Annotated in this window: 101 protein-coding genes, 2 tRNA genes and 1 pseudogene (2 of these 104 only partly in view); 41 read left to right on the top strand and 63 right to left on the bottom strand. The window is 63.5% G+C overall.

Features of this window, described 5'->3' with window-relative positions:
* Together P3T23_RS20355 and clpP are read right to left on the bottom strand one after the other, a co-directional pair.
* Positions 1 to 544, bottom strand: the 5' portion of a protein-coding gene (locus P3T23_RS20355) for a glutathione S-transferase N-terminal domain-containing protein (RefSeq protein ID WP_429317929.1). Its footprint begins 173 nt before the window's first position; 544 of the gene's 717 nt are visible here — the first part of the coding sequence; it begins with the start codon at positions 542 to 544; its stop codon lies off the left edge, out of view.
* A 167-nt stretch (positions 545 to 711) separates the two neighbouring features.
* On the bottom strand, positions 712 to 1,368 hold the full coding sequence (gene clpP / locus P3T23_RS20350; protein ID WP_429317928.1) for an ATP-dependent Clp endopeptidase proteolytic subunit ClpP: 657 nt from the start codon (positions 1,366 to 1,368) through the stop codon (positions 712 to 714).
* Positions 1,369 to 1,590: 222 nt separating this feature from the next.
* Between clpP and P3T23_RS20345 the strand changes: the two genes are divergently transcribed.
* On the top strand, positions 1,591 to 2,553 hold the full coding sequence (locus tag P3T23_RS20345) for a sigma-70 family RNA polymerase sigma factor (RefSeq protein WP_429317927.1): 963 nt from the start codon (positions 1,591 to 1,593) through the stop codon (positions 2,551 to 2,553).
* Between the two features lie 24 nt (positions 2,554 to 2,577).
* Here the strand turns inward: P3T23_RS20345 and P3T23_RS20340 are convergent, their stop codons facing one another.
* From P3T23_RS20340 to P3T23_RS20330, 3 genes are all read right to left on the bottom strand, one after another.
* Positions 2,578 to 3,852, bottom strand: coding sequence for an EAL domain-containing protein (locus P3T23_RS20340; RefSeq protein WP_429317926.1), 1,275 nt, complete (start codon positions 3,850 to 3,852; stop codon positions 2,578 to 2,580).
* A gap of 232 nt (positions 3,853 to 4,084) precedes the next feature.
* Positions 4,085 to 5,521 carry a multidrug transporter subunit MdtD gene (gene mdtD / locus P3T23_RS20335; RefSeq protein ID WP_429317925.1) on the bottom strand — a complete coding sequence of 479 codons (1,437 nt, stop codon included), beginning with the start codon at positions 5,519 to 5,521 and terminating at the stop codon, positions 4,085 to 4,087.
* A 132-nt stretch (positions 5,522 to 5,653) separates the two neighbouring features.
* Entirely contained in the window at positions 5,654 to 7,060 is a 1,407-nt protein-coding gene (locus P3T23_RS20330) for a PLP-dependent aminotransferase family protein (protein ID WP_429317924.1), read from the bottom strand.
* Between the two features lie 144 nt (positions 7,061 to 7,204).
* Here P3T23_RS20330 and P3T23_RS20325 point away from each other — a divergent pair, with 144 nt between their 5' ends.
* Both P3T23_RS20325 and P3T23_RS20320 read left to right on the top strand, forming a co-directional pair.
* Complete coding sequence (locus tag P3T23_RS20325) at positions 7,205 to 7,522, top strand: DUF2917 domain-containing protein (protein WP_429317923.1); 318 nt, start codon at positions 7,205 to 7,207, stop codon at positions 7,520 to 7,522.
* Between the two features lie 147 nt (positions 7,523 to 7,669).
* Positions 7,670 to 9,097, top strand: coding sequence for a CoA transferase (locus P3T23_RS20320; protein WP_429317922.1), 1,428 nt, complete (start codon positions 7,670 to 7,672; stop codon positions 9,095 to 9,097).
* Between the two features lie 13 nt (positions 9,098 to 9,110).
* Here the strand turns inward: P3T23_RS20320 and P3T23_RS20315 are convergent, their stop codons facing one another.
* Positions 9,111 to 9,857 carry a GntR family transcriptional regulator gene (locus P3T23_RS20315; protein WP_429317921.1) on the bottom strand — a complete coding sequence of 249 codons (747 nt, stop codon included), beginning with the start codon at positions 9,855 to 9,857 and terminating at the stop codon, positions 9,111 to 9,113.
* 252 nt (positions 9,858 to 10,109) lie between these two features.
* Here P3T23_RS20315 and P3T23_RS20310 point away from each other — a divergent pair, with 252 nt between their 5' ends.
* Both P3T23_RS20310 and P3T23_RS20305 read left to right on the top strand, forming a co-directional pair.
* Positions 10,110 to 10,955, top strand: a complete 846-nt coding sequence (locus P3T23_RS20310; RefSeq protein WP_429317920.1) for an aldo/keto reductase — start codon at positions 10,110 to 10,112, stop codon at positions 10,953 to 10,955.
* Positions 10,956 to 11,005: 50 nt separating this feature from the next.
* On the top strand, positions 11,006 to 11,206 hold the full coding sequence (locus P3T23_RS20305) for a hypothetical protein (protein WP_429317919.1): 201 nt from the start codon (positions 11,006 to 11,008) through the stop codon (positions 11,204 to 11,206).
* Between the two features lie 93 nt (positions 11,207 to 11,299).
* Here the strand turns inward: P3T23_RS20305 and P3T23_RS20300 are convergent, their stop codons facing one another.
* From P3T23_RS20300 to P3T23_RS20250, 11 genes are all read right to left on the bottom strand, one after another.
* Positions 11,300 to 12,211, bottom strand: a complete 912-nt coding sequence (locus tag P3T23_RS20300; protein ID WP_429317918.1) for a hypothetical protein — start codon at positions 12,209 to 12,211, stop codon at positions 11,300 to 11,302.
* A gap of 595 nt (positions 12,212 to 12,806) precedes the next feature.
* Positions 12,807 to 14,915, bottom strand: coding sequence for an ABC transporter ATP-binding protein (locus P3T23_RS20295; RefSeq protein WP_429317917.1), 2,109 nt, complete (start codon positions 14,913 to 14,915; stop codon positions 12,807 to 12,809).
* Complete coding sequence (locus P3T23_RS20290; RefSeq protein WP_429317916.1) at positions 14,912 to 15,811, bottom strand: ABC transporter permease; 900 nt, start codon at positions 15,809 to 15,811, stop codon at positions 14,912 to 14,914. Before P3T23_RS20290 ends, P3T23_RS20295 begins: the two co-directional genes overlap by 4 nt.
* A complete protein-coding gene (locus tag P3T23_RS20285; RefSeq protein WP_429317915.1) occupies positions 15,808 to 16,836 on the bottom strand; it encodes an ABC transporter permease in 1,029 nt (342 codons plus the stop codon). The genes P3T23_RS20290 and P3T23_RS20285 overlap by 4 nt, the downstream gene beginning before the upstream one ends.
* A gap of 66 nt (positions 16,837 to 16,902) precedes the next feature.
* Complete coding sequence (locus P3T23_RS20280; RefSeq protein ID WP_429317914.1) at positions 16,903 to 18,573, bottom strand: ABC transporter substrate-binding protein; 1,671 nt, start codon at positions 18,571 to 18,573, stop codon at positions 16,903 to 16,905.
* Between the two features lie 317 nt (positions 18,574 to 18,890).
* Positions 18,891 to 19,907: a HoxN/HupN/NixA family nickel/cobalt transporter gene (locus tag P3T23_RS20275; protein WP_429317913.1), complete on the bottom strand. Its 1,017-nt coding sequence runs from the start codon at positions 19,905 to 19,907 to the stop codon at positions 18,891 to 18,893.
* A 15-nt stretch (positions 19,908 to 19,922) separates the two neighbouring features.
* Positions 19,923 to 20,435 carry a cupin domain-containing protein gene (locus P3T23_RS20270; protein ID WP_429317912.1) on the bottom strand — a complete coding sequence of 171 codons (513 nt, stop codon included), beginning with the start codon at positions 20,433 to 20,435 and terminating at the stop codon, positions 19,923 to 19,925.
* Between the two features lie 177 nt (positions 20,436 to 20,612).
* Entirely contained in the window at positions 20,613 to 22,718 is a 2,106-nt protein-coding gene (gene fusA / locus P3T23_RS20265) for an elongation factor G (RefSeq protein WP_429317911.1), read from the bottom strand.
* A 397-nt stretch (positions 22,719 to 23,115) separates the two neighbouring features.
* Positions 23,116 to 23,622, bottom strand: coding sequence for a DUF192 domain-containing protein (locus tag P3T23_RS20260; protein ID WP_429317910.1), 507 nt, complete (start codon positions 23,620 to 23,622; stop codon positions 23,116 to 23,118).
* Positions 23,623 to 23,768: 146 nt separating this feature from the next.
* Positions 23,769 to 23,963, bottom strand: coding sequence for a hypothetical protein (locus tag P3T23_RS20255; RefSeq protein ID WP_041758551.1), 195 nt, complete (start codon positions 23,961 to 23,963; stop codon positions 23,769 to 23,771).
* A 374-nt stretch (positions 23,964 to 24,337) separates the two neighbouring features.
* A complete protein-coding gene (locus P3T23_RS20250; protein WP_429317909.1) occupies positions 24,338 to 24,907 on the bottom strand; it encodes a pseudouridine synthase in 570 nt (189 codons plus the stop codon).
* Positions 24,908 to 25,244: 337 nt separating this feature from the next.
* On the opposite strand from P3T23_RS20250, the gene icd reads away from it, so the two are divergent.
* Entirely contained in the window at positions 25,245 to 26,501 is a 1,257-nt protein-coding gene (gene icd / locus P3T23_RS20245) for an NADP-dependent isocitrate dehydrogenase (RefSeq protein ID WP_429317908.1), read from the top strand.
* Positions 26,502 to 26,687: 186 nt separating this feature from the next.
* Positions 26,688 to 28,301 (top strand): multicopper oxidase family protein, encoded by a 1,614-nt coding sequence (locus tag P3T23_RS20240; RefSeq protein WP_429317907.1) that lies wholly within the window; start codon positions 26,688 to 26,690, stop codon positions 28,299 to 28,301.
* 144 nt (positions 28,302 to 28,445) lie between these two features.
* Here P3T23_RS20240 and cspD read toward each other — a convergent pair whose 3' ends face one another.
* Positions 28,446 to 28,652, bottom strand: a complete 207-nt coding sequence (gene cspD, locus P3T23_RS20235; protein ID WP_017776809.1) for a cold shock domain-containing protein CspD — start codon at positions 28,650 to 28,652, stop codon at positions 28,446 to 28,448.
* Positions 28,653 to 29,199: 547 nt separating this feature from the next.
* Here cspD and clpS point away from each other — a divergent pair.
* Both clpS and clpA read left to right on the top strand, forming a co-directional pair.
* Positions 29,200 to 29,514 (top strand): ATP-dependent Clp protease adapter ClpS, encoded by a 315-nt coding sequence (clpS, locus tag P3T23_RS20230; RefSeq protein ID WP_008919570.1) that lies wholly within the window; start codon positions 29,200 to 29,202, stop codon positions 29,512 to 29,514.
* Positions 29,511 to 31,808 carry an ATP-dependent Clp protease ATP-binding subunit ClpA gene (gene clpA / locus P3T23_RS20225; protein ID WP_429317906.1) on the top strand — a complete coding sequence of 766 codons (2,298 nt, stop codon included), beginning with the start codon at positions 29,511 to 29,513 and terminating at the stop codon, positions 31,806 to 31,808. The genes clpS and clpA overlap by 4 nt, the downstream gene beginning before the upstream one ends.
* A 91-nt stretch (positions 31,809 to 31,899) precedes the next feature.
* Here clpA and dut read toward each other — a convergent pair whose 3' ends face one another.
* The 6 genes from dut to P3T23_RS20195 all read right to left on the bottom strand — a co-directional run bounded on the left by dut (position 31,900) and on the right by P3T23_RS20195 (position 39,203).
* A complete protein-coding gene (gene dut / locus P3T23_RS20220; protein ID WP_429317905.1) occupies positions 31,900 to 32,346 on the bottom strand; it encodes a dUTP diphosphatase in 447 nt (148 codons plus the stop codon).
* A gap of 28 nt (positions 32,347 to 32,374) precedes the next feature.
* On the bottom strand, positions 32,375 to 33,376 hold the full coding sequence (locus P3T23_RS20215; RefSeq protein ID WP_429317904.1) for an LLM class flavin-dependent oxidoreductase: 1,002 nt from the start codon (positions 33,374 to 33,376) through the stop codon (positions 32,375 to 32,377).
* 48 nt (positions 33,377 to 33,424) lie between these two features.
* Positions 33,425 to 34,639 carry a bifunctional phosphopantothenoylcysteine decarboxylase/phosphopantothenate--cysteine ligase CoaBC gene (gene coaBC, locus P3T23_RS20210; RefSeq protein WP_429317903.1) on the bottom strand — a complete coding sequence of 405 codons (1,215 nt, stop codon included), beginning with the start codon at positions 34,637 to 34,639 and terminating at the stop codon, positions 33,425 to 33,427.
* 69 nt (positions 34,640 to 34,708) lie between these two features.
* Positions 34,709 to 35,209 (bottom strand): signal peptidase II, encoded by a 501-nt coding sequence (lspA, locus tag P3T23_RS20205; RefSeq protein ID WP_429317902.1) that lies wholly within the window; start codon positions 35,207 to 35,209, stop codon positions 34,709 to 34,711.
* Positions 35,209 to 38,046: an isoleucine--tRNA ligase gene (gene ileS, locus P3T23_RS20200; RefSeq protein ID WP_429317901.1), complete on the bottom strand. Its 2,838-nt coding sequence runs from the start codon at positions 38,044 to 38,046 to the stop codon at positions 35,209 to 35,211. Before ileS ends, lspA begins: the two co-directional genes overlap by 1 nt.
* 161 nt (positions 38,047 to 38,207) lie before the next feature.
* Entirely contained in the window at positions 38,208 to 39,203 is a 996-nt protein-coding gene (locus P3T23_RS20195; protein WP_429317900.1) for a bifunctional riboflavin kinase/FAD synthetase, read from the bottom strand.
* A 126-nt stretch (positions 39,204 to 39,329) separates the two neighbouring features.
* On the opposite strand from P3T23_RS20195, the gene purN reads away from it, so the two are divergent.
* The 6 genes and pseudogenes from purN to nadC all read left to right on the top strand — a co-directional run bounded on the left by purN (position 39,330) and on the right by nadC (position 46,245).
* Positions 39,330 to 39,983, top strand: coding sequence for a phosphoribosylglycinamide formyltransferase (purN, locus tag P3T23_RS20190; protein ID WP_429317899.1), 654 nt, complete (start codon positions 39,330 to 39,332; stop codon positions 39,981 to 39,983).
* Positions 39,980 to 41,257 (top strand): RsmB/NOP family class I SAM-dependent RNA methyltransferase, encoded by a 1,278-nt coding sequence (locus tag P3T23_RS20185; protein WP_429317898.1) that lies wholly within the window; start codon positions 39,980 to 39,982, stop codon positions 41,255 to 41,257. Before purN ends, P3T23_RS20185 begins: the two co-directional genes overlap by 4 nt.
* A 62-nt stretch (positions 41,258 to 41,319) precedes the next feature.
* Positions 41,320 to 42,674 (top strand): annotated as a pseudogene (locus P3T23_RS20180) (mechanosensitive ion channel family protein).
* Positions 42,675 to 42,892: 218 nt separating this feature from the next.
* Positions 42,893 to 44,089 carry a DesA family fatty acid desaturase gene (locus tag P3T23_RS20175; RefSeq protein ID WP_429317897.1) on the top strand — a complete coding sequence of 399 codons (1,197 nt, stop codon included), beginning with the start codon at positions 42,893 to 42,895 and terminating at the stop codon, positions 44,087 to 44,089.
* Between the two features lie 120 nt (positions 44,090 to 44,209).
* A complete protein-coding gene (nadA, locus tag P3T23_RS20170) occupies positions 44,210 to 45,346 on the top strand; it encodes a quinolinate synthase NadA (RefSeq protein ID WP_429317896.1) in 1,137 nt (378 codons plus the stop codon).
* Positions 45,346 to 46,245, top strand: a complete 900-nt coding sequence (gene nadC, locus P3T23_RS20165) for a carboxylating nicotinate-nucleotide diphosphorylase (RefSeq protein WP_429317895.1) — start codon at positions 45,346 to 45,348, stop codon at positions 46,243 to 46,245. The genes nadA and nadC overlap by 1 nt, the downstream gene beginning before the upstream one ends.
* 64 nt (positions 46,246 to 46,309) lie before the next feature.
* Here nadC and nadB read toward each other — a convergent pair whose 3' ends face one another.
* The 4 genes from nadB to radC all read right to left on the bottom strand — a co-directional run bounded on the left by nadB (position 46,310) and on the right by radC (position 49,552).
* A complete protein-coding gene (nadB, locus tag P3T23_RS20160) occupies positions 46,310 to 47,908 on the bottom strand; it encodes an L-aspartate oxidase (RefSeq protein ID WP_429317894.1) in 1,599 nt (532 codons plus the stop codon).
* A 217-nt stretch (positions 47,909 to 48,125) separates the two neighbouring features.
* Positions 48,126 to 48,293 (bottom strand): 50S ribosomal protein L33, encoded by a 168-nt coding sequence (rpmG, locus tag P3T23_RS20155; protein ID WP_121281636.1) that lies wholly within the window; start codon positions 48,291 to 48,293, stop codon positions 48,126 to 48,128.
* Positions 48,294 to 48,303: 10 nt separating this feature from the next.
* Complete coding sequence (gene rpmB / locus P3T23_RS20150) at positions 48,304 to 48,537, bottom strand: 50S ribosomal protein L28 (RefSeq protein WP_007586227.1); 234 nt, start codon at positions 48,535 to 48,537, stop codon at positions 48,304 to 48,306.
* Positions 48,538 to 48,805: 268 nt separating this feature from the next.
* On the bottom strand, positions 48,806 to 49,552 hold the full coding sequence (radC, locus tag P3T23_RS20145; RefSeq protein ID WP_429317893.1) for a RadC family protein: 747 nt from the start codon (positions 49,550 to 49,552) through the stop codon (positions 48,806 to 48,808).
* A 179-nt stretch (positions 49,553 to 49,731) separates the two neighbouring features.
* Between radC and P3T23_RS20140 the strand changes: the two genes are divergently transcribed.
* The 7 genes from P3T23_RS20140 (at position 49,732) to P3T23_RS20110 (ending at position 56,923) form a co-directional block, all read left to right on the top strand.
* A complete protein-coding gene (locus P3T23_RS20140; RefSeq protein WP_429317892.1) occupies positions 49,732 to 50,187 on the top strand; it encodes an FKBP-type peptidyl-prolyl cis-trans isomerase in 456 nt (151 codons plus the stop codon).
* Positions 50,188 to 50,189: 2 nt separating this feature from the next.
* Positions 50,190 to 51,149, top strand: coding sequence for a 4-hydroxy-3-methylbut-2-enyl diphosphate reductase (ispH, locus tag P3T23_RS20135; RefSeq protein ID WP_429317891.1), 960 nt, complete (start codon positions 50,190 to 50,192; stop codon positions 51,147 to 51,149).
* 554 nt (positions 51,150 to 51,703) lie between these two features.
* Complete coding sequence (locus tag P3T23_RS20130; RefSeq protein ID WP_429317890.1) at positions 51,704 to 52,903, top strand: branched-chain amino acid ABC transporter substrate-binding protein; 1,200 nt, start codon at positions 51,704 to 51,706, stop codon at positions 52,901 to 52,903.
* Positions 52,904 to 53,131: 228 nt separating this feature from the next.
* Positions 53,132 to 54,082 (top strand): branched-chain amino acid ABC transporter permease, encoded by a 951-nt coding sequence (locus P3T23_RS20125; protein ID WP_429317889.1) that lies wholly within the window; start codon positions 53,132 to 53,134, stop codon positions 54,080 to 54,082.
* Positions 54,083 to 54,106: 24 nt separating this feature from the next.
* Positions 54,107 to 55,276: an ABC transporter permease subunit gene (locus P3T23_RS20120; protein WP_429317888.1), complete on the top strand. Its 1,170-nt coding sequence runs from the start codon at positions 54,107 to 54,109 to the stop codon at positions 55,274 to 55,276.
* Positions 55,277 to 55,430: 154 nt separating this feature from the next.
* Positions 55,431 to 56,207 carry an ABC transporter ATP-binding protein gene (locus P3T23_RS20115; protein ID WP_429317887.1) on the top strand — a complete coding sequence of 259 codons (777 nt, stop codon included), beginning with the start codon at positions 55,431 to 55,433 and terminating at the stop codon, positions 56,205 to 56,207.
* Positions 56,207 to 56,923: an ABC transporter ATP-binding protein gene (locus P3T23_RS20110; protein WP_133661974.1), complete on the top strand. Its 717-nt coding sequence runs from the start codon at positions 56,207 to 56,209 to the stop codon at positions 56,921 to 56,923. Before P3T23_RS20115 ends, P3T23_RS20110 begins: the two co-directional genes overlap by 1 nt.
* A gap of 114 nt (positions 56,924 to 57,037) precedes the next feature.
* Here P3T23_RS20110 and P3T23_RS20105 read toward each other — a convergent pair whose 3' ends face one another.
* The 3 genes from P3T23_RS20105 to P3T23_RS20095 all read right to left on the bottom strand — a co-directional run bounded on the left by P3T23_RS20105 (position 57,038) and on the right by P3T23_RS20095 (position 60,056).
* Positions 57,038 to 57,523, bottom strand: coding sequence for a GNAT family acetyltransferase (locus P3T23_RS20105; protein WP_429317886.1), 486 nt, complete (start codon positions 57,521 to 57,523; stop codon positions 57,038 to 57,040).
* Positions 57,524 to 57,541: 18 nt separating this feature from the next.
* On the bottom strand, positions 57,542 to 58,726 hold the full coding sequence (locus P3T23_RS20100; RefSeq protein WP_429317885.1) for an acetylornithine transaminase: 1,185 nt from the start codon (positions 58,724 to 58,726) through the stop codon (positions 57,542 to 57,544).
* Between the two features lie 298 nt (positions 58,727 to 59,024).
* On the bottom strand, positions 59,025 to 60,056 hold the full coding sequence (locus P3T23_RS20095; RefSeq protein WP_429317884.1) for a CDP-6-deoxy-delta-3,4-glucoseen reductase: 1,032 nt from the start codon (positions 60,054 to 60,056) through the stop codon (positions 59,025 to 59,027).
* A gap of 80 nt (positions 60,057 to 60,136) precedes the next feature.
* On the opposite strand from P3T23_RS20095, the gene P3T23_RS20090 reads away from it, so the two are divergent.
* Positions 60,137 to 61,177 carry an NAD-dependent epimerase/dehydratase family protein gene (locus P3T23_RS20090; RefSeq protein ID WP_429317883.1) on the top strand — a complete coding sequence of 347 codons (1,041 nt, stop codon included), beginning with the start codon at positions 60,137 to 60,139 and terminating at the stop codon, positions 61,175 to 61,177.
* 29 nt (positions 61,178 to 61,206) lie between these two features.
* Here the strand turns inward: P3T23_RS20090 and P3T23_RS20085 are convergent, their stop codons facing one another.
* The 6 genes from P3T23_RS20085 to P3T23_RS20060 form a co-directional block, all read right to left on the bottom strand.
* Positions 61,207 to 61,395 carry a hypothetical protein gene (locus P3T23_RS20085; protein ID WP_429317882.1) on the bottom strand — a complete coding sequence of 63 codons (189 nt, stop codon included), beginning with the start codon at positions 61,393 to 61,395 and terminating at the stop codon, positions 61,207 to 61,209.
* A gap of 201 nt (positions 61,396 to 61,596) precedes the next feature.
* Positions 61,597 to 62,301: a pseudouridine synthase gene (locus P3T23_RS20080; RefSeq protein ID WP_429317971.1), complete on the bottom strand. Its 705-nt coding sequence runs from the start codon at positions 62,299 to 62,301 to the stop codon at positions 61,597 to 61,599.
* Positions 62,302 to 62,433: 132 nt separating this feature from the next.
* Positions 62,434 to 63,255 carry a quaternary amine ABC transporter ATP-binding protein gene (locus P3T23_RS20075; RefSeq protein WP_429317881.1) on the bottom strand — a complete coding sequence of 274 codons (822 nt, stop codon included), beginning with the start codon at positions 63,253 to 63,255 and terminating at the stop codon, positions 62,434 to 62,436.
* Positions 63,256 to 63,268: 13 nt separating this feature from the next.
* Positions 63,269 to 64,243, bottom strand: a complete 975-nt coding sequence (locus P3T23_RS20070; RefSeq protein WP_429317880.1) for an ABC transporter permease — start codon at positions 64,241 to 64,243, stop codon at positions 63,269 to 63,271.
* 78 nt (positions 64,244 to 64,321) lie between these two features.
* Positions 64,322 to 65,362 (bottom strand): ABC transporter substrate-binding protein, encoded by a 1,041-nt coding sequence (locus P3T23_RS20065; RefSeq protein WP_429317879.1) that lies wholly within the window; start codon positions 65,360 to 65,362, stop codon positions 64,322 to 64,324.
* A 56-nt stretch (positions 65,363 to 65,418) separates the two neighbouring features.
* Positions 65,419 to 66,558: a mandelate racemase/muconate lactonizing enzyme family protein gene (locus P3T23_RS20060; RefSeq protein ID WP_429317878.1), complete on the bottom strand. Its 1,140-nt coding sequence runs from the start codon at positions 66,556 to 66,558 to the stop codon at positions 65,419 to 65,421.
* Between the two features lie 185 nt (positions 66,559 to 66,743).
* Here P3T23_RS20060 and P3T23_RS20055 point away from each other — a divergent pair, with 185 nt between their 5' ends.
* Together P3T23_RS20055 and P3T23_RS20050 are read left to right on the top strand one after the other, a co-directional pair.
* Positions 66,744 to 68,171, top strand: coding sequence for a PLP-dependent aminotransferase family protein (locus tag P3T23_RS20055; protein WP_429317877.1), 1,428 nt, complete (start codon positions 66,744 to 66,746; stop codon positions 68,169 to 68,171).
* Positions 68,172 to 68,320: 149 nt separating this feature from the next.
* Complete coding sequence (locus P3T23_RS20050) at positions 68,321 to 69,592, top strand: MFS transporter (RefSeq protein ID WP_429317876.1); 1,272 nt, start codon at positions 68,321 to 68,323, stop codon at positions 69,590 to 69,592.
* Positions 69,593 to 69,704: 112 nt separating this feature from the next.
* Here the strand turns inward: P3T23_RS20050 and P3T23_RS20045 are convergent, their stop codons facing one another.
* Positions 69,705 to 70,508 carry an alpha/beta fold hydrolase gene (locus P3T23_RS20045; RefSeq protein WP_429317875.1) on the bottom strand — a complete coding sequence of 268 codons (804 nt, stop codon included), beginning with the start codon at positions 70,506 to 70,508 and terminating at the stop codon, positions 69,705 to 69,707.
* Positions 70,509 to 70,742: 234 nt separating this feature from the next.
* Here P3T23_RS20045 and P3T23_RS20040 point away from each other — a divergent pair, with 234 nt between their 5' ends.
* Together P3T23_RS20040 and P3T23_RS20035 are read left to right on the top strand one after the other, a co-directional pair.
* A complete protein-coding gene (locus P3T23_RS20040) occupies positions 70,743 to 72,116 on the top strand; it encodes an amino acid permease (protein ID WP_429317874.1) in 1,374 nt (457 codons plus the stop codon).
* Positions 72,117 to 72,135: 19 nt separating this feature from the next.
* Positions 72,136 to 72,372 (top strand): hypothetical protein, encoded by a 237-nt coding sequence (locus P3T23_RS20035; protein ID WP_429317873.1) that lies wholly within the window; start codon positions 72,136 to 72,138, stop codon positions 72,370 to 72,372.
* 4 nt (positions 72,373 to 72,376) lie between these two features.
* Here P3T23_RS20035 and P3T23_RS20030 read toward each other — a convergent pair.
* A tRNA-Leu gene (locus tag P3T23_RS20030) sits at positions 72,377 to 72,461 on the bottom strand.
* A gap of 133 nt (positions 72,462 to 72,594) precedes the next feature.
* Positions 72,595 to 73,980, bottom strand: coding sequence for an oxygen-independent coproporphyrinogen III oxidase (gene hemN, locus P3T23_RS20025; protein ID WP_429317872.1), 1,386 nt, complete (start codon positions 73,978 to 73,980; stop codon positions 72,595 to 72,597).
* Positions 73,981 to 74,229: 249 nt separating this feature from the next.
* Here hemN and P3T23_RS20020 point away from each other — a divergent pair, with 249 nt between their 5' ends.
* From P3T23_RS20020 to P3T23_RS20010, 3 genes are all read left to right on the top strand, one after another.
* Entirely contained in the window at positions 74,230 to 74,532 is a 303-nt protein-coding gene (locus P3T23_RS20020; protein WP_429317871.1) for a YkgJ family cysteine cluster protein, read from the top strand.
* A 78-nt stretch (positions 74,533 to 74,610) separates the two neighbouring features.
* Positions 74,611 to 75,195 (top strand): DUF1439 domain-containing protein, encoded by a 585-nt coding sequence (locus tag P3T23_RS20015; protein WP_429317870.1) that lies wholly within the window; start codon positions 74,611 to 74,613, stop codon positions 75,193 to 75,195.
* A 73-nt stretch (positions 75,196 to 75,268) separates the two neighbouring features.
* Positions 75,269 to 76,102, top strand: a complete 834-nt coding sequence (locus P3T23_RS20010) for an undecaprenyl-diphosphate phosphatase (RefSeq protein WP_429317869.1) — start codon at positions 75,269 to 75,271, stop codon at positions 76,100 to 76,102.
* A gap of 78 nt (positions 76,103 to 76,180) precedes the next feature.
* Here P3T23_RS20010 and trmB read toward each other — a convergent pair whose 3' ends face one another.
* Together trmB and P3T23_RS20000 are read right to left on the bottom strand one after the other, a co-directional pair.
* Entirely contained in the window at positions 76,181 to 76,972 is a 792-nt protein-coding gene (gene trmB / locus P3T23_RS20005) for a tRNA (guanosine(46)-N7)-methyltransferase TrmB (RefSeq protein WP_429317970.1), read from the bottom strand.
* A gap of 218 nt (positions 76,973 to 77,190) precedes the next feature.
* Positions 77,191 to 77,265, bottom strand: a tRNA-Gly gene (locus tag P3T23_RS20000).
* Positions 77,266 to 77,814: 549 nt separating this feature from the next.
* On the opposite strand from P3T23_RS20000, the gene P3T23_RS19995 reads away from it, so the two are divergent.
* Positions 77,815 to 80,760, top strand: coding sequence for a tetratricopeptide repeat protein (locus P3T23_RS19995; protein WP_429317868.1), 2,946 nt, complete (start codon positions 77,815 to 77,817; stop codon positions 80,758 to 80,760).
* 52 nt (positions 80,761 to 80,812) lie between these two features.
* On the opposite strand, the gene P3T23_RS19990 is transcribed toward P3T23_RS19995, so the two are convergent.
* The 3 genes from P3T23_RS19990 to P3T23_RS19980 all read right to left on the bottom strand — a co-directional run bounded on the left by P3T23_RS19990 (position 80,813) and on the right by P3T23_RS19980 (position 82,842).
* Entirely contained in the window at positions 80,813 to 81,376 is a 564-nt protein-coding gene (locus tag P3T23_RS19990; protein ID WP_133661993.1) for a YggT family protein, read from the bottom strand.
* Positions 81,377 to 81,493: 117 nt separating this feature from the next.
* Entirely contained in the window at positions 81,494 to 81,814 is a 321-nt protein-coding gene (locus P3T23_RS19985; RefSeq protein ID WP_429317867.1) for an EthD family reductase, read from the bottom strand.
* A 77-nt stretch (positions 81,815 to 81,891) separates the two neighbouring features.
* Positions 81,892 to 82,842 (bottom strand): Rossmann-like and DUF2520 domain-containing protein, encoded by a 951-nt coding sequence (locus tag P3T23_RS19980; protein ID WP_429317866.1) that lies wholly within the window; start codon positions 82,840 to 82,842, stop codon positions 81,892 to 81,894.
* An 843-nt stretch (positions 82,843 to 83,685) separates the two neighbouring features.
* On the opposite strand from P3T23_RS19980, the gene P3T23_RS19975 reads away from it, so the two are divergent.
* Positions 83,686 to 83,976: a hypothetical protein gene (locus P3T23_RS19975; RefSeq protein ID WP_429317865.1), complete on the top strand. Its 291-nt coding sequence runs from the start codon at positions 83,686 to 83,688 to the stop codon at positions 83,974 to 83,976.
* Between the two features lie 224 nt (positions 83,977 to 84,200).
* Entirely contained in the window at positions 84,201 to 85,166 is a 966-nt protein-coding gene (locus P3T23_RS19970; protein WP_429317864.1) for a threo-3-hydroxy-L-aspartate ammonia-lyase, read from the top strand.
* A 66-nt stretch (positions 85,167 to 85,232) separates the two neighbouring features.
* On the opposite strand, the gene P3T23_RS19965 is transcribed toward P3T23_RS19970, so the two are convergent.
* Positions 85,233 to 85,913 (bottom strand): LysE family translocator, encoded by a 681-nt coding sequence (locus P3T23_RS19965; protein ID WP_429317863.1) that lies wholly within the window; start codon positions 85,911 to 85,913, stop codon positions 85,233 to 85,235.
* Positions 85,914 to 86,123: 210 nt separating this feature from the next.
* The gene (locus P3T23_RS19960; protein WP_429317862.1) at positions 86,124 to 87,692 is read right to left on the bottom strand and encodes a UbiD family decarboxylase; all 1,569 of its coding nucleotides are present in this window, start codon (positions 87,690 to 87,692) and stop codon (positions 86,124 to 86,126) included.
* A gap of 572 nt (positions 87,693 to 88,264) precedes the next feature.
* Between P3T23_RS19960 and P3T23_RS19955 the strand changes: the two genes are divergently transcribed.
* The gene (locus P3T23_RS19955; RefSeq protein ID WP_429317861.1) at positions 88,265 to 89,428 is read left to right on the top strand and encodes a transglycosylase SLT domain-containing protein; all 1,164 of its coding nucleotides are present in this window, start codon (positions 88,265 to 88,267) and stop codon (positions 89,426 to 89,428) included.
* 113 nt (positions 89,429 to 89,541) lie between these two features.
* Here P3T23_RS19955 and P3T23_RS19950 read toward each other — a convergent pair whose 3' ends face one another.
* The 8 genes from P3T23_RS19950 to P3T23_RS19915 form a co-directional block, all read right to left on the bottom strand.
* On the bottom strand, positions 89,542 to 90,735 hold the full coding sequence (locus P3T23_RS19950) for a pyridoxal phosphate-dependent aminotransferase (RefSeq protein WP_429317860.1): 1,194 nt from the start codon (positions 90,733 to 90,735) through the stop codon (positions 89,542 to 89,544).
* A gap of 105 nt (positions 90,736 to 90,840) precedes the next feature.
* Positions 90,841 to 91,275, bottom strand: a complete 435-nt coding sequence (nusB, locus tag P3T23_RS19945; RefSeq protein ID WP_133662002.1) for a transcription antitermination factor NusB — start codon at positions 91,273 to 91,275, stop codon at positions 90,841 to 90,843.
* Positions 91,272 to 91,790: a 6,7-dimethyl-8-ribityllumazine synthase gene (ribH, locus tag P3T23_RS19940; protein ID WP_133662003.1), complete on the bottom strand. Its 519-nt coding sequence runs from the start codon at positions 91,788 to 91,790 to the stop codon at positions 91,272 to 91,274. The genes nusB and ribH overlap by 4 nt, the downstream gene beginning before the upstream one ends.
* A 54-nt stretch (positions 91,791 to 91,844) precedes the next feature.
* Positions 91,845 to 92,999, bottom strand: coding sequence for a bifunctional 3,4-dihydroxy-2-butanone-4-phosphate synthase/GTP cyclohydrolase II (gene ribBA, locus P3T23_RS19935; RefSeq protein ID WP_429317859.1), 1,155 nt, complete (start codon positions 92,997 to 92,999; stop codon positions 91,845 to 91,847).
* Between the two features lie 187 nt (positions 93,000 to 93,186).
* Positions 93,187 to 93,801, bottom strand: coding sequence for a riboflavin synthase (locus P3T23_RS19930; protein ID WP_429317858.1), 615 nt, complete (start codon positions 93,799 to 93,801; stop codon positions 93,187 to 93,189).
* Between the two features lie 16 nt (positions 93,802 to 93,817).
* The gene (gene ribD, locus P3T23_RS19925; protein WP_429317857.1) at positions 93,818 to 94,939 is read right to left on the bottom strand and encodes a bifunctional diaminohydroxyphosphoribosylaminopyrimidine deaminase/5-amino-6-(5-phosphoribosylamino)uracil reductase RibD; all 1,122 of its coding nucleotides are present in this window, start codon (positions 94,937 to 94,939) and stop codon (positions 93,818 to 93,820) included.
* A 32-nt stretch (positions 94,940 to 94,971) separates the two neighbouring features.
* Complete coding sequence (gene hemL, locus P3T23_RS19920) at positions 94,972 to 96,264, bottom strand: glutamate-1-semialdehyde 2,1-aminomutase (protein ID WP_429317856.1); 1,293 nt, start codon at positions 96,262 to 96,264, stop codon at positions 94,972 to 94,974.
* Positions 96,265 to 96,466: 202 nt separating this feature from the next.
* A complete protein-coding gene (locus P3T23_RS19915) occupies positions 96,467 to 96,973 on the bottom strand; it encodes a hypothetical protein (protein WP_429317855.1) in 507 nt (168 codons plus the stop codon).
* A gap of 254 nt (positions 96,974 to 97,227) precedes the next feature.
* Between P3T23_RS19915 and P3T23_RS19910 the strand changes: the two genes are divergently transcribed.
* A complete protein-coding gene (locus tag P3T23_RS19910; RefSeq protein WP_429317854.1) occupies positions 97,228 to 98,457 on the top strand; it encodes a Bcr/CflA family multidrug efflux MFS transporter in 1,230 nt (409 codons plus the stop codon).
* A 163-nt stretch (positions 98,458 to 98,620) separates the two neighbouring features.
* Here the strand turns inward: P3T23_RS19910 and P3T23_RS19905 are convergent, their stop codons facing one another.
* The 4 genes from P3T23_RS19905 to P3T23_RS19890 form a co-directional block, all read right to left on the bottom strand.
* Complete coding sequence (locus P3T23_RS19905) at positions 98,621 to 100,537, bottom strand: bifunctional transcriptional regulator/glucokinase (protein ID WP_429317853.1); 1,917 nt, start codon at positions 100,535 to 100,537, stop codon at positions 98,621 to 98,623.
* On the bottom strand, positions 100,515 to 101,219 hold the full coding sequence (gene pgl, locus P3T23_RS19900; RefSeq protein WP_429317852.1) for a 6-phosphogluconolactonase: 705 nt from the start codon (positions 101,217 to 101,219) through the stop codon (positions 100,515 to 100,517). The genes P3T23_RS19905 and pgl overlap by 23 nt, the downstream gene beginning before the upstream one ends.
* A gap of 214 nt (positions 101,220 to 101,433) precedes the next feature.
* Complete coding sequence (gene zwf / locus P3T23_RS19895) at positions 101,434 to 102,894, bottom strand: glucose-6-phosphate dehydrogenase (RefSeq protein ID WP_429317851.1); 1,461 nt, start codon at positions 102,892 to 102,894, stop codon at positions 101,434 to 101,436.
* Between the two features lie 179 nt (positions 102,895 to 103,073).
* Entirely contained in the window at positions 103,074 to 103,415 is a 342-nt protein-coding gene (locus P3T23_RS19890) for a hypothetical protein (RefSeq protein WP_429317850.1), read from the bottom strand.
* On the opposite strand from P3T23_RS19890, the gene P3T23_RS19885 reads away from it, so the two are divergent.
* From P3T23_RS19885 to P3T23_RS19870, 4 genes are all read left to right on the top strand, one after another.
* Complete coding sequence (locus P3T23_RS19885) at positions 103,396 to 104,643, top strand: ABC transporter substrate-binding protein (RefSeq protein ID WP_429317849.1); 1,248 nt, start codon at positions 103,396 to 103,398, stop codon at positions 104,641 to 104,643. The genes P3T23_RS19890 and P3T23_RS19885 overlap by 20 nt on opposite strands.
* A gap of 200 nt (positions 104,644 to 104,843) precedes the next feature.
* Positions 104,844 to 105,782 carry a carbohydrate ABC transporter permease gene (locus tag P3T23_RS19880; RefSeq protein ID WP_429317848.1) on the top strand — a complete coding sequence of 313 codons (939 nt, stop codon included), beginning with the start codon at positions 104,844 to 104,846 and terminating at the stop codon, positions 105,780 to 105,782.
* A 1-nt stretch (position 105,783) separates the two neighbouring features.
* Positions 105,784 to 106,629, top strand: coding sequence for a carbohydrate ABC transporter permease (locus P3T23_RS19875; protein WP_429317969.1), 846 nt, complete (start codon positions 105,784 to 105,786; stop codon positions 106,627 to 106,629).
* A gap of 114 nt (positions 106,630 to 106,743) precedes the next feature.
* Entirely contained in the window at positions 106,744 to 107,862 is a 1,119-nt protein-coding gene (locus P3T23_RS19870; RefSeq protein ID WP_429317847.1) for an ABC transporter ATP-binding protein, read from the top strand.
* Positions 107,863 to 107,949: 87 nt separating this feature from the next.
* Here the strand turns inward: P3T23_RS19870 and P3T23_RS19865 are convergent, their stop codons facing one another.
* The 3 genes from P3T23_RS19865 to trxB all read right to left on the bottom strand — a co-directional run bounded on the left by P3T23_RS19865 (position 107,950) and on the right by trxB (position 110,487).
* Positions 107,950 to 108,570 carry a trimeric intracellular cation channel family protein gene (locus P3T23_RS19865; protein ID WP_429317968.1) on the bottom strand — a complete coding sequence of 207 codons (621 nt, stop codon included), beginning with the start codon at positions 108,568 to 108,570 and terminating at the stop codon, positions 107,950 to 107,952.
* A 13-nt stretch (positions 108,571 to 108,583) separates the two neighbouring features.
* Positions 108,584 to 109,342, bottom strand: coding sequence for a Smr/MutS family protein (locus P3T23_RS19860; protein ID WP_429317846.1), 759 nt, complete (start codon positions 109,340 to 109,342; stop codon positions 108,584 to 108,586).
* Positions 109,343 to 109,488: 146 nt separating this feature from the next.
* Positions 109,489 to 110,487 carry a thioredoxin-disulfide reductase gene (gene trxB, locus P3T23_RS19855; protein WP_429317845.1) on the bottom strand — a complete coding sequence of 333 codons (999 nt, stop codon included), beginning with the start codon at positions 110,485 to 110,487 and terminating at the stop codon, positions 109,489 to 109,491.
* 302 nt (positions 110,488 to 110,789) lie between these two features.
* Here trxB and P3T23_RS19850 point away from each other — a divergent pair, with 302 nt between their 5' ends.
* Positions 110,790 to 113,105, top strand: a complete 2,316-nt coding sequence (locus tag P3T23_RS19850) for a DNA translocase FtsK (RefSeq protein ID WP_429317844.1) — start codon at positions 110,790 to 110,792, stop codon at positions 113,103 to 113,105.
* Between the two features lie 80 nt (positions 113,106 to 113,185).
* Positions 113,186 to 113,902, top strand: a complete 717-nt coding sequence (gene lolA / locus P3T23_RS19845; protein ID WP_429317843.1) for an outer membrane lipoprotein chaperone LolA — start codon at positions 113,186 to 113,188, stop codon at positions 113,900 to 113,902.
* On the opposite strand, the gene P3T23_RS19840 is transcribed toward lolA, so the two are convergent.
* Positions 113,892 to 114,334, bottom strand: the end of a protein-coding gene (locus tag P3T23_RS19840) for a LysR family transcriptional regulator (RefSeq protein WP_429317842.1). Its footprint extends 493 nt past the window's final position; only the last 443 of its 936 coding nucleotides appear in the window; its start codon lies off the right edge, out of view; the stop codon is at positions 113,892 to 113,894. The two genes, lolA and P3T23_RS19840, sit on opposite strands and share 11 nt — an antisense overlap.

The raw sequence follows: 114,334 nt of genomic DNA, 5'->3' as shown, positions 1-114,334 counted from the left end.
CGATCGTGTATGCATCGCCCATGATCCAGGTTCGCTCTTCGAGGCGCTGATTGAGCACGTTGAGCAGGCGTTTCGACTCGGCGACGTAGCGATCGCGCGGACGCTTGTCTTCGTAGTCTTTACCTGCGAACTTGTTGAAAAAGCCGACCTGTCCGAACATCGGGCCGATGCCGCCCATCTGGAACATCACCCACTGAATCGTCTCGTAGCGCCCGGAGGCATCCTGCGGGATGAACCTTCCGCTCTTGTCAGCGAGATAGATCAGGATCGCACCGGACTCGAAAAGCGCGAGCGGCTTTCCATCCGGTCCTTTGGGATCGATGATGGCCGGGATCTTGTTGTTGGGATTGAGCGATAAAAATTCCGGCGACAGCTGGTCGTTCGTGTCGAAGCGCACGAGGTGCGGCTCGTAAGGCAGCCCGGTTTCCTCGAGCATCACCGAGACCTTGACGCCATTTGGCGTGGGCAGCGAATAGAGCTGAATCCTGTCGGGATGCGTAGCGGGCCATTTCTGTGTGATCGGGAACGCGGAAAGGTCGGTCATAGGGGAGTCTGGAAAGGAACGAAAGGAATGACGCTTCGCCGGCTATGCTTCGCCAGGCGCCCTCTGGCAGGGGCGCAGGACAACAAATATAAACGCTCTGACCGCACCTTGCTCGCGCGGCTCGGCCAGGAGTGCGTCCCAGGCCGCGCATGATCGGTGGCTCAAGCTCACATGGCGTGGTGTTTCGCGTCGCTGTTCGTGAGAGCGTTGCGCGTCGTGAGCACGTCATCGATCAGGCCGTAGGCTTTCGCCGCTTCCGCCGACATGAAGTTGTCGCGGTCCGTATCCTTCTCGATCTGTTCGACCGTTTGTCCGGTGCGTTCGGCGAGCGCCGCATTCAACCGTTGCCGCAGATAAAGCACTTCGCGCGCCTGGATCTCGATGTCGGCGGCCGTGCCCTGTCCGCCGCCTGACGGCTGGTGGATCATGATCCGCGCATTCGGCAGCGCGTAGCGTTTGCCGCGCTGGCCGGCCGCGAGCAGAAAGGTGCCCATGCTCGCCGCGAAGCCGATGCATAGCGTCGAGATTTCGGGCTTGATGAACTGCATCGTGTCGATGATCGCGAGGCCGTCATAGACCGAGCCGCCCGGCGAGTTGATGTAAAAAGAAATATCCTTGTCGGGATTCTCCGATTCGAGAAAGAGCAACTGCGCGACGATCAGGCTCGCCGACTGCTCATTGACCGGGCCGACCAGAAACACGATGCGCTCGCGCAGCAGGCGTGAATAGATGTCGTAGGCGCGTTCGCCGCGACCGGACTGTTCGATGACGGTCGGCACGAGGCCGAGACCCGAAATCGATGGGGGCGGATAAAGTGAAGACATGCGTTCCTCGTTCGATCGTGAAAGAAGCCCGCGGTGTGCGGCATCGCGCGGGTGTCTGTCAGCAAGACGCAGGAACGTCGTGTCGCGTGACGGAGATTATTTTTGCGTTGGCGTGTCACACGTGCGCGGGCTGATACGTCTCCCCGGAAAGGCCGGCGTTCCGGCGACGTGTTGCGAAGCCGCCGCGTTCAGCCCACTCTCCACGACTTGGGAGCTTCACGAATGACAGAGGATGAAATCGACAAGTCAGCGGCATTCGCGGCGTCGCGGGCGAAGCTCCTGTCGCTGGCGTACCGGATGCTCGGCAGCCGCGCGGAGGCCGAGGACGTCGTGCAGGATGCCTGGCTGAAATGGCATCTCGCGGAAGCGAGCGATGTGCGCGCCCCCGCTGGATGGCTCACCACGATTACGACCCGCCTCGCCATCGACCGGCTCCGGCATCTGCAGATGGAGCGCGCCTCGCGCGCGGGCGGCTGGCTGCCTGAGCCGTGGCTGGACGATGTCGCGCCGTCGGCGGAAGAGGTGGCGTTGCGGTCGGTGGATATGTCGTACGGTCTGTTGCTGCTGCTTGAACGGCTGACGCCGGACGAGCGCGCGGCGTTCGTGCTGCACGAGGCGTTCGACTGCGACTATGCGGAGATCGCGCAGATCATCGACAAGTCCGTGGCCAACTGCCGGCAGATCGTGCATCGGGCGAAAGCGCGCCTGCGTCGTGCGGGCGATGAGCCGAGGCCGGCGGTCGATCCGGCAGCGCATGCCCAGGTGGTCGAACGGCTGCGCGCGGCGATCGAGGCGCAGGATCGCGCGCAGTTGATGCGTCTTTTCAGCGTCGAGCCGGTGGTGCTCACCGACGCGGAGGTTGCCGATACTGGAGCCGCCATCGCGTCCGCGCGCTGGGTGGATCAGGTCGTATCGCGCGCCGCGCCGCCGCTTGCGGCCGAAGTGGTATCGATCAATGGCGCGACCGGCATTGCGCTGCTGCACGATGGCGAGATTACCGAACTGCTGGATGTGACGATCGAAGACGGACGTATCGTGCGACTGTGCATCGTGTCGTCCGCGGCGAATCTTTATGCGGCGAATCGCGACTTCGGTGCGCGAGCGGTGGTTCGTCTGCTGAAACAGATGTGCAGCCACAGCCGCATGCCTGCCATGCGGAGTACGCAGCCTATCACTCTGTGCTGAGCGCGTTGCGCATCGTGCCCGCGGTCAGTTCCGGTGCGCGGCGACTTCCCAGTTGATGTCCACGCACAGCACCTGCAGCCCGCGTGCCGTTTCCGCCGCAATGGACGCCGTCACGCAAAGGTGCGCCTCGTTGATCGACAGATACGGCGGCGTCAGATGTACCCGGCCGGGCGCGCGCATGGCCCCGATGAAATAGGGCCGGCGCTCCCAGCTCGCCCCTTCAGAATGCAGCAGCGGACGGAAACGCTTCGCGCGTTGTGAAGCGCGGCCCGGCGGCAGCACGTTGTCGCCGATCTGACGGCCCGAGCCGTCCAGCAGGAAGCAGCGCGCGGTCTCGCCGAGCGCGAGGAGCGGCGCGGTGGCGTGTGCCACCATCTGTCCGGAGACGAGTTCGGCGCTTGCCTGCTCAAGTGCCGCGACGTACGGTGCGAGACGCCGCACCTGGGCCCGCTCGCGGGCGGCCACCCGTTCGCGCAACGCGGCCGACAACGCATCCATCAGCCCGGCAGCCACCTGCGGCTTCACCGGTTCGACGCTCGGCCCTGCGAAGTAGGCGCCCTGCACGAAATCGACGTTGCATTCGAGCGCGATCAGTGCGTCGCGTTCGGTCGACAGGCCGCCCATCAGAACCAGTTGCCCGGATTCATGCAGCAGCGACACGAGGCCAGGCAATACGCGTTCGATATGCGAGTGTTCGCTCGCCTGCGCGAGGATGCATCGATCGAGCGTGACGATGTCGGGACGCAGTTGCCACACCCGGTCGATATTCGAATGCTTCGCGCCGAAACCGTCGAGCGCGATCAGGAAGCCGGCTTTACGCAGCGTGTCGATGATCTCGGCAAAACGCGTGGTCTCGCCGCCCGCCTGCTCCGAGACTTCCAGCACCACGCGCTGCGGGGGAAGCCCCAACGCTTTCAGGCCGGCAAGCAGCGCATCGCCGTAAACCGTATCCATCAGGGCAGCCGGGTGCAGGCTCAGGAAGAGCCATTCGTCGTGGCTGTCGAATGCATTGAAGTTGCCGAGGTGCAGCGATTCGGCGAGCCGGCCGAGTTCGAGCAGATCCCCGCGCCGCGCCGCCTGCGTGAAAACCTCATGCGACGGCACCTGGCGGCCATGTTCGTCGCGCGCGCGCAGCGATGCGTGATAGCCGATGGCGCGCCGGTGCGACACCGAGAACACAGGCTGAAACACGCTGAAGACGGTGTAGCCGCCGTACAGGACGGTGCGCCGGGCGCCTTCGTCGCCCGCCATGGGGCGCGGCGGCTGGAAACCGGGAGGATCGAGTTCGAGCATGCTCATCATGTCAGTCGTGTGATGGTCAGCACGCTGCGCGCAGCACGCCGAAAGTTCAAGTTTACAGGATTGAGGAGCAAGAAACATGCGCGCGAAAGTGCGCTCGCGCTCCCCAACTTCTGACAAAACGGGCGTCGATTCACGCTTTGCGACGGCGCGGCGCACATCAATGGTGCGTCGCGCGCCCAGTCGCGGGCAGCGAATCGTGCCGCCGCGCGCGCCGGCGGGAACGGGGCGCTCAGGTCCGCTCGGAAGGATCGGTCTTTTTGGCGGGGCGGCGGATGTCCGCCGAAAGCTGCGCGAAGATCCACGACGACCCGGCCGTGATGATGCCGACACACAGGAACGTTGCGTGGAAAGCGGGCAGCGAGTTGACCTCGGCGACACGCGGAAGCAGACCGGTGAACGTTGCGAGCAGCGCACCGGCGACGGTCACCCCGAGACTCATCGACAGCATCTGCACGAGCGAAAAGAGGCTGTTGCCACTGCTCGCGCCGCCGGTGCCGAGATCCTTGAGCGTGAGCGTATTCATCGCGGTGAACTGCATCGAGTTCACACCGCCGAAGAACGCGAGTTGCACGACACGAAGCCAGAGCGGCTGGCCTGCGCTTGTCAGCGAGAAGCTCGCCATCGCAAGGCCGACCAGTACCGTATTCGTCACCAGCACGGGGCGATAGCCGTACTTCATGATCAGCTTCGTCACGAGGCGCTTCGACGACATGCCCGCCGCGGCCACCGGCAGCATCATCAGGCCGGCTTCGAACGCGGTATAGCCGAGGCTCACCTGCAGCAGGAGCGGAATCAGATAGGGCATCGCGCCGCTGCCGATCCGCGCAAACAGGTTGCCGAGCAGGCCGACGCTGAAGGTGTGGATCTTGAAGAGATCAAGTGAAAAGATCGGTTGCGGCGCGCGCACTGCGTGCAGTCCATAGGCGACGAAGGCGGCGAGGCTCAGGATCAGCGACACCAGAACGGTGGCGTGCCCGATGCCGAATTCGGTGCGGCCGTCGAGCGCGAACGAAATGGCGACCATGCCGACGACCAGCAGCAGATAGCCCTTCAGGTCGAATTTCGCGGTATCGGGATTGCGGCTGTCCGGCATGAAGATGAACGTCGCGATGCAGCCGACGAGGCCGACCGGCACGTTGATCAGGAAGATCCAGTGCCACGACGCGATCTTGACGAGCCAGCCGCCAAGCGTCGGGCCGATGAGCGGCCCGATGAGTCCAGGGATCGCCACGAACGACAGCGCCGGCAGATACCGTTCGGCCGGAAAGGTGCGCAGCACGGCGAGGCGCCCGACCGGCAGCAACATTGCGCCGCCGACGCCCTGCACGATGCGCCACACGACCAGCTGGTTCAGCGAATGCGCGTTCGCACAGAGCAGCGAACCGACGGCGAACACCAGGATCGCGCTGAAGAACACGCGCCGCGTACCGAGCTTGTCCGCGAGCCAGCCTGACACCGGAATCATCACGGCCATCGTCAGCGAGTACGCGATCACGACGGATTGCATCCGCAGCGGCAGTTCGCCGAGACTTCTCGCCATCGCCGGCAGCGCGGTGTTGACGATGGTCGAATCGAGCGTCTGCATGAAGAAGCCGGTGGCGACGAGCCACAGCATCACGGTCAGGGACTTCTGGGAGGGGGTGTTCGCGATCTGGGCAGTGGACATGGAGAGCGGGGGCGGCGCGGGCGGTGCGCAGTTGGGCGGTCCGGGCAGCCGCCATTTTAGGGGAAGCGGGCCGTCCATGCAGATCCTTCAGCCGATGCCGGCGGCCGGACGGCGTCCAGCCAGCCGGTCTCTTCAAGCGGGAAGGTGCGCTGCGGCGTCGAAGAACGCCCGCGCGCGCGGGTCGTTGGTGAAAGCCGCGTTGACGCGGATCCACGGGCTCATTTCCGCGTTGGGCCGGAAATAGCTGCCCGGCGCGACGGTCACGCCGAGCGGCGCTCCGCATTCGACGAGCCGCGCCGCGTCTTCGACGTGCGGCACACGCGCCCAGACGAACTTGCCGCCCAGTGGCTTTTCGAACACTTCCCAGCCGCTGTCTTCGAGGGTCTGGACGGTCAGGCCGAGCGCGTCGCGCATGCGGCGGCGCAGCCGTTCGAGATACTTCCTGTACATGCCGCGCTCGAGCAGCGCAACCGCGACCGCTTCCGCAAACCGCGAGCCGCCGATGCTCGTCAGCATCTTCACGTCGGCAAGGTCCTTGACGATGGCCGGACTCGCGATGAGATAGCCGATCCGCAGCGACGACGATAGCGTCTTCGACAGGCCGCCCACGTACACCACGTGTTCGAGCTGGTCGAGTGTCGCGAGGCGGTCGGTGGGCTCGGCCTGGAAGTCGGCGTAGATATCGTCTTCGATGATCGTGAACTGGTGTTCGCGGGCGAGCTGCAGGAGCCGGAATGCGACCGGCGGCGCAATCGTCGTGCCGGTCGGATTGTGGAAGACCGTGTTGATGAAAAAGAGCCGTGGCCGGTGCTCCTTCAGCTGCGCCTGCATGGCGTCGAGGTCGGGGCCGTTGCGCGTCCTTGGAATGCCGACGAGACGCACGCCATGCAGTTTCAGCAGACCGTTCAGGTTGTAGTAACCCGGATCTTCAACGAACACTGTGTCGCCGGCCTTGAGCATGTAGCGCATCAGCAGGTCGAGCGCCTGGCTTGCGCCGTTCGTGATCAGGATCTGCGACGCGTCGGCCTCGATGCCGAGCTGCGCGACGCGGCTTTGCAGATGGTCGCGCAAGGTCGCGTTGCCGAGCGGCGTCGCGTAATCGATCAGGCTCGAACTGTCGACTCGCGATACATGACGGATCGCCTGGCCGATGCTGTCCATGTCGCGCCACGCTTCGGGGATGAAGCCGCTGCCGAGCTTGAGCGCCTCGCCCGGATGATTGAACTGCTGAAGGATGTGGACCGATTCTTCGTCGGCCCGCCGCGGGTCCGAAGTGCCCTCGCCGGCGAGCGCCCCACGCGGACGTTCGGCCACGTAGAAGCCCGAACCGTGGCGCGAATCGATATAGCCGAGCGACACGAGGCGATCGTACGCCTCGATCACCGGAAAACGGCTGATCGCGTAGTCGGCGGCGAACTGACGGATCGACGGCAGTTTTGCGCCCGGATGGGCCGCCCGGGAACGGATCCACGTCTGCACGCCGGTGACGATCTGCTCGGTGAGGGGGACACCGTTGTCGCGGTTCAGTTCGAGTTTCATACGGCCTCCGTGTTCGGCGTGCCGGTCACTGTCTGGTTTTTCGACTGTACAGTTTCGATGAAACTGTACAGAACTGTGCATGGGGTTTCGGTCCCCGCGCCGCAATAATGACTCAACCATCAAGCCGTTTCAAGGAGCACTGCGATGCGCGAAATCCGTACTTTCGAACTGGAACATGGCGAGCCGGCGGCCGCGTGGCGCGTCGCCCAACCGCTCGTCCTGAAAGTGATTGCCGGCGAGATCTGGCTCACGCTCGATGGCGACCCCGAAGACTACTGGCTCGCTGCGGGCGATACCTTCGAATTGGCGCGCGGCGCCCGCGCGTGGGTCAGCGCAGGGCAGGGCGCGGCACGGCTCGCGCTGGCCTTCGCCGGCTGCAGGCAGCAGGTGCGGACGATGGCTACGTCGGCTTCGCGGCTCTTCTGGCGCGACTGGCTGCCGCGCTGGCTGACGGCAGCCTGATTGCGCCGGGGCATGCGTTTAGCGTGCCATCGTGCGCGGCATGCTGGGTGAGAATCGAACGATTGCCGGGCACACGTCGATCGTTCTGTGGTCGAATCAGGATACACAGACTCGCCATGGCGTCCATCGCGGGCGCCTGCCAGGTTCATGACACCTCAACTTGCACTCAGGCATATCTGGTCGGTCGCGGGATGCGATCTCGCGGCGCTCGACGCCGTGTCGATCGAAGGATCGGATCCCGCGCTCCCGTCGGTCTATCGCGTCGGCACGCTCGCGTCCTCAACCATCGCAGCGACGGCGCTCGCCGCTGCCGAATGTTTTCGTCTGCGCACAGGTCGTCGGCAACGCATCGATGTCGACGTGCGGCGAGCGCTCGTGGCGTTTCGCAGCGAGCGCTATCTGCGTGTGAACGATGGTCCTGCGCCTGAATTGCGCAGTCCCGTCACGGGCTTCTATGCGACCCGCGACGGTCGCTGGATACAGCTGCATACGAACTTTCAGCATCATCTCGATGGTGTGCTGAAGGTGCTCGGCTGCGCGAACGATCCCGCAGCCGTCGCCGAAGCGATTCGCGGCTGGATTGGCGCGACGCTCGATCAAACCCTCGCCGACGCGGGCCTGTGTGCCGCGCTGATCCGTGCGCCGCACGAGTGGGCTGCGCTGGATCAGGCGAAGGCTGTCGCAGCGTTGCCGCTCTTCGAGATCGAACGGATCGGCGACGCACCGCCCGAATCCCCGGGACGGGGCGACGCCGCGCGGCCGCTTGCCGGTACACGGGTGCTCGACCTGTCGCGGATCATCGCGGGACCGGTGGCGGGGCGCGCACTCGCGCAGCATGGTGCGCAGGTACTGCTTGTGAATGGTCCGCATCTGCCGAACATCGCGCCGCTCGTCATCGATAACGGGCGCGGCAAACGCTCCGCGACGCTCGATCTGCGCGACGAGGCCGCGCGCGAGCAACTACGCGCACTGGTGTCGAACGATGCGGACGTGTTTCTGCAGGCCTATCGCCCAGGTTCGCTCGCGGCGCGCGGCTTTGCGCCGGAACAGCTGGCGCGGTTGCGACCCGGCATCGTGTGCGTGTCGATTTCGGCGTACGGACACACGGGGCCGTGGGCCATGCGGCGCGGCTTCGACAGCCTCGTGCAGTCGGCGAGCGGGATTGCGTGGACGGAAAGCCGGGCGGCTGCTGCGGATGATAGATCGGCCGCAGGAGGGCAGAGCGACAGGCCAAAGCACCTGCCCTGTCAGGCGCTCGATCACGCCACCGGCTTCCTGGCCGCGTTCGGTGCGATGGCGGCCCTCGCGCGCCGTGCGACCGAGGGCGGGAGCTGGCATGTGAGGGTGTCGTTAGCGCAGACCGGCCGCTGGTTGCAGTCGTTCGGACAGATCGACGACGGGTGGCGCACGCCCGACGTCACCTTCGATGAGGTGCAGGACTGTCTGGAAACCGTCGAGTCGCCATTCGGCCGGATTAGCGCAGCGGCACCCGCAGAACGGATGTCGGAGACGCAGCCGTTTTACGCGCGGCCGCCGGTGCCGATCGGCACCGATGAGGCGCATTGGGAACCGTGACGCGCCGCGCTGCCTACTTGCGAAGCTCCGCCACGAAGTCGTAGTAGTCGTTGCGGCAATAGGTATCAGTGAGTTCGATCGCACGCTGGTCGGAGGTATAACCGACGCGCGTGATCAGCAGCAGCGCCTCGTTCGGCGCGATGCTCATCTGCTGGGCGATTTCTTCGCTCGCGTTGACTGCGCGGAAATGCTGCAGCGCTCGCACGATCGACAGTCCGCGCTGGTCGAGATAGCTGTACAGCGAATCACCGATCGCCTGCGGATCGGGAATCACCGAGGACGGAAATGTCGAGTTCTCGACGGCCATCACGATACCGTCCGCGAGCCGCAGCCGCCGCAGACGTGTCACCGCCGCGGCCGGCGACAATCCCAGCTGGATCACCTCATCGCGATTGGCCGGCTGGATTTCGCGCGACAGCCACTTCGAACTCGGCGTGAAGCCGCGCCGCCTCAGCATTTCGCTGAAGCTCGACAGTCTCGACAGGGGATCTTCATAACGCGGCGTGATAAAACTGCCCGCGCCTTGCGTGCGCCGGATCAGTCCCTGCTCGACGAGCAGCGCGATGGCTTTGCGCGCGGTGATCCGCGAGACGCCAAGCGCCTCTGACAGGACACGCTCGGACGGCAGGGCTTCGCCCGCGTTCCAGCGGTTTTCGTGGATGGCGTGACCGAGTTTGCGGGCAAGTTGCAGGTAGAGCGGCGTGTCGTTTTCCGGGTCCGGGCGCAGGTCGCGCCAGCGGTCTTCCGAGGCAGAGTTCATGTGACGGACGCAAGAAGGGCAAGCGGCAATTCTATGTCATTGGCGCGTTGCGTTATAGCGGGCTTTTGCCTGGCAGTGGGTCGAAGCGTACGCGAGCGGATAAACTCGATCGTCCATCGCGCGGACTGGCGGTATGTGCGGGGCGGAGCGCCCGCACCGGTTGGCGGGCATTCGTAGCCATGCACATACCTGCCCGGGAACGCATCTCATCCACCCGATACGCGCTTCGAAACCCAAGCAGAAGGAGTCTTCATGACGACCGATACCGCCAGCGTGAGCCTGCCTGACGGCGAGCGCATTCCGAAACTGGGGCAGGGCACATGGGAGATGGGCGAGCAGCCGTCCCGGCGCACCGCCGAGATCGCCGCGCTGCGCGAAGGCATCGAACTCGGCATGACGCTGATCGATACCGCGGAGATGTACGGCGACGGCGCCACGGAGACGCTTCTGGGCGAAGCGTTGCAAGGCATGCGTGACGATGTGTTTCTCGTCAGCAAGGTCTATCCGCACAATGCGAGCCGACGCGGCGTGCAGGCCGCGTGCGAGCAGAGCCTGAAGCGCCTGAAGACCGACCGGCTCGATCTGTATCTGCTGCACTGGCGCGGCTCGGTGCCGCTCGCCGAGACCGTCGAGGGGTTCGAGGCGCTTCGTCGTGCGGGCAAGATCCGTCACTGGGGCGTCAGCAACTTCGACACCGACGATATGGAAGAACTCTTCTCGGTGCCGGGGGGCGACGCATGCGCCACGAACCAGATCCTGTACAACGTCGCGCGGCGCGGAGCGGAGTTCGACCTGCTGCCGTGGTTGGCCGCTCGCAACCTGCCTGCGATGGCCTATAGTCCCGTCGATCACGCGCGCTTGCCGAAGCGCTCGCCGCTTGACGATATCGCCGGCGCGCGGGGTGTCTCCGTGTTTCAGGTGGCGCTTGCCTGGGTGCTGCGGCGGCCAGACGTGTTCGCGATTCCGAAGTCAGGGCGCATCGAGCATGTGCGTGACAACCGTCGCGCACTCGATCTGCAACTCACCGCCGATGAATATGCCGCCATCGACGCGCACTTCAGGCCGCCACGCAGCAGGCGGCCGCTCGAGATGCTGTGAGCGGCGCGCGTTGACACGTGCGATGTGTATCAGCTGCAGGCGTGATGCGAATGAACGGAGCCGAGCACGGCGACTTCCGCAGGCGTGCGCCTGAGCGCATCTTCGCTGACCTGACTGGCATCGCTGAGGAATTGATCGACGCCGTTGGGTTCCGGCCCGCACGCGGCGCGCCGTCGACCATGGCGATGCTGAAGGAAGAGATAAGTGTGGATGATCCGGGCCCGGCGGTGACGCCCAGACCGGGGATCTGATCGTCACCGCCCACTCAGGCTCGGACCGATAAAGGCTGCTGGATCGTTTCGGAGCAGGGAACGGTGCGGGGGCGCCGTTCCCTGCCTGCGGCTCTAATGTCCGCTGCCACCGCCGTGACCACCGCTGCCGGAGCCGCCGCCGAAGCCTCCGCCAAAACCGCCACCGTTCCCGAAACCACCGCCGAAGCCCCCACCGAAGCCGCCGCCGAAACCACCGCCCTTGCCTGCGCCACCGCTCGGGCCGCCGCTGCCGCAGCCGCAACCGCTAGTACCACCACCGCTGCCACCACTGCCGCTGCTGCCGCTACCACCGTTGCTGCCGCTGCCACCGCCACCGCCACCGCTGCCACCACCACCACCCTTGCCACCGCTGTTACCACCACCACCCGAAGAACCACCGCCCGGGCCATTTGCAGCGCCACTGCTCGAGTTGGCCGCCGAAGCGCCGCCACCGCCTGCGCTATTTCCGCTCGCGCTATTGCTGCCGCTGCCACCACTCGACGCCGCGCCGCTGCTCGCGCTGCTCCCGCCGCGTCCGCCGTTAGCCAGCTTCGAGTCGCATTCGCCGACCGAATCGCCGCGACATTCCCTGATCTGAAAAACGGCCGCTGCGTCGTCAGCCGCTGTTGTTGCCATGCCTGACGATGACCCCATCGCAGGCGATTCGCTCTGCGCGAGCACCGTGGCAGTTGCGCCGCCGCTTGCAGGCAGCGGCGCATCCGCTTTCACGCTGCTTCCCGAAAGGGAAGCGCTGGCTGTTGCGCTATTCACCGGTTGCCGGGCGCTGGCCGTGCTGCTGGCCGTCCCGCCTGTTGCCGGTGAAGTTGTCGCCTGCCCGCTGCTCGCCGGTAGCGGCGCATCGGCCGCGATGATCCACTTCGGAATCACGTCGGTCGTCGCCGCGCCGTGCGCAGGCACCGCCAGTAAAGCCCCCGCGCCAGCAACACACGCTGCCGCACCCCGCAACAACACATCGTAGTACTTATTGAATTTAGTATTGTTCATTGCTTGTCTCCCGACGAAATGGCGGCTCCTCGTTTGCCGTCATTTCTTCTGGTCACCTCGCATGCGACGGGCCCGTCATTGGGCGAGCCTCGTCGCTCCCCGGGGTCGGTCTGCACGCCGCATATCTCGCCTCGCTGCCGCGATATGCGTAGAGCGTTCTCTTTACCGTTAGGCCGTCGTCCATCGAATGACCGTGGATAACGCCGACTGCATCCAGTCCATGCAGCGGACCTCCCCGTCCGCCGCCTGCGCTGTCTGCCGCATGCGACCGTGAAGGTCGCGCCCGGTTACCAGAACGTGTCGACTGAGCCTCAAAGTCGCCCTGTCGATCATCGCTGGCCGATGCCCGCATGATTCTTAGCGATATCCATGCCATTGCCCGCAAACCCATGTCCAACGCAGGATGTGGCTCGCGTGTCTGACGCAGGCCTGGCAGAATTGGGCAAAAACGTTTCTGAGCTGAAACGCATGCGATGCGGGCCGTCGCGCAACGTGTCATCGATGTATCGCGACGTATCGAGGTGCAGACGGCACGGCGGGCATCCGCGCTCGAGGAGGGTTCGCCTGTAACGGATCCGCAGGCGAAGATAGCAGCTCAAGCGTCGCGGCGAGGGGCTTGCAACGCGCGAAGTTCTTCGAGAGGGATGTGGCAGCGGATCCGATGGCCGTCACCCGCATCCTGCATCGGCGGGTCCTGCTGCACGCAGATCGCGCCGATCCTGCGCGGACAGCGCGTATGAAACACACATCCCGATGGTGGCGCGGCGGCGGATGGCATCTCGCCCTCAAGGCGTATGCGTTGCGCGCCGCGGGTCTTCGAATCGAGCGTCGGCACAGAGGAGAGCAGCGCTTCAGTGTAGGGATGATGCGGCCCGCCGAAGACGGCCGCGGCGGGCCCAATTTCCATCAGGCGCCCGAGGTAGAGCACGGCGATGCGATCTGACAGGTAGCGCACGACGTGCAGGTCATGCGAGATGAACACATAGCTCACGCCGTGTTCGCGTTGCAGGTCGGCGAGCAGGTTCAGGATCGCGGCCTGCACCGAGACGTCGAGCGCCGACGTCGGCTCATCGCAGACGACGACGCGCGGGTCGCCCGCAAACGCGCGGGCAATTGCGACGCGCTGCTTGAGGCCGCCCGACAGTTGCCGCGTGCGTACGCCGAGATAGCGGTCGGGCAGGCGTACTGCTGCCGTCAGCGCGCTCAGTCGCGCATCGTGAGCCTGACCGCGCAGCGCACCGAGCCTCGACAGCGCGCGGCCGATCAGATGCTTCACCGAATGCGCGCGATTGAGCGCCGAGTCCGGATTCTGGAACACGATCTGCAGCGACTTCACCTGCTCGTCGTTGCGTCGCGTGACGCGTGCCGGCAGCGGTGTGCCGTCGAGTTCGATGACGCTGCCTTCGTCCGGCGTAGTGAGGCCGAGCAGGAGTCGCGCGAGCGTTGTCTTGCCGCTGCCCGATTCACCTACGAGGCCAAGCGTCTCGCCCTTCGCAAGTTCTAGCGAGACGTCGTCGACGGCGCGCAACGCGGTGCCGGCGACATGAAACGTCTTCGACACGTTTTCCGCCCGCAGCACCTGGATATTGCGCCCGGCGTTGTGCGCACGGTCTTCATCGGTATCGCGCATGGAGGACGGCGCTGCATCATCCGCGAGGCGCGGCAACGTGGCGGCTCGCTCGTGATAGTGACAACGCGACATGTGCTCGCCGGTTGCCCCACTCAGGCGAAACGGCGGCGGCGCGTCGCGTCGGCAGCGATCGTCGGCGAGACGGCAGCGATCGGCGTAGATGCAGCCCTGCGTCACCGAGCCCGGCAGCGGCAGATGCCCCGCGATCGTATCGAGCCGGTCAGTGTCCTTGCTGCGTCCGGTGGTCGGCAGGCAACGCAGCAGGCCCACCGTATACGGATGACGCGGCTGCGAAAAGACATCGCGCGTGGTGCCTTCTTCAACCAGTTTGCCCGCATAGAGCACGCCAACCCGCTCGCACATCCGGCCGATCACCGCGAGGTTGTGGCTGATGAACAGCACGGAGGTGCCGAGCTCCGCACGCAGTTGCGAGACGAGGTCGAGCACGTCCGCTTCGACGGTCGCATCGAGCCCGGTCGTCGGTTCGTCGAGGATCAACAGCGCGGGATTCGACGCGAGCGCCATCGCGATCACCACGCGTTGCTGCATGCCGCCCGACAGCTGATGCGGATAGCTGTCCATCACCCGCTCGGGCGACGCGATGCGCACGCGGCGCAGCATCTCCAACGTGCGCTGCAGCGCGTCCACGCGCGTTGCGCCCGCGGCCTCGAAGGCTTCGGCGACCTGGCGCGCGATCGTCATCGAAGGATTGAGCGCGCGTGAAGGGTCCTGGTAGACCATCGAGATCGACTTCGCGCGCATCATGCGCAGCGCTTCGGCATCGAGCGCGTGCACGTCCTGCCCCGCAATCGTGATGCGCCCGGCCTTCACCTTGCCGTTGCGCGGCAGATAGCGCAGCGCGGCCATCGCGACCGTCGACTTGCCGCAGCCCGATTCGCCGACGAGGCCGTACGCCTCGCCGCGCCGCACGCGAAATGACACATCCTGCAGCACTTCGCGGTCGCGTCCGCGGATGCGATACGTCACCGTGAGGCCGACGACCGTCAGCGCATCGGTGCGCTCGCTCTTCGACACGTCGAATGCGGGGAACGAGGCGGGCGGCGGGCCGTTCATCGGTCGAGTACTCCTTGCACGCTGTCCGCAATCAGGTTCACGCCGACGACGAGCGAGGCGATCGCCGCCGCATCGAAGACGACCGTCCACCACGCTCCACCCGCCATCAGCGTGTACGACTCCGACAGGGCGAGACCCCAGTCGGCCGATGGCGGCTGGATACCGAAGCCGAGAAACGACAGCGTCGCCACCGCGAAGATCGCGTAGCCGAGCCGCACGTTCGCTTCGACGATGATCGGCGGCAGCACGTTTGGCAGGATTTCCGCAAACATGATGTACGGCGCGCGTTCGCCGCGCAGCTGCGCGGCGGCCACATAGTCGAGATGGCGTTCGGCCAGCACGGCGGCGCGCACGGTGCGCGCGGTGATCGGCGTGAAGGTGATGCCGATCACAAGAATCACCGTGAAATTCGACGTGCCGACGGCCGCGAGCGCCAGCAGCGCGACGATCACGAGCGGCAGCGCGAGCACGGCATCGATGGCACGGCCGACGATGTTGTCGACCCAGCCTTCGAAGTAGCCGACGAGAAGACCGAGCACTGTGCCCGCGAACGTGCCGAGCAGGGTCGCGAGCGGCGCGATGGTGAGAATGTCGCGCGCGCCGACGATCATGCGCGAGAACACGTCGCGGCCAAGCTGATCCGTGCCGAACCAGTGCACGTGATCGGGCGGCGTCAAGGAGTTGAGCGGGTCGGACGCATAGGGGTCGTGCGGCGCGATCCACGGCCCGGCGATGGCGCACACGGCCCAGCCCAGCAGGATCAACACGCCGACGATGAACGTCGGCGAACGCAGCAGCAGGCGCAGCTGATCGAAGCGCGGCTCCTGGCTGCGCGGTGGAACAGGTGCCACAGGCGGAACCGGGGGGATCGGCGTATCCGGCGCAACGCTGCTCATTCAGCCCCCTTCACGCGCAGGCGCGGGTTCAGCAGCACATGCAGGGCGTCGGCGACGAGATTTGCAACCGTGTACACGACGCCGACCGTCAACACGCCCGCTTCGAGCATCGGAAAATCCTTGGCCTTCGCGGCGTTATAGATCAGCGAACCGATGCCCTGATAGTGGAACAGCGTCTCGACGACCACGAGACCGCCGATCATGTAGCCGAGTTGCGTGGCGGCCACGGTGATCGTCGGCAGCAGCGCGTTGCGCAGTACGTGCCGCCAGATCACGATGTGTGGCGGCAGGCCCTTGAGGATCGCCGTGCGCGTGTAGTCGGCATCGAGCGCCTCGACGGTGCCCGCACGCGCCATCCGTGCGATGTAGCCGAAGAACACCAGCACGAGTGGCAGCACCGGCAGGATCAGATGCTTCAGTTGTTCCAGCACACCGGCATCAGGGGGATACGAGGCTTCGATCGGCAGCCAGCGCAGCCAGATGCCGAAGATCAGGATCAGCACGATCGACGACACGAATTCCGGGACCACTGTCGCCGACAGGCCCGTGATGCTGATGGTCCGGTCGAGCCAGCGCCCGGCATGCATCGCGGCCCACACGCCGCCCGCGATACCCAGCGGTACGACGACGATGAACGCAAGGAAGCCGAGTTTCGCGGAATGGCCGAGCGCCTCGACGATGAATGGAGCGACGGGCGTGCGAAACGCGTAGGACATGCCCATGTCGCCGCGCATGAAATGCGTGATCCACCCGATGTATTGCGTAAGCAGGGGCCGGTCCGCGCCGAGCTGATGGTTGAGCGCGGCGACTGCGCGCGCATCGGCCAGCGGCCCGAGCACGGCGCGGCCGATGTCGCCCGGCAACAGCTGGCCGCCCGCGAACACGATCACCGACAGCAGCCACAGCGTGACCAGCGAAAGCATCACGCGCGTCGCAAGAAAGCGCGTGACCCGGCCTGCGTTGCCGCTGGCGGCGCGGGGGGCACGCGGCGCGCGAGGGGCGGAAGGAGAAACCATCGTCGACATCGAATGCTCGCGTAAGGTCCTGGCGCCGGATGCGATCATGGTTCAGCCGGCCAGGGCGTTAGCCGTTCAACCCGTCAGCACCGCGCGATCGAAATACAGCTGCGCGATCGCGGTGAAACGGACGCCGCTCAGCACACTGCGCGTGGCGATCAGCTGGTCGTAGAAGTACGGGATGATCAACGGTGTCTCGTCGAGCAGCAGCGTCTGGATCTGTCCGGAGATCTTTTTCTGCGACGCGATGTCGACGGCCGCGACAAAATCCGCGACGAGCTTGTCGTACTGCGGATTCTTGAAGTGCGCGGCGTTCCAGGTGCCGCTGCTCGTGAGCGGGGCATTGAGGAACACGTTCGGCACGCCGCGATGGCCGTAGTCGGTGATGCCGAGCGGCGAGTCGAGCCAGTCGGATTTCCCGGGCGTGCCCGCGCCGTAGTAGAGCGACTGGCTTTCGACCTTCAGGTTGATCCGCACACCGATCGCCTTCGCCGCGTTTTGCACGACAACGGCGAGATCGGAAATCTCCATGTACTTTTCGGTGGTCAGCGTGACGTCGAAGCCGTTGGCGACGCCCGCCTGCGCGAGCAGTTGCTTCGCTTTCGCGACGTCGATCCTGCGCTGCGGCACGCTCATGTCCGACGACGGAAAAACCGGCGCGAACGGACTGTCGTTGCCCAGCACGGCCCGGCCCTTGAAGAGGCCACGCACCATCACATCGCGATCGAGCGACAGCGCGAGCGCCTGGCGCACGCGCTTGTCCCTGAAAAGCGGATTGTCGTTGCGCATGTGGATCTGCCGATGCGCGCTCGACTTCACGCCGATTACCTTGAATTCGGGATTGTTCAGGATGCCGGAGCCTCCCTGCACGGTGAACGTGCCCATCACGTCGGCCTGATGTCCCTGGAGCGCGAGGATCTGCGCCTGTTCGTCGGCATAAAACGAGAACTGCACGCGTTGCGGCAGCGCCTTTTCGCCCCAGTAATCCGGATTGCGCACGAACGAGACGCCGACCTTCGGCTGGAACTGCTCGAGCTTGAACGGACCCGTGCCGATGAAGGTTTTCTCGTAGTTGCCTGCATAGTTCGCAGGCAGGATCACCGCGTTGTAATTGTCCGAGGAAACGTAGTACGGGAAGTTGCCGTTCGGTGCGTCGAGATGAAACGCCACCGTGTAATCGTCGACGACTTTCGTGCCGCCCTTCGACAGCACGCCCTTCAGCACGGAGAGCGCAGCCGAGCCGCTTGCCGGATCGGCGAGGCGGTCGAAGGTGGCGGCGACGTCTTTCGCGGTGAACGGCTGGCCGTCGCTGAATTTCACGTTCTGGCGCAGCTTGAAGGTCCACACGTCGCCCGTCGGGTTGGGTTGCCAGGACAGCGCGAGAGCGGGTTGCAGCTGCGAATGCGCATCGTCGTTGACGAGGAATTCGCCGGTCTGGTTGAGCAGGGCAAGCCCAGCCGCATCGGTGACGGTGAGCGGGTCGACGGCGCCGCCCGGTGTCAGATGGGCTACACGGATGGTTGCGTTGGCACCCTTGGTCGCGCCTTGCGCCTGCGCGCGCGGCGCATTCAGGATGCCGCCGCCCGCGAGCGCCAGGCCAATCACGCTCGCGTAGCGCAGCAGCTCGCGGCGCGACAGGCGGCCGGCAAGGAATTCGTCGATGGCGTGATTGCCAAGGCTGTCAGCGCTACGGCGTGCAGTTTCGAGGGCGAGAAGGGCCGGTTGGCGATCCGCGGGATTCTTCATCGAGTGGCGTTCCGTTTCGTTCTAATGGGTGCCGCGCGAGGGGCGCGGCAGGGCGAGCGGTATTGCGACGACGAATGCGGTTTCAGTGTAAGCGATTGCTTCGGGATTCGGAACGCTGCGCCAGCCGCAAGTGCGTTCCGGGCAGGGAAAATGGGCAAGGTGTGTCGCGACGACAACGCCCGCTGCGCCGTGGCGCCGCAAGCGCTGTTTGCGCGGCCGCCAGGGGTGACGCATCAGCGTCGCAAGCGCTGCACGGGCAGCGTCTGCCGGCCCTTCATGTGGGCGGTACGGACAACGATTGCTGGCTGCGGCACGGCTCAGCGCGCTGACGCGGCCGGCCGGCGCCAGCGATGAAACAGCACCGAGCCGATCCAGCATGCCATGAAGAGCGCGACGATTCCGTAGCCCAGCGGTCCGAAACGCTCGTTGATGGCGGCTGCGGCGTCCCACAGGCCACCCGTCAGGCCGAATCGGTCCGACAGCAGTCCAAGCGCCTCGACGCCACCGATCACAATCGCCACCACCGCCGATACGAACGTGATGCTCGCGTTGTAGTAGAGCTTGCGGCGTGGGTCGTCCATCGCCCAGCCGTATGCGTGGACCATCAGCACGTTGTCGGTGGAGTCGACGAGCGTCATGCCCGCCGTAAACAGCGCGGGAAACACAAGGATCGAGTACAGCGGCAGGCCTTTGCCGGCTTCGCCGGCGGCGATGGCGAGGAGGCCGATTTCAGTCGCGGTGTCGAAGCCGAGCCCGAACAGCACGCCGACCGGATACATATGCCAGCTCTTCGTCACGAGCCGGAACAGCGGCCGCAGTGCGCGAGAGAGGAGCCCTGCGGGCACCGGCGCGGACGTTTCGTCCGGCAGCGTACCGCCGCGCTGCACATGCCGGTGGCGACGCCAGAGATCACGCAGGATCACGAGGTTGATACCGGCGAGCACGAGCAGAAATACCGCCGACACCACCGTGCCGATCGTGCCGCCCACCGCCGCGAAGCTTTCGAAGCGGCCGTGCAGCGTGAGCGCCGTCAACGCAATGCCGATGGTCGCGGCGACGACGATGGTCGAGTGTCCTAGCGAAAACGAAAGGCCCACCGTCAGAGGACGTTTGCCTTCCTGCATCAGCTTGCGCGTGACCGTGTCGATTGCCGCGATGTGGTCCGCATCCACCGCATGACGCAAACCGAAGCCATACGCCAGCAACGCCGTGCCGAGCAGCAGCGGATAGTGGCGAAACGCGATCAGCGCCCATGCCCACGCGGCCAGATTGGCGGCGACGAGCACGATGTAGAGCGAGACGAGGCGAGGGCGCAGGGCTGAGGGCGGCGTCATGAAGCGCGATGAGCGTTAGTGATCGTGCGGATGCTTGTGGATCGGATCAACCCAATAGACTGTTTCGGGGGCTTCGACTGCATCGATATTCAGGTTCACGACCACGGCTTCGTTGTCGCTGCGCACGAGCACGCATTCGAGCGGATCGTCGGTGCTCGCGTTGATTTCCTGATGCGGGACGTAGGGCGGCACGAAGATGAAGTCTCCAGGACCGGCTTCCGCCGTGAATTCGAGGTGCTCGCCCCAGCGCATGCGCGCGTGTCCCCGCACGACATAGATCACGCTTTCGAGTGCGCCGTGGTGATGCGCGCCGGTCTTCGCGTTCGGATGGATCGTCACTGTGCCCGCCCAGATCTTCTGCGCACCGACGCGGGCCGCATTGATGGCCGCCGCGCGGTTCATACCCGGCGTTTGCGCAGTATTCGTATCGAGCTGGTCGCCGCGGATGACCTTCACACCGTGTTCGCGCCAGTCCGGGTGTTCACCCTCGCGGTCATGCGCGCCCTCATGGGCATGATCGTGGCTCATGATTGTCTCCTCGCTTCAGGCATCGGCCCACATCGGCTTATTCTGGCACGTTCAAAAATCGGCCGTGCCGCAGCGGGACACCGCCGCCTTGCCTGCTGACCGCGTTGGGCCAACCAGACAGAAAAAAGCCCGTCCACAAGGAACGGGCTTTGCGTTACATCACGGTGCTGCGAAACACTATTTGTGCTTCGAGTTGATGATGCCCTCCGACACGTTCGACGGCGTTTCGGCGTAGTGCTTGAACTCCATCGTGTACGTGGCGCGACCCTGCGTGAGCGAGCGCAGCGATGTCGAATAGCCGAACATCTCTGCGAGCGGCACTTCGGCGCGCACGAGCTTGCCGCCGCCGCCGGCGATGTCTTCCATCCCCTGCACGATGCCGCGCCGGCCGGAGAGGTCGCCCATCACGTTGCCCATGAAGTCCTCCGGGGTCTCGACTTCGACCGCCATCATCGGTTCGAGCAGCACCGGCTTCGCGCGGCGCATGCCTTCCTTGAACGCCATCGAGCCGGCCATGCGGAACGCGTTTTCATTCGAATCGACGTCGTGGTACGAACCGAAGGTCAGCGTCGCCTTCACGTCGACCACCGGGTAGCCCGCCAGCACACCGGCCTTGAGCGTTTCCTGAATGCCCTTGTCGACCGCCGGAATGAATTCGCGCGGCACGACGCCGCCCTTGATCGCATCGACGAACTCGTAGCCGCCGCCCGGCTTTTGCGGCTCGAGCTTCAGCACGACGTGACCGTACTGGCCACGGCCGCCCGACTGTTTGACGAACTTGCCTTCGACATCCTCAGCCGTGGTGCGGATCGTTTCCCGATACGCGACCTGCGGCTTGCCGACAGTGGCTTCGACGCCGAACTCGCGCTTCATCCGGTCGACCAGAATTTCCAGGTGCAGCTCGCCCATGCCGGAGATGATCGTCTGCCCGGATTCTTCGTCGGTCTGCACGCGGAACGATGGGTCTTCCTGCGCGAGACGGTTGAGCGCGATGCCCATCTTCTCCTGGTCGGCTTTCGTCTTCGGCTCGACGGCCTGCGAGATCACCGGTTCAGGGAAGATCATCTTTTCAAGGATGATCACGTGATTCGGATCGCACAGCGTGTCGCCCGTCGTCGCTTCCTTCAGGCCGACCGCCGCCGCGATGTCGCCGGCGTAGACCTCCTTGATTTCCTTGCGCTCGTTCGCGTGCATCTGCAGGATCCGGCCGAGACGTTCCTTCTTTTCCTTGACCGGGTTGTAGACCGTATCGCCCGAATTCACGACGCCCGAGTACACGCGGAAAAAGATCAGCTGGCCGACGAACGGGTCGGTCATGATCTTGAACGCGAGTGCGGAGAACGGATCTTCATCCTTCGGATGACGTTCCGCTTCGTGGTCGTACTCGTCGTGACCCATGATGGCGGGCACGTCGACCGGCGACGGCAGATAGTCGATCACAGCATCGAGCATCGCCTGCACGCCCTTGTTCTTGAACGCGCTGCCGCACAGCATCGGCACGATCTCGTTCCTGATCGTGCGTGCACGCAGGGCGCCCTTGATTTCGTCTTCGGTCAGCACGCCGCCGTGCAGGTACTTGTCGAGCAGTTCCTCATTGGCTTCCGCCGCGGCTTCGACCATCTTTTCGCGCCACTCGTGGGCGGTCGCCTCGAGTTCGGCGGGAACGTCTGCATAGGTGAACTTGACGCCCTGGCTTTCGTCATCCCAGAGAATCGCCTTCATCTTGACGAGGTCGACCACGCCCTGGAAGTGATCTTCCGCACCGATCGGAATCTGGATCGGCACCGCGACGCCCTTCAGGCGATCGGCGATCTGACGCTGCACGCGGAAAAAGTCGGCGCCGACGCGGTCCATCTTGTTGACGAACGCAATGCGCGGCACCTTGTACTTGTTCGCCTGGCGCCATACGGTTTCGGACTGCGGCTGCACGCCGCCGACCGAGTCGTACACCATGCACGCGCCATCGAGCACGCGCATCGAGCGTTCGACTTCGATGGTGAAGTCGACGTGGCCCGGGGTATCGATGATGTTGATCCGGTGTTCCGGATAGTTGCCGGCCATGCCTTTCCAGAAAGCTGTCGTGGCAGCCGACGTGATTGTGATGCCGCGTTCCTGTTCCTGCTCCATCCAGTCCATGGTCGCCGCGCCGTCGTGAACCTCGCCCAGCTTGTGATTCACGCCGGTGTAGAAGAGGATGCGTTCGGTCGTGGTGGTTTTGCCGGCATCGATGTGAGCGCTGATACCAATGTTCCGGTAGCGTTCGATGGGAGTCTTTCGGGGCACGTGAATCTCCTTGGAAATGCGCGCCGGTGGAAGGAGCCGGGTAATCGCGGCATCGACCTTGCTGCGTCGATCTGCTGGATTCCCGGACGATCGCGGTGCTACGGTGATAAGACTACTAGCATAGCGCTACCGTCGGCCTTTTGCAGGAATCTTGTCAGGCGGGGGGCGGGCGTCGCCGGCGCCCGCCCGGGGCTCGCGCAGCGCCGTCGGGCAGGCGCGGCGAGCTCGGCCGGCGCCATCGCGGCGGCGGCTGGCAACCTGCCGGCAACCTTGGGACGCGCCGCAAAAAAGCCGGTGAACTCCGTCTCGGGCGTTCACCGGCTTTTCGTATCCGGCAGGCTGGCCGCGGCGCAAAGGCGGCCGCGCTGCGTCGCGTCGCTGGCTATGCGACTCGCTGTTATTGCGGCGCAGGCAGACCCTGGATCTGCATTCCCGGCTTGATGCCCTTTGACGCAAACCAGCCCTTGCTCATCTCGAGTACATAGACGCCGTTGTGCGTCGGGCAATGATTGTTGGTGGTCTCGGCCTGCATCTCGTCGATGTCGGTGATCGTGCCGTCGGCACGCATGAACGCAACCGAGAGCGGGATCAAGGTGTTCTTCATCCAGAAGCAGTGCACGGCGTTTTCGTTGAAGACGAACAGCATGCCTTCGTTCGGCGCGAGCTTCGTGCGATACATGAGGCCCTGTTCGCGGTCCGCATCATTGGCGGCGACGGCGGCGTCGATCACGAACATGCCTGCCGTGAGCTTGACGCGTGGGAAGTCACCGGGCTGTTTGGCACCTGGCGGCATCTGCTGCGCGTGCGCGTCATTCGATCCAGTGGCCGCGAACGACAGGGCAGCGATGGGCAATGCAACCGCGAACGCGAAGCGCGCGATCATTGAGCGCAGGGGGATTCGCACGACGTGACTCCTTGCTTGAAAATAACCCGCGCATGTTACGCGAGCACGACAAAAACAAAAAGGCAGATCGCCTTGCGGCCATCTGCCTTTCAACGCCGTAAGAACGGCAAGTGCTGCTAGTTCTTGACTGCGTTTTTACAAAAAACTTATTCCGAAGCGCCCGAAGCTGCAGCCGCTGCTGCTGCCTTCTTGTGCGACTTCTTGTGTGCGTGCTTCGTGGTCTTCTTTGCCGACGAAGCAGCTGCCATCGGAGCTGCCGAAGCTGCTGCCGGTGCCGAAGCTTGTGCGAATGCTGCCGTTGCGAAGAGGCCAGCGACCAGAGCGGCGATCAGTTTGTTCATTTTGTAAATCCTCAGCATGAGTTGCGGTTAATTAACCAATGACCCGGTTCTTGAGTCAGATCGGTAAACGTGCCATCCACCTTTCGGTTGACAGGCGCATCGAACAAATTTTTCGACGTGTCTGCCAGCGTCCGGACCGTTCATGCGGGCCGCTAAAACGGCTTGCACAAAGGCCCTTAAGCCTGAATGCCGGATAGCTTCGGTCGGCATCTGCGTCGAATAACGCGTGAGCTTGCTACACGGTTGACGAAAATTTTCTGGAATCTTTATTCGCTGACGTGAGAAGCAGAACCGCGGGCTTGCGCGAGTCCCTCATGCGGAAAAAATACTTGCAGGTACAACGGCTTAGGTAATCGATGCCGATTTAGTGGGGATCACGCCGTGCCGTCCCATGGCGCCCGTGGCGATAATTCGATGTGCTCGCCGGGCAAGAGACCCAGCGCAAAAATATCGAGTGCGCCGATTCCGACGCGCACGAGACGCAGCGTTGGAAAACCGACCGCCGCAGTCATGCGCCGTACCTGCCGGTTCTTGCCTTCGGTGATCGAGAGTTCGATCCAGGTTGTGGGAATGGCCGCGCGAAAGCGGACGGGAGGGGTGCGCGGCCAGAGCGTTTCAGGCGGCTCGACAAAGTCCGCGCGACACGGGCGCGTCACATAATCACCAAGATCGACGCCGCGCGAGAGGGTCTTCAGATCGCTGTTTGCCGGCGCGCCCTCGACCTGGGCCCAGTACCGTTTGACGAGTTTGTGCCGCGGCTCGGCGATGCGCGCCTGCAGCGCGCCGTCGTCTGTCAGGAGCAGCAGGCCTTCACTATCGGAGTCGAGCCGTCCCGCCGGATAGACACCCGGAGTCTTGACCCAGTCGGCCAGCGAGGCGCGCGTTTCGTGCGGCGAGAACTGGCAGATTGTGCCGAACGGCTTGTTGAGAGCGATCAGGGGCATGCGGTAAATCCGGCAAAAAGTCGGGCCACGTCGGCGCGGCAAACCACATCGACGAGCGGTGTACGGGCCGGGCCTGGTGGAAAATGGCGAGATATTAATGCATAATACGAAACGTCAATTCTTATGTCTTATATAAGACATAAGAGTGGGGATGGTGTTCCTGCCGTGTCGTTTTGCCGGATTTCCATGGGGTCCGCGTCAATGTCTGCGTGGGCTAGAATAACCGCCAGGCCGCTTGCGGGCGTCCGGCACTACGCGCGTAACGAGGAGCGCCCGGTTCTGCAGTCCCCAACCTGCTTTTGCCCTGCTTCCACCAGCACATCACTGGAGTTCGATCATGCCGTATCAGCACATCAAGGTTCCGACGAGCGGTGACAAGATCACTGTCAACGCGGACTACTCGCTCAACGTATCTGACCAGCCGATCATTCCGTACATCGAGGGCGATGGCACGGGCCTGGACATCACGCCGGTGATGATCAAGGTGGTGGACGCTGCTGTCGAAAAGGCGTATGCGGGCAAGAAGAAGATTCACTGGATGGAAATCTATGCAGGCGAGAAGGCCACCAGGGTGTATGGCCCGGACGTGTGGCTGCCGGAAGAAACGCTTGAGGTACTGAAGGAATACGTGGTCTCGATCAAGGGACCGCTGACGACGCCCGTGGGCGGCGGCATTCGCTCGCTGAACGTTGCGCTGCGTCAGGATCTCGACCTTTACGTCTGCCTGCGCCCGGTGCAGTACTTCAAGGGCGTGCCTTCGCCGGTGCGTGAACCGGAGAAGACCAACATGGTGATCTTCCGCGAAAACTCGGAAGACATCTACGCCGGCATCGAATGGGCTGCGGAATCGGAGCAGGCGAAGAAGGTCATCAAGTTCCTGCAGGAAGAAATGGGTGTGAAGAAGATCCGCTTCCCGGAAACATCGGGTATCGGTATCAAGCCGGTCTCGCGCGAAGGCACGGAGCGCCTGGTTCGCAAGGCGATCCAGTACGCGATCGACAACGATCGCCGCTCGGTGACGCTGGTTCACAAGGGCAACATCATGAAGTTCACGGAAGGCGCATTCCGTGACTACGGCTACGCACTGGCGCAGAAGGAATTCGGCGCAGAGCTGGTCGACGGCGGCCCGTGGATGAAGTTCAAGAACCCGAAGACGGGCAGCGACATCGTCGTCAAGGACGTGATCGCCGATGCGTTCCTGCAGCAGATCCTGCTGCGCCCGGCCGAATACGATGTGATCGCCACGCTGAACCTGAACGGCGACTACATTTCGGACGCGCTGGCAGCACAGGTCGGCGGTATTGGCATCGCGCCGGGTGCGAACCTGTCGGATTCCGTCGCGATGTTCGAAGCGACGCACGGTACGGCGCCGAAGTACGCAGGCAAGGATTACGTGAACCCGGGTTCGGAGATCCTGTCGGCGGAGATGATGCTGCGTCACATGGGCTGGACTGAAGCAGCAGATGTGATCATTGCTGCAATGGAAACATCGATTCTGCAGAAGCGCGTCACATATGACTTCGCGCGTCTGATGGAAGGCGCGACGCAGGTGTCGTGCTCGGGCTTCGGCCAGGTGCTGATTGAAAATATGTAAGCGCGTCTGATACCTTTCGGAGCGATCCGGCAAGCCCTGGTGTGCACGATGTGTCGCCAGGGTTTTTTGTTTTACTGCGTTGGGTATCGCCAGGCATTGCGCGTGCGGGGGTATTACATAGATGTGCCTGGCGTCCGTCGTGCTCATCGTGTCTTGCGCACGTTCGTCCGCAACAAGGAAACCATCATGATTCGCAGGCAATTTCTCGCGCGCTCGCTGAGCGCCGTTCTCGCGTCGCTGTTTGCGCGCGGCGTCTTCGCGCAGCACGCAGGCCATTCGATGCCGGACATGCCGGATATGGACGACATGCCGGGCATGTCCGGCACGCAGCACGCTGAACCATCACTCAAAAAAACGTCACCGGTCGCACTCGCGTCACCCGACGCGCTTCCTCACGGCGCCCCGCTCGCGGACCTGCGCAAGCTGCCAAACGACAGCCGCGAACCCGGCATCTTCCGCGCGACACTCGTCGCAGAGCCGGTGTCGCGCGAGGTGCTCCCGGGCCATCCGACAATCTTCTGGCAATACAACCCCGCGAACGGCGACACGACCAAAGGTCCGTTCACCGGTCCGCTGATCGACGTGCGCGAAGGCGATACCGTCGAGATCCGCTTCGTCAACCGCCTGCCGCAGCCGTCAACGATCCACTGGCATGGCCTGCCCGTTCCGCCCGATCAGGACGGCAACCCCGCCAACATGGTCGCGCCGGGCGCCACGCGCGTGTACCGGTTCACCTTGCCGGCGGGCAGCGCCGGTACGTACTGGTATCACCCGCATCCGCACATGATGTCGGCGGAACAGGTGTTTCGCGGACTGGCCGGGCCGATCGTCGTGCGTGCCGCCGACGATCCGCTCGCTGGCTGGCCCGAACGCACTTTGTTCTTTTCCGATCTCAGGCTCGCCACCGACGGCTCGATTCCGCCGAACGACATGATGGACTGGATGAACGGTCGCGAAGGGCAGTTCGTGCTGGTGAATGGCGCGCTTCGGCCCCGAATCACCGTGGTGGAAGATGAGCGCTGGCGTCTCTGGAATGCGTGCAGTGCCCGCTATTTGAGATTCTCCCTGGGTGATCGGCAGCGCTTCGCTCAGGTCGGCACGGACGGCGGTCTGCTGGAAAAGCCGCGGGATGGGCTGACGGAACTCCTGCTCGCGCCCGGCGAGCGGGCGGAAGTGGTCGTGCGGGCAGGTGACGCACCGTCTGAGGCGACCCTGACTGCCGAAGTCTACGATCGCCGCAAGATGGCGATGTCGCACGGCAGCCTGCCGCCCGATCCGGCCCGTGCGCTCGCCGCTGTCAACTACCAGCCGTTGGCCGGCGCCAGCGAACGTGCAATTCCTGCAACGCTCAGGACGATCATGTCGCTGGGTGCACCAGTCGCCCGGAAGTCGGTTGTTTTTTCCGAGTCGATGGACATGGCCGCCATGCACCGTCCCGGCGCATCCGCACGCGGGATGCCGGCCGGCATGAAGTTCATGATCAACGGCGCGACCTTCGATCCAGGGCGCGTGACGCTCACCAGCCGGCGCAACGAAGTCGAGTTATGGTCGATCGAAAATCGCACCGACATGGAACATCCGTTCCATTTGCACGGCACGCAGTTTCAGGTGATCGAGCGGGAGCGGGGCGGCGCAAAAATACCCGAGCCGTATCTCGCGTGGCGCGATACGGTCAATGTTCAGCCGGACGAAATCGTACGCATTGCCACCGTGCAAAACAAAGCAGGCGAGCGGATGTTCCATTGCCATATTCTGGAACATGAGGATCTCGGCATGATGGGCACTTTGAAAGTGACCTGAGCTGGATAACGGGTTAATCGGGTAACCGCATCGAATCCAGTTGATTCCAGCTCATTGCCGCGAGAGTCGAACTCGAAATCTGGTGGCCTGAAATGAAGAAACCCGGCACGAGGCCGGGTTTCCAGGGTACGGGTATCGAACGGATCAGGCTGCAGCCTGGATGTTCGATGCCTGTTTGCCTTTGGGGCCTTGCACGACCTCGAAGCTTACCTTCTGGCCTTCCTTGAGGGTTTTGAACCCGTTCATCTGGATAGCCGAGAAGTGCGCAAACAGATCCTCACCGCCTTCGTCGGGCGTAATGAATCCGAAACCTTTCGCGTCATTGAACCATTTGACCGTACCAGTTGCCATTCCAACTTCCCCTGTAACTCATGTCACTACCACGAGCCCTCGAAAAGCTTGACGACCACGGAATGCAGCCGCCCCTCCTCCAAGCTCACCATCGGCATTTTTTCGTATGTCCGGCTGGGTTGAAAAAAGTGCCAGCTTGATTGTTGAGGCTCTTAATTCGACTGTCAAGAAAATTTTGAGACTGCCGTAGACGCGTTGTAAAGATCCAATTTCCAGGGTTTTTCCTTCTTTTCTTATGTGCGCTGGCGCAAGCGGGGCGCCTTGAAAAGTCGCATAATCGACTCACATGAGGTCTCGAAGGGGCGAGTGTCGAGCAAGCCTCCAGCCCGTTCCGGCGGGTTGTGCGATACTCGTTTCGACTGCAGTTTTCCGGAGCAGGCGGCAACGACAGTCCGGAGAGCCGGATCCGCAATCGGCTCGGCGCAGAACACACGCCCGATGGGGCAGGAGAGGGGCGGGGCGGTTGGACGGTACAAACCGGCCACCGGCCGGCCGGTCGGGTTTTGGCAGGGATTGCGGGCCTGTCCGAGTTGTTTAGAATGGGTGTATGGCGATTATTCCGGACAAGCAGGACGGCACCGTACTGGAGCGGCAGGAACAAAAGCTGAAACCGCCATCCATGTATAAGGTGGTGCTGTTGAATGACGACTTCACGCCAATGGAATTTGTCGTGATGATCGTGCAGGAGTATTTCAATAAAGATCGCGAGACGGCAACGCAGGTAATGTTGAAGGTACATCGCGAAGGTCGGGGGGTTTGTGGGGTCTACACGCGGGACATCGCGTCGACCAAAGTCGAGCAAGTCGTTACCCACGCACGGCAGGCCGGGCATCCGCTGCAGTGTGTGATGGAGGAAGCATGATTGCCCAGGAACTGGAAGTCAGCCTGCACATGGCGTTCATGGAAGCACGCCAGGCACGGCATGAGTTCATAACGGTCGAACATCTTTTACTGGCCCTGTTGGACAATCCGACGGCAGCAGAAGTGTTGCGCGCGTGTGCGGCCAACATCGAAGATCTGCGCCAGAACCTGCGCAACTTCATTCATGACAACACGCCGACCGTGCCTGGCACGGACGACGTCGATACGCAGCCGACACTCGGCTTCCAGCGCGTGATTCAACGCGCGATCATGCACGTTCAGTCGACTTCGAACGGCAAGAAGGAAGTTACCGGCGCGAACGTCCTCGTCGCCATTTTTGGCGAGAAGGATTCGCACGCGGTCTACTACCTGCAGCAGCAGGGCGTGACACGTCTCGATGTGGTGAACTTCATTTCGCATGGCATCGCCAAGACGAACAGCACGGACGCCGCGAAAGCGAGCGATTCGAATGCCGAGTCCGACGAAGCCGCTGCGCAGAAGGAAACGCCGCTCGCGCAATTCACGCAGAACCTGAACCAGATGGCGAAAGACGGCCGCATCGACCCGCTGATCGGACGCGAGTCGGAAGTCGAGCGGGTGGTGCAGGTGCTGTGCCGTCGTCGCAAGAATAATCCGCTGCTGGTCGGCGAGGCTGGCGTCGGCAAAACGGCGATCGCCGAAGGGCTCGCCTGGCGCATCACGCGCGGCGAAGTGCCGGACATTCTGGCCGACGCGCAGGTGTACTCGCTCGACATGGGTGCGCTGCTGGCGGGCACCAAGTATCGGGGCGACTTCGAGCAGCGCCTGAAGACGGTTCTCAAGGAATTGAAGGAACGTCCGCACGCGATTCTCTTCATCGACGAAATCCACACGCTGATTGGCGCAGGCGCTGCGTCGGGTGGCACGCTGGATGCGTCGAACCTGCTGAAGCCGGCGTTGTCGTCGGGCACGCTGAAGTGCATCGGTGCAACCACGTTCACGGAATATCGCGGCATTTTCGAAAAGGACGCAGCGTTGTCGCGTCGTTTCCAGAAGATCGACGTAACCGAGCCGACCGTCGAGCAGACGGTGGCGATCCTGCGCGGCCTCAAGTCGCGTTTCGAAGAGCACCACGGCGTGAAGTATTCGTCGGGTGCGCTGTCGGCGGCGGCTGAGCTGTCGGCGCGCTTCATCACCGATCGTCATCTGCCCGACAAGGCCATCGACGTGATCGACGAAGCGGGTGCCGCGCAACGCATCCTGCCGAAGTCGAAGCAGAAGAAGACGATCGGCAAGGGCGAGATCGAGGAAATCATCTCGAAGATTGCACGTGTGCCGGCGCAAAGCGTGTCGCAGGACGACCGCAGCAAGTTGCAGACGCTCGATCGCGATCTGAAGAGTGTCGTGTTCGGGCAGGACCCAGCCATCGACGCGCTGTCGGCGGCGATCAAGATGGCGCGTGCTGGCCTCGGCAAGACGGACAAACCGATCGGTGCGTTCCTGTTCTCCGGCCCGACCGGTGTCGGCAAGACCGAAGTGGCGCGGCAACTCGCGTTCACGCTCGGCATCGAGCTGATCCGTTTCGACATGTCGGAATACATGGAACGTCACGCGGTGAGCCGGTTGATCGGCGCGCCGCCGGGCTATGTCGGTTTCGACCAGGGCGGTCTGCTCACCGAAGCTGTCACGAAGAAGCCACATTGCGTGCTGCTGCTCGACGAAATCGAGAAGGCGCATCCGGACATCTACAACGTGCTGCTGCAGGTGATGGATCACGGCACGCTGACGGACAACAACGGTCGCAAGGCTGACTTCCGCAACGTCATCATCATCATGACGACGAATGCGGGCGCTGAGTCGATGAACAAGTCGACGATCGGCTTCACATCGCGCCGCGAAACCGGCGACGAGATGGTCGAAATCAAGCGCATGTTCACGCCGGAGTTCCGTAACCGTCTGGACGCGACGATCAGCTTCCGCTCGCTCGATGAAGAAATCATCATGCGTGTGGTCGACAAGTTCCTGATGCAACTCGAAGACCAGTTGCATGAGAAGAAGGTCGATGCGCTCTTCACCGACGCGCTGCGCAAGCATCTCGCGAAGCACGGTTTCGATCCGCTGATGGGCGCACGTCCGATGCAGCGTCTGATCCAGGACACGATCCGTCGTGCACTGGCTGATGAACTGCTGTTCGGCAAGCTGATGAGCGGTGGCCGCGTCACCGTGGACGTCGATGCCGACGACAAGGTGCAGTTGACCTTCGACGAGCAGCCGGCTCCGCGCAATCCGAATCCGGAAGCGGTCGAAGTCGAATAAGCGCTTCGCTGTACCCTGGACGCTGTACCCAAAAGCAGAACGGCGCGGGCAAAAACCCGCGCCGTTCTGCTTTTTGCTTAACCGGTGTTGGTCAGTGCTTGCCGGTGCTGCCAAACCCCCCGGCACCGCGCTCGCTTTCCGCAAAATCATCGACGATGTTGAACTCGGCCTGCACGACCGGAACGATCACGAGCTGCGCGAGACGCTCCATCGGATTGAGCGTGAATTCGTTTTGTCCACGATTCCACGTCGAGATCATCAGTTGCCCCTGGTAATCCGAGTCGATCAAACCGACCAGATTCCCCAGCACGATGCCATGCTTGTGGCCGAGACCCGAGCGCGGCAAGATCACCGCGGCATAGCCCGGATCGCCGACGTGAATCGCAAGCCCCGTCGGCACGAGCGCCGTTTCACCCGGCTTCAGTGTCAATGGTTCGTTGAGGCACGCGCGCAGGTCGAGGCCTGCGCTGCCGGTTGTCGCGTATGCAGGTAGCTGGTCGCGCATGCGCGCATCGAGAATCTTCAGGTCGAGTTTCATGCAGGTTTGAAGTTAGTGGAATGAGGCCTCAGCGTGCCAGCTGGAACGCGTCGGCGAGAAGTTCATAAGAGCGAAGCCGTGCGCGGTAGCTGCCGGCCACCGTCAGCACGATCAGTTCGTCGGCCTGGAATTGTTCCTCCAGCGCGTGCAACCGTTCGGTGACCGTCTCCGGCGTGCCGATGATGCTGCGTGGTTTCTCACGGTCGATCACCAGCTGCTCGCGTTCGCCGTATTCCTGCGCGAGCCCCTGTTCGATCGACGGGATCGGCGCGTTCAATCCGAGCGCCATCTGTACGCGACGCAGGTCGACGGCTTTCTCCAGATCGGCGGCTTCCTGTTCGGTGTCGGCGCAGATCACGAACACGGCGGCGGCGAGATACGATTTTGCTTCGTTGCCGGGTTTGAAGCGTTCCCGATACGTCTGCGCGACCTGATGCCCGAAATGCGCGTTGATGAAATGAGCGAACGAGAAGCGGATACCGAGTTGTGCCGCAAGCATCCCGCCGAAATCGCTCGAGCCGAGCACCCACAGTTGCGGGCGGGTGTCGATCTGCGGTTGCAGCAGCACGCCACGCGCGATGTGCTCGGGCGGCAACGTGCCGTTCATCAGTCCGACGAGATCGGAGACCTGCTGCGGGAAAATGTCGCCGCGGTTGTAGCTGCCGGCCGCGACGGCCTGCGCAGTGCGCATGTCTCCACCCGGCGCGCGGCCGACGCCCAGATCGATCCGGTTCGGGAAGAGCGCTTCGAGCATGAGGAACTGTTCGGCGACCTTGAACGGGCTGTAGTACGGCAGCATGATGCCGCCGGAGCCGAGCCGGATGCGCGTGGTCACGCTGCCGAGGCGCGCCAGCATCACCTCTGGACAGGGATTCGATACGCCGCGCAGGCCGTGATGCTCTGCGCACCAGTAGCGCGTGTAGCCGAGATCGTCAGCGAGTTGCGCGAGTTCGAGGGTGGCGGCGATCGCATCCGCCACTGAGTGCCCGTCGATCACGGGCGTTTGATCGAGCACGGAAAGTAGCGTCATGACAGTACCGCTCCGATATGAAACAGGGTTACAGCAATGCGCGCAGCGTCAGGATATCAGGCTCGCGTCCGGCAGCCGCCTTGCAATTTCGGCGATCAGGGCATGAGCGAGCGTCTGTTTGTCCGCGCGTGGCAGCCTGGTCGCACCTTTGGCTTCGAACAGAATCACTTCGTTGTCGTCGAGGCCGAAGGTTTGCGGGCCGAGGTTGCCGATCAGCAGCGGCACGCTTTTGCGCACGCGTTTTTCCTCGCCATGCACTTCGAGGTTGCCGCTTTCCGCCGCAAAACCGACGCAGAAGGGCGGATGCGGCAGCTTCGCTACCGAGGCCAGGATATCGGGATTCTCGACGAAGGTAAATGTCGGCAGCGCCTTGTCGGCGGTCTTCTTGATCTTGTGATCGCTCACCTGATCGACGCGCCAGTCGGCAACCGCCGCCACGCCAATGAAGATGTCGTAGTCCGGCACCGCGCGCATGACCGCGTCGTGCATCTGCTGCGCGGTCTGGACGTCTTCGCGGAGCACGCCCCACGGCGTGTCGAGCGCGACAGGGCCGGCGACCAGATGGACATCGGCGCCAGCCTGTTGCGCGGCGCGTGCCAGCGCGAAACCCATCTTGCCGCTCGAGCGGTTCGTGATGCCGCGCACGGGGTCCAGCGGTTCGAACGTCGGACCCGCGGTCAGCAGCACGCGCCGTCCGGCGAGTATTTTCGGCTGGAAGAACGACGCGATTGCCTCATAGGTGGCTTCGGGCTCCAGCATCCGGCCGTCGCCCACTTCGCCACAGGCCTGCGCGCCCGAATCGGGGCCGAGCACTTCGATGCCGTCGGCGCGCAGTTGCGCGACATTGCGCTGCGTCGCCGGATTCATCCACATCTGACGATTCATCGCGGGCACGACGAGCAGCGGGCAATCCCGCGCTACACAGAGTGTCGACAGAAGATCGTCGGCGATGCCGTGAGCGAGCTTCGCCAGAAAATCGGTCGAAGCCGGCGCGATCACGATCGCATCGGCTTCGCGCGACAGATCGATGTGCGCCATATTGTTGGGAATGCGCGCGTCCCACTGGCTTGTGTAAACGGGCCGGCCCGACAGCGCCTGCATCGTGACGGGCGTGATGAACTGCGTCGCCGCTTCGGTCATCGCGACCTGCACGGTCGCGCCGGCCTTCGTCAACAGACGCGTCAGTTCAGCGATCTTGTAGCAGGCGATCCCGCCCGTCATACCGAGGACGAGATGCTTTCCTGTGAGTTCTGCGGTTGCCAACGCTAGCCTCCGACAAAGCCTGATGGCCGGCGCCATGCACCGCCGGCCTTGAAACAACCCGTGCGGCGTTTAACGCGAGCCGCGCACGCGTCGCAATTCGTCGAACACGAGCAGCGCCGCGCCAATCGTGATCGCGCTGTCGGCGAGATTGAACGCGGGCCAGTGCCAGCCGCGCACGTGAAAATCGAGGAAGTCGATCACGTGGCCGTACACCAGCCGGTCGATCACATTGCCGAGCGCGCCACCCAGAATCAGCGCCAGCGCCGTGCAGAAGAGCCGCTGCGTGCCATGGCGCTTCAGCAGGTAGCAGATCACCAGCGCCGCGACGACGCCGAGACCCGTAAACGCCCAGCGCTGCCAGCCGCCGGCAGCTGCGAGGAAGCTGAACGCCGCACCGCGGTTGTACACGAGCACGAGGTTGAAAAACGGCGTGATGGCAACCGACTCGCCATACGCGAACACCTTCGAGATCGCGATTTTCGACAGCTGATCGAACAGGATGACGATCAGCGCGACGCCCAGCCACGGCGCCAGCGATCCGCCAGCGGGTTTCGACATCGTTCTGGCCATTATGCCGCGCTCCTCGTTTCGCCGCTGCCGAACAGGTTGCTGAAGCAACGGCCGCACAGCGCCGGATGTTCGACGTTCGCGCCGACATCCGCGCGATAGTGCCAGCAGCGTTCGCATTTCAGATACTTCGACGCGATCACTTCCACTGTTTCGTCCTCTGCGCTGTCGACCTTCACGACGCTCGCCGCCGACGTGATCAGCACGAATTTCAGGTCGTCGCCGAGGCTCGCGAGCGCGTCGTAAGGTGCGCCACTCGCGCGGATTTCGACTTCGGCCTGCAGCGACGAACCGATCAGGTTCGCCACACGTGCCTCTTCCAGCGCCTTCGTGACGTCGCTGCGAACGGCGCGCAGCAGTGTCCATTTGTCGAGTAGCCCGGCAGCTTCCGGCACCTCCGGATACGCATGATACGTCTCCGTGAAAATCGTTTCGCTGGCGGGCTGGAACACCTTCCACGCTTCTTCCGCCGTGAACGACAGGAACGGCGCCATCATGCGCAGCAGGCCCTGTGCGATGTGGTACAGCGCGGTCTGCGCACAGCGGCGCGCGGCGGAATCCGGCGCGGTCGTATACAGACGGTCCTTCAGCACGTCGAGATAGAAGCCGCCGAGGTCTTCCGAGCAGAACGTCTGCAGCTTGGCGACGACCGGGTGGAACTCGTACTTCTCGTAGTGCGCGAGCACGTCTGCCTGCAGGCCGGCTGTCAGCGCGACCGCGTAGCGATCGATTTCGGGCCAGTCGCCGACCGGGCGCGCGTCCTTCGCGAAGTCAAAGTCAGACAGGTTCGCGAGCAGGAAGCGCAGCGTGTTGCGGATGCGGCGATAGCCTTCCGTGACGCGCTTCAGGATTTCCTCGGAGATCGCCAGTTCGCCGGAATAGTCGGTCGATGCAATCCACAGACGGATGATTTCCGCGCCCAACCGGTTCGCGACCTCGTGCGGATCGATGCCGTTGCCAAGCGACTTGCTCATCTTGCGCCCTTCGCCGTCGACGGTGAAGCCGTGCGTCAGGAGCGCGTTGTACGGCGGCCGGCCGTCGAGCATCGAAGCCGTCAGCAGCGACGAGTGGAACCAGCCGCGATGCTGGTCCGAGCCTTCCAGGTAGAGATCGGCCGGGAACTGCAGTTCGTCCTTGTGCGAGCCGCGCAGCACGTGCCAGTGCGTCGTGCCGGAGTCGAACCACACGTCGAGCGTGTCGCGGTTCTTTTCGTACAGGTTGGCGTCATCGCCGAGCAGTTCGCGCGGGTCGAGGGTCTGCCACGTTTCGATACCGCCCTTTTCGACGCGTTGCGCAACCTGCTCGAGCAGTTCCAGCGTGCGCGGATGCAGCTCGCCGGTTTCCTTGTGTACGAAGAATGCCATCGGCACGCCCCACTGGCGCTGACGCGACAGCGTCCAGTCCGGGCGGTTGGCGATCATGCTGAAGAGCCGCTGCTTGCCCCACGACGGATAGAACGCCGTCGCCTCGATGCCTTCGAGCGCGGTTTCGCGCAGCGTCCTGTCGGTGTCGTTCGGCTTCACGTCCATGCCGGCGAACCATTGCGAAGTCGCACGGTAGATGATCGGCGTCTTGTGCCGCCAGCAGTGCATGTAGCTGTGCGTGAACTTCTCGGTGCGCAGCAGCGAGCCGGCGGCTTCCAGCGCTTCGACGATCTGCGGATTCGCGGCCCAGATCGACAACCCGCCGAAGAGCGCCAGCGATTCGATATAACGGCCGTCGCCCATCACCGGATTGATGATGTCCGAGTCGGCCATGCCGTGCGACTTGCACGATACGAAGTCCTCCACGCCATAGGCCGGCGACGAGTGGACGATGCCCGTGCCCGTTTCGGTCGTCACGTAGTCGCCGAGATAAACCGGAGCCGTGCGCTTGTAGCCCGGATGCGCGGACGCGAGCGGGTGATGGAAGCGTACGTTCACGAGCTTCGCACCGGCGGTGGTCGCGATCACGTGCCCTTCGAGACCGTATTGCTTCAGGCACGCCTCGACGCGCTCTTCGGCGAGAATCAGCAGACCGCGCGGCGTATCGACCAGCGCGTAGGTGATTTCCGGATGGAGGTTGAGCGCCTGGTTGGCGGGGATCGTCCACGGCGTGGTCGTCCAGATGACGATGCCGCCTTCGCTGCGCGGCAGCGACGCGAGGCCGAACGCGTGCGCTGTTTTCTCCGGCTCGGCGAAGCCGAACAGCACGTCGATGGTCGGATCGGTCTTGTCCTTGTATTCGACTTCCGCTTCGGCGAGCGCCGAGCCGCAGTCGAAACACCAGTTCACCGGCTTCAGGCCGCGGAACACGTAGCCCTTTTCCATGATTTTCGCGAGCGCGCGGATTTCGCCGGCCTCGTTCGCGAAGTTCATCGTTTTGTACGGATTATCCCAGTCGCCCAGCACGCCCAGACGCCGGAAACCGGCCTTTTGCTTCTCGATCTGCTCGGTCGCGTAGGTGCGCGCCTTCTGCATCACTTCGGCGGCGGGCAGCGATTTGCCGAACTGCTTTTCGATCTGGATTTCGATCGGCATGCCGTGGCAATCCCAACCCGGCACGTAGACGGCGTCGAAGCCCGCGAGAGTGCGCGCCTTGACGATCATGTCCTTCAGGATCTTGTTGACCGCGTGGCCCAGGTGGATGTCGCCGTTCGCATACGGCGGGCCGTCGTGCAGGATGAACTTCTTGCGACCCCTGCTGGCGGCGCGGATCTTTTCGTAGATCTTGCGCTCCTGCCAGTCCTTGACCCATTGCGGCTCGCGCTTCGGCAGGTCGCCCCGCATCGGGAACGGCGTGTCAAGCAGGTTGACCGGGTAGCGGGACTGCGGTTTCGAATCGGCTTTCTTGTTGCTCATGGTCAGATCGTGTGAATTCGGTGTATCGCGGTGGTCGCGGGGCAGGGCACAAGTCCGGCGCGTCCGGCAGGCTGGTCGCACCTGCGACAGGTGCCCTTCGATGCGCTCGGCGAGAGGTACGTGCGATGCGCTTTGACGAAGCCTCTCACGTACCGCGGCGGTTATCTAATTCGGTCGGTGGCCGAAGTGGCGAAGCCGGTCGACCGGCTACCCGGCGCGTCGGCGCCGACTGCGGCAAACCACGCGCGCGCGTTGGCAACGTCGCGCGAGATGGCGGCGCCCAGCGTTTCGAGGTCGACGAATTTTTCCTCGTCGCGGAGCTTCTTCAGGAATTCGACGCGCACGAGTTTGCCATACGCATCGCCGTGCCAGTCGAGAAGGTGCACTTCGAGCAGCACGCGGCCGGAGTCGTCGACGGTCGGCCGCAGGCCGAGGCTTGCGACGCCCGGCAGCGGTTGCGCCGCGACACCATGCACACGGACGATGAAAATGCCCGAGAGCGCCGGCCGCTTGTGCGCGATCGGCAGGTTGAGGGTCGGGAAGCCAAGATCGCGGCCCAGCTTCATGCCGTGTACGACGTGACCGCTGATCAGGTAATCCCGGCCGAGCGCGCCTCGCGCCGAATCGAGATCGCCCGCGACCAGCGCCGTGCGCACGCCCGAGCTGGAAATCCGCGCGCCCGACGGGTCGGCGACGGTCGCCATCTGCTCGACCTCGAAGCCGTACTGCTCGCCCGCGGCCTTCAGCGACGCGAAGTCGCCGGCGCGCTTCGCGCCATAGCGGAAATCGTCGCCGATCATCACCCAGCGCGCGTGCAGGCCATTCACGATGATCCGTTCGACGAACGTATCCGGTGACTGGCTCGCAAAGGTCTGGTTGAAATGCTCGACGACTACCCGGTCGACACCGTTCATACGCAGCGCTTCCAGTTTGTCGCGCAGCATCGCGATACGCGGCGGCGCGCCGGCCGGATTGAAGAATTCGCGGGGGTGCGGCTCGAAGGTCATCACGCAGACGGGCAGGCCGCGCGCATCGGCCGCCGCGCGCACGTGCGCGAGCAAAGCCTGATGGCCGCGGTGGACACCGTCGAAGTTGCCGATCGTCAGTGCGCAGGGCGCACGGCTCTCGGCGTTAGGAAGACCGCGGAAGACTCTCACGATAGCGGGTGTGGCGGGTTTAGATAGAGTGGGCCAAATGCCGCAAAACACACGATTATAAACGCTCGGGCGCCGGCACGGCGGCGCGGCCCGGTTTGGGCGCCCCCCGGATGATAAAATCCGCGGATGAAAAAACTCGTCATCCTGATTTCCGGGCGGGGAAGCAACATGGAAGCCATCGTTCGCGCGTGTTCGCGCGAACGATGGCCGGCAGAGGTCGCCGCCGTGATTGCCAACCGTCCAGACGCCGCGGGCCTTGCGTTCGCGGCGTCGCAAGGCATTGCCACGGCGGTCGTCGACCACCGCCAGTTTCCTGACCGGGACAGCTTCGATGCCGCGCTCGCGCGCGAAATCGACGGCTTTTCGCCCGATCTGCTCGTCCTCGCCGGCTTCATGCGCGTGCTGACGCCTGGTTTCGTCGACCGTTATGCGGGCCGCATGCTGAACGTTCATCCGTCGCTGCTGCCCAGCTTTGCGGGCCTGAAAACCCATCAGCAGGCGCTGGATGCAGGCGTGCGCCTGCATGGCGCGTCTGTGCATTTTGTCACGTCGCAGCTCGATCATGGGCCGATCGTCATCCAGTCTGCCGTGCCCGTGCTGTCCGGCGACGACGCCGCGGCGCTGGCCGCGCGCGTGCTTGTCACCGAACATGTTATTTATCCGCGTGCCGTGCGCTGGTTCGTCGAAGGGCGTCTCGCGCTCGACGGACTGCGCGTCACGCTTACGCCGCCGGAGCCGCAATGGCTCTTTGCCGACCACACCGCCGGGGAGGGCGTATGAGGCTGCATGGTTTTCTGATTGGACAAACTGAAACGCTGCTCGCGGACGTGCTGAAGTTCACCGGCCCGGCCGATGCATCCACCAGCCGTTTTTTCCGCGCTCATCCGAAGCTCGGACACGGTGAACGCGGTGTGATCGCTGAGGCGGTTTTCGCGGTACTGCGTCGCCGGATGGAATTCGCGCATCTGGCCGAAAGCGGCACGGGCAGCCCGGCGCGGCGCCTTGCGCTGCTCGGGCTGATGCAGACGGCGGGGCGCACGGCGCTCAAGCCGTTTGTGTCGGAAGCCGAGTCGACGTGGCTCGAACACGTCGCGAAGATCGATCCGGAGAGCTTGCCGCTGCGGATCCGCATGAATCTGCCCGACTGGATCTATCAGGCGCTGTCGACGCGCTTCGAGCCGGAGGAACTGGCGCAACTGGCGGCGGCGCTGAACTACCCGGCACCGCTCGATCTTCGCGCGAATCCGATCAAGGCGAGCCGCGACGAACTGCTCAGCGCGCTCAGCAAGGCCGGCATCGAAGCCGGCGCGACGCCGTTCGCGCCGTTCGGCGTGCGCGTGATCGGCAAGCCGCCGCTCACCAAGCTCGACGCGTTCCAGAACGGCTGGGTCGAAGTGCAGGATGAGGGCAGCCAGCTGCTGTGCTCGCTCGTCGCGCCGAAGCGCGGCGAGATGATCGTCGACTTCTGCGCCGGCGCCGGCGGCAAAACGCTCGCGCTGGGCGCGGCGATGCGCTCGACGGGTCGTCTGTATGCATTCGACATCTCGGAGCGGCGTCTCGCAAAGCTGAAGCCGCGTCTTGCGCGCAGCGGTCTGTCTAACGTGAATCCGGTGCTGATCGACAGCGAACACGATGCGAAGATCAAGCGCCTCGCGGGCAAGATCGACCGTGTGCTGGTCGACGCGCCTTGCAGCGGGCTCGGTACGCTGCGCCGCAACCCCGACCTGAAGTGGCGGCAGTCGCCGGAATCGGTCGCCGAACTGACGCCGAAGCAAGCGGCGATTCTGGCTAGCGCCGCGCGTCTGGTGAAGAAGGGTGGCCGGCTCGTCTACGCGACCTGCAGCATTCTCGAGGCCGAAAACGAGGCGATCGTGAAGCAGTTCCTCGCCGATCACCCAGATTTCGCGCTTGTGCCGGCCCGTGATGTCCTCGCGGAACAGCGCATCGATCTGGAGATGGGCGACTACCTCTCGCTGTGGCCGCACCGCCACGCGACCGATGGTTTCTTCGCAGCGGTGCTGGAGCGCCGCGCAGGCGTCGCCGCGGCGGAATAACCCTCTGGGGCAGCTGTTCGCACGTGTAACGCGCGGCAGTTGCCCGGCAGACAACAACAATGATGGAAAGCCGTCTGTTCTCTCACATGTTCGGCAATGTCGCTCGCGATTTCGGTCTGCCAGTCATGCTATGGCAGGTCGCGATCCTGCTCGTCACGCTGGCGATCGCGTGGCTCCTCGCCCGGCTGCTGCGCCGCACGCTCGACACGCGAAGCGAATCGCGCTACCAGACGCTGCGCTTCGGCGCGGAAAGTCTGCGAAAGGCGCTCTTTCCGCTTCTGGGCGGCATACTCGTCTGGATTGCACAGGCGATCACGGCGCAGTTCATGCATACGTCGCTGCTCGATCTGGCGCTCGTGCCACTGTTCGGCATCGGCCTCATCTACATCGTCTTCTACGTCGCGCGCAGGGTGCTGAGCCGCGACGGCCAGCCGCACACCCTGCTGTTCCTCGTCGAGAAGGTGGTGTCGATCGTCGTCTGGATCGGTATGGTGCTGACCGTGATGGGCATCCAGGACGACGTGATCGCGTGGATGGGCAGCGCCGGTTCCGCGTCGCGAATGCGCACATGACGCTGCTGTCGCTGACGACCGGCCTGCTGTGGGTTTGCGTCACGATGATCGTCGCGATGTGGCTCGGAGCCGCTCTCGAAGACCGGCTGATGCGCTCGGCCACGCTCGATGGGAACCTGAAGGTCGTGCTGGCCCGTGTCGGCCGGGCACTCCTGATACTGGCGGCGATTCTCATCAGCCTTTCACTGGTCGGCATCGATGTGACCGTGCTGGGTGTATTTGGCGGCGCCCTCGGTGTCGGGCTTGGCTTCGGGATGCAGAAAATCGCGAGCAACTATGTGTCGGGCTTCATCATCCTGATCGACCGGTCGCTGCGGATCGGCGACACCATCAACGTGACCGGTCTGCAGGGCATGGTCACGCAGATCCGCACGCGCTATACGGTGGTGCGCGGACTCGACGGCATCGAAACGCTGATTCCGAACGAAAAGCTGATCACCGATGTCGTGCAGAACCAGTCGTCTTACCTGACGCGCGGCTATTCAAAGGCGGCGGTGCAGATCGCCTACACGTCCGATCTCGACAAGGCGATGGCGCAGCTGGTCGAGGCCGCGCGGGATGTGCCGCGCGTGCTGCAGGAACCGGCGCCGACGCCTTATCTGGTTGGTTTCGGACCGGACGGTATCAATCTTGAGCTTGGCTTCTGGATTGAGAATGCGGCGCAGGGAACCTCCGGGGTGCGCTCGACTATCAACCTGAACATCTGGCGGTTGTTTGCGGCGAATGACATTTCGATCCCGTTCGCCCAGCGCGAAGTGCGGATCGTCGGCGGCGCCAGCGACACACTGCCGCAGTCGGTAACTGTGACCGGACGGCCGGCCGCCCGAGTGGACAGCGGCACCTGAGGCGGCTGGGCGGTGTTGCCGCCCTTCAATGGCCTCCCGGTTTCCCTTCAAACTTGCCTCGCGAAGCACTAGCTTTCTTGATGTGCTACAAAAAAATCCTCATTTGTTACAAACACTTGGAACGGTTCTAGTAAAATGCCGTCGAACTCTTAAATTTGCTTTCACTTTCTTGACATCCACCCTCATGCGGATGTCGCACGTCTCACAGGTAAATTGACTTGTTGAATTCCCTGCTCGACTTTCTTGCCCACGGACTGCTGCGTCTTTCGTGGTGGCAACTCGTGCTGTACACGCTGGCCGTGACGCACGTCACGATCATTGGCGTGACGGTTTATCTGCATCGCTGCCAGGCGCACCGCGCGCTCGATCTGCATCCGGTCGTCAGTCACTTCTTCCGCTTCTGGTTGTGGATGACCACGGGCATGTTGACCGCTCAGTGGGCTGCGATTCACCGCAAGCATCACGCGAAGTGCGAGACAGAAGAAGATCCGCACAGCCCGCAGACGCGAGGCATCTGGAAGGTGCTGCTCGAAGGTGCGGAACTGTATCGCGCCGAGGCAAAGAATGAAGAAACGCTGCGCAAGTTCAGTCATGGCACGCCGAACGACTGGATGGAGCGCAACGTCTACACGAAGTACCCGATCCTCGGAATCAGCCTGATGATGGTGATGAACGTTGGCCTATTCGGCATCGTCGGCCTCACGATCTGGGCCGTCCAGATGATCTGGATTCCGTTCTGGGCAGCAGGCGTTGTCAATGGCCTGGCTCACTGGTGGGGTTACCGCAACTTCAACTCGTTGGATGCAAGCACGAACATTTTCCCGTGGGGCATCCTGATCGGTGGCGAAGAACTCCATAACAACCACCACACGTACGCGACGTCGGCGAAGCTGTCGAACAAATGGTACGAGTTCGATATCGGCTGGATGTACATCCGCATCATGTCGGCGTTCAGGCTTGCCAAGGTGAAGAAGGTCGCGCCGACGCCGCGACTTACCACGGGCAAGCTCGTGCTCGACCAGGACACGCTGCAGGCTGTGCTCGCGAACCGCTATGAAGTCATGGCTCGTTACGGCAAGGCGCTCAAGCGTGCGTATCGTCAGGAACTGGCGCACCTGAAGGAGGTGGGCGCGCGTGAGAAGTATCAACTGATGCGCGGCGCACGCAAGTGGTTCCACAAGGAAGAGGATGGCCTTGACGAGCCGCAGAAGCGTCAGTTGCCGCAGATTTTCGCGGATAGCCAGAAGCTGCGCACTTACATCGAGTTGCGCGCCGAACTGGCAGCGATGTGGGAGCGTTCGAATGCGTCGCGCGAACAGTTGCTGGTGCAGTTGCAGGACTGGTGCCATCGTGCCGAACAAAGTGGCATCAAGGCCCTGCAGGAATTTGCGATGCGACTGCGTCGTTATGCCTGATCCCGAAATACTTTAAAATTTCGGTACGTCACAAAACCCCGCGTTGGCGGGGTTTTGCTTTTTGGGCCGTCCAAACGCACACAGCGTGCGCGGCGGCAGATCAGCAGGGCAGAGGAGATCATGAATCAGGCGATCAGGAGCGTCGAGTATGACCGGCCGCAGACCCAGGGTTTGACCTGTGGCGTAGGTCAGGCGTGGGCGAAGGTGCCCGAGGTGCCGTCGGCGGAAGAGAAGGTCGCGCTGAAAGCACGCATTCGCGCGTTGCTGGCGCGCGAAAAGGCGGTGCTCGTTGCGCACTATTATGTCGACGCCGAATTGCAGGAACTTGCAGACGAAACCGGCGGCTGTGTTGCCGATTCTCTGGAAATGGCGCGTTTCGGCCGCGATCATGAAGCGCAGACGCTGGTGGTCGCAGGTGTGCGCTTTATGGGTGAGACGTCTAAGATTCTGAGCCCGAACAAACGGATTCTGATGCCGGACCTCGACGCCACCTGTTCGCTCGATCTGGGTTGTCCGGTTGATGAATTCTCAGCGTTCTGCGATGCGCATCCGGATCGCACGGTGGTCGTCTATGCGAACACTAGCGCGGCGGTGAAAGCGCGGGCGGACTGGATGGTCACGTCGTCGATCGGGCTGGAGATCGTCGCTGACCTGCATGCGCGCGGCGAAAAAATCATCTGGGCGCCGGACCGTCACCTGGGTGGCTATATCCAGAAGAAGACCGGCGCAGACATGTTGCTTTGGCAGGGCTCGTGCCTCGTTCACGACGAGTTCAAAGGCATTGAACTCGATCTGCTGCGTGCCGAATATCCGGATGCGAGGGTGCTCGTGCATCCTGAGTCGCCGGAAAGTGTGATCGCGCAGGCGGACGTCGTCGGGTCGACGACGCAGTTGATCGACGCCGCGCAGCGTCTCGATGCGACGCATTTCATTGTCGCCACCGACCTCGGCATTCTTCACAAGATGCGGCTCGCGGCGCCTGGCAAGATCTTTCTCGAAGCGCCCACGGCCGGCAATAGCGCGACCTGCAAGAGTTGTGCGCACTGCCCGTGGATGGCGATGAACGGCCTCGCCAATCTTGCAGATGTGCTGGAGCGTGGTCACAACGAGATCTTCGTCGATCCCGCGATTGGCGAACGTGCTCGCCTGCCAATCGACCGGATGCTCGACTTCGCCGCGCAACACAAGAAGCGCGTGCAGGCTAGCGGTGATCTCGCGCGCGACACGACGTTGTTTTCGAATGTAGGAGCGGCGTGATGGGCGGTGTCGAATTTGCTCGGGCGGAGGCGGTTTCGCCGCTTTTCGCCGAAGTTCGGGCGCAGTATGGCGAGGCGTTCGACGCGGCTATCGCACGTAATGTGGCCGACGCGCTTGATGAAGATGTCGGCAGTGGTGACCAGACGGGCCGTCTTGTGCCGGCCGACGATCTACGTGATGCCCGGATCATTGTGCGCGAGGACGCCGTGCTATGCGGGGTGCCGTGGTTCAACGAGGTCTTGCATCGCGTCGATCCGCGTATCGATGTGCGGTGGCGCTATCGCGAAGGTGACCGGATGGCGGCCGACACGGTAGTGTGCGAGCTGCGTGGTCCGGCGCGCGCGCTGTTGACGGCAGAGCGGAACGCGATGAATTTCCTGCAATTGTTGTCTGGCGTTGCAACCACAACGCGGCGTTATGTCGACGCGATCGCGCACACACAGATGCGCATTGTGGACACTCGCAAGACCTTGCCAGGCCTGCGGCTAGCGCAGAAGTACGCGGTTCGTGTGGGCGGCGGCGCGAACCAGCGGCTCGCGCTGTATGACGGCATTCTTATCAAGGAAAACCACATCGCTGCGGCAGGCGGCGTTGGCGCGGCAATGGACGCAGCGCTCGCGCTGAACGCGGGCGTGCCGATCCAGATTGAGGTCGAGACGCTCGAGCAACTCGAGACAGCGCTCGTGCATCGCGCGCAGTCCATCCTGCTCGACAATTTCTCGTTCGAAGGGATGCGCGACGCCGTACGTATTACGGCAGGGCGCGCGGTGCTCGAAGTATCGGGCGGCGTGAATTTCGACACCGTGCGCACGATCGCCGAAACCGGCGTCGACCGCGTGTCGATCGGCGCATTGACGAAGGACGTGCGTGCAACCGACTATTCGATGCGGCTTGTCTGATTACGTCGCGTTCGATTGCCAAAGAAAAACCCGCATCGCTGCGGGTTTTTCTTTTCTGGATACTTCAGATGTTGCGGTTCGGCACGCGTTCTGGCGACAGCACGGTCGGCAGCGCTTTCGGGAGCGCTGCAGGCCAGTCGCGGCTGAAATGAAGTCCCCGGCTTTCACGTCTCGAGCGCGCGCTATCGACGATCAACGACGCCACGTCCACCAGATTCCGCAGTTCGAGCAGGTCGCGGCTCACCTTGAAGTTCGCGTAATACTCGTGGATTTCGTCGCGCAGAAGTGCCAGACGATGCTTTGCTCGCGCGAGCCGTTTGTCGGTACGCACGATACCGACGTAATTCCACATCAAGCGACGCAACTCATCCCAGTTGTGCGCGACGACAACTTCTTCGTCCGGGTCGGACACGCGGCTTTCGTCCCAATCAGGCAGCGGGGCATGTACGGCCGCGCTGAACCCTTCTTCCTCGATTGCAGCCGCCGCCGACCGACCGATCACCAGACATTCGAGCAGCGAATTGCTGGCAAGGCGGTTCGCGCCGTGCAGGCCGGTGCAGGACGTCTCGCCGACCGCGTAGAGACCCGCGAGATCCGTGCGGCCGGCCAGGTCCGTGACGACGCCGCCGCATGTGTAATGCGCAGCGGGTACGACCGGGATCGGCTCTTTCGTGATGTCGATGCCGAACTCGACGCAGCGAGCGAGGATCGTCGGAAAGTGCTCGTGCAGGAAAGCGGCTGGCTGGTGGCTGATGTCGAGGTAGACGCAATCGATGCCGCGCTTCTTGATCTCAAAGTCGATCGCCCGCGCGACGATGTCGCGCGGTGCGAGTTCGGCGCGCTCGTCGTGATTCGGCATGAAGCGGGTGCCATCCGGCAGCTTCAATATGCCGCCTTCGCCGCGTACGGCTTCCGAAATCAGGAACGACTTCGCATACGGATGGAACAGGCACGTCGGATGAAACTGGATGAACTCCATGTTCGACACGCGGCAGCCCGCGCGCCAGGCCATCGCAATGCCGTCGCCGGTGGCCGTGTCGGGGTTCGTGGTGTACAGGTATACCTTGCCTGCCCCGCCCGTCGCCAGCACCGTGTGGGGCGCCTCGATGGTCACCGTGCGGCCGCTCGCGACGTCGAGCGCATAGAGACCATGGCAGCGCCTGCCTGGCAGCCCCAGACGGTCCGATGTGATCAGGTCGATTGCGTAGTGATCTTCGAACAGCGTGATATTGGGATGCCGCCGCACGCGCTCGCTGAGCGTCGCGACGACAGCGTGACCGGTTGCGTCGGCGGCATGGATGATCCGGCGGTGGCTATGACCGCCTTCGCGCGTCAGGTGAAAGCCGAGTTCCGCGGCGTGGTCCCTGGTGAACGGCACACCTTGGGCGATCAACCAGTCGATCGCTGCGCGCCCGTGCTCGACGATGAATCGTGTTGCCGCTTCGTCACACAGGCCGCCGCCTGCGATCAGCGTATCGCTGACATGATTATCGACGCTGTCCGCCGAATCGAGCACGGCCGCGATGCCGCCTTGTGCCCAGTCACTGGCGCCTTCCGTCATCGAGCGCTTGGCAATCACCGCGACGCGACGCGTCTCGGCGAGATTCAGCGCGACGCTCAAACCAGCGAGGCCGCTGCCGACAATCGCCACATCGAAATTCATGTCCTGCTTCTCCGTATCTTTCTTCTGCTGTCACTGCGACAGCGCGCGGGAACGCGCGCCGATAAGCGGTAGAGGATACCGCGTCGCGGGACTCGGGGGAAAGCCGGCTAAACGTCTGACAACGGCAGGCGCGAAGAATAAGGAGGCAAAAAAACAAAAAGCCCCGTTGAAACGCGGGGCTTTTTTCGTCGAACAGGCCAAAAAGGCCGAAACCAGGTTATTTGATCTTGGTTTCTTTGTACTCAACGTGCTTACGGACGACGGGATCGAACTTCATGATCGCCATCTTTTCCGGCATGTTGCGCTTGTTCTTCGTCGTGGTGTAGAAGTGACCCGTACCAGCGGTCGACTCCAGCTTGATCTTGTCGCGTGCGCCTTTTGCCATGATTTACTCCTTAGGCTTCACCGCGTGCACGCAAATCTGCGAGCACGGTGTCGATACCGTTCTTGTCGATCAGGCGCAGACCGGCGTTCGAAACGCGCAGACGCACCCAACGGTTTTCGCTTTCGACCCAGAAACGGCGGTTTTGCAGATTCGGGAGAAAACGACGCTTGGTCTTGTTGTTCGCGTGGGAAACGTTGTTGCCGCTCATCGGCGCTTTCCCAGTTACTTGGCATACGCGTGCCATGAGAGCACTCCTAATACGCTTAAATTCTGAGTTCGAACGCCGAGAAAGTTTTCCCGGAAGGGGGCCGATTGTGCTGATTACAGGAATCAGCAGGAATCGATCACTACTTCCCGGTAGGCCTTGATGGCTTCGGAACAGGGTTGGAAACAGGCAAACCGTGATTCTAGCAGGAAAAAACCCGATAAATCAAACCTTATTTGCGGCTAGCCACTGTGGCTGCAGGCTCGCAAAACGTGGCGACGGCGCACGTGGTTCCGCAAAAGCGCTGTTACGCCCATCCGGCGGTGGCGAACGAAAACGTCTCGTGTGCGCCGATGACGAGGTGATCGATCAACTGCACATCGATCAGCGCCAGCGTGTCGCGCAGCACGCGTGTCAGGCGTCGGTCACTTGCACTCGGCTTGACGGCGCCGGAGGGGTGATTATGCGCCACGATCAGGCTGGCTGCATTCAATGTGAGTGCGCGGCGGACTATTTCCCGCGGATAGATTGCGAGACGGGTGAGGGATCCGCGCGAGCTTTCTTCTGAGCGGATCAGCCGGTGGCGGGCATCCATATATAGACAGACGAACACTTCATACGGACGGGTGCCGATCAGGAGCCGCAGGTAGTCCTCCACGGCACCCGGCGAATCGATCAGCGGACGTTCGCGCATCTTTTCCGCCAGCGCGCGGCGCGCCATTTCGACGATAGCGAGCAGCTGCGCCGTCTTCGCCGGGCCGATGCCGCGCAGACCGTCGAAATCGGCGGGTGTGGCGTCGAGCATGGCCCAGAGCGAGCCGAAGCGTGAAAGTAGCGTGCGCGCGAGGTCAAAGACGTTGTGGCCAGGCAACCCGGAGCCGAGTATCAGCACGATCAGGTCCGTGTCCGACAGTGAGCCCGGGCCCGCATCGAGAAGCCGCTCGCGAGGCATGTCGTGGGCCGGCCAGGCGCGCCGGCGACGTGTGACCAGGGGATCGGGCGTTGTTTCGTTCGTCGGGGCGGCAGGCGCTGTAATGCAGTCGCTGTGTTGCATGTCACGGTCTCTCTGTGGGAAGGGGCGTTGGCGCCCCGCGCAGCAGCGTATGGGGACGTGCACGACCGACGCTGGATATGTGGCTTACAATAGAGCCTTTGCGCACGGCATTTTCGCTGCCACTCACGTGTAAGAGCCACTGGCGTACGCGTAGCGCGTTCCGACTGAACGAGTACTGTATGAGCATCATCGACATTTCCGAAGTGAAACCGGGTTCGCACGTCACGCTTCACTACCGGCTTTCGCTTGCCGATGGCTCGGAGATCATCAATACCTTCAATGAGAAGCCCGCTACGCTGCTGCTCGGCGCGGGCCAGCTGGCGCCGCCGCTGGAAGATATTCTGCTGGGGCTGAAGGTCGGGCACCATTCGACCTTTCAGCTAGCGTCAGGTGAGGCGTTCGGGCCGCGCAATCCGGAGCTGATCCAGCGTGTGTCGCTCACGACGCTGCGCGAAAACAGCATGATCGGTGAGGACTTTTCTCCGGGCGATCTCGTCGAATTCAACGCGCCTGGCGGTGGACGCTACGCGGGCGTGCTGAAGGAAGTCGGCGAAACGTCAGCCCTGTTCGATTTCAATCATCCGCTCGCCGGCCAGGCGCTGGCGTTCGAAGTGAAAATCATCGGGATTCTGTAAACATGAGCACCACGGATACGACTCTCGCCGAAGCCGAAATCCTGCTGGCGCAGCCACGCGGGTTTTGTGCAGGCGTCGATCGTGCGATCGAAATCGTCGAGCGTGCCATCAAGCTGCACGGCTCGCCTATCTATGTGCGGCACGAAATCGTCCATAACGCCTATGTCGTCGAGGATCTGCGCAAAAAGGGCGCTATCTTCATCGAGCAGCTGGAGGAAGTTCCGGCAGGCAATACGGTGATTTTCAGTGCGCACGGCGTGTCGAAGGCTGTGCGTTCGGAAGCCGAGTCGCGCGGCCTGCGCGTGTACGACGCTACCTGTCCGCTCGTGACCAAGGTGCACATCGAAGTCGCGAAAATGCGTCAGGACGGCTTCGACATCGTGATGATCGGCCACAAAGGGCACCCGGAAGTCGAGGGCACGATGGGCCAGGCCAGAGAAGGCATGCATCTCGTCGAAGATATCGAGGACGTGCAGGCGCTTGCTCTGGCCGATCCCGAGCGGATCGCCTTCGTCACGCAGACCACGCTGTCGGTCGACGACGCGGCCGAAATCATCGGCGCGCTGAAGGCAAAATATCCGCTGATCCGCGAGCCGAAGAAGCAGGACATCTGCTACGCAACGCAAAACCGTCAGGACGCCGTCAAGTTCATGGCGCCCCAGTGCGACGTGGTGATCGTCGTCGGCAGCCCGAACAGTTCGAACTCGAACCGGCTGCGTGAAGTGGCCGAAAAGCGCGGTATTCCGTCCTACATGGTGGATTCGCCGGACCAGATCGATCCGGGCTGGATCGCCGGCAAGCGCCGCATCGGCGTCACAGCAGGCGCATCGGCGCCGGAAGCGCTGGCCCAGGCCGTCATCGGCCGTCTGCACGAGCTGGGTGTGCGCAACGTGCGCGCGCTCGAGGGCATCGAGGAAAACATCGCATTTCCGTTGCCGCGCGGGCTGGGGTTGCCGGCCTGAAACTGACGCAGCCTGGTTCTTCTTCTACACGACGAAAAGCGCGCCTTCATGGCGCGCTTTTTTTGTGTCGGGGCGGAGGGGCCCCGAAAAAATAAAAGGTGTCACATCATACAAAAACGGTTGTCCACTCTGTTTCCGCGGAAATTTCTTCGAGTTTTCCGGAGAAATATTCGGGGTAATTTTTATGATCGTGCCCCGTTTGTTTTCGGTATATCAATCTGATTGTAATTGAGTGCACCATTTAGGTGCATCAGCTCGGCCGATTATAGAAAACAGATTGAATCGCCCAAAGCACGGTGGAATCGGGTCTTAAGCGCGATTCCCGCAACACTTGATGCCCGGGGCGTCGAAGCTGGTGCAACTGATGCACGAAAAACAATCGCAACCAGGTTGCACCCACGCTCATCTATTGGTCTCAAAATACGGTTGCAATGCAGGAAAACCCTGCCGGTTCAACAATATTGCCCGTCGCATAATTGGAGTTACAATGCGCGCGTTCTCAAGGCCTGAGGGCCACGAACGTTGGATTTTGCAAGGCGCGGGAGACCTATTGAATGCGAGTCAAGTTTGCTCACGCCGTGACCATCGCGGCCGCGGTTGCGCTGCTGGCCGCGTGCAGCAAGAAAGGTGATGGCGAGGCGGGCGCAGGCGCGTCGGCAGCGACCGCTGCGGCGGCGCCGGCAAGCGACGCGACTATCGTCAAGATCGGTCATGCCGCTCCGTTGACGGGCGAGATCGCGCATCTTGGCAAGGACAATGAGAACGGTGCGCGTCTGGCAGTCGAAGAAATCAATGTACAGGGTCTGACCATCGACGGCCACAGGATACAACTGGAACTCGATGCGCAGGATGACGGGGCGGATCCCAAAACGGGGACGCAAGTGGCGCAGAAACTGGTCGATGATCATGTCGTCGCGGTGGTCGGGCACCTGAATTCAGGGGTGTCGATTCCGGCGTCGAAGATATATAGCGATGCGGACATCGTGGAGATCTCGCCGTCGTCGACGAATCCCGCGTATACGCAGCAGGGATTCAAGACGACCTACCGCGTGGTCGCGACCGATGCGCAGCAGGGTCCGGCGCTCGCCAACTATGCGACGAAGGCGCTGAACGCGAAGCGCATCGCCGTGGTGGACGATGCGACCGCCTACGGCAAGGGGCTCGCCGACGAGTTCGCGAAGACGGCAGAGGCGAGCGGAGCGACGATCGTCGCGCGCGAGGCGACGAATGACAAGGCCACGGACTTCCGGGCCATTCTCACGAAGATCAAGAGTGTTCAGCCGGACGTCATCATGTTCGGCGGGATGGACGCGACGGGCGGGCCGTTTACGAAGCAGGCGGCAGCGCTCGGTATCAGGGCAAAAATCCTTGGCGGCGACGGCGTATGTACCGACAAGGTAGGGGAGCTGGCGGGAACCGCCGTGCAGAACCTGGTCTGTTCAGAAGCGGGACTTGCGCTTTCGAAGATGGACAAGGGAGCGGACTTCGAAAAGAAGTACGAAGACCGTTTCCATACGCCGGTGCAGATTTACGCGCCGTTCACGTATGACGCTGTGTACGTGATCGTCGATGCAATGAAGCGCGCCAATTCGATCGACGCGCCCAAGGTGCTGGCTGCGATGCCCTCCACCGATTACAACGGTGTCATTGGCCACATCGCATTCGACAACAAGGGTGATTTGAAAGAAGGCGCCATTACGCTTTACGACTTCAAGGACGGCAAAAAAGCGGTCCTCGACGTCGTGAAGATGTGATGACGGGATAGTCTGGCCTGACGGCACCGAACCACCCAAACGGTGCCGTTTTTGCATCCGCATCCGGTGAGCCGGCCGCTGCAACACGGCGGTCATGCAGTCTGAAGCGGATAACCCTTACCGGTCTTTTACATCAGTACCCGCAGTGCCGTTGCGATTCCGTGATTCATCCCCGCCAACCGGCCGATGACGAGCGCGAATCCAGTCGCACGGGCTAAGGAGCATTAAATGGATATCTTCATCCAGCAGATCCTCAACGGACTGGTGCTTGGCAGCGTCTACGCCATCATTGCACTGGGCTATACGATGGTTTACGGCATTCTGGGCATCATCAACTTCGCGCACGGCGATGTGTTGATGGTGGGCGCGATGGTTGCGCTCTCAGCCATTGGGGTGTTGCAGAACCACTTTCCCGGCCTCGGCAATGTGCTGACGCTGGTCATTGCGCTGATCATCGCCGCTGTCGTGTGTTCGCTGGTTGGCTACACGATTGAACGGGTCGCTTACCGGCCGCTGCGCAAGGCCCCGCGCCTCGCCCCGCTGATCACCGCGATCGGGGTGTCGATCCTGCTGCAGACGCTGGCGATGATGATCTGGTCGCGCAATCCGCTGCCGTTCCCGCAATTGTTGCCGACCGATCCGATCAATGTGATCAAGGCCACCGACACGACGCCAGGCGCTGTGATATCGATGACTGAAATCGTGATCATCGTGGTCGCGTTCCTCGTGATGGGCGGTCTGCTGCTGCTGGTTCACAAGACGAAGCTGGGCCGCGCGATGCGTTCGATCGCCGAGAACCCGAACGTCGCGAGCCTGATGGGCGTGAACCCGAACTTCGTGATTTCCGCGACCTTCATGATCGGTTCCGCACTGGCTGCGCTGGCGGGCGTGATGATCGCGTCGGAATACGGCAATGCACACTTCTACATGGGCTTCATTCCTGGCCTGAAGGCATTTACCGCAGCGGTGCTGGGCGGTATCGGCAATCTCGGCGGGGCGATGGTGGGTGGCGTGCTGCTGGGTCTCATCGAACAGCTCGGCGCCGGCTACATCGGCAACCTGACGGGGGGCGTGTTCGGCAGTAACTATCAGGACGTGTTCGCGTTCATCGTGCTGATCATCGTGCTCGTGTTCCGTCCGTCGGGCCTCTTGGGCGAACGTGTTGCAGATCGGGCTTGATCCGGGCCATAAGGAGTAAATGACATGACTTCAATTCAACCGATCGAGCCGTCCACGACGCTCATCCCCGAGAAGAACCTCACGAAGACGCTGACCATCGGCATCCTCACCGCGATCTTCGTGATTGCGGCGCCGATGATCATCGGCGCGGCCGGCGGCAACTATTGGGTTCGCGTGCTCGACTTCGCGATGCTGTATGTGATGCTCGCGCTGGGTCTTAACGTGGTGGTCGGCTTCGCCGGCCTGCTGGATTTGGGCTATATCGCGTTCTATGCGATCGGCGCGTATACGGCGGCGCTGCTGAGCTCACCGCACCTGAGCACGCAGTTCGAGTGGATCGCGCATCTGGCGCCGACCGGCCTGCACGTGCCGATCTGGATCATCGTGCCGCTGGCGATGGCGTTCGCGGCGATGTTCGGGGTCCTGCTCGGTGCGCCGACCCTGCGTCTGCGCGGCGACTACCTGGCGATCGTGACCCTCGGTTTCGGGGAAATCGTGCGGATCTTCATCAACAACCTCGACCGTCCGGTCAACATCACGAACGGGCCGAAGGGGATCACGGGGATCGCACCGGTGCAGGTGGGCGGCTTCAGCCTTGCGCAGACCCACTCGTTCCTCGGCTTCTCGTTTCCGTCGGTGTACATGTACTACTACCTGTTCGTGCTGTGCTCGCTGCTGGTGATCTGGACCTGTACGCGTCTGCAGCATTCGCGTATCGGCCGCGCATGGGCCGCGATCCGCGAAGACGAGATAGCCGCCAAGGCGATGGGCATCAACACCCGTAACGTGAAGCTGCTGGCGTTCGCGATGGGCGCGTCGTTTGGCGGCCTGTCGGGCGCGATGTTCGGCTCGTTCCAGGGCTTCGTGTCGCCGGAATCGTTCACGTTCTGGGAATCGGTCGTGGTGCTGGCCTGCGTGGTGCTGGGCGGCATGGGTCACATCCCGGGCGTGATTCTCGGCGCGGTGCTGCTCGCCGTTTTCCCGGAATTCCTGCGCTCGACGATGGGCCCGCTGCAGAACATGCTCTTCGGCCACGAAATCGTCGATACCGAAGTGATCCGTCAGCTGCTGTACGGTCTCGCGATGGTCGTCATCATGCTGTACCGCTCGGAAGGCCTGTGGCCGTCGCCGAAGCACGAGGACAAGATCGCGAAACTGGCGAAGCGCGCCGGCAAGAAGCCGGCGCGCGCCTAAAGCCGGGCAGAGCATGGGACCCGAGTAAGCATGGGACCGGAGTAAGCGCTGAAGCGCTAACTCCGGTCGACACGCCAACTCTGGTCGACTCGCAAAGCGTGGGACCCGAGTAAGCGCTAAAGCGCTAACTCGGGTCGACACAGGAGAAACATACATGAGCGACAAGAAAATCCGATTGTCCGTCAAGGGCGTGAACAAGCGCTTTGGCGGCCTGCAAGCCCTCGCCGACGTTGGCCTGCAGATCGAGGAAGGTTCGATCTATGGCCTGATCGGCCCGAACGGCGCCGGCAAGACGACGTTCTTCAACGTGATCACGGGTCTGTATACGCCGGATTCGGGCGAGTTCAAGCTCGACGGCACGAACTACACGCCAACCGCGGTGTACCAGGTGGCGAAGGCCGGGATTGCCCGCACGTTCCAGAACATTCGTCTCTTCGGCGGCATGACTGCGCTGGAAAACGTGATGGTCGGCCGTCACGTGCGCACGAAACACGGGCTGATCGGCGCGGTGTTCCAGACGCCGGCGGAACGCAAGGAAGAGCGCGAGATCAAGGAACGCGCGCTGGAGCTGCTCGAATACGTGGGCGTGCTGCAGTACGCCGACTACACGTCGCGCAACCTGTCGTATGGTCACCAGCGTCGTCTGGAAATCGCCCGTGCGCTGGCGACCGATCCGAAGCTGCTCGCGCTGGACGAGCCGGCTGCCGGCATGAATGCGACCGAGAAGGTCGAGCTGACGAAGCTGCTCGACAAGATCCGCAGCGACGGCAAGACGATCCTGCTGATCGAGCACGACGTGAAACTGGTGATGCACCTGTGCAACCGCATGACGGTGCTCGATTACGGCAAGGTGATCGCTGAAGGTCTGCCGCAGGATGTGCAGAAGGACCCGAAGGTGATCGAGGCTTATCTGGGCGCGGGAGTTCACTGATGGCTACAGCAATGTTGAAAATCAAGGGCCTGCAGGTCAACTACGGCGGCATTCAGGCAGTCAAGGGCATCGATCTCGAAGTCGCGCAGGGCGAACTGGTCACGCTGATCGGCGCGAACGGCGCGGGCAAGACCACGACGATGAAGGCGATCACGGGTCTGAAGCCTTACTCGGCGGGCGACATCGAGTACATGGGGCAGTCGATCAGGGGGCTGCCGACGCATGAACTGCTCAAGCGCGGCCTCGCGATGGTGCCGGAAGGCCGGGGTATCTTCGCGCGTATGTCGATTCTCGAGAACATGCAGATGGGCGCGTACCTGCGCAACGACACCGACGGCATCAAGAAGGACGTCGAGCGCATGTTCGGCTTTTTCCCGCGCCTGAAGGAACGTGCGACGCAGTACGCGGGCACGCTCTCGGGCGGCGAACAGCAGATGCTGGCGATGGCGCGCGCGATCATCAGCAAGCCGAAGCTGCTGTTGCTGGATGAGCCGTCGATGGGTCTTTCGCCGATCATGGTCGAGAAGATCTTCGAAGTGGTGCGCTCGATTTCCGCTGAAGGGATGACCGTGCTGCTGGTCGAGCAGAACGCGCGTCTGGCGTTGCAGGCAGCGAATCGCGGCTATGTGATGGACTCGGGTCTGGTGACGATGTCCGGCGACGCGAAAAAGATGCTCGATGATCCGAAGGTGCGCGCGGCTTACCTCGGTGAATAAGGGGGTGAATAAGCGGGCAAACAGGCCGGCCTGACTGGCCGGCAAAGAAGAAAGGCCGCATGCGTTTCAGGCATGCGGCCTTTTTCATATCATTTCGCGCCCATTGCGCGGCGCTTAGCCCGCGGGCTGGCTATTCATCGCGACCGGCACATTCGTGCCAGGTTCGAGACGCTTCCCGAGACTGACGACTTCATCCGTCCGATACCCGAGGGCTTCGTAAAATCCCCGCACGTCGGCCTTGCTCTCCAGCACCTGCAGGTTCACCTTCGGGCAACCGAGCGACGTCAGCGCAGCCTCCGCATGCTCGACGAGACGCGTGCCGATGCCGTGTCGTCGCATGGCCGTATCGACGGCGAGCGAATACAGCCAGCCGCGATGTCCGTCATAGCCGGCCATCATCGTGCCGACCACACGTCCGTGGTTTTCTGCGACGAAGAACAGTTCCGGCTGCGTCGCGAGCTTGTTCGCGATCGACAGATGCGGATTGCGCTGCGGCCGGGTCGCATCCCGATACTCGGGGAAGGCTTCCTGCCACAGCGCGACCACGGCATCGGTATCGGCCGCATCGAAGCGGCGGATCGACAGCGTTGCGGTCGTCATGGTGGGCGCTCGCTGTGCTTAGAGCGAATCGAGGATGGAACGCAGCATCGCCATCATCTGGTCGATCTCTTCGTTCGTCACATTGAGCGCCGGCATGAAGCGCAGCAGGTTCGGGCGCGCTGCGTTCAGCAGCAGACCGTCTGGTTGCATCAGGCGCGCCTTCTCGACGATCTGGGTGCCGATGTCCTTGCCAAGCAGCAGCGCGCGCAACAGGCCTTCACCGCGCTCGCCAAGGAAGCCGCGCTCTTCCGACAGTTCGAGCAGCTTCGCGCGCAGATATTCGCCACGCGCCTCTACGCCTTCGAGGAAGCCCGGCGCGGTGAGCTGCGAAATCACCGAGTGGCCGACTGCCGTCATCAGCGGATTACCGTTGTACGTGCCGCCCTGGTCGCCCGCTTCGAACACTTCGACCTCGCCCTTCGCGAGCAGTGCTGCCAGCGGCACGCCGCCGCCGATGCCTTTGCCGAGCGTCATCACGTCTGGCTCGATGCCCGACAGCTGGTAGGCGAACAGTGTGCCGGCACGGCCGCAGCCGCTCTGCACTTCATCGACGATCAGCAGCAGGTTGTGCTGCTTGGTCAGCGCGCGCAGTTGCTGCATGAATTCACGGGTCGCCGGAATCACGCCGCCTTCGCCCTGGACCGGTTCGAGCATCACCGCGACCGTCTTGCCGGTAATCAGTCTTTCGACCGACGCGATGTCGTTCAGGTCGGCCTTCGGGAAGCCCGGCACCTGCGGTGCATAGATCGTGTCCCAGCCTGGCTTGCCGCTTGCGGACATCGTTGCGAGTGTGCGGCCGTGGAAGCTGTGATCGAAGGTGATGATTTCGTATGCGCCGTTCTTATGCCTCTTGCCCCACTTGCGCGCGAGCTTGATCGCGCCTTCGTTGGCTTCCGCGCCGCTGTTCGCGAAGAAGACCTTGTCGAAGCAGCTGTGCTGCGTAAGGAGGTTCGCGAGCTTCGCCATCGGCTCGTTATAGAACGCCGGCGACGGATTGATCAACAGGCGCGCCTGCTTCTCGAGCGCTTCGATCATGCCCTCGTTGCAATGACCGAGACTGTTGACGGCCCACCCCTGGATGAAGTCGAGGTATCGCTTGCCTTCGTTGTCATAGAGCCACGAGCCTTTGCCGTGCGTGAAAACGATTTCAGGCCGGTTCGTGATGTACATCAGCGACTCGATGGGGTACTCATTGAATTTCATGGCGGCGGGCTCCATCCGAAGCAGTGGGGGTGTGCGGGTTGAAAAGGGGATCGGAAAAACAAAAAGCCACGGAGGTCCGTGGCTTTCATGATTCGAACAGCTTGCGCCCTGTCTGGCGCGAATCCGTGACGAAGCCAGCGGCACCCCTAAGGGAGCGGCGAGCGGCGACGTCGGAGTTCGGACTGGATGCGGTTCATGCGCGAAAGAATACGACAACGCAGACACCGGTGTAAACCATCAATCGCATCCGGCGGCCAATTTTCTGGCCGCGGTGCTCACCGGGGGCTTGCGCGGCGAATCAGACGGGGTTCGCGAGATCGGCTGCACTCGTGAACGAGTCAGCATAGAACTCGTCTTCCGGCAGCCCGTGATGCGCGCTGAAATCGCGCTGGGCCGATTCGACCATTACCGGCGCACCGCACGCGTACACCTGATAGCCCGACAGATCCGGCAGATCTTCGATGACGGCGCGATGAACGAAGCCGGTGCGGCCGGTCCAGGCGTCGCTCGCATCCGGCTCGGACAGTACCGGCACGAACTTGAAGTTAGGGATATCTCGCGCCCACTCTTCGGCGAGTTCCAGCATGTACAGGTCTTTCTTGCGACGCGCGCCCCAGTAAAGCGTCATCGGCCGGTCGATGTTCTTGAAGATGGCGTGTTCGACGATCGCCTTCAGCGGCGCAAACCCGGTGCCCGAGGCGAGCAGCACGATCGGCTTGTCCGAATCTTCGCGCAGGAAGAACGTGCCGAGCGGCGCTTCGAAGCGCAGGATGTCACGCTCCTTCATCGTATTGAACACATGGTCGGTGAACACGCCGCCGGGCATGTGACGAAGGTGCAGCTCGACCGGACCCTCGGCGTGCGGCGCATTCGCCATCGAATAGCTGCGGCGCTTGCCGTCTTTCAGGATGAATTCGAGGTACTGGCCGGCGAGATACTGAAGACGCTCGTTGGCCGGCAACTGGAGTTTCAGCACGACAACATCATCGGCCTTACGCTCGATTGCGTTGACGCGGCACGGCAGCTTCTTGACCTGCACATCGCCGACACCCGCCACTTCGCGGATATCGATCTCGAGATCGGAGCAGGGCGTGGCACAGCAGAGGAGCGCCATGCCACGGGTTTTCTCATCGTTCGACAACGCCGACGACGAATGCACGCGCTGTTCGACTTCACCGCTCACGACGGTGCCTTTGCATGAACCGCACGCGCCATTCTTGCAGCCGTACGGCAGACCGATGCCCTGGCGCAGGGCCGCGATCAACACCGGTTCGTCGGGTTCTACCTGAAACTGCCGGCCGCTTTGCCGGAGCGTTACGTTAAATGCCATAAGTTGATCGAAAACGAAAAGTCGGTAATGAGTGCAAGCCGCGAGTGCAAGCCGCGCTTGACGGCTACAATGCGTCCACCATGAAAGCGACACGAATCCTGCGCCGGCCGCGCGTGCTGATCGTCGGTTGCGGCGATGTCGGCATGCGCTGCGTCGAACTTCTGCGACCGCGCGCGCACATTTTTGCCCTGACGACTCAGGCCGCGCGCTGCGCCGAACTGCGCGCCGCGGGCACCACGCCGCTCGTCGGCGATCTCGATGTACGCCGCAGCCTGAAACGCCTTGCGGGACTCGCGCCAACCGTGCTGCATCTGGCGCCGCCACAAAAGACCGGCGAAGACGACCGCCGCACCCGTGCACTGCTCGCCGCGCTCACATCGCCGCGCGTCCGGCCTGCACGCGGCGCCGTGACACCGGTAGTGCCGGTTGCGCGGTTGCGTCGTGCGCGCGCTGCATGGATGGAACGCGAACCAACCCACATTGTACCCGACGGGGATGGCCGGCTCGCCCGTTCACGCGCCCCGTTGCGCATCGTCTATGCAAGCACGACGGGCGTCTACGGCGACTGTGGCGGCGCGTGGATCGACGAAACCCGCGAGGTGCGGCCGGCCAGCGCGCGGGCGAGGCGCCGCGTGTCGGCCGAACTGCAGTTGCGGCGAGCGACGGCGCGCGGCTCGGTCGCGGCCGCCATTGCGCGGATTCCCGGGATTTACGCCGCGAACCGCTTGCCGCTCGGCAGGCTGGAAAGAGGCACGCCAGCCCTGATCGATGCGCAAGACGTCTACACGGGCCACATCCACGCCGACGATCTCGCGGCGATTCTCGTGCGTATGACGACGCATGGCCGACCGTCACGAGTCGTTCACGCGTCGGACGACACTGAACTGAAGATGGGTGAATATTTCGATGACGTCGCGGATGCTTACGGCCTTCCACGCGCGCCGCGCATCACGCGCGACGAGGCTGAGCAGCAACTCGAACCGATGCTGCTGTCGTTCATGCGCGAATCGCGACGTCTCGGCAACACGCGGATGAAGCGCGAACTGGGGGTACGTCTGCGGTATCCGACGGTCGCTGATTTTCTGAACTCGAAAAAGCCCTGGACGCGACCCGGCCCGTAAGATCAGCTTCGCCGCGAGCCTGCGACCGGTCAGGTGATGGCCGGTAGTGCTTCCAGAAGCAGGAAGCACAGAAGCGCACCGATCAGTACCCCGATGAGATTCGGGTGATATCGATGCCGCATATGCATCACCACCAGCAGACCGGCGATGACGGCTACCGCGGCACATACGAACACAATCATCGTGGTCGAAATTTCATAACCCTCATGGATGATCATGGCGCCCCTCCTTCAATCCCTTTTTAATCTTTGTTTAATTGAGTATAGAGGGAGTTGTAAGGAAGAGCATGCTGCGGCGCAGCGCCACGAGCGCCTTTTGCGGCGGGAGTGTGGGGCATATAACGCAATGCGGGTGCGATGACGCCAAAGGGGCATTGCAGTGACAGGGCACGGCGGTGTCATACCGTCCGGCCTGGGTGTTTACCCCGTGCGCAATGCGGCAAGATCCGCTTCATCGAGCCATTGCCAGGCGCCTTCGGCAAGCGTCGCAGGTAGCGCGAAGCCGCCGATCCGTTCGCGATGCAAGGCCTCCACGCGGTTGCCCGCTGCCGCGACCATCCGTTTCACCTGATGATATTTGCCTTCGAGTACCGTCAGTTCGAGGGCGTGATCGCTGCGCGCGTGCGCCGCGACCGCAGCGATCGGCTTCGGTTCGCCGTGCAACAGCACGCCGCCGCGTAACGCGTCGAGTTGCACATCGTCGAGCGGATGGCGGGTGGTCGCAAGATATACCTTGGGCACCTTGCGCTTCGGCGACGTGAAGGCGTGGACGAACTGGCCGTCGTCGGAGAGGAGCAGCAGGCCCGTCGTGTCCTGATCGAGACGGCCGACGCACTGGACACCGCGCGTCGCGAACTGCGGCGGGAGCAGATTGAAGACGCTCAGATGATGCTGTGGCTCGCGCGAGCATTCGTAGCCAGCGGGCTTGTTGAGCAGAATGTAGGCGTGCTCGCGATAGCGCCAGGCCGCACCGTCGATGACGAACGTCAGCGTCCCGGGATCGAAGTCGGCGTCGGGGTCGGTGCAGACGGATCCTTCGATCGTCACGCGACCGTCCGCAACGAGTGCGCGGCATTGGCGCCGTGAACCGAAACCCTGGGAGAAGAGAACGCGTTCGAGATTCATTGAAGAGCAGGTGAGCGGCAGGGTGAAATGCATGCGATGGACCTTGGTCCATCGCATCGCGTGCATTCTACCCGGCGTGCGGCATCAGCCGACCGGCCGCTCCCGGCTCAACGATACGAACGTCGCATCAATTCAATGCACGCCCGCACGCCGTTCGACGAAGCGCCGCACATAGTCGTCGGCTGGCTTCGTGAGGATTTCGTTCGGCGTGCCTTCCTGCACCAGGGTGCCGTCGCGCAGGATCGCAATGCGGTTGCCGATCCGCAACGCCTCGTCGAGATCGTGCGTGATGAACACGATCGTCTTGTTGAGCGTCGCCTGCAGTTGCAGCAACTGATCCTGCATTTCCGTGCGGATCAGCGGATCGAGTGCCGAGAACGCTTCGTCCATCAACAACACATCGGTATCGGCGGCCAGCGCGCGCGCGAGGCCAACGCGCTGCCGCATCCCGCCCGACAGTTCGTCGGGATAGTGCTCGCCGTAACCGTCGAGTCCGACCTTGCCGAGCCAGCTGCGCGCCTTCTCATACGCTTCGGCCTTGCTCTCGCCGCGCGTGCGCAGCGCGTAAGCGGTGTTGTCCAGCACGGTCTGATGCGGCAGCAGACCGAAGTTCTGGAACACCATGCTGATCTTGTAGCGCCGCAGTTCGCGCAGGCCGCGCGGGTCGAGTTTGATGACGTCGGAGCCGTCGATCACGATCTCGCCCGCCGTCGGTTCGATCAGCCGGTTGAAGTGCCGCACGAGCGTCGACTTGCCCGAGCCCGACAGCCCCATGATCACGTAGATCTCGCCGGAGCCGATGCTGAGACTGACGTCGTTCAGGCCGACGTTGCAGCCGGTTTGCGCCAGCACTTCGGCCTTGGATTGCCCGCTTCTCAACAGGTCGAGCACACGCGCGTGGCCGGCTTCGTGACCGAAGAGCTTGTAGACGTGTTTAACTTCTATCGCTGCCATGTCGTGCTCCTGATTACTTCGCCGCGCGGGTTTCGAGGCCGCTTTGCGTATCGCCCGCGGCGTCATCCGCGCGTTCCGTGCGACCGGTCCGATAAGGCACGCGCGAGGCTGCCTTCGCCTTGCGCTTCTGCGCGATCAGCCGGCGTTGGCGCCGATCCTGACCATAGCCCTGACTGATCCGGTCGATCACGATCGCCAGAATCACGATGGCGATACCCGCCTGCATCCCCTTGCCGACGTCGAGCGTCTGAATGCCCGCAAGCACGTCTTCACCCAGGCCGCGCGAACCGATCATCGACGCGATCACGACCATCGAAAGGGCCATCATCGTCGTCTGGTTGATACCCGCCATGATGCTCGGACGTGCGAGCGGCAATTGCACATTGACAAGCAACTGCCAGCGGGTCGTGCCGAACGCGCGCGCCGCTTCGACCACATCGGCGTCGACATAGCGGATGCCGAGATCGGTCAGACGGATGAGCGGCGGCAGCGCATAGATGATCGTCGCGAGAATCGCGGGCACCTTGCCGAGACCGAACAGCATGAGCACCGGGATCAGGTACACGAAGCTCGGCAGCGTCTGCATGATGTCGAGCACCGGCAGCAGGATGCGCCGCAGCCACGCGCTGCGCGATGTGAGAATGCCAAGCGGCACACCGAGCATCACCGACAGCACCGTCGCGACCAGCATCAGCGCGAGCGTTTGCATCAGCTTGTCCCACAGCCCGAAGCAGCCGATTGCGTAAAGCAGCAGCACGAAAAAGCCCGCGATGCCGAGACGCCGCGTCGCGTTCCAGGTGATCGCGCCGACGGCGAGCAGGATGAGCCACGCGGGCATTGCACGCAGCGCGCCTTCGAGCGGCACGAGCACATAGCGCAGCAAGGCGGTGCTGAAATCGTGAAAGCTGTCACCGTAACTGGCGACGAACGATTGCACGTGATCGTTCACCCAGTCGGCGATCGAAAGATGGAAGAAGATTGAATTCATGATGAGCCCTCCGGGGCGCGCGAACGGACGGCGGGCAGCGCCATCCGTCGACGCGCAAAGCGTCGTTACGTCGACGGATCAGGCGCCTGCCAGCGCGGCTTGCACCTTCTGTGCGACGTCGTTCGGCACCCATGCCTTCCACATCTCAGGGTGATCGCGCAGGAACTGCTTCGCCATCGTCGGACCGTCGATCTTCTTCGTCGTCATCTCGAGGATGGTCTTGTTCAGAAAGTCCATCGGGAAGCTGATTTTCGAATACGTCGTCATCAGTTCCGGCTCGGCCTGGTAGAACGGCGTCGATACGCCGACCTTCAGATGCGAGACCAGATACGACGACGCGCACTGCGAAGCGCTGTTATCCGCGCGCAGCGTCTCCCAGCACTTCTGGTCGAACGGGGGCATCTTTAGCTGCACGAATTTGTACTTCGCCATCAATGCGGCCGGCTCCCAGTAGTAGAACAGGATCGGCTTGCCGCGCTCGTACGCCGATGCAATCGCCGCGTCGAGCGCCGCGCCCGTGCCCGGGCGGAAGTCGGTGTAGGTATCGTCGAGCTTCAGCACCGTCAGCAGGCGGCGGTTCACGCGCTCGCAATCCCAGCCGGACGGACAGTTCAGGAAGCGGCCCTTGCCCGGTTCCTCATCGTCCTGAAACACGTCCTTGTACTTCGGCAGGTCGGCGACTGACGTCAGGCTCGGGGCGAGCGGCTTGATGTTGCGCTTCGCATCGCCTTTGACCACATACTCGGGTACAAACCACCCTTCATTCGTCCCGCCCGGCAGCGTGTCGCCGATCAGCTTCACGTGATTGTCGGCGACCGCTTTCGCGATGATCTCCGAGCGGCCGGTCCATTGCTCTGACCAGACCTGGAGATCGTTGCGCGACAGCGCGGTTTCGGTCGCCGCGGTGCTGCCCGGCACGCTATCGGTGGTGCAGCCGTAGCCCTTCTCCGTGATGAAGCGCAGCACTTCCGACGTGAATGAACCGCTCTCCCACGTTACGCCGGCGAAATGCACCGGCTTGCCGCTCGAACACCAACTGCCCGCATGCGCGGCAACCGGCCATATCGACGCCGTGGCGAATGCGACGCAGGCCGCGCGCATCCATGGTTTGATCTTCATGCCTGTCTCCTGTTTATGGATTTAGTTTGTTTGTGCGTTCGTCTATGCGGGACGGTTCAGGTATAGGTGCTGAGCGCTCCCCGTGTTGCTTCCAGTGCGGTCTCGTCAATCGTGAGGCCGAGGCCCGGCGCGTCGGACAGATTCAGCCAGCCCTCGCTGTCGATGTCGATCGGGTGTTTCAGCATGAAATCGCGCCGCTCGATCGACCATTCCGGCGGGTCGTACGGAAACTCGATGAACCGCGCGGACGCTGCGCCCGCCGTCAGGTGCAGGTTCGCCGCGAGACCGATGCCGTTGCCCCACGTGTGCGGCGTGAAGACCTTGCCACGGGTCTCGACGGCCTCGGCGAGCCGCCGCAGCCCTTCCATGCCGAGCGTGCACGCGACGTCCGGCTGGAACACATCAAGACATTCGCGCTCCAGCAACTCGTCGAACTCATATCGCTCGCGCGTCAGTTCGCCGCCGGCGATGCGCAGCGACGTTGCGCGGCGCAGCTTCGCATAGCCTTCGTAGTCGCCGCGATAGAGCGGCTCTTCCATCCAGTAGACGTTGTGCCTTTCCAGCTCACGGGCGACATTGAGCGCCTCGGCGAAGGTCCATGGCGCGGCGGTATCCCACGGCATGCGCCAGCCCTGGTTGCAGTCCACCATCAGTTCCAGCCGGTTGCCCACCGCCGCCCGCACGGCGGCGAGCGCGGCGAAATCTTCATCCAGGCTCGTGCGGCCGAAGCGGATCTTCAACGCCGGAAAGCCGCGCGACGCGACGTGCAGCGCCATCTTCGCCATCTCGTCCGGGTGGCGATGCACACCGCTCGACGCGTAGGCGCGCACGCGGCGGTTGCGACCGCCTGCAAGCTTCCAGCAAGGTTCGCCGCGAATCTTGCCGGCCAGATCCCACAGCGCGATATCGAGCGGCCAGGGACGGCCCGCGTGAAAACCGATGTTGTCGAGCACCGCGCTGTGCCGCGCGAGGTCGAGCGGGTCGGTGCCGATGAAGAGGTGCTGGTAGTCGGCAAAGCCGTACATCGCGTCGCCGGAGCCGATGCCGACGTGGCCGGCGTCGTCGGTCACCCGCACGATCGTCGCGGGAAATTTGCGGCGCGGCTGGCTATCCCACGACGCCGGGAAAGGCGGGTCGAGCTCCAGCTGGTGGTGCGTTACGTCGATCCGGGCGATGCGGGTTGCTTCACGACTCATTCAGATGCTCCTGAGGCGGTGCCGCAGTGCCGCAAACGGGACGGCACCATTGAAAGACAATGACTGCATCCTATTGAGAGCAAACGAGCAACTCAATCGCTTCAATTAAAGTAAATGACTGCGTGCAATTTTCGTGTAATGGTTGCCCATAATGACAATGACACCTTCAAGGAGACCGCCGGACCATGGCGCTCAATGCATGGCTGCCCAGAATCGAGGCGGGCAGTGACCCCAAATATCAGGTAATTGCACGCGCGTTCGCGCAGGCCATCCTGAACGGCCAGCTGCCGGCGGGCGAAAAACTGCCGCCGCACCGGTCGCTCGCGAGCGAACTGCACGTGACGACCGGCACGATCAGCCGCGCCTATGCCGAACTCGAACGGCAGGGGCTCGCCAACGCTCGGGTTGGCGACGGCACGTACGTCTCGCAGGCCCGTGCGCGTGAGCTGTCGTCGGGCGCATCGCAGGCCGCGGTGCGTTCCGGCATGCAGGCGGCGTCCACGCTGATCGACCTCGGTCAGAACGTGCCGCAATCGACTGAAGAAGCCGCTTCGCTGTCGGCGACGCTGCGCGATATCGCCAGTGACGAGCAGCTCACGGCGACCCTGCTGCAATACGCGCCCGAGGCCGGTTCGATGCGGCATCGTCTGGCCGGGGCGGCGTGGCTCGCGCGGGCGGGCGCGCCGGCGAGCGCGACGCGTGTGCTTGTCACGCAGGGCGCGCAGCACGCGCTGGCGTCGGTGCTGCGCGCCGTCGCGCGGCCCGGCGACACGGTGCTCGCCGAAGCCGTCAGCTATCCAGGCATCATCGCGCTCGCGCGGCAGTTGCGGCTGCATCTGGTCGGCGTCGAGATCGACCATGAAGGGCTCGTCCCGGCCGCGCTCGAACTCGCATGCAAGTCGCTGCACCCGCGCGCCGTCTTCTGCCTGCCGACGATCCACAACCCGACCACGGCGACGATGTCGACTGAGCGGCGCGACGCGGTCGCGCAGATCCTGCAGCGCCACGGTGTGCTGCTGATCGAAGACCTCGTGCCGGCGATGCTGATGGACGTGCCGCCCGAACCGCTGTCGGTGCGTTTGCCAGAGCAGTCATTCCTGATTGCGGGGCTCTCGAAGTCGGTGGCGCCGGGTTTGCGCGTCGGCTATCTGCAGGCGCCGAGCGCGTGGTGCTCGAAGATCGCCGCGGTGATTCGCAGCGACTGCTGGATGACCGCGCCGTTGATGGCGGAGGTCGTCTCCCGCTGGATCGAAAACGGCGAGATGGAGCGGCTGAACGGGCTGCAACGCGCGCATATCGAGTCGCAGCATGAAATCGCGCGCGAGGTGCTGGCGGACGTGCCGTACCGGCACGCGGACGCAAGCTCGCATCTGTGGCTGCCCCTGCCGGAGCCCTGGCGGGCGACCGAATTTGCGGCCGCACTGCGTCAGGAAGGCGTGCTCGTCAAAACCGCCGACAGCTTCGTGATCGGCCGCAACGCCGCGCCTCACGCGATCCGCATCTGCATGACCGGGGCGTCGTCGAGGGCCGCGCTGACAAGAGCCCTGACGATCATTCGTACCACCCTCGAGCATGGGCTGGAAAGCGGCATGGCTTCTTCGTACGCGCCCTGATCTTGCCCACTGGACGTACGTGACCGTTGAATGTTCCGGCGACGCACACGATGCGAGCGGAACATCGCGGCGAATAACTGAGCAAAAACCGGAGCGCCACGGCTGACCGATGCGGTGACGATGACTTCATCGTCTCAGGAGGTCACCCGATGCCATCCGCACACCTGCGTTCACAGTTCCGCTCGTGGTTCCGCTTTAGCACTCAACTGCCGGCCGCGTTTCAGCGGCTTGCGTGGTCCAACCTGGTTGCCCAGTCCGCCGAGCAGATCAGTCTCGCGGCCGCACCGCTCGTCGCCGTTTTTGCACTCCACGCGAGTGCGCGCGATGCCGGTTTCCTGCAAACGGCGCAGACGCTGCCGTTCCTGCTGCTATCGATACCGCTGGGCGTCTGGGCCGACCGTCGCTCGCGCCGCACGCTGATGACGGTTGCCGAGGGTGTGCGGGTGGCGGCGATGCTTGGCGTGCTGCTGCTCGTGGCGACGCATGCGCTGTCGCTGCCGTCGCTTGCGATGCTGGGGTTTCTCGCGGCGACCGGCACGGTCGCGTACGGCGTCGCGGCACCTGCACTTGTGCCATCGCTGGTGCCGCGCGAACTTCTGCCCGCTGCCAACGGACGCATCGAACTGGCGCGCAGCGTCGCCTACTCGGCGGGGCCGGCGCTCGGCGGACTGCTGGTGGGCTGGATCGGCGCGGGCTGGGCGTACGGCTGTGCAGCCGCGTTGTCGGCGCTGGCGGTTGTCCTGCTCGCCGGCGTGCGCGAAGCGCCTCGTGCGGTTGCCGGTCAGCGCCGGTTTCTCCCCGAATTGCGCGAAGGCACGCGCTTCGTGCTGGGTGACGCGTTGCTGCGGCCGATGCTCGCTACCGCCGTCTTCTTCAATATCGGCTTCTTCATCTTGCAGGCTGTCTACGTGCCGTATGCCGTGCATCGTCTGGGGCTCTCCGCCTCGGCGGTGGGCGTGACACTTGGCGCTTACGGTGCCGGCATGGTGTGCGGCGCGCTCGCTGCGCCTTCGATCGCGCGTCGCCTCACATTCGGCCGCTTGCTGACAATCGGGCCGTTCTGCGGACTGCTCGCGTCGCTGGTGATGGCCGCGACGATTCTTGTGCCGTCGTTCTGGCTCGCGCTCGTGAGCTTCTTCCTGCTGGGTGCCGGTCCGATCCTGTGGGTGGTGGGTTCGACGACGCTGCGTCAGGCGATCACGCCCGCCGGCATGATAGGGCGCGTGTCCGCGATCAACAGCACCGCGACGTTCGGCGCACGGCCGCTGGGCGCGCTGCTGGGCGCGCTGATCAGCGGGCATCTGGGGATGGATGCCTGTCTCATCGCCGCCGCCTGCGGGTTCGCCGTGCAGGCGTGGATCATCGTGATGTCGCCGGCCGCGCGTCTTGCCGAAATTCCCGACGGCGTCGGCGCGCTGTAGCAGATTCGTTCTCTAGCAGGCTCATCCTGTGACATGCAATCCATGCCGTATAACCTTGAGCCTGCGCTGTGACCGTGCGTGACGTGAATGTCTCCATGCACAGGAAGCGAGCTTATTGACCGCTCTGGGCCTTCGCGGCCTGATCGATCACTGCCGCCACTTCGGCCGCGTGCGACACCGGCGCCAGATGGCTCGACGGCACCTTCACGATCGTCGCCCCGATTCGCTGCGCCATCCATTGCTGCGTTTCCGGTGCAACGGCGCGATCGTTCGTCGTCAATACGTACCACGAAGGTTTCGTTTTCCACGCCGCCTGCGAAACCGGTTCGCTGAACGCCTTCGCGGCGATCGGCTGTTCGGCTGCGGAGAGCACGCGGGTCAGCGTTTGCGGCACGTCGGCGGCAAAGTCGCTGTGATAGGCAGTCGGGTCGAACCACAGAAAACCGCCGTCATCGGGTTTCATGGCGGCGCCCGCGGGTGCTGACGGCCCATGTTTGAGCGGATCCGCCGTCGATTCACCGACATCCGGCGCAATCGCCGCCACGTACACGAGGCCGACGACATTGGGTGCGTCCGCGCCCGCTTCGGTAATCACGGTGCCGCCCCACGAATGACCGACGAGGATCGTCGGACCGGTTTGCCGGGCCAGCACGCGCCGGGTGGCGGCGACGTCGTCGGCGAGCGATGTCAGCGGGTTTTGCACCGCGCTCACGTGATAGCCCTTTTTCTGCAGCAGATCGATGACGGGATTCCAGCTCGAACCGTCGACGAATGCGCCGTGGACGAGCACGACATTGCGCACGGGACCGGAGGATGCAGGTTGCGGCGCGGGTGGCGCGGCCGTCTGCGCGCCTGCAGCGGCGGCGAGCAGGGAGAAACCGAGGAGGGCGGCGCGGATCAGGTGTTTTAGCGACATGGTTTCCCCACTAGCAGGACCTGGAATGCCGACCTTACCGAACCGCGAGCAGTGTGACAACCGGTATCTGCGTGGTATCTCGCCGGCATCGACTGCGATGCCGGGCGCGGGTGACTGCGTCCGGCGCGTTGCCCCCGGGGCGGAGGGGCCGACGGGGTAAAATTGCGGGTTTCGCCGGGCCAGGCAAGGCGCCTGTTCCGGTGATCGACATCCATACCAGCGGGGCGCAAGACCTTGAATAGTCCACAGCAGCACGACGGCCTGAAGCGAGGCCTGAAAAACCGTCATATCCAGTTGATCGCGCTGGGCGGCGCGATCGGCACCGGCCTCTTTCTCGGCTCGGCCAGCGTGTTGAAGGCGGCCGGCCCGTCGATGATTCTCGGCTATGCGATCGGTGGCTTCATCGCGTTCCTGATCATGCGGCAGCTCGGCGAGATGGTCGCTCAGGAGCCCGTCGCCGGCTCGTTCAGCCATTTTGCGTACAAATACTGGGGCGATTTTCCGGGCTTTCTGTCGGGCTGGAATTACTGGGTGCTGTACGTGCTCGTCAGCATGGCAGAGCTGACCGCGGTGGGGACCTACGTGCACTACTGGTGGCCGGGCGTGCCGACGTGGGTGTCGGCGCTGGTGTGCTTTGTCGGCATCAACGCGATCAATCTTGCCAACGTGAAGGCGTACGGCGAAACCGAGTTCTGGTTCGCGATCGTCAAGGTGGCGGCGGTGATCGGCATGATCCTGTTCGGCGGCTATCTGCTGGTGAGCGGTCATGGCGGCCCGCAGGCGTCGATCACCAACCTCTGGCGCGACGGCGGCTTCTTTCCGCATGGTTTCCACGGCCTCTTCATGATGCTCGCCGTGATCATGTTCTCGTTCGGCGGTCTGGAACTGATCGGTATCACCGCAGCGGAAGCCGACGACCCGCAGAGGAGCATCCCCAAGGCCGTGAATCAGGTGATCTACCGGATCCTGATTTTCTACATCTGCTCGCTGGCCGTGCTGCTGTCGCTGTATCCGTGGAATCAGGTGGCGTCGGGCGGCAGTCCCTTCGTGATGATCTTCTCGCAGATCGGCGCGGGACTCACTGCGGATGTGCTCAACGTGGTCGTGCTGACGGCGGCGCTGTCGGTGTACAACAGCGGCGTCTATGCGAATAGCCGCATGCTCTACGGCCTCGCGGAACAGGGCAATGCGCCGCGTGCGCTCCTGAAGGTCGACCGGCGCGGTGTGCCTTATATGGCCATCGGGCTGTCCGCCCTCGCGACTTTCACCTGCGTGATCGTCAACTATCTGATTCCCGCCGAAGCGCTTGGCATGCTGATGGCGCTGGTTGTGGCGGCGCTGGTGATCAACTGGGCGCTGATCAGCCTGACGCATCTCAGGTCGCGCAAGGCGATGATCGAGGAAGGGCAGACGCTCGTCTTCAAGTCGCTCTGGTACCCAGTCAGCAACTGGATCTGCCTCACGTTCATGGCGATGATCCTCGTGATTCTCGTGCTGACGCCGGGGCTCTCCGTATCGGTATGGCTCGTGCCGGTATGGCTGCTCGTCATGTGGGCCGGCTACGTGACGAAGCGCCGGTCGGCGGCGAAGCTCGCGCGCGCGGGCTGAGCGCGCGGAAATTGCTGCAATGCCCCGCAATAGCGGGGTGCCCGCCGTCAGCAAATCCAGCAGCGACTTTGACCGCGAAAGTCTCGCCGTATGCGAACTCGCACGCAAGGACGTGCAGGACAGGTTCGAGTCGAGGTACGGCTACGATCCCGGCGTGCCGGTGAACGGGTCCGCGTATGAAGCAGGCCGGAAATGCGAAGTGGGAGAGAGTGATGCGGAACTCGCTGGTTGTGCTTCGAAATCAACGAGTTATTGACGACTGGTGCCCAGGGCCGGACTCGAACCGGCACGCCTTGCGGCGGGGGATTTTGAGTCCCCTGCGTCTACCTGTTTCACCACCTGGGCATGCTGCTGTGGTTTGCTGCTATGTTCTTGCTGCGCGCAACAGGATTGCGCGCGACGGGAGACGCAGATTATGGCCGAAAACGCGATCCCGGGCAAGTTCGCAGGCTGGACCGCGCGTCGGATGCAGACGGCGTCAAACCGTCCGCGAAAAGCGCGCCAGCGTCTCCTGGCCGAGATAACGGTCGAATACCATCGCGATATTACGCACGAGCATCCGGCCGGCGGGCTGCACATCGAGGCGCCGGCTGCCGATCGCTACCAGTCCGTCCGCCTCGAAACTGCGCAGGCGTTCGAGTTCCGTTGCGAACGTGTCGCTGAAGCGGATGCCGTAAGTCGCCTCGAACTCGTCGAAACGGAGTTCCAGATTGCACATCAGTTGCGTGATGACCTCGCGGCGCAGACGGTCGTCGGTGGTCAGGCACACGCCTCGCGTAATCGCCGGCTTGCCCGCATCGATCGCGGCCGCATACCCGGAGAGATCCTTCGCGTTTTGCGCGTACACGTCGCCGACCTTGCCGATCGAGGACGCCCCGAAGCCGATCAGATCGCATTGCGCACGCGTGCTGTAACCCTGAAAGTTTCGATGCAGCGTACGCTGCGCCTGCGCGCGGGCGAGTTCGTCGCTGGGCAGGGCAAAGTGGTCCATGCCGATGTAGACATAACCCGCGCTCGTCAGGCGTTCCACGACCAGACGCAGGATCGCGAGCCGCACGGCCGGCGATGGCAGCGTTGCAGGATTCATCTGCCGCTGCATCTTGAAGAGCTGCGGCATGTGCGCATAGCCGAACACCGACAGGCGGTCGGGTGCGAGCGCGAGCATCATGTCGAGCGTGCGGCCGAAGCTGTCGACGGTCTGATACGGCAGACCGTAGATCAGATCGACGCCGATCGAGTGAAAGCCCGTCGCGCGCGCCGCACGCATCACGGTCGCGGTCATTTCGAGCGGCTGGATACGGTTGATCGCATGTTGCACGAGCGGATTGAAATCCTGCACCCCGAGACTCAGCCGGTTGAAGCCGAGGTTGCGCAGATGCACGATGGTTTGCGCCGACGCCTCGCGCGGGTCGACCTCGATCGAATATTCGCCGTCGGCGTCCGGAGCAAGATGGAAGTGCTCTCGCGTGGCCGCCATCAGTTCGGCCATTTCGTCGTGTGACAGAAACGTCGGCGTGCCGCCACCCCAGTGCAGTTGCGACACCGGACGCGTGGTGTCGAACAAGGCTGCCTGCAAGCCAAGCTCGCGCTTCAGCCTGTCGAGATACGGCCGCGCGTGCGCCCGGTTCTTTGTCGCGACCTTGTTGCAGCCGCAATAAAAGCAGACGGTGTCGCAAAAGGGAATATGGAAGTACAGGGAGAGATCGGTGCCGGATGCGCCAGGGTCGGCGGCGGCGCGGGTGTAGTCCGCGAAATCGAAGTCTTCCCGGAACTGAAGAGCCGTTGGATAGGACGTATACCGTGGACCGTTTGCGTTGTACTTCGCAAGCAGGTCGGGGCGGAAAAGGGTATCGGCGGCGGTCATGTAGGGCTCGTTGTCTGACGCCACGCGACAGGCTGGATGCCGCCCCTGCCGCGTGCTTCGCGACAAAGACAGCGCCGGTGCCTTGTGGGCGTGGCCTTCGATCGATCCAGTGTATGTGACCGGTTACGTCTGACATTGTGTAAAAAGGTCGCACGCGCGGCGATGGCACAATGCGGGTCGGGCGTGTTGCTGTGCCTTTGGATCTTTGCCGTCACTGGTTTGAGGTTTCGCATTTCAGGAATTTGTGTGGTGATTGCCGTTTCTCCGTCTCATGCGCTCGACCATGCGTGCCGCCCCGACTGTGGCGCGTGCTGCATTGCGCCTTCGATTACGAGCCCGATTCCGGGTATGCCGCAAGGCAAGCCAGCGGGTGTGCGCTGTGTGCAGCTCGGTGACGATTGGCGCTGCGCGATTTTCGGCAGGCCCGAGCGGCCTGCCTGCTGTTCGGGCCTGCAACCGCAGCCGGAAATGTGCGGTACGACGCGCGTTGAAGCGTTGGCGTGGCTCACGAAGCTCGAGTCGGACACGCAGCCCGCGGCGGTGTGGCGATAAGCGGCGCTGAACGCGTGTGTTCACCACAATTCATCGGCATCGATCGTGGGATCGATCCGGATTCGAAAGGAGGTTCGCATGACTCAAACCGCTGCGCCCGCGCGGCGCCGGTTCCTGTTTGCGGCGTGCGCGATGGCGGGCGCCACGGTATCGCTCGCGGCCTGTGCCACGTCGATCTTTCCGTTCATCCCCGATCACTACACGTTCTCGCAGCAGCAGGTGCAGGAGGCCGTGCAGCGCAAGTTTCCGTATCAGCGCACGGTGTCCCAGGTGTTCGATGTCGCGCTCACGAATCCGGTCGTCGGTTTTCTGCCGGATAGCAACCGCGTGTCTGTTCGACTCGATGCGCGTTTCGCGAGCCCGTTCATGCCGCAGCCCGTGAACGGCGTATTCACGCTGTCCAGCCAGCTGGCCTACGACGCCGCTACGCGCGCCGTGGTCCTCCGGCAGCCGAGCGTCGATAACGTCGCGGTCAGCGGCGAAGCGCAGGCCTACACGCAGCAGATCAACGCGGCCGCCGGCCTGCTCGCGACGCAGCTTCTGACCAACTACCCGATCTACACGTTTAAGCCTGAGCAGCTGCAATTTGCCGGCGTGAACTACGAACCCGGTACAATCACCATCCTTACAAACGGCATACGCGTGCAGATCGTCGAAAAATGACGGCCGCGCGACCGTCGGGTCGCGCGCCTCCAGTGTGGCCCGATTCGAACACCCTCTGCGACAAGGGCCACGGATGGACTGGATACTGATCTGCAAGGCGCTGATTCTTGGCGTCGTCGAAGGTTTGACCGAGTTTTTGCCGGTGTCGAGCACCGGACACCTGATCGTCGCGGGCAGCCTGCTCAATTTCAACAACGCGCACGAGAAGACATTCGACGTCGTCATTCAACTCGGCGCGATTCTCGCGGTGTGCTGGGAGTTCCGGCGCAAGATCGGCAGCGTTGTGGCGGGTCTGCCCACGCAGCCGGTCGCGCGGCGCTTCACGATGAATGTGATCATCGCGACCATTCCTGCCGTCGTGCTTGGGCTGCTGCTGGAAAGGACGATCAAGGCGGCGCTGTTTTCGCCCGTGCCGGTGGCGCTGGCGCTCGTGACCGGCGGCGTCATCATCCTGTGGGTTGAAGGCCGTCAGCGCGACAGGCGGGCAGCGCCGCGCGTGTTGTCGATCGATGACCTCAGTCCGCTCGATGCATTGAAGGTCGGCCTTGCGCAATGCCTTGCGCTGATTCCGGGCATGTCGCGCTCGGGCTCGACGATCATCGGCGGCATGCTGTTTGGCCTCGAACGGCGCGTCGCAACCGAGTTCTCGTTCTTCCTGGCGATTCCGATCATCTTCGGCGCGACGCTCTACGAGATGGTCAAGAGCTGGCACACGCTGGCTACGGACGCGCTGGGCATCTTTGCGGTGGGGCTCGTTGCCGCGTTCGTGAGCGCGTTTGCCTGTGTGCGCTGGCTGTTGCGCTACATCGCCGCCCACGATTTCACTGTGTTTGCGTGGTACCGGATCGGCTTCGGTTTGCTGATTCTGCTCGTCGGGTATAGCGATGAGTTGAGCTGGGCGGATTGATGGCGAAAGCAGCCTGAGTGCCGCCTGAGCGTTACGGCGCTGGAATAAAAAAGTCCGCCTGAGAGCGGACTTTTTTATTCAATTGCCTGTGCGCCGGCGGAAGACGAGATCCCAGACGCCATGTCCGAGCCGTAGGCCCCGTCGTTCGAATTTTGTCACCGGACGGTACTCGGGACGCGGCGCGTAGCCGTCGGCCGTGTTTTCGAGCGCGGGTTCCGCGCCGAGCACTTCGAGCATCTGTTCCGCGTAGTTCTGCCAGTCCGTCGCGCAATGGAGATATGCGCCGGGTTTCAGGCGCGATACGAGCAGCGCGACGAACTTCGGTTGGATCAGACGGCGCTTGTGATGTCGCGCCTTGTGCCACGGATCGGGGAAGAAGATGTGCACGCCGTCGAGGCTGTCTGGCGCGATCATCCGCTCGAGCACTTCGACCGCGTCGTGCTGGATGATGCGGATATTCGACAACCCCTGCTCGCCCATCAGTTTCAGTAGAGCGCCGACGCCCGGCTCATGCACCTCGACGCCGAGAAAGTCGTCGTCGTGGCGATGTGTGGCGATTTCCGCCGTCGTCGCACCCATACCGAAACCGATCTCCAGCACCCGCGGAGCGCTGCGGCCGAAGACGGCATCCCAGTCGGGCCGCTCCGGCGCAAACGGCACGACGAAGCGTGGGCCGAGTTCGTCCATCGCGCGGCGCTGACCAGTCGAGACGCGCCCCGCGCGCGTGACGAAACTGCGGATGCGTCGCCGATGCAACGCTTCGGACGACACTGCTGCGCCTTCGGCGGACGGGCTCGTGGACGGTTCGTGCGATGCGTCGTCGGGGCCCTCGGACGCGGGCAGACGGGATTCGTTCGGATCGTGGATCATCATTGATGACTACAAAGGTGAGGGCGACTGCGCAGTGCCGTCGCAGTGCTGTAATACGTCAACGGGAGACGGGGGCGCTGCCGCGGTTGGTTCGCGCGGTTGCGCGGGTCAACGTCAATGGCTTCGCTCAACTGCCTCGACTATCGCCGCCCGGACAAAAAAGCCGCCTTCGGTGAGGCGGCTCTCGCGCTGGATTTCCGCTGGAGATCAGCTGAATGTGGAGCGGGCGATGGGAATCGAACCCACGTCTCTAGCTTGGGAAGCTAGGGTAATAGCCATTATACGACGCCCGCAGAGCGCGCCATTTTACGCGGTTTCGGGTGATTTGGGCAAACTCCGAAACGCGGCTGCCATTTGCATGCGGGTTCCGGGCGCGCGATCTGCCTCCACTGCTCCGACCAGGGCCGGTCGACAGGGTTTGAATTCCGGATGATTTGATCCCGCGGCAGATCGGTGACTGCCCGCGTTTGTGAAGTTATCGTTGCGACATGGCCGACGCGAGCACGCTCCCTGATCACGGCCTTTTGCCCGGTAGAACGCTCGTTTGTCATCGCCACAATCCGGTTGCCTTCGGGCGGATCGCGAAGAAGCACGATACATCGTCTCCGGCATCCTTGGCCGGATCGCTCCCGACGTGCCTGTCAAGTTTTCCTGCTGGCTGCCGATATCTGTACGGTGGCCCCGAAATTTCGACCGGTTGCCGTGCGCGCCGGCTGCACTTGAACTGCAAGAATGAACAACAACCTTAGTCGCCACATGACGCCTTTGCTGGTACTCGCCAGCGTGAGCGCATGTCCCGGGAATCCGACGCTGCAATCTTCAGCCGGCAAGGCGATGTCGCAGTGAGCGCACCCGTTAACCGCCCGGCGATGTGCCGCATCGTCACGTCATTTCTGCTGGCGACGGCAGCCATGTCGCCGGTTGTCGTCAGCGCGATGCCGGCGACTCTTTCCCCGCTTGCGCAATCAACTCGGGCGAAGGACACGCTCAAGGTCCGCGCACCGTTCAGCAACCCGACAACGGCTTGCGTGCTGTTCGACTCCTACGTGTCGTGGACGATGTCGCCACTGGCGAAACCAGCCGACATACGTTCGACGTGCGCATCGGAGGCTGCGGCCGGCAACGTCGATGCGGGGGCGATTTACGGGCAAATGCAGTTTGTCGGCTACGGCGCGGCGCCCGACACGCCAAAAGGCATCGCGACGCTCGAACGTGCTGCGCTGGACGGCTCGCGGCTCGCGCAACGCGTGCTCGGCACGTTCTACCGCACGGGCAATCTCGTGCCGCAGGATTACGCGGCGGCGCGTCGCTGGCTCAGGCAGGCTTCGGACGGCGGGGACGGGTTTGCCGCCGATACGCTCGGCCTGATGACATACAACGGCGAGGGCGCCCCCGCCGACCAGGCTGCCGCGTACGCGCTGTTCGCGCGCGCCGGCGAGTATGGCGACCCGCATGGCGCGACCAACGCAGGTCGCATGATGATGGCCGGGCAGGGCGTGCCGCGTGACGTCGCGGGCGGCGTGACGTGGCTGGTGCGCGGCGCGACTGGCGGAGATGCCGATGCGGAATTTGCGCTCGGCCTCGCGCTGCTGCAGGGCAATGGCGTGAAGGAGGACATCTCCAAAGGCGCTGCCTGGATGCAGGCGGCAGCGGCCCAGCATCAGTTGAATGCGGAAGCGGCGCTCGGCGACCTGTATCTGGGTGGAATGGGTGTCGCGCGCAACGAAAAGCGCGGGTTCGTGCTGATCTACGGCGCCGCACGACGAGGGCTGACCTACGCGCAGCGTCGTCTCGGCGACCTCTACGCCAGCGGCGCCGGCGTCGCGCGTAACGATGAGCTCGCACGGGTGTGGTATCGCAAGGCCGCGCTCGAAGGCGACGCCTACGCGCAGTTCGGTCTCGCAACCGTGTATCGCGATGGCCGCGGTGGCCCCGTCGATTTCGATGCCGCAATCGGCTGGATGCGTGGCGCTGCCAATGCAGGTTTAGCCAGTGCGCAGAACGATCTCGGTGCGATGCTTCAACACGGTCAGGGTGAGCCGCGCAACGTCGTCGCGGCGAAGCAGTGGTATGACAAGGCCGCCGCGCAAGGGCTCGGGATCGCATATTTCAATCTTGCATCGCTTGCGTTCAGCGGCGAGGGTGTACCGCGCGACCACGCCGCGGCCTACCGTCTCGCGCTAACCGGCGCCGAGCGCGGCAATGCGCAGGCTGCATCGATGGTGGGCACGCTGCTCTTCGACGGCGACGGAGTAGCCGTCGACAAGGCGAAGGCGCTGGCCTGGTATCGCAAGGCGGCTGATCTCGGCAGCGTCGACGCTGCACGCGCGGCCGGCTGGCAATACCTGAACGGTGTCGGCACCCCGCGCGATGAAACGGCCGGTGAGAACTATCTCGATCGCGCCGCTCGCGCCGGGGACGCGAAGGCGCAGGTTCTGCTCGCGCTGCAACTGCTGCACCGCAAGCCGGCGGCCGACAGCGGCGCCGCAAAGGACTGGCTCGTCAAGGCGGTCGCGCAAAAATTCGGCCCGGCCTACTCGGCGCTCGGCAGCGCCTACTGGGACGGCAACGGGCTCGCGCGCGATCCCGCCACCGCTGTCAACTGGTTCAGGCGCGGAGCCGAATCGAGCGATCCGACTTCACAGCGCGCGCTGTGCGCGGCTTACTGGTCAGGCGTCGGTGTTGCGCGTGATGTCGAGGCCGCGCGAGGCTGGTGTACCGCCGCCGCGCGTAACGGCGACCTGATGTCGATGCAATCGCTCGCGATGGACCGGCCGCATGACGAAACCAGCGCGCGGCAACGCGCGTACTGGCTGTGGCGTCTTGCCAGCCGCGACGACGCGAAGTACCAGTCGATGCTCGGCGATGCGTACGATATGGGCGAGGGCGTGAGTCCCGATTACGGCGTGGCGATGTACTGGTTCCGCCGCGCGGCAGGGCAAGGCGATGTGTCGGCACAGGCGTCGCTGGCGTGGCATCTGTTCACCGGGCTCGGCGCCGGGCGCGACGACCGGCAGGCGTTTCAATGGGCGGTGAAAGCGGGCGCGCAGAGCGTCGCAGCCGAACACATGCTGGGCGATGCTTACCTCTCGGGCCGTGGCGTCGAACGTAATGTGAAGACGGCCCGCGTGTGGCTCGAAAAGGCCGCAGCGGATGGGTCGGCCGGTGCGGCGAGCAGAGTGGCGCTGCTGTACGAAACTGGCGTCGCAGTTGCGCGCGACGATGCGCAGGCGCTCAACTGGCACAGGAAAGCGGCGGCCATGGGGTCCGATGTGTCGGAGATCGCGCTTGCGTTAAGAGCGGCCGCCTCGGGCGACACGGATGGCATCAGTGTCAAGGAGACGCGCTGGCTGGTCGACAGTGCAACGAGCAAGTCGGGCAACCAGAACGCCCGCAATAAAAGCGCAGGCGAATATGCCGAAGACGAGTGGGCGGCACTCTCATGCCTGAACGAGGCGCTGCTGGGTGATGTGTTCGAGCAGTATCAGCTCGGCATCCGCTATCTGACGGGCGATGGCATCGTCGAAGACAAGGCGCTCGGTGTGGCGTGGCTAGCGAGGGCTCGCGCGAGCTTTGCTGAAGAACCTGCTTTCCAGGTTTACGCGCAGGCTGTGCAGGTCGTCGAAGCGCGTGCGGTTGCGCGACTCAATGCAGACGAGCGCCAGCGCGAACTATCGCTGGCCTCGCATCTGCTCGCGACTGTGCCGGGTCACATTACCGGCACAGGTTCAGGCGACGTTGTGAATACAGCATCGTCGCGGTCGTCTGCCGAACGACTGAATCCTTGAGCATGGTTGGCATTGGGTAGCCAGCGAGACAACGCGCGGGCTGCCCGATGCATCAGATTCCGAACAAGGTCAGCGATACTGCCGCGCGCGTGATGATCATCAGCAGCACCTGCACGATCACGAACAGCAGGATCGGCGACAGGTCGATACCGCCCAGTTGCGGCACGAAGCGGCGCAGTGGATTCAGGAACGGCGCGGTCAGCTGAAGCAGGATCGGCATTGCCGGTGAGCGCGGATTGAGCCACGACAGTAGCGCCATCAGGATCGTCAACCAGATGATCAGATTGAGCGCCCACTTGATGACGGTCAGGAGGGCGACGATCAGGAGTGTCGGCATCAGGCCGAGCGGATCCACACCCGCGATCCACACCATCAACACCACGTAGACGATCGCCGAGATGAACGCCGCGATGAGGCTTGCCCAGTCGATGTTGCGCGTGCCTGGAATGATCCGCCGCAACGGCAGCACGATCCAGTTGGTTGCGTGCAACACGGCGTTCGACACCGGGTTGTACGGCGGCAGGCGCACGACCTGCAGCCACGCGCGCAGCAGGAGTGCGGCGCCGAACAGGGTGAAAATCGTATTGAGCAGAAAACGGGCGATATCGCCGAACATCTTTTGTCCTTTCCTTCCTGGGGTGTTCACGGCGGCCAGCGGATTGCCCGGCCGACGTCGTCAAGGGTGTGGGTTACTGCCATTCCACCGGCGATGCGCAAGCGTACGCCTGTTCCGTCAGACGTTCACCTTGATCTCGCTGATCAGGATCTTGCCGTTGCCGCCGTCGGTGTAGTTGGGAATGTCGGCCAGGAGTTCGTCGCTGGCCGGCTTGAAGACTTCGTAGAAAGCGTCGACGGAATCGAACAGAAAGTGACCGGCTGCGACATAGGGCGGCGGCGTGCCCGGCGGTCCGGCGTTCAGGCCGACATCGACGGACCATCCCTTCAGCGACGCGCCGAACAGTTCGGCGGCGCGCGGCATGTGCGTGCCGCAGTAATAGTCCACATCGAAACGGCCATTTTCTCGATACGGATAGAGGATGCTGACCTTGATCATTGTGTGTTCCCGTCGTTTGGTCCCGGCGCGTGGGCGGGGCGTGCTGCTGCTCGCGCCGGTCGTCACATTATCACGGGTTACTTGACGCTTGCACCTGCCTGTATCTGATTCAGCGAACGGCTGAGCGAATCTTCGACGGCGGCATCGATAGCGTCGATGGCAGCGGGCGGTTGCGCCCGCCGGCGGGCCAGCGCGACCGCGCGGCGCGTCATCAGCGCGTAAAGCGCCGCATGGTCGCCGCCGAAGCCTTCAAGCAGCGCCAGCTGCTTCTCGACGACACCCGTATCGCCGCGCGACACCGGGCCTGCGAGCGCGTTGGGCAAGCCCTTGTCGCGTGCGGTTTCGATCGTGCCGGCCAGCATCGGCAGCACGGCGCGCAATGCGTCGTCTTCATCGAAGCCGAGCGTGCGCCAGAGCGCGACACATTCCGCGAGTCCGCACAGCGCAAAGCTCGCGGCATAGTGCGCGGCGGCGTGATAGAGCATGCGCCCGCCAGGCGGAATCGCCAGCGGATGGCAACCCAGCGCGCCGGCCAGCGCAACCAGGTGTTCCTTGAGGGCGCCGTCTGCTTCGATCGAAACGGAACAGCCGGCGATGCGCTCCAGGTCAGCGAGACTTCCGCCGAACAGGTAAAGTGGGTGAAAACCGCCGGTTGCGATGCCCTGGTCGCGTGCCGGATCGAGCAGTTCGACCGGCGATGCACCGCTGCAATGCACCAGCGCCCAGGCGCCGGTTCGTGACTCCGCCGTTTCTGACGCTGCGGGCGCAAAGCGCAAACTGTGGGCTGTCGTACCGATACTGTCATCGGGAACGGCTAAAAAGACGATATCGGCCGCGTCGACCACCTGTTGTGGATCGTCGTACGCGGTGCAGTGCCCGAACTGAGTGGCGAGCGCCTGCGCGGATGCGTGCGAGCGGCTTGCGATCGCCGTGACCGGATAGCCGGCGCGCGAAAAGCCGTGCGCAAGGCAATGCGCAAGCCGGCCCGCGCCGACGAAGCCGAGACGCGGCAGTGAGGACAGAGACATGTTTTCTGCTCCAGACAGAACAATCGCGGAATCAGGAGTATCGCGCATCATTATTGCAACGCGTGGTATGGGTGGCTTCTCTGGCGGCCCTCTGAACCCGCCTGGGCTGCCAACCATATTCTTCAGATCAGTTTGCGGATGATATGGCGAACCCGCGTCGGTATCTTTGGGGGGATTGCCGTCAGGTCCGAAAACTGCTCACAATGAATCCGCACGATTGTGTTTTGGCAGTCACCGTTGTTGTCTTTCTCTGTCGCGCAGTCAGATTCGGGAGGTATACGATGAGCATCTTTTCTTACCGAAAGCACTTGCGGTTCCTGACACATTCACAGCGCCGTCGTTGGTGGGATCAAAAAAAGCGGCTCACACCACGCGTACAGATCAGCGGCGCATACGTGCCGCCAAGCGTTACACGGGAATTTACTTATGTGAAGGTCGGCTGATATTCCGCTGACCATACCGGATGCCCGGCGCTACCGCGCCGGGCATCCGGCGTTTACGGGACCGAAAAGGGTCCGAAAAGCGATGCACGGCAACAACGGAAGCCGCAAGCTTTGCAGCGAATTTGTAATTAAACATTACCGATGTGACGAAAGTCGTTTCCGCGAAACCGGTAAAAATGGCAGGCGCATCGTGTGATGCGATGCGAACCCTTGATTTTCGGCAGCGAAGCAAGCATCTAGCCGTTGAGACGGGCAATAGCAATGCAGAAAGCCGCCGTACGTATTGCAATTTGCAACAAATGCGCGCGGCAACCGTCGCGCAAATTCGATACTCTCAAGTGAGAGGGCATTGCCCGTCATGCGACCCGGCCATCCGGGCCGGGCCGCCAGGAGAACAGAAGTGAAAAAGATCATTCCGTTTATTGCCGCCGCCGCACTCGGCGTGGGGCTGACCTCCGCCGCCGAGGCGCATGTGTCGATCGGCGTCGGCATCGGCATTCCGGCGTACCCTGTGTACGCAGAGCCGCCCGTGGTTTATGCGCCGCCGCCGGTAGTGTATGCGCCGCCGCCAGTCTACTATGCGCCGCCCGTGGTGGTGGGTGGTTACTACGGCGGCTACTATGGTCGTCCTTATTATCGTCACGGCTACTATGGCCGCGGCTACTACGGCCCGGGTTACTGGCGTCGTTGACCGGCCGCCCGTCGTGCATCGTTCGTGATGCATCGGGCGGGTTGCGGTTGAATTCGTTTCGTCATGACGGCGCAGCGCGGGCTTGAAGCCACGCTGCGCCGTTTTTCACTTGTGCGCAGCTTTTGGCGGAGAAGGAAAGGCCGACGCTGGCGCCGCGCTTTCCAAAACATCGTGGAAGCTGGGACAATGATCGTCCGAGCAACCAACTGTGCACTCTTTCGCCGATGCAAGCGCTTCCCGTTCCTGCTTACGATGATGTGGTCGACGCCGCCGCGCGTATCGACGGCATCGCGCACCGCACGCCTGTTCTTACGTCACGCACGGCGGACGAGCGCACTGGCGCGTCTATCTTTTTCAAATGCGAAAACTTCCAGCGCATGGGCGCGTTCAAGTTTCGCGGCGCGTACAACGCGATTTCTCATTTCGACGCGGAGCAGCGCGCGGCCGGTGTGCTGACTTTCTCATCGGGCAATCACGCGCAGGCGATCGCACTGTCGGCGCGCCTCGCCGGCATTCACGCGACGATCATCATGCCGCACGACGCGCCCGCCGCAAAAGTTGCAGCGACAAAGGGCTATGGCGGTGAAGTGATCGTCTATGACCGCTACAAGGAAAACCGTGAAGAGATCGGCCGCCGGCTTGCGGAGGAGCGCGGCATGACCTTGATTCCGCCGTACGACCATCCGCATGTGATGGCGGGGCAGGGCACGGCGGTGAAGGAGTTGATCGAGGAGACCGGCCCGCTCGACATGTTGTTCGTGTGCCTCGGCGGTGGGGGGTTGCTGTCGGGCAGCGCGCTGTCCGCGACGGCGCTGAGTCCCCAATGCCAGATCATCGGCGTCGAGCCGGAAGCCGGTAACGATGGGCAGCAGTCGCTCGCGCGCGGCGAGATCGTGCACATCGAAGTGCCGAAGACGCTCGCCGATGGCGCGGCGACACAGCACCTCGGAAACTACACGTTTGCAGTGATCCAGCGGCTGGTTAAGCAGATCGTGACGGTCAGCGATGCACAACTCGTCGAGGCAATGCGTTTCTTTGCGCAGCGGATGAAGATGGTGGTCGAGCCGACGGGCTGCCTCGCGGCTGCCGCGGTGCTCAACGGGATCGTGCCGGTGGAAGGTAAGCGTGTCGGCGTGGTGATCAGCGGCGGCAACGTCGATCTGGAGCGGCTGGCGGAGTTCCTTCGCTGACAGCGGCGACGCGTGGAGGCCGCGCGCGGCCCCCACGTCGTTCTGCACGGGAAGCGCCGGCGGTTTTTACGTGGCGGCCATGCTGGTTGCGTGCACGATCAGGTCGCGATAACCGTTCACGATCACGCTGTACGAAAAGTACGCGAACAGCAGCGCCGACAAAACGTGACATCCCCGCAGCAGGCCCGTCCCCGCGCGTTTGCGTCCGTGGCTCGCGAGTCCGCAAAGAAACAACGTCCAGACGAGCCCGCCAAAAAAGAATCCGCCGAGAAAGACGGGCGCCGTCGTAACGGTCGTCGCACCTGCTTTCGCGATCAGCGCGCCGCCTACCGCAGCAAACCAGAGAATGGCTGACGGCGACGAGATCGCCAGCAACGTTCCACGCATGAAGCCACGCCACGCGCTCAGGTGAGGCGCGCTCGTATCGGCCTCGCCTTCGACGGGGGGCGCGGAGGCTGGAAAGATCGCTTCGCGCGTCATCTTCCAGGTGAGGAACAGCAGGATTGCCGCGCCGCCTATCCACACGATCCAGCGTATCGACTCGAACTGCAACAGTGCAGCCATGCCCGCGAGCGCGAGCGACGCATAGATCAGATCCCCAAAACACGAGCCCAACCCGAGCCAGAAGCCAGGCTTGAAACCATGCGACAGCGTCAGCGAAATAATCGCGACGTTGACGAGACCAATATCGAGGCACAACGACAGAGACAGAAAAAAACCGTCCGACAACATAGAAAAGGCGTGCATCCCCGCAACTACTCCGTCTGATTTTTTGTTCGCGCATGAGCGGGAGCGCTCGAGGTCCCGCATCGATGACAATATCCAACCAGCGTGCGCGCCGTGACGACCACGCGCACGCTACGTGAGTACGTGACAATCTGCACGCCGATGTTCGTCGGTTACGCCCGGACGGGCTCGATGGGCACCGTGTACACGGGACGCTCTGCTGCCTTCGATTTAAAGGCCGAGTTCGCTCCACAACGTATCGATGCGCTGTTTCACCGCATCATCCATGACGATCGGGCGACCCCATTCGCGATCCGTCTCACCGGGCCATTTATTGGTGGCGTCGAGCCCCATCTTCGAGCCAAGTCCTGCGACCGGCGACGCGAAATCCAGATAGTCGATCGGCGTGCGATCGACGAGCACCGTATCGCGCGACGGATCGATACGCGTGGTGATGGCCCAGATGACTTCCTTCCAGTCGCGGATGTTCACGTCTCCGTCGACGACGACGATGAACTTCGTATACATGAATTGTCGCAGGAAGCTCCACACGCCGAACATCACCCGTTTGGCGTGTCCAGGGTAGCTTTTCTTCATCTGGACGATCGCCATCCGGTAACTGCAGCCTTCGGGCGGCAGATAGAAGTCGGTGATCTCGGTGAACTGTTTCTGTAACAGCGGCACGAACACTTCATTGAGCGCGACGCCGAGTACCGCAGGTTCGTCGGGCGGCTTGCCGGTATAGGTCGAATGGTAGATTGCGTCGCGGCGCATCGTGATCCGCTCGACGGTGAAAACGGGGAACCACTCCTGTTCGTTGTAGTAGCCAGTATGATCGCCGTACGGTCCTTCGAGCGCGTGCTCGTACGCAGCGCTCGCACCCTTCGACGGACGCGGCGGCGCACCCGCCGGCGCGGCTTCCGGCGCGCCGCTTTGCGGATAGATAAAGCCTTCGAGGACGATTTCCGCCCGTGCCGGCACCTGCAGCGTATCGACGCCTGGGGTGATGCACTTTGCCAGTTCCGTGCGGCCGCCGCGCAGCAGGCCCGCGAACTGATATTCGGACAGCGTGTCCGGCACCGGTGTGACGGCGCCAAGAATCGTCGCCGGATCGGCGCCGAGCACGACCGCGACCGGATACGGCTTGCCCGGGTTCTGCAGCGCGAACTCGCGGAAGTCGAGCGCCCCGCCGCGATGCGCGAGCCAGCGCATGATCAGCTTGTTGCGTCCGATCAGTTGCTGACGATAGATGCCGAGGTTCTGGCGCGTCTTGTTCGGGCCGCGCGTGACGGTCAGGCCCCATGTGATCAGCGGGCCGGCGTCGCCGGGCCAGCAGGTTTGGATCGGCAGCTTCGCGAGATCGACGTCGGCGCCTTCCCAGACGATTTCCTGGCAGGGCGGGGCGCTTACCGTCTTCGGCGCCATGTCCCAGACCGCCTTGGCGAGTGAGAACAGCTTGCCGGCGTCCTTGAGGCCCTTGGGCGGCTCCGGCTCCTTCAGGGCGGACAGGAGGCGCCCGACGTCCCGCAGGGACTCCAGCGCGGCGCTATCGCCCTTCTCTGCGCCCGTGTCGATGCCCATGCCAAGGGCGACACGGCGTGGCGTGCCGAACAGGTTGCCGAGCACAGGGAACGCATGGTGCCGTTTGTCCTCGAATAGCAGTGCGGGCCCGCCGGCGCGCAGCACGCGATCGCACAGCTCCGTCATTTCCAGGACAGGCGAGACGTTTTGCGGGATGCGGCGCAGTTCGCCAAGCGTCTCGAGGCGACCGACAAAGTCGCGCAGGTCTTTGTATTTCATCTGGTCCTGATCAAGGCCGCGGCTGGCCGCGAGGTGAAGGCGCGACAGGCAATCGCCGCGCGGGATCGATTGTCGATTTTACCTGCGTTGGCTAACGCACGTTCGAAGGCAAATGTGAGACCGGCCTGAAAGGGCCATAGCGCGCGGTTTTCGACACGCTGAACACTGTTCATAATTACAATTAGTTATAACTTTAACTTTTCATAGTGTTGACGATCTATTAAACCCTGCTAGAATCCGTCCACATTGGTTGCAGGCTTTGCATTTTTTAACCACCACCCCCGGTCTACCGACGCAACGCGTCACCGTTTGTCGATCCCTGCACGGCATTTGACGGTCTTGCCTGTTGTCCTCGCTGGTGCTTTTTGAGCGCCGGTTTTTTTCGTGTGGGAGCCCCGCCCGCGTGCTTTACGAGCATGCCGCCGGACCTTTAATGGCTCCCCGAACGGTATATACCGTTTTCCCGACGCCGCTGTTGCCCTGACCAGAGCGCACGGTGTCTTGATTCTGCGAATGGCTGTACGTCGGCCTGGCCGATGCGTTCGCCGCTTCATGCAAATTGGGAGATCCGAATGAACGCCTGGTTATCGTGGCGTCCCGATGAACGACTCGCGCAGGTTATGCGCGGTGCATTACGTCGCGGGACGCGTATGAGTCATCACCTGTTCAGCATTGTTGGCGGGTTCGCCGTCGTGCTGGCAGTCGCACTGTGGCTGATGCCCACATGGCGCGGCACCCTCGCCGCAAAGCTGATGCCGGTCATTTCTGCCGCCGTGCAGGCAGGTCCCGCGCGTCTGCTGCAAGGCAACCCGCTGCCGTCCTTTGGACCGCCCCCGGGGTTGTCCGATGATTCCCTGTCTTCGAATCAGGCCGTGAGCGTCGATACCGGCAGCAACGGTACGACCGCCAACACCAGCTATGATGGCGCCTTCGACGGCAGCGGCACCGCCGGGCTCGGCGCAGTTGCGTTGAACGGCCTCGATCCGCACACCTTGCCAAGCGTCGGCGCGCTCGCGCGCATGATTCCCACCCAGCGTGTTTCTGCCGATGCCCGCGACGATCGCGTCCTGATTTCGACGCGCGAGCAGGATCTCGTCGCTTCCTATCTGTCGCGCCGCTATCGCGTCGCGCAGGAGCCGGTCGGTGAGCTCGTGAAGGCGGCGTTCGATACCGGTCGCGAAGTGGGTCTCGACCCGCTGCTGCTCCTCGCGGTGATGGCGATCGAATCGGGTTTCAATCCGTACGCTGAGAGCGGCGTCGGCGCGCAAGGCCTGATGCAGGTCATGTCGAAGGTGCATTCCGACAAGTTCGATTACTTTGGTGGCCAGAGCGCCGCCCTCGAGCCGCTCACCAACATCAAGGTCGGCGCGCTCGTGCTGAAGGACTGCATCGCGCGCGGCGGCTCGCTGCCGGGCGGTTTGCGTCTGTATGTCGGTTCGACGTCGCAGGACGACGGCGGTTACGGCGCGAAGGTCATGGCCGAGCGGGGCCGTCTGCGTGACGTGGCGCGCGGCCACAAGGTGCCTATCAACGCGCCGCAGGCTCCGACGACGACTGCGTCGACGACGCCGGCAACGGCTGCGACGAATCCGGTGAAGCGCGTGCAGGTGACGCTCGACGGCGCGCATCCGCTGAGCGCACCGAAGACTGTCGCGGCGCACGACAAGTCGCCGCAGCAGGACGACGCCAGTTCGAACGGACAAAAGCATGCGGCGGAGCCGGAACTGGGCGCGTGAGTTTCAGCGAGCCAACTCGCCAGTACCAGCGGTAAAAGAAAAGGGCACCTTCGGGTGCCCTTTGTCATTCTGTCATTCGCGCACGACGCGCGTTGCGGTAGACGTCGTAGCGCTCAGCGGCCGAAAAGTGTCCGCAATCGCTCGACTGCTTCTTCGAGCTTCGCGTAAGCCGTCGCATAGGACAGGCGGATATAGGTCTGCGGCGCGTGCGTGCCGAAGTCCATCCCCGGCACGAGCACGACGCCGGCATCGTGCAGCATCGCCTTCGTCAGCGCGGCGCTGTTGCCGGCTGCCGGATGCGCGACGTGGGTACAGTCCGCGTAGACGTAGAACGCGCCATCGGGCATCACCGGTACCGAGAAGCCCAGTGACTCAAGGGCCGGCGCGATGAAGTCGCGGCGACGTTTGAACTCGAGACGGCGCCCCTCGTAGATCGCGATCGTGTCCGGTTCGAAGCAGGCGAGAGCGGCGTGCTGCGCCAGCGCGGACGCGCAGATGAACAGGTTCTGCGCGAGCTTCTCGAACGCACTGACCATCGCGGGCGGCACCACCAGCCAGCCGAGCCGCCAGCCGGTCATGTTGAAGTATTTCGAGAAGCTGTTGACCGTGATGACTTCATCGCCGAACGAAAGCGCCGACACGGGCGGAGCGTCATAACTCAGACCCTGATAGATCTCGTCTACGATCGTAAAGCCACCGCGCGCGCGTACGGCGCTCACGATCCGCTTCAGTTCTTCCGGTTCGATCGAGGTGCCGGTGGGGTTCGAAGGCGAAGCCAGCAGCACGCCGCGCGTCCGTTCGTTCCACAGCCGTTCGACATCCGCAGCGGTCAACTGGAAGCGCTCCGCCGGGCCGCTCGGCACGAGCACGGGCTTGCCTTCGGAAGCGGCGACGAAGTGCCGGTTGCAGGGATAGGATGGATCAGGCATCAGCACTTCGTCGTCGCGATCGACGAGCGCCGCGCAGGCGAGCAGTAACGCCGCCGAAGCACCAGCCGTCACGACGATGCGCGCCGGGTCGACCGTGATGCCGTATACCTGCTGGTAGTGCGCCGCAATCGCTTCACGCAGTGCCGGCAGGCCGAGGGCGTTCGTGTACTGCGTGACGCCCCGGCGCAGCGCATGCGTGGCCGCCTCGATGACGGGCTCCGGTGCCGTGAAATCGGGCTCGCCGATCCCCATGTGGATAATGTCGCGCCCCTGGCGCTCCAGCACGGCGGCTTCCTTGGCCAGTTCCATCACGTAAAACGGCTGGATGGCGTCGACGCGTGCGGCGAGCCGTACCAGAGGGTCAGTCACGGTGTTCATACAGATGATTCCAGTTTCTCGAGGACGGCCCGAGCCGGGCGGTGCCGGACCTTGCCGGCCTCACGTCCACATCCAGCGCGGTGACCCAGCCACCGCCGCGGCGGATCAGCGCTTGCGGGCCGCCTGCGTTTCGGCCGCGCGCAGTTGCACCGACAGCTTGTCCAGCACGCCGTTCACGTATTTGTATCCATCTGCGCCGCCGAAAGTCTTGGCGAGTTCGACGGCCTCGTTGATCACAACGCGGTACGGAATGTCGATGTGATTCTTCAGTTCGAACGCAGCAACGAGCAGCACCGCGCGTTCAACCGGCGAGAGCTGGTCGATCGGGCGGTCGAGGCACGGCGTCAGGTCAGCCGACAGCGCTTCGGAATCGCGGATCACGCCGTGCAGCAATGCGTCCAGATGTTCGTGGTCGGCCTTGTCGAAGCCCTGTGCGCCGCGCAGCTGCGCGTCGATTTCACCGGCGGGCGCACCCGACAGCAGCCACTGATACAGACCTTGCGTGGCCAGTTCGCGGGAACGTCTGCGAGCGCTCTTCATGCCCGTTCCTCTTCGTCTTCCTCGTCTTCATCTTCGTCGTCGTCATCGCCGTCGAGCTGTTCCAGCGCGACCGCGAGATTCGCCATCTCGACCGCCACACGAGCTGCGTCGCGACCCTTTTCGGTCATGCGCGCGACGGCCTGTTCGTCGGTTTCCGTGGTGAGCACGGCGTTCGCGATCGGCACACCGAAGTCGAGCGTGATGCGCGTAATGCCCGCACCGCTTTCGTTCGATACGAGCTCGAAGTGGTACGTTTCGCCGCGGATCACCGCGCCGAGCGCGATCAGCGCGTCGAACTGGCCGCTTTCGGCGAGCTTTTGCAGCGCAAGCGGAATTTCCAGTGCGCCCGGCACAGTGACGAGCAGGACATCTTCGCCGGTCACGCCGAGGCGTTCGAGTTCTTCGATGCAGGCGTCGGCGAGGCCGTTGCAGACGGGTTCGTTAAAGCGCGACTGGACGATGCCGATGCGTAGGCCGTCACCGTCGAGATTCGGTTGGTATTGTCCGATTTCCATATGTGATCCGTAGTGTTTGGGAGGGGCGCGGGTGAGCGGTGAGTATCCGGGTGATCAGCCTTGCGTTTGCGCGGAGCCAGGCGGGCAGTTCGCCGACTTGCTGCCGGGCATCGGCACGAAGCCCGTAACCTCGAGCCCGTAGCCCGACATGGTGCCCAGCTTGCGCGGGTTCGACAGAACCTGCATCTTGCCGACACCCAGTTCGCGCAGGATCTGCGCGCCGATGCCGTAGGTCTTGAAATCGACCGGACGACGCTTCAGCGCTTCGGCGCGCTCTTTCTCGTCGAAGGCCTTGAACACGTCGATCAGGTGGTCTTTCGTGTCGCCGCAATTCAGCAGTACGACCACGCCGAGATCGCGCTCGGCGATTTCTTTCATCGCGGCGTCCAGCGTCCACGAGTGCGTCGAGGCGCCGACTTCCAGCAGGTCCAGCACCGAAAGCGGTTCGTGCACACGCACGGGCGTATCGCGCTCCGGCGTGGGGGTGCCGCGGACCAGCGCGATATGCGGCGAGCCGCTTGGCTGGTCGAGGTACATGACGGCGCGGAAGGGGCCGTGAGCGGTCTGCATTGTGCGTTCGCAAATGCGCTCGACGATCGATTCGGTGCGGCTGCGGTAGTGGATCAGGTCGGCGATCGTGCCTACCTTCAGGCCGTGTTCCTGAGCGAATTCGATCAGGTCGGGCAGGCGCGCCATCGTGCCGTCGTCCTTGATGACTTCGCAAATCACCGCGGCCGGCGTGAGACCCGCGAGCGCTGTGAGATCGCAGCCGGCCTCCGTGTGGCCGGCGCGCACCAGCACGCCGCCGGGTTGGGCCATGATCGGGAAGACGTGGCCCGGCTGGACGATATGCTCCGCGCGCGCGTCGTGCGCAACGGCGGTGGCGATGGTGCGGGCGCGATCCGCTGCGGAAATGCCGGTGGTCACGCCCTCGGCCGCCTCGATGCTGACGGTGAACGCCGTGCCGTACTGCGTGCCGTTGCGGTACGTCATGAGCGGCAGGTTGAGCTGCTTGCAGCGCTCCTGCGTAAGCGTCAGGCAGATCAGGCCACGGCCGTAGCGGGCCATGAAATTGATCGCTTCCGGCGTGACGAATTCGGCGGCGATCACCAGGTCGCCCTCGTTTTCGCGGTCTTCTTCGTCGACGAGTATCACCATCCGGCCGGCTTTCAGTTCGGCGATGATCTCAAGTGTGGAGGCGAGCGTCATGTTGGCGAGAATGTCGGGAAAGCGCGTATTTTACGCCACGCGGACGGGCGCGTCGCCACTGGCCGGACGGCATAGCCCGTTCGGCCAGTAGCGGCGGATGCAGGGCGACGCGTAAGCTGTCCGACAAGAAGTGCCGGCCAGCCGCGGTGTCGCGCGAAAACCCGCGGCACGGAGTGCCTCGCAGCCGTTATTTCGGCGCGTTCATCATCCGTTCGACGTACCGCGCGATCAGGTCGATTTCCAGGTTGACCTGGCTGCCTGATTTGAGGTTCTTGAGCGTCGTGACCTGAACCGTATGCGGAATCAGGTTGATCGAAAATTCGCTGCCGCCGTCCACGTCCTTGACCGAATTGACGGTCAGGCTCACGCCGTTGACGGTGATCGAGCCTTTGTAGGCAAGATAGCGGCCGATCTCACGCGGGGCCAGCACGCGCAGTTCGTGCGATTCGCCGACCGGCGCGAAATGCGTAACCGTGCCCAGACCGTCGACGTGACCGGAGACGATATGTCCACCCAGCCGGTCATGTGCGCGCAGTGCCTTTTCGAGGTTGACTTCGCCGGTTTGACCGAGGCCCGCCGTGCAGTTCAGGCTCTCGCGCGAGACGTCGACGTCGAACGTGTGCGCGGTCTTTTCGATGACCGTCATGCACGCGCCCTGAACGGTGATGCTGTCGCCGAGCTGGACGTCCTCGAGGTCGAGGCTTCCGGCGTCGATCGACAGACGTACGCCCGCATCGCCTGCATTGCCGAGCGGCGTGACTGATTCGATGCGGCCGACCGCCGCGACGATTCCTGTAAACATCGTGCTGGTTCCTTGTTCAGTGCGAAGGTTCATGCGGCACGAGCCGCGCGAGAATCCGCAGGTCGTCGCCGATCCGGTCGACCGTATGAAATTGCAGCTGCACACGGCCGCTGAGCGAGGCCGGAGCAACGAGATTGAACATGCTCATCGAGTCCACGCCAAGCAGGCTCGGTGCAAGGTAGACGAGCAGTTCGTCGACGCAGCCCTCGCGCAGCAGCGAGCCGTTCAGCTTGTAGCCCGCTTCGATGTGCAATTCGTTGACGCCCCGCTCGCCAAGCACTTTCAGCATGGCCGGCAGATCGACCTTGCCGCTGGCATTCGCGAGCTGAACGATTTCTGCGCCGCGGTCGCGCAGCGCCGCGGCGCGCTCGGCGTGACGTTCGTCGAGATTGCCGCAGAAGATCAGCGTCGGCGCGCCGGCGAGGATCTGTGCTTCCAGCGGCACGTCGAGCTGGCTGTCGATCAGCACGCGTTTGGGTTGGCGTGGCGTATCGACAGCGCGCACGGTCATGCGTGGATTGTCTTCCTTGACGGTGCCGATGCCGGTCAGAATCGCCGACGCACGGGCGCGCCATGCATGGCCGTCGGCGCGCGCGGCCTCGCCGGTGATCCACTGGCTTTCGCCCGAGGGCAGGCCGGTGCGCCCGTCGAGCGATGCCGCGACCTTCATCCGCACCCACGGGCGGCCGCGCGTCATGCGTGACACGAAGCCGATGTTCAGTTCGCGCGCTTCATTGGCGAGCAGCCCGCAGCGCACCTCGATGTCAGCATCGCGCAGCATCGTGAGACCGCGTCCGGACACCTGCGGATTCGGGTCCTCCATCGCGGCGATCACGCGCTCGACCTGCGCGTCGATCAACGCGTGCGCGCACGGCGGCGTGCGGCCGAAGTGGCTGCATGGCTCGAGCGTGACGTAAGCAGTCGCGCCGCGCGAATCGTGGCCGCGCGAGCGCGCGTCCTTCAGCGCGCGTATTTCGGCATGGTCCTGGCCTGCCGGCTGGGTGAAGCCTTCGCCGATTACTTCGCCGTTCTTCACCAGCACACAGCCGACGCGCGGGTTCGGGTCGGTCGTGTACATGCCGCGCTTCGCAAGGGCGAGCGCGCGTTCCATATGGATGAAATCGGTTTGCGAGAACATCGGCGTCGTGTCGGTTTCAGGTCGGACCAGGTTCAGGCAGCGAGCGCAGCAAAGGCACTGCGCGCGGCGGCGAGGGTTTCGTCGATGATCGCGTCGTCGTGGGCGATCGACACAAAGCCCGCTTCGTAGGCCGATGGTGCGAAGTACACGCCTGCGTCGAGCATCCTGTGGAAGAACGCGTTGAAACGCGGCACGTCGCTCTTCGTGACCTGCGCAAAGCTCGCGGGGATCGCATCGGTGAAATACAGGCCGAACATGCCGCCAAGCGAATCCGCCGCGAACGGCACCTTCGCTTCGCGGGCCGTGTCGGCGAGGCCCTTCACGAGGCGCGCCGTCTGCGCGCTGAGCCGGTCGTAGAAGCCGGGCGCCTGGATCAGCTGCAGCGTCTTCAGACCTGCCGCGACCGCGATCGGATTGCCCGACAGTGTGCCCGCCTGATACACGCCGCCAAGCGGCGCGAGGTGAGCCATGATGTCGCGGCGGCCGCCGAATGCGGCAGCCGGCATGCCGCCGCCGATCACCTTGCCGAGGCACGTCAGGTCCGGCGTGATGCCGTATACCTGCTGCGCGCCGCCGAGGGCGACACGGAAGCCGCACATCACTTCGTCGAAGATCAGCACGGCGCCGTATTGGGTACACAGGCGGCGCAGCGCGGACAGGAATTCAGGCGTTGCGCGCACGAGGTTCATGTTGCCCGCGACCGGCTCGACGATCACCGAAGCGATCTCGTTGCCGAACGCCTTGAACGCTTCTTCGAGTTCCGCGACGTTGTTGTATTCGAGAACGGTAGTGTGCTTCGCGATATCGGCCGGCACGCCCGCCGACGTCGGATTGCCGAACGTCAGGAGACCCGAGCCGGCCTTCACGAGCAGGCTGTCCGCATGGCCGTGATAGCAGCCTTCGAACTTGACGATGCGGCTGCGGTTGGTAAAGCCGCGGGCGAGGCGCAGTGCGCTCATCGTCGCTTCCGTGCCGCTCGATACCATGCGGACCTGTTCGATCGACGGCACCAGCTTGCAGATTTCCTCGGCGATTTCGACTTCGGATTCCGTCGGCGCGCCGAACGAGAAGCCGTTCACGAGCGCGCGCTGGACCGCTTCGAGCACTTCCGGATGCACATGGCCGACGATCATCGGTCCCCAGGAGCCGATGTAATCGATGTAGCGCTTGCCGTCGGCGTCCCAGAAGTACGCGCCCTCTGCGCGTTCGATGAAGCGCGGCGTGCCGCCGACCGAACGGAAGGCGCGCACGGGCGAATTGACGCCGCCCGGGATGGTGAGCTGGGCGCGTTCGAAGAGAGCTTCGTTCCTGGAATTGCTGGACATGGACTTTGGACCTGCCTGTTGTGATCTGCCTGATCGGAAAGCACAGAAGCGCGCGATGCCAGAAGCGGCGGGCGGCTTGTCCGCCGGTCGCACGCATTGCGGCGGCTGGATGGATATCTGAAATTGTACCGGAGTCGCGCGTGCGAAGGCTGCGAGCCTGACGAGACGGGTGGTGCGGGTGATTGCTGCCGCAGATCCGCCGTCAGGACGTAGTGAGGCCGGCTTTGGTCGATCTCGTCGGGCCGGCCGGAAGGGCTGGCTGCGGGCGCGGGCGCCTGCCGGTCAGCTCGGCCCAGCGTTTTTCGAGCGCGCCTTCCGCGATCGGCTTGATCGAGGTGCCTGAGCTCTGCGCATCCCACGTCTGGACCGAGAAAGGGTGCGCGCGGAGCCCTTCGCGCGGGATTACCACGCCCTCGTGGGCATCGGCGAGCCAGTCGTACACAAAGTCGATGCACAGCCGGTAGCCGCGCTTTGTCGCCGGATCACGGACTTCGTATGGGGCCCGCATGACGTAACCGGAGCCGAAGATGCCCCTCGGCTCCTGCGCCACCCGGTGCAGGAACACGCGGTCGCCGGGCAGGATGCTGCGCGCGAAGCCGCAGCCCCAGACGTCGGTCACCGCCTCGCCGGCGGCCACGCGCTTCGCCACGTCAGGCAGTTCGGGCCACGGCCATTTCTTGGGGCTCCAGATCAGCAGGAAGGCAGTCATTGCGGGTTCAGGAATCGCGGACGGTGCAGCGAAACGTAGCAGAAAAGCTGCGCAAGCGAGCGGCCAACACGGCAGTTTATCCGGGCGGTATACACCGTAAAGGCGGCAAATGCAGCGGACCGACGCCGGGAGTCCCCTTGCGGGGAACGATCACTGCCGTCTGTCCGGACGTCGCGTACAATTGGGGCGCTGTCATCGCTGTTGTTTCTCATGGTTCGCCATCTGTGCGGTCGAGCCGCTTCTTTCGGATTCCCATGTCTCACGTCGTCAGACGCCGGCCCGATGGCCGGCTGATTCTGTTGCTCGGTGCGCTTGCCGCATGTGGGCCGATCTCCATCGACATGTATCTGCCGAGCCTGCCGTCGATCGCCCAGGCGTTCTCGGTGGCGGCGGGCGCGGCGCAGTCGACGCTGACGAGCTTCATGTTCGGCTTTTCGATCGGCATGCTGCTGTACGGCCCGTTGTCGGATTCGTTCGGCCGGCGGCCGGTGCTGCTCGGCGGGATCGTGATGTACGTGCTTGCCAGCGTCGCGTGCGCGCTGTCGTTCTCGATCGGCTCGCTGATGTTGTTTCGCTTCGTGCAGGCGCTGGGCGCGGGCGCGGCTTCAGTGCTCGCGCGCGCGATCGCCCGCGATGCCCACGAGCCGACCGATGCCGCCCGCGTGCTGTCGATGCTGGCAATCGTGACGTCGATCGGGCCATTGCTTGCGCCGCTGATCGGTGGCCAGTTGCTCCTCCTGGGCGGCTGGCGTGCCGTATTCGTGACGCTGACGATCTTCGGCGCCGTCTGCGCTGTGACCGCATTCCTGCGCGTGCCGGAAACCTGGCCGCGTGAAAAACGCGCGAGCTCGGCGGTGCTGCAATCGTTCGCGGCGTACGGCAAGCTGCTGCGCGATCCGGTTGCGTGGGGGCACATGCTGTGCGGCGGCATGGCGTTCGCGTCGATGTTCGCGTACATCACGGCAACGCCGTTCGTGTACATCGAGTATTTCCATGTGTCGGCGCAGCACTATGGGTTTCTGTTCGGCCTGAACATCATCGGCATCATGTCAGGTAACTTCCTGAACACCCGGTTTGTCGGCCGGCTCGGCCCGCTGCCGATCATCTCGTTTGCCGCGGCGATCAGCACCGTGGCGTCGCTGTTCGTGGCGCTCGTTTGCCTGACGGGGTGGGGCGGCTTGTGGTCGATCGTTGCGGGGCTGTTCTTCGTGGTCGGCGTGGTGGGTGTGCTGGCAGCCAACTGCACGACCGAGTTGATGCACCGCTATCCGCGCAACGCCGGCGCGGCGGCGGCCGTGTTCGGCGCGATGCAGCTAGCGCTCGGCGCGGTTGCGAGCGTCGCGGTCGGACTCTGGCAGGGCGGGACGCCGAAGGGCATGGGCGCGACGATCGGCGTCGCGGGGCTGCTCTGTTACGTAGGGCGGTGTCTCGTCATCCGCTGGCATGGGCGGCCGTTGCCCGGCGTGCGGGTGAGCCAAAACTAGCGGTTCGCGGCGCACCGCAAGGTCTCGAGCAATGGCCGGAGAATGATGGTGTCCTCGCCCGTGGCGGGCACTCGCAGAACCATGAGACAGCAGTAAAAAAGCGCCGCGGCCTTCATCAGGCCGGGCGCTTTTTTACTGCAGGAAGCCCCGCGGAAAAACCCGCTCACTCCTTCGCCGAAGATGCCGCCCCGTGGCTTAGCCAGTCGAGCACCGCGGTGGTATCGTCGTCGGCGCCCTCGCGTACTTTCGTGACGGCTTCGCTGACTTCGGCATCCGGCATCGCGCGCCGGATTGCCACGCCGACCGCGAGTATGTCGATCATCACCAGATGCAGGATGCGCGAAATCATCGACAGCTGCGATTCGCGAATCTCGATGTGATCGGTTTCCAGCGCGACAGTCGCGCGTTTCGCGAGCGGCGTATTGCTCGACGTGATCGCGATCACCTGCGCCCCCGCCTGCATCGCGACTTCGAGCACGCGCAGCAACTCGGGCGCGCGGCCCGATTTCGACACGGCCACGATCACATCGCCCTTGCCGAGCAAGGCGGCCGATGCGGCCTGCATGTACAGATCGCCGTAGGCAATCGTTGGGATGCCGAAGCGGAAGAACTTGTAGTGTGCGTCCTGCGCGACGATGTTCGAATTGCCAAGCCCGTAGAACTCGATCCGCCGTGCGCCATTCAACAGATCGATGGCGCGCTCGACATGCTCGAAGTTCAGATGCTCGCGCAACTGCAGGATCGCCGAGATCGTGTTGTCGAGCACCTTCGCGCCGAAGTCGGTCGCGGTGTCGCCCAGATGCACCTGGCTGTGGCTGACCGGAATCGTGCCGGTCAGGCCCGTCGCAAGTTTCAGCTTGAAATCGGACAGACCCTGGCAGCCGAGCGAGCGGCAAAAGCGGATCACCGTCGGCTGGCTCACATCGGCCTTGCGCGCGATATCGACGATCGGATCGTTGATGATCGAGCGCGGATGATTCAGCGCGAGATCGGCGACGCGCCTTTCAGCAGGCGTGAGCGCATCGCGCATCTGACGGATGCGCTCGAACACGGCCGACGAACTGCCGCCGGCGCGATTCGAAAGCTGCTCGGCAAGAATCGCCGACACGCCGAGAAACGCCGGATACTGCGCGGTAATCACATACGTGGGCACGTTCGACAGATACGCTTCGAAGCGGCCCTTCGCCTCGAAGCGCTTGCGGAACGACGAGCGCGCGAACAGGTCGCCCAGCCGCGGCACGACGCCGCCGCCGATATAGATGCCGCCGAGCGAGCCGAGCGTCACCGCGATGTTGCCCGCGAAGGTGCCGAGAATGCCGCAGAAGCAGTCGACCGTTTCAGCGGCGAGCGGCTCGCCCTCGAGCGCGCGCTTGACGACCTCGGACGTATCGACCGATGCCGCCACGCGCTTCTTGTCCCGTGCCGCGAGAGCGCGATAGATCAGTTCGAGACCGGGGCCTGCCGCCACACGTTCGAACGATACATGCGACCACTTCTTGCGCGCGTACTGCATCACGATGTCTTCGCGTTCGTCGGACGGCGCGAACGTGGAGTGACCGCCTTCGCTGCCGAGCGCGATCCAGCGGTCGTCGGCGGGGATGAGGCCCGACACGCCGAGACCCGTGCCCGGACCGAGCAGGCCGATCACGCTGTTCGGCCGGCGCTGGCCGCCCCCTACCTGCACGCGCTGCGAGTCCGTGAGTCCCGGCAATGCCATCGCAAGCGCGGTGAAGTCGTTGACGACCAGCAGCGTGTCGAAGCCGAGTGCGCGGCGCGTCGCTTCGATCGAAAAGGTCCAGTCGTGATTGGTCATGCTGACCTGATCGCCGTCGACCGGATTCGCAATCGCAATGGCTGCGTGATTCACGCGGCCGATCTTCGTGTCCTTCAGGTACTTCTTGATGACTTCGGCGACGCCGGGATAGTCGGCGCACGGGTACACCAGCACGTTGGCGATTTCGCCCGGGCCCGTCTCGAGGGCGAAGCGCGCATTCGTACCACCGATGTCGGCGAGAAGCCTCGGTCCATCGGCGTGCTGGCCCGCGCCCGGGACAGACTTAGTTTGCACACCAGTAGACATCGAGTCTCACTCCCTTGTCGTTTGCCAACTTCGAGATGGCATTTTTTTGTGGCGCAGCCGCTGCCTCTTGCAGCACGTCGAGCTTGCGCGGTCCGGCGATCAGCAGATACAGATGCCCCACCTGTTGCAACGCGGAAAGCGACCAGCTCACACGCGCATGCGGCGCGTTGCCCGGGTGCACGGCAACGAAGCGCTCTGGCGTGGTGATCGCGTGATCCCACTCGGGCGCGTCCGCGAAGATCGATGCCGTATGACCGTCTTCGCCCATGCCGAGCACCGCGACGTCCGGCACGCGGCGCAACGGGTCGGCGTTGAGCAGCGCGATGTGAGCGTCGAGTTGCTGCGTCGTATCGACGAGCGGCCAGAAGGCGGCATCGCGCGCGGCGTGCTGAAGCAGTGTTTCGTGGGCGAGGCGCGCATTGCTGGCGTTGTCCGTTTCCGGCACCCAGCGGTCGTCGACCAGCGTCACGTCGATGTGCGCCCAGTCGAAAGGTTGAGTCGACAACGTCTGCAGGAACGGGCGCGGACTGGTGCCGCCGGACACTGCAAGCGTCGCGCGGCGCGCGCCGGTCTGGGACGCGGTCGCCGGTGCGGCAAGCGACGCATGTAACGCGTCACCCACCGCTTTCGCCAGCGCGTCGGATTGGGCGCGCGGGTCGTCGAAAGCGTGAAGCTCGATCACTTCTCCTCCATGCTGCTTTCTTGTTGGTCTACGGGTGTACGTCGACCGTTTCCCGCCGCGGCCTTCAGGCAATCACCTCATGCCGTCACTTCAGGCTTGTGCGCTGCGGGGCTGCTGCAGGTCCGGTTCAACCCGCTTCAATATTTCACCAATGCGGCGTCGCGCCAGGCGAGGTCGTGCGAAAGCCGTACGCGCCCTCGCCGTTACCGCGACGTCAGTTCTCTTCTTCCAGCCAGCAGGTGCCATGCTGCGCGAGCATCGCACTCGCTGCCGCCGGCCCCCAGGTGCCCGCCGCATACGGCTTCGGCGGTTTGTGCGAACTACTCCACTCATTCAGGATCGGCTCGACCCAGCGCCATGCGGCTTCCTGTTCGTCACGTCGCACGAAGAGCGCGAGGCGGCCGTTGATCACGTCGAGCAACAGACGCTGATACGCCTCCATCTGGCCTTCGCGGAAGAACCGGTCGAACGCGAGATCGAGGTGGACGCTTGCCAGGTTCATGCCTTCGCCGGGCTGCTTGGCAAGGCAATACAGACGAATCGTCTCGTTCGGCTGCAGACGGATGACAAGACGGTTCGCACCTGGACGGAGGGCCGTTGGTCCGAGCGCCGAATGCGGCACCGGACGGAAATTGACGACGATCTCCGCCACGCGATCCGCGAGCCGCTTGCCGGTGCGCAGAAAAAACGGCACGCCGGACCAGCGCCAGTTCTCGATTTCCACCTTCAGCGCGACGAAGGTTTCCGTCGTGCTTTCCGGCTTGACGCCAGGTTCGGATGTATAGCCCGGCACCGGCGTGCCACGGATTCCGCCGGCATGATACTGGCCTCGCACGGCAACCTTGCCGATCTCGTTTGGCTCGACCGGTTTCAGCGCGCGCAGCACGCGCAGCTTTTCATCGCGGACCGAATCGGAATCCATCGAATGCGGCGGCTCCATCGCGACAATCGAGAGCAGCTGCAGCAAATGGTTCTGCACCATGTCGCGCAGCGCGCCGGTATTGTCGTAGAAATCGCCGCGGGCTTCGACACCCAGTTCTTCCGCGATCGTAATCTGAATGCTTTCGACCCACTCGCGACGCCACAGCGGCTCGAAGAGCGCATTGCCGAAACGCAGCGCGAGCAGGTTCTGCACCGGCTCTTTCCCGAGGTAATGGTCGATCCGGTAGATCTGTTCTTCCGCGAAGATTTCGCCGACTGCATCGTTGATCGCGTTCGATGAACGCAGGTCGTAGCCGAGCGGCTTTTCCAGCACGATGCGGGCGTTTTCGTTGAGCCCGACCGAGGCGAGCGCACGACAGATCGGCACGAACAGCGACGGACCCGTCGCGAGATAGAACACGCGGATGCCGGGCAGGTTGCTCACCGCATCGCGCAGCACCGTGAAGTCTTCGGCTTTGCCCAGGTCGAGCTTCACATAGACGATGCGCTCGAGAAAGCTCGCCCACGCGGCCTCATCGAGACCCTCCTTCGAGACATGCGCCTTGACGTGTTCGTTGACCCACTGCAGATAACTGTCGCGGTCTTCCTCATGACGCGTGACCGCCACGATCCTGCCGCTTGCCGCGAGCATGCCTGCACGGTGCGCTTCATACAGTGCCGGCAGGATCTTGCGCATCGACAGGTCGCCGGTTCCGCCGAAGAGAACGAAGGTGAAACTTGAATCGGTTTGCATGGGTCTCCGTCGATGTCCTGGGGCCGCGACAAGCGACCGTAGTCCGATAAAATTTTTTTTGACACTGAATTGTAGTTTAACTACAATCCAAATCAAGAGGTAACGCTAATTCGAATAAAAAAGCGTGCGCTGCATGGCGAGATACGCGTTTTCCCGAATCAGCGAAGCGTCCTTGCATGTTAATGGACATTGCGTTTCAGCATGGTCTGGCGGGTCTTCCAGCCGGCTTGCTGCAAGCGGGTATCCAGCTTCATGTGCGGCCCGCCCTCGAGTCTGCAGCGCGCCACAGCGAGCAGGCAAAAACCAGAAGAGGAGACAGTCAGTTGCATCCAGAACCACTCATCTCTTGAGCGTCCAGCGGCCGGATTCCGGTGCGCCGGCCATGCACACGCATCGGCTGCCCGACGTTCGACCGCCCTTGTTTTGCCTGTTTGACCAACCACCGCACCCTGTCCAACCAGGGGCATCCGTTTTTTTTCAGGTGTCTGGAGGAGATAAGCAATGAAATTTCGCGCGATCATGGGCGCTCTGTGCGCCGCAGGTCTGATGTGTGGCGTGTCGGCTGTGCAGGCGGCCGAGTCGGTCGAAGTGCTGCACTGGTGGACTTCGGGCGGCGAATCGAAGGCCGTCGGCGTCCTGAAGGACGACATGACGAAGCAGGGTTACACGTGGAAAGACTTCGCGGTCGCGGGCGGCGCAGGTGCGGCAGCCATGACGGCACTCAAGACGCAGGTGATCTCGGGTAACGCGCCGAGCGCGGCCCAGATCAAGGGGCCGCTGATCCAGGAATGGGCGCAGCAAGGCGTGCTGGTGCCGATCGATACAGCAGCTGGCGACTGGAAGAAGAACCTGCCGCCGGAAATCGACAAGATCATGCGCGCGGACGGCCACTATGTCGGCGCGCCGTTCTCGGTGCACCGCGTGAACTGGCTGTACATCAACAAGGCTGCGCTCGAGAAGGCAGGCGGCAAGGTCCCGACCACGTGGCCTGAGTTCTTCGCCGTCGCTGACAAGATGAAGGCAGCCGGCATCCAGCCGATCGCGATGGGCGGCCAGCCGTGGCAGGACCTGACGCTGTGGGAAGACGTCGTGCTGTCGCAGGGCGCGGACTTCTACAGGAAGGCGCTGGTCGATCTCGACGAGAAGACGCTGACCTCGGACAAGATGGTTGGCGTGTTCGACACGGTCCGCAAGATCCAGGGCTACTTCGACGCAGGCCGTACCGGCCGTGACTGGAACCTCGCCACGGCGATGGTCATCAACGGCAAGGCTGGCATGCAGTTCATGGGCGACTGGGCGAAGGGCGAATTCGCCAACGCCGGCAAGAAGTCCGGTGAGGACTATGTCTGCGCCGCAGTGCCGGGCACGGAAAAGGCTTATACGTTCAACGTCGACTCGTTCGTGTTCTTCCAGCAGAAGGGCCAGAAGGCGGCAACGCCGGGTCAGCTCGCGCTCGCGAAGACGATCATGTCGCCGGAGTTCCAGGAGCAGTTCAGCCTGTACAAGGGTTCGATCCCGGTCCGCCTCGGCGTGCCGATGGACAAGTTCGACGATTGCGCGAAGAAGTCGTACGCGGATGAACAGATCGCCATCAAGTCGGGCGGCTATGTTCCTTCGCTGGCGCACGGCATGGCCCAACCGGATGCAGCTGCCGGTGCGATCTCCGACGTCGTCACGAAGTTCATGAACTCGCAGCAGGATTCGAAGACCGCAGTCGCAGCGCTCGCGAAGGCAGCGAAGACGAAGTAACGCGCGAAGTAAAGCGCGAAGCAGGCGCAGCGGCGCGCTTCACCGCCTGTCCACGCAGGCGTGAAGCGCGCCCTTCAGGCAACACGGCTTGACCGCAGGGTTTTGCGGACAAGCTCACGTAGGGTCATACCTGAGCCGGCAGGGCACCGCGTGCGGTAGGCGCGCTCACCTGGCGGCACAGTTTCAGCAGGAGTCGAGTAGTGACTGCTTCTATCAGCGGAAACGGGAAGAAGACGGCCTCCGTTACCCGCCGCACGTCGCCGATGTCGGCGCTCGCCGATCGCTGGATTCCGAAGCTGGTGCTCGCACCCAGCGTCGTAATCAGCCTCATCTTTGTGTATGGCTTTATCCTGATTACCGGCTATCTGTCGCTCTCCACTTCGCGACTGATGCCACGCTATGAATTCGCCGGCCTCGACCGGTATCGGGAGCTCTTCGATAACGACGTGTTCTGGACGTCGGCTGCGAACCTCGGCTGGTTCGGCATTCCGTTCATCGGCATCTGCATCGGGCTGGGGCTTTTCCTGGCCATCCTGCTCGACCAGCAGATCCGTAATGAAGGCGCGCTGCGCGCCGTGTTCCTGTACCCGATGGCGCTGTCGTTCATCGTGACCGGCACCGCGTGGCAATGGATCATGACGCCGAGTCTCGGCCTCGAAAAGGTGTTCCACGACTGGGGCTGGACGAGCTTCTCGTTCACCTGGCTGGGCGACCCGGACAAGGCGATCTTCTGTGTGGTGATCGCGGCCGTCTGGCAGTCGACGGGTTTCGTGATGGCGCTTTTCCTGGCTGGCCTGCGCGGCGTCGACGCTGAAATCTTCAAGGCCGCGCAGATGGACGGCGCGGGCTTGCCCACCATCTATCGCAAGATCGTGATTCCGAGCATGCGACCGGTGTTCTTCTCGGTGCTGCTGATTCTCTGTCACATCACGATCAAGACCTTCGACCTTGTCGTCGCATTGACGGCGGGCGGTCCGGGGACGTCGTCGTCGCTGCCGGCCATCTTCATGTACACGTTTTCGTTTAACCGCGGGCAGCTTGGCGTCGGCGCAGCGTCGTCGATCATGATGCTCGCTACCGTTGTGGCCGTGCTCGTGCCGCTGATGTATCTGGAATCGAGGAGCACCCGCAATGCCTAAGATGACGTTAAGCCGTGCCGTCATTTATGCGGCGCTGGTTCTGTTCGCGCTGTACTTCCTGTTTCCGTTGTATGTGATGCTGTCGACGTCGTTCAAGGACATCGACCAGCTGCGCACGGGCAACCTGCTGACACCGCCGACCACCTGGACCTTCGCGCCCTGGATCAAGGCATGGAGCGGGGCATGTACCGGCGTGCGCTGCGACGGCATGCAGCCGTTCTTCATGAACTCGGTGCGGATGGTGATTCCGGCCGTGCTGATCTCGTCGATCATCGGCGCGTTCAACGGCTATGTGCTCACGCACTGGCGCTTCCGCGGCGCCGATCCGATCTTCACGATGCTGCTGGTCGGCTGCTTCATTCCGTTCCAGGCGATCCTGCTGCCGATGGCGCGCCTCGAAGGCATGCTCGGTCTGTCGAATAGTATTACCGGCCTCGTGGTCGTGCACGTCATCTACGGCATCGCGTTCACGACGATGTTCTTCCGCAACTTCTACGTGAGCATTCCGGCTGAGCTCGTGAAGGCAGCGCGTATCGACGGTGCGGGCTTCTTCACGATCTTCACGAAGATCCTGCTGCCGGTGTCGCTGCCGATCTTCATGGTCTGCCTGATCTGGCAGTTCACGCAGATCTGGAATGACTTCCTGTTCGGTATCGTGTTCTCCGGCGTCGACTCGATGCCGATCACAGTGGCGCTGAACAACCTCGTGAATACGTCGACGGGCGTGAAGGAATACAACGTCGACATGGCCGGCGCGATCATTGCCGCGCTGCCCACGCTGCTCGTCTACATCATCGCTGGCCGCTACTTCGTGCGTGGCCTGACGGCGGGCGCGGTAAAGGGCTGACGAGACTTAAGAACGCCGCCCGCGCACACGATGCGCCGGCGGCCCGAACAGGGCATCCAGCCGGCATCGGCGGGACGCAAGAGACGCAGTACCAGAGACTAGAGGAATCACAGCATGGCAAGCCTTTCCATCCGTGACGTGTACAAGACCTACCCGAACGGGGTGCCGGTCCTGAAGGGTGTCAACATCGACATCGAAGACGGCCAGTTCCTGATTCTCGTGGGCGGCTCGGGCTGCGGGAAATCGACGCTGCTCAACATGATCGCCGGCCTCGAGACCGTGACGAAGGGCGACATCCAGATCGACGGCAAGACGGTGAACAACCTGTCGCCGAAAGATCGCGACATCGCCATGGTGTTCCAGTCGTACGCGCTGTATCCGTCGATGACGGTCCGCGAGAACATCTCGTTCGGTCTGAACATCCGCAAGGTGCCGAAGACCGAACAGACGCAGATCGTCGATCGCGTATCGAACACCCTGCAGATCCAGCATCTGCTCGACCGTAAGCCCGGCCAGCTGTCGGGCGGTCAACGTCAGCGCGTGGCGATGGGCCGCGCGCTCGCGCGCGATCCGGTGATGTTCCTGTTCGACGAGCCGTTGTCGAACCTCGATGCCAAGCTGCGTATCGAGATGCGCTCGGAAATCAAGCTGCTGCATCAACGCCTCGGCACGACGATCGTCTACGTGACGCACGACCAGATCGAAGCGATGACGCTTGGCGACCGCATCGCGGTGATGAAGGACGGTATCGTGCAGCAGTTCGGCGCCCCGCAGGAGATCTACGATTCGCCGTCGAACCTGTTTGTCGCGGGCTTCATTGGCGCGCCGCCGATGAACTTCATCCAGGGCAAGCTGGTGGAGCAGGGCGCGGGCGTCGGCATCGAACTCGATACCGGCGCGACGCGCGGCGTGCTGAACCTGCCGTTCGACACGGCGAAGCTGAAGTCGCATGTAGGCCGCGAAGTGATTCTCGGCCTGCGCCCGGAGCGCATCACCGACGCACGCCATGCGCACAACGTGGAAGGCGGCCAGCTACAGCCGATCGAGGTGAACGTCGACGTGATCGAGCCGACAGGTCCGGACACGCTGGTGTTTGCGCAGGTGAATGGCAAACGGATCGTGAGCCGCGTGCACCCGGGGTCCAACCCGCAGCCGACGCAACCGATGACGCTGCTGTTCGATGTGTCGAAGGCGGTGTTGTTCGATCCGGCGAACGAAGAGCGGATCGCCTAAGCTCGAACCCCGCTTATCGCGAGAAGCAAGGCAGGCCCCGATGCGTTCGGAAACGCATCGGGGCCTGCCCTTTTGCATGTGACGCCTCTAATGTGGCAGTCGCACGTTCAGTTTGTAGGTGACCAGCCGTGCAACAAGGATGAAGCCGGTGCCGATCAGCACGCTATAAATGGTGTCGAAATTGATGTAATCGAGCAGCAGATAGATCCAGCAGCCCACGAACGCACACGTGGCATAGGGCCGTGAATCGCGCAGGATCAGCGGCACTTCGTTGCACAGCACGTCGCGAATGACGCCGCCGAATACGCCCGTCAACACGCCCATCATCACCGACGTGAACCACGGCATCTGCGCATCGAGCGCGAGCGACGTGCCGGTCACGCTGAAGAGCCCGAGCCCGATCGCATCGGCGATCAGCAGCATGCGCTCCGAGACCACCCGCGAGATCGCTTTCAACAATATCGGCGCGAAGATCGACAGCGCGAAGATCACGATCACGTAGTCCTGATGCTGAACCCAGTAGAAGGGTCGCCGTTCGAGCAGCACATCGCGTACGGTGCCGCCGCCGAACGCCGTCGCGATGGCGACGAGGAATGTGCCGACCGCGTCGAGGCGCCGCGTGCGCGCCTCGATGAAGCCGGAGATCGCGTACGCAAAAATGGCCAGCGCTTCCATGATGGTCAGCGCCAGCGTGAGCCTTGGGTGAATCACCGGCGCTCCGTCAGGGTCTGGGTTGGGCGGGCGCGGCGCCCGGCTGCAGCAGGACGAGCACGGCGCCGGCGCCGCCATCATGCGGACGCGCCTGACAGAAGGCGATCACTTCTGCTTTCTGCACGAGCCAGGCGCGGACCTTGCCCTTCAGCACGGGCTCCTTGCCGACCGAGCCGAGCCCCTTGCCGTGAATCACGCGCAGACAGCGCAGCCCACGCTTCACCGACTCGCGGATGAATTCGGCCAGCGCCTCGCGGGCTTCCTCGCGACGCATGCCGTGCAGGTCGAGTTGCGCCTGCACGATCCATGATCCGCGGCGCAGCTTGCGCACCACTTCCTGGCTCACGCCGGGGCGGCAATACGACAGCGTTTCATCCGTATCGAGCAGGATCTCGGGATCGAATTCGTCCGAGATGGCCTCGTGAAGGACGGCCTCTTCGTCGAGCTTCGTCTGGACGGGCAGCGGCGCGGGCGGGTTGCGCGGCTGCGTCGCGCGCGGCGGGACGGCAAGCGGCGCGACACCGCCGATCTCGCGGCGGAACAGTTCGGCGTCGGCCGAGGCTTCGCGTTGCGCTGCTACGGCGGCGACGCGCTGACGCTCGCGCTTTTGCGCCTCGCCTTTCAGCGCGTCGCGCAGTGCGCCGAGGCCGGCGAGTCCCGCGGCGGGTTCAGGCAACGGCTTCGCTGGCGCGCTGGGTGTCTCGGCGGGGCGGGGCGCGGCAGTGCGCGGGCGTTTGGGTTCGCTTGGATGAGGCAGGTTTTTCGGCATGACGGTAAGTCGCGCTGCAGCTACGGTTGGATCGTCGCGCGATCGCTTCCGGGTGGAAGCCATCGCCGGGCGCCGGATGCAAAAAGGGCCGCTTGCCTCGCGGCCGCGGCCCTTTCTATGCGTCGGGGAAGCGCCCTGTCGCTATTTTACCGGTCGGCTTCCGCGCTCATCACGTGTTCGCCGATTCCACCATCGATGGTTTCCAGATAGCGCTGTGCGTCGAGCGCGGCCATACAGCCCGTGCCTGCGCTCGTGATCGCCTGACGGTACACGTGATCCTGCACGTCGCCGGCCGCGAACACGCCCGGCACGCTTGTGCCGGTTGCGTTGCCGCTCAGGCCGCCGTTCGTGATGATGTAGCCGTTCTTCATCTCCAGCTGGCCTTCGAAGATGTCCGTGTTCGGCTTGTGACCGATCGCGACGAACAGGCCCTGCAGGTCGATGTCGGTGGTTTCGCCGGTCTTCGTGTGCTTGATGCGCAGGCCGTTGACGCCGCCGTCGTTGCCCTTCACTTCGTCGAGCACGTGATTCCATTTGATGTCGACGACGCCTTCCTTTTCCTTCTCCAGCAGGCGGTCGATCAGGATCGGCTCGGCGCGGAACTTGTCGCGGCGATGGATGACCGTCACCTTCTTCGCGATGCCGGCGAGGTACAGCGCTTCTTCGACAGCCGTATTGCCGCCGCCGACCACGGCGACGTGCTGCTGCTTGTAGAAGAACCCGTCGCAGGTCGCGCAGGCGGACACGCCGCGCCCCATGAACGCCTCTTCCGACGCGAGGCCCAGGTACTGCGCCGACGCACCAGTCGCGATGATCAGCGAATCGCAGGTGTATTCGGCTGAATCGCCGATGAGGCGAATCGGCTTCTCGTCCAGCTTCGCCGTGTGGATGTGGTCGAAGATGATCTCGGTGTTGAAGCGCTCGGCGTGATCCAGAAAACGCTGCATCAGTTCCGGACCCTGCACGCCGCTCGGATCGGCCGGCCAGTTTTCGACGTCGGTCGTGGTCATCAGCTGGCCGCCCTGCGCGAGGCCCGTGACGAGCACCGGCGACAGGTTGGCGCGCGCGGCGTAGACAGCGGCGGTATAGCCGGCGGGGCCGGAACCGAGAATCAGAACCTTGGCGTGTTTCGTGGGTGCGGGCATGATCGAAATCCGTTTAAAAGCGTCTGGCTCGCCAGTGCGAGGCCGGGTGACTTGTTTCGAAGCAGTAGATGGGTATCAGCGCAACATTATAAAGGTGGGGGCCAGCGGCTGCTTCATGAAGCTTTATCATCGGCGCGATAGCCCCGGCCGCAGGGCGGCGGGGCTGCGCAAGCGGGGAGCAGGCCGGCTGGCAACGGTTACCGTCATTTACAGCCCTGGATGCGGCACTGCGTTTACAATAGGTTCGATCGAACGAATGGCGGCCGCGCACCCCGTTCCGGGCCGCACACGCAACAGGATCAATGGCAAAAGCTACCTATTCCGCGAACGCGCAGGCATTGCCGCATCGCATGTCGCGCCTCTTCACCGAAATCCGCTGGATCTTGCAGGTCGCGCTCGGCGTCTTCCTGTTGATGGCGCTCGTCAGCTATTCCCGGCGCGATCCGAGCTGGACCCACGCTGCGCAGGTTGACCACATTTCCAACTGGGCAGGCCGCGTCGGCGCCTGGACTTCCGACATTCTGCTGCTGCTCTTCGGCCTGTCCGCGTACTGGTGGGTCGTCCTGCTGGCGCGGCGAATCTCCGCCAACTACCGCCGCATCACGAACCACGAGGCGCTGCCTGAAGACGCGCCGCGCGACACGACCTGGATCGCGGAAGCGTCCGCGTTCGTCCTCGTGCTGCTTTCCAGCAACGGCCTGGAGGCGCTTCGCATGTGGTCGCTGAAGGTGCCGTTGCCGCGCGCCCCCGGTGGCGTGATCGGCGAAGCGGTTGCGCGTGGTGTTTCGCACGCGCTCGGTTTCACGGGTGGCACGCTCGCGCTTCTGATCGCGCTTGCGATCGGGTTGTCGCTGTATTTCCGGTTTTCGTGGCTGTCGGTGTGCGAGCGCGTCGGCGAATCGATCATTTCCGCCGTGACGCTCGCCAGGTTGCGCCGCGAGGCAGGCCGCGACCGCAAGCTCGGCGAAGCGGCCGCAGTGAAGCGCGAAGGCAAGGTCGAGCAGGGGCGCGTGCGGATCGAGGAACACGAGCCGGTCATGATCGTGCCGCCCGTCGTCACGCCGGCCAAATCGGAGCGCGTCGAGAAAGAGCGCCAGGTGCCGTTGTTCACCGACCTGCCGGGCGATTCGACCTTGCCGCCCATCTCGCTGCTCGATGCCGCGCCGGCTGCCCAGGAAACCATTTCCGCCGACACGCTCGAATTCACCTCCCGGCTGATCGAGAAGAAGCTGAAGGATTTCGGCGTCGAAGTGAGCGTGGTCGCCGCGTATCCGGGGCCGGTTGTCACGCGCTACGAGATCGAACCGGCCACCGGCGTGAAGGGTAGCCAGATCGTCGGCCTGGCGAAGGATCTGGCGCGCTCGCTGTCGTTGGTGTCGATTCGGGTGGTGGAGACGATTCCGGGCAAGAATTTCATGGCGCTCGAATTGCCGAACCAGCGCCGCCAGACCGTGAGCCTGTCGGAGATCCTCGGCTCGGCGGTTTATGCCGACGCTGCCTCGCCGCTCACCATGGGCCTCGGCAAGGATATCGGCGGCAAGCCGGTCTGCGCCGATCTGGCCAAGATGCCTCACCTGCTGGTCGCGGGTACGACCGGTTCGGGCAAGTCGGTCGGGATCAACGCGATGATCCTGTCGCTGCTGTACAAGGCGAGCGCCGAGCAGGTCCGCATGATCCTGATCGATCCGAAGATGCTCGAAATGAGCGTCTATGAAGGCATTCCTCATCTGCTGTGCCCGGTTGTCACCGACATGCGCCAGGCCGGCCATGCGCTGAACTGGGCAGTTGCCGAAATGGAGCGCCGCTACAAGCTGATGAGCAAGCTCGGTGTGCGTAATCTCGGCGGCTACAACAACAAGATCGACGAAGCGGCCAAACGCGAGGAAAAGATTCCGAATCCGTTCAGCCTGACGCCGGATGATGCGGAACCGCTGACGCGGCTGCCGAACATCGTCGTTGTGATCGACGAACTCGCCGATCTGATGATGGTGGTTGGCAAGAAGGTGGAGGAGCTGATCGCGCGGATTGCGCAGAAGGCGCGCGCCGCCGGTATCCACCTGATTCTCGCCACGCAGCGGCCGTCGGTGGACGTGATCACGGGCCTCATCAAGGCGAACGTGCCGACGCGGATGGCCTTCCAGGTGTCGTCCAAGATCGATTCGCGCACGATTCTCGACCAGCAGGGTGCGGAATCGCTCCTCGGCATGGGCGACATGCTGTATCTGCCGCCCGGCAGCGGTTTGCCCGTGCGCGTTCACGGCGCGTTCGTGTCTGACGAGGAAGTGCATCGCGTCGTCGACAAACTCAAGGAGCAGGGCGAGCCGAACTACATCGAGGGCATCCTCGAAGGCGGCCTCGCAGGCGAAGGCGACGAGGGCTCCGCAGGGGGCGCGGGAAGCGGCGCGGACGGTGGCGAGTCGGACCCTCTTTACGATCAGGCGGTCGAAATCGTGACCAAAAACCGTCGGGCGTCGATCTCGCTGGTGCAGCGGCACCTGCGCATCGGCTACAACCGCGCTGCGCGGCTGCTCGAGCAGATGGAGCAGTCAGGGATCGTTTCCGCGATGTCGTCGAACGGCAATCGCGAGATTCTCGTGCCGGTCCGCGAGGCCGACTGACCGCCAAAGACCGCCGCGGCGCGACCTTGCTTCCTGGCGCCGTCGCGTCGCCGCCTCTGATTCCATGTATGGAGAATGATATGCAGCAATACGCCGGGCAGACTGCCCGTCCCCGCCATTTGGGCCAACTGGTTCGCACGGTCGTGCGGGGTATCGGCGGCGTCGTGATCGGCGCGCAGGTTCTGTTCGCGTCGCAGGCTTTTGCGAGCGGCACCGAACAGTTGAAAGCCTTCGTCGCGCAGGTTCATGCGGCGCGCGGTACCTTCGTGCAGCGCGAGATCAAGGCGCCGAAGAACGCACAGGGCGCGAGCGACGCGATGCCGGCGATGTCGAGCGGCGGCACCTCGAGCGGCACGTTCCTGTTCGCGCGGCCCGGCAAGTTCATCTGGTCGTACGAAAAGCCGTACCAGCAACTGCTGCAGGCGGACGGCGACAAGCTCTACGTGTATGACAAGGATCTGAACCAGGTGACGGTACGCAAGCTCGGCGGCGCGCTCGGCGCGAGCCCGGCGGCGATCCTGTTCGGCAGCAACGACCTTGAAAAGAACTTCACGCTGCGCGACGCGGGCGTGAAGGACGGCATCGACTGGCTCGAACTGACGCCGAAGTCGAAGGATACGCAGTTCCAGCGCGTCGGCATCGGTTTTCGCGACGGCAATCTCGAAGCGATGGAATTGCACGACGTGTTCGGCAACGTGACGCTCCTGACTTTCTCGAACATCCAGAAGAATCCGTCGCTTCCGGCAGATCAGTTCAAGTTTACGGTGCCGAAGGGCGCGGACCTCATCAACGGCTGACCGGCGTCTGGCTTTCTTCCTCGCCGCGTGATGAATGCGCGGCTTGCATGTCGTCGATGAATGCTTCGACGATGTCTGTCCGATGCTGCCGCGCCCGCGTGACCATATGAAACGCGACGCGGTAGCGCATCTGTTCCGGGTTCAGCGCCGCGAGCAAACCTTCCTTCAGATACCGAGCCGCGTAATGTTCGGGCAGATAGCCGAGATGGCAGCCTGACAGCACGAGCATTGCGACGGCCTCCATGTTGTCGGCAACGGCGGTCACGTTTTGCGGCGTGGTCGAACTGCCAGCCTCCGGCAACGGATAGCTGCGCCACGCCCACCCGTGCTGCGCGGCGTCGGCGGGGGTCACGTTGCCAGCCTGCGCGAAGAGCGGATGGTCCTTTGCGCAGTAAGCGAGCTGGTCTTCGGCGAAGATCTCGGTGTATTCGA

The organism is Paraburkholderia sp. GAS448, from assembly GCF_050435685.1.
In the GTDB taxonomy this organism is placed as follows: Bacteria; Pseudomonadota; Gammaproteobacteria; order Burkholderiales; family Burkholderiaceae; genus Paraburkholderia.
This window is presented reverse-complemented; position numbering and strand designations above follow the sequence as displayed.

Coding starts and splice junctions, on each gene's coding strand:
- P3T23_RS20130 (WP_429317890.1), top strand. CDS start 51,704: ATGCGAGTCAAGTTTGCTCACGCCGTGACCATCGCGGCCGCGGTTGCG.
- P3T23_RS20100 (WP_429317885.1), bottom strand. CDS start 58,726: ATGAAATTCAATGAGTACCCCATCGAGTCGCTGATGTACATCACGAAC.
- P3T23_RS20075 (WP_429317881.1), bottom strand. CDS start 63,255: ATGGCAGCGATAGAAGTTAAACACGTCTACAAGCTCTTCGGTCACGAA.
- P3T23_RS20310 (WP_429317920.1), top strand. CDS start 10,110: ATGACGACCGATACCGCCAGCGTGAGCCTGCCTGACGGCGAGCGCATT.
- P3T23_RS20320 (WP_429317922.1), top strand. CDS start 7,670: ATGACACCTCAACTTGCACTCAGGCATATCTGGTCGGTCGCGGGATGC.
- P3T23_RS20255 (WP_041758551.1), bottom strand. CDS start 23,963: ATGAACAAACTGATCGCCGCTCTGGTCGCTGGCCTCTTCGCAACGGCA.
- P3T23_RS20050 (WP_429317876.1), top strand. CDS start 68,321: ATGCCATCCGCACACCTGCGTTCACAGTTCCGCTCGTGGTTCCGCTTT.
- nadC (WP_429317895.1), top strand. CDS start 45,346: ATGGGCGGTGTCGAATTTGCTCGGGCGGAGGCGGTTTCGCCGCTTTTC.
- P3T23_RS20305 (WP_429317919.1), top strand. CDS start 11,006: ATGAACGGAGCCGAGCACGGCGACTTCCGCAGGCGTGCGCCTGAGCGC.
- hemL (WP_429317856.1), bottom strand. CDS start 96,264: ATGTCCAGCAATTCCAGGAACGAAGCTCTCTTCGAACGCGCCCAGCTC.
- P3T23_RS20300 (WP_429317918.1), bottom strand. CDS start 12,211: ATGAACAATACTAAATTCAATAAGTACTACGATGTGTTGTTGCGGGGT.
- P3T23_RS19850 (WP_429317844.1), top strand. CDS start 110,790: ATGGCAAAAGCTACCTATTCCGCGAACGCGCAGGCATTGCCGCATCGC.
- clpS (WP_008919570.1), top strand. CDS start 29,200: ATGGCGATTATTCCGGACAAGCAGGACGGCACCGTACTGGAGCGGCAG.
- P3T23_RS19885 (WP_429317849.1), top strand. CDS start 103,396: ATGAAATTTCGCGCGATCATGGGCGCTCTGTGCGCCGCAGGTCTGATG.
- P3T23_RS19910 (WP_429317854.1), top strand. CDS start 97,228: ATGTCTCACGTCGTCAGACGCCGGCCCGATGGCCGGCTGATTCTGTTG.
- ribD (WP_429317857.1), bottom strand. CDS start 94,939: ATGTTCTCGCAAACCGATTTCATCCATATGGAACGCGCGCTCGCCCTT.
- clpA (WP_429317906.1), top strand. CDS start 29,511: ATGATTGCCCAGGAACTGGAAGTCAGCCTGCACATGGCGTTCATGGAA.
- P3T23_RS20325 (WP_429317923.1), top strand. CDS start 7,205: ATGCGCGAAATCCGTACTTTCGAACTGGAACATGGCGAGCCGGCGGCC.
- P3T23_RS20055 (WP_429317877.1), top strand. CDS start 66,744: ATGGCGCTCAATGCATGGCTGCCCAGAATCGAGGCGGGCAGTGACCCC.
- P3T23_RS20240 (WP_429317907.1), top strand. CDS start 26,688: ATGATTCGCAGGCAATTTCTCGCGCGCTCGCTGAGCGCCGTTCTCGCG.
- icd (WP_429317908.1), top strand. CDS start 25,245: ATGCCGTATCAGCACATCAAGGTTCCGACGAGCGGTGACAAGATCACT.
- nadA (WP_429317896.1), top strand. CDS start 44,210: ATGAATCAGGCGATCAGGAGCGTCGAGTATGACCGGCCGCAGACCCAG.
- P3T23_RS19970 (WP_429317864.1), top strand. CDS start 84,201: ATGCAAGCGCTTCCCGTTCCTGCTTACGATGATGTGGTCGACGCCGCC.
- P3T23_RS19955 (WP_429317861.1), top strand. CDS start 88,265: ATGAACGCCTGGTTATCGTGGCGTCCCGATGAACGACTCGCGCAGGTT.
- hemN (WP_429317872.1), bottom strand. CDS start 73,980: ATGACCGCCGCCGATACCCTTTTCCGCCCCGACCTGCTTGCGAAGTAC.
- P3T23_RS20295 (WP_429317917.1), bottom strand. CDS start 14,915: ATGAACGGCCCGCCGCCCGCCTCGTTCCCCGCATTCGACGTGTCGAAG.
- P3T23_RS20070 (WP_429317880.1), bottom strand. CDS start 64,243: ATGAATTCAATCTTCTTCCATCTTTCGATCGCCGACTGGGTGAACGAT.
- ileS (WP_429317901.1), bottom strand. CDS start 38,046: ATGAGCAACAAGAAAGCCGATTCGAAACCGCAGTCCCGCTACCCGGTC.
- P3T23_RS20125 (WP_429317889.1), top strand. CDS start 53,132: ATGGATATCTTCATCCAGCAGATCCTCAACGGACTGGTGCTTGGCAGC.
- P3T23_RS20095 (WP_429317884.1), bottom strand. CDS start 60,056: ATGGCATTTAACGTAACGCTCCGGCAAAGCGGCCGGCAGTTTCAGGTA.
- P3T23_RS20270 (WP_429317912.1), bottom strand. CDS start 20,435: ATGAGCCACGATCATGCCCATGAGGGCGCGCATGACCGCGAGGGTGAA.
- P3T23_RS20315 (WP_429317921.1), bottom strand. CDS start 9,857: ATGAACTCTGCCTCGGAAGACCGCTGGCGCGACCTGCGCCCGGACCCG.
- trmB (WP_429317970.1), bottom strand. CDS start 76,972: ATGATCCACGATCCGAACGAATCCCGTCTGCCCGCGTCCGAGGGCCCC.
- cspD (WP_017776809.1), bottom strand. CDS start 28,652: ATGGCAACTGGTACGGTCAAATGGTTCAATGACGCGAAAGGTTTCGGA.
- P3T23_RS19980 (WP_429317866.1), bottom strand. CDS start 82,842: ATGTCTCTGTCCTCACTGCCGCGTCTCGGCTTCGTCGGCGCGGGCCGG.
- nusB (WP_133662002.1), bottom strand. CDS start 91,275: ATGAAGAGCGCTCGCAGACGTTCCCGCGAACTGGCCACGCAAGGTCTG.
- ribH (WP_133662003.1), bottom strand. CDS start 91,790: ATGGAAATCGGACAATACCAACCGAATCTCGACGGTGACGGCCTACGC.
- P3T23_RS20045 (WP_429317875.1), bottom strand. CDS start 70,508: ATGTCGCTAAAACACCTGATCCGCGCCGCCCTCCTCGGTTTCTCCCTG.
- P3T23_RS20280 (WP_429317914.1), bottom strand. CDS start 18,573: ATGAAGAATCCCGCGGATCGCCAACCGGCCCTTCTCGCCCTCGAAACT.
- P3T23_RS20215 (WP_429317904.1), bottom strand. CDS start 33,376: ATGACGCTACTTTCCGTGCTCGATCAAACGCCCGTGATCGACGGGCAC.
- P3T23_RS20105 (WP_429317886.1), bottom strand. CDS start 57,523: ATGACGACCGCAACGCTGTCGATCCGCCGCTTCGATGCGGCCGATACC.
- P3T23_RS19915 (WP_429317855.1), bottom strand. CDS start 96,973: ATGACTGCCTTCCTGCTGATCTGGAGCCCCAAGAAATGGCCGTGGCCC.
- P3T23_RS20085 (WP_429317882.1), bottom strand. CDS start 61,395: ATGATCATCCATGAGGGTTATGAAATTTCGACCACGATGATTGTGTTC.
- P3T23_RS20110 (WP_133661974.1), top strand. CDS start 56,207: ATGGCTACAGCAATGTTGAAAATCAAGGGCCTGCAGGTCAACTACGGC.
- P3T23_RS19985 (WP_429317867.1), bottom strand. CDS start 81,814: ATGATCAAGGTCAGCATCCTCTATCCGTATCGAGAAAATGGCCGTTTC.
- clpP (WP_429317928.1), bottom strand. CDS start 1,368: ATGTCTTCACTTTATCCGCCCCCATCGATTTCGGGTCTCGGCCTCGTG.
- rpmG (WP_121281636.1), bottom strand. CDS start 48,293: ATGGCAAAAGGCGCACGCGACAAGATCAAGCTGGAGTCGACCGCTGGT.
- radC (WP_429317893.1), bottom strand. CDS start 49,552: ATGCAACACAGCGACTGCATTACAGCGCCTGCCGCCCCGACGAACGAA.
- lspA (WP_429317902.1), bottom strand. CDS start 35,209: ATGGCCAGAACGATGTCGAAACCCGCTGGCGGATCGCTGGCGCCGTGG.
- P3T23_RS20330 (WP_429317924.1), bottom strand. CDS start 7,060: ATGAAACTCGAACTGAACCGCGACAACGGTGTCCCCCTCACCGAGCAG.
- P3T23_RS19990 (WP_133661993.1), bottom strand. CDS start 81,376: ATGTTCGGCGATATCGCCCGTTTTCTGCTCAATACGATTTTCACCCTG.
- P3T23_RS19860 (WP_429317846.1), bottom strand. CDS start 109,342: ATGCCGAAAAACCTGCCTCATCCAAGCGAACCCAAACGCCCGCGCACT.
- lolA (WP_429317843.1), top strand. CDS start 113,186: ATGCAGCAATACGCCGGGCAGACTGCCCGTCCCCGCCATTTGGGCCAA.
- P3T23_RS20185 (WP_429317898.1), top strand. CDS start 39,980: ATGAGGCTGCATGGTTTTCTGATTGGACAAACTGAAACGCTGCTCGCG.
- P3T23_RS19950 (WP_429317860.1), bottom strand. CDS start 90,735: ATGAACACCGTGACTGACCCTCTGGTACGGCTCGCCGCACGCGTCGAC.
- P3T23_RS20035 (WP_429317873.1), top strand. CDS start 72,136: ATGCCCCGCAATAGCGGGGTGCCCGCCGTCAGCAAATCCAGCAGCGAC.
- rpmB (WP_007586227.1), bottom strand. CDS start 48,537: ATGGCACGCGTATGCCAAGTAACTGGGAAAGCGCCGATGAGCGGCAAC.
- P3T23_RS19960 (WP_429317862.1), bottom strand. CDS start 87,692: ATGAAATACAAAGACCTGCGCGACTTTGTCGGTCGCCTCGAGACGCTT.
- P3T23_RS20060 (WP_429317878.1), bottom strand. CDS start 66,558: ATGAGTCGTGAAGCAACCCGCATCGCCCGGATCGACGTAACGCACCAC.
- dut (WP_429317905.1), bottom strand. CDS start 32,346: ATGAAACTCGACCTGAAGATTCTCGATGCGCGCATGCGCGACCAGCTA.
- P3T23_RS19890 (WP_429317850.1), bottom strand. CDS start 103,415: ATGATCGCGCGAAATTTCATTGCTTATCTCCTCCAGACACCTGAAAAA.
- P3T23_RS20115 (WP_429317887.1), top strand. CDS start 55,431: ATGAGCGACAAGAAAATCCGATTGTCCGTCAAGGGCGTGAACAAGCGC.
- P3T23_RS20010 (WP_429317869.1), top strand. CDS start 75,269: ATGGACTGGATACTGATCTGCAAGGCGCTGATTCTTGGCGTCGTCGAA.
- P3T23_RS20140 (WP_429317892.1), top strand. CDS start 49,732: ATGAGCATCATCGACATTTCCGAAGTGAAACCGGGTTCGCACGTCACG.
- P3T23_RS20250 (WP_429317909.1), bottom strand. CDS start 24,907: ATGCCCCTGATCGCTCTCAACAAGCCGTTCGGCACAATCTGCCAGTTC.
- ribBA (WP_429317859.1), bottom strand. CDS start 92,999: ATGACGCTCGCCTCCACACTTGAGATCATCGCCGAACTGAAAGCCGGC.
- P3T23_RS20290 (WP_429317916.1), bottom strand. CDS start 15,811: ATGAGCAGCGTTGCGCCGGATACGCCGATCCCCCCGGTTCCGCCTGTG.
- P3T23_RS19905 (WP_429317853.1), bottom strand. CDS start 100,537: ATGTCTACTGGTGTGCAAACTAAGTCTGTCCCGGGCGCGGGCCAGCAC.
- P3T23_RS20090 (WP_429317883.1), top strand. CDS start 60,137: ATGAAAGCGACACGAATCCTGCGCCGGCCGCGCGTGCTGATCGTCGGT.
- P3T23_RS20285 (WP_429317915.1), bottom strand. CDS start 16,836: ATGTCGACGATGGTTTCTCCTTCCGCCCCTCGCGCGCCGCGTGCCCCC.
- P3T23_RS20340 (WP_429317926.1), bottom strand. CDS start 3,852: ATGAGCATGCTCGAACTCGATCCTCCCGGTTTCCAGCCGCCGCGCCCC.
- purN (WP_429317899.1), top strand. CDS start 39,330: ATGAAAAAACTCGTCATCCTGATTTCCGGGCGGGGAAGCAACATGGAA.
- P3T23_RS19870 (WP_429317847.1), top strand. CDS start 106,744: ATGGCAAGCCTTTCCATCCGTGACGTGTACAAGACCTACCCGAACGGG.
- P3T23_RS20275 (WP_429317913.1), bottom strand. CDS start 19,907: ATGACGCCGCCCTCAGCCCTGCGCCCTCGCCTCGTCTCGCTCTACATC.
- zwf (WP_429317851.1), bottom strand. CDS start 102,894: ATGCAAACCGATTCAAGTTTCACCTTCGTTCTCTTCGGCGGAACCGGC.
- P3T23_RS19930 (WP_429317858.1), bottom strand. CDS start 93,801: ATGTTTACAGGAATCGTCGCGGCGGTCGGCCGCATCGAATCAGTCACG.
- P3T23_RS20120 (WP_429317888.1), top strand. CDS start 54,107: ATGACTTCAATTCAACCGATCGAGCCGTCCACGACGCTCATCCCCGAG.
- nadB (WP_429317894.1), bottom strand. CDS start 47,908: ATGAATTTCGATGTGGCGATTGTCGGCAGCGGCCTCGCTGGTTTGAGC.
- P3T23_RS20015 (WP_429317870.1), top strand. CDS start 74,611: ATGACTCAAACCGCTGCGCCCGCGCGGCGCCGGTTCCTGTTTGCGGCG.
- mdtD (WP_429317925.1), bottom strand. CDS start 5,521: ATGTCCACTGCCCAGATCGCGAACACCCCCTCCCAGAAGTCCCTGACC.
- P3T23_RS19965 (WP_429317863.1), bottom strand. CDS start 85,913: ATGCACGCCTTTTCTATGTTGTCGGACGGTTTTTTTCTGTCTCTGTCG.
- ispH (WP_429317891.1), top strand. CDS start 50,190: ATGAGCACCACGGATACGACTCTCGCCGAAGCCGAAATCCTGCTGGCG.
- P3T23_RS20345 (WP_429317927.1), top strand. CDS start 1,591: ATGACAGAGGATGAAATCGACAAGTCAGCGGCATTCGCGGCGTCGCGG.
- P3T23_RS20080 (WP_429317971.1), bottom strand. CDS start 62,301: ATGAATCTCGAACGCGTTCTCTTCTCCCAGGGTTTCGGTTCACGGCGC.
- P3T23_RS19875 (WP_429317969.1), top strand. CDS start 105,784: ATGACGTTAAGCCGTGCCGTCATTTATGCGGCGCTGGTTCTGTTCGCG.
- trxB (WP_429317845.1), bottom strand. CDS start 110,487: ATGCCCGCACCCACGAAACACGCCAAGGTTCTGATTCTCGGTTCCGGC.
- P3T23_RS20065 (WP_429317879.1), bottom strand. CDS start 65,362: ATGAAGATCAAACCATGGATGCGCGCGGCCTGCGTCGCATTCGCCACG.